Origin of the sequence: Actinopolyspora xinjiangensis, assembly GCF_900104475.1 — a bacterium.
Taxonomy (GTDB): domain Bacteria; phylum Actinomycetota; class Actinomycetes; order Mycobacteriales; family Pseudonocardiaceae; genus Actinopolyspora; species Actinopolyspora xinjiangensis.
Genome location: NZ_FNJR01000017.1, coordinates 1 through 104,205, shown reverse-complemented (window position 1 = coordinate 104,205; position 104,205 = coordinate 1). Strand labels below are relative to the sequence as shown.

82 protein-coding genes, 2 tRNA genes, 1 rRNA gene and 2 pseudogenes are annotated in these 104,205 nt (G+C 68.0%); 32 read left to right on the top strand and 55 right to left on the bottom strand.

Annotated elements, in window-relative coordinates; genetic code table 11:
- The 8 genes from BLQ75_RS21185 to BLQ75_RS21150 all read right to left on the bottom strand — a co-directional run.
- Positions 1–143, bottom strand: a 16S ribosomal RNA gene (locus BLQ75_RS21185); the annotation flags it as partial.
- A gap of 617 nt (positions 144–760) precedes the next feature.
- A complete protein-coding gene (locus BLQ75_RS21180; protein ID WP_139183053.1) occupies positions 761–1,654 on the bottom strand; it encodes a DUF4328 domain-containing protein in 894 nt (297 codons plus the stop codon).
- Between the two features lie 232 nt (positions 1,655–1,886).
- Positions 1,887–5,108, bottom strand: coding sequence for an AfsR/SARP family transcriptional regulator (locus BLQ75_RS21175; protein WP_092604423.1), 3,222 nt, complete (start codon positions 5,106–5,108; stop codon positions 1,887–1,889).
- 73 nt (positions 5,109–5,181) lie between these two features.
- A complete protein-coding gene (locus BLQ75_RS21170) occupies positions 5,182–5,799 on the bottom strand; it encodes a hypothetical protein (protein ID WP_092604422.1) in 618 nt (205 codons plus the stop codon).
- A gap of 224 nt (positions 5,800–6,023) precedes the next feature.
- On the bottom strand, positions 6,024–8,609 hold the full coding sequence (locus tag BLQ75_RS21165; protein ID WP_092604421.1) for an ATP-dependent Clp protease ATP-binding subunit: 2,586 nt from the start codon (positions 8,607–8,609) through the stop codon (positions 6,024–6,026).
- Between the two features lie 259 nt (positions 8,610–8,868).
- Positions 8,869–9,792, bottom strand: a complete 924-nt coding sequence (locus tag BLQ75_RS21160; RefSeq protein WP_092604420.1) for an ABC transporter ATP-binding protein — start codon at positions 9,790–9,792, stop codon at positions 8,869–8,871.
- A complete protein-coding gene (locus BLQ75_RS21155) occupies positions 9,789–10,892 on the bottom strand; it encodes a FecCD family ABC transporter permease (protein ID WP_092604419.1) in 1,104 nt (367 codons plus the stop codon). Before BLQ75_RS21155 ends, BLQ75_RS21160 begins: the two co-directional genes overlap by 4 nt.
- Positions 10,889–11,902 (bottom strand): FecCD family ABC transporter permease, encoded by a 1,014-nt coding sequence (locus BLQ75_RS21150; protein WP_425286477.1) that lies wholly within the window; start codon positions 11,900–11,902, stop codon positions 10,889–10,891. The genes BLQ75_RS21155 and BLQ75_RS21150 overlap by 4 nt, the downstream gene beginning before the upstream one ends.
- Positions 11,903–12,140: 238 nt before the next feature.
- On the opposite strand from BLQ75_RS21150, the gene BLQ75_RS21145 reads away from it, so the two are divergent.
- A complete protein-coding gene (locus BLQ75_RS21145) occupies positions 12,141–13,136 on the top strand; it encodes an ABC transporter substrate-binding protein (RefSeq protein ID WP_092604417.1) in 996 nt (331 codons plus the stop codon).
- Between the two features lie 594 nt (positions 13,137–13,730).
- Here the strand turns inward: BLQ75_RS21145 and BLQ75_RS21140 are convergent.
- From BLQ75_RS21140 to dacB, 18 genes are all read right to left on the bottom strand, one after another.
- Positions 13,731–14,093 carry a histone-like nucleoid-structuring protein Lsr2 gene (locus tag BLQ75_RS21140; protein WP_043569273.1) on the bottom strand — a complete coding sequence of 121 codons (363 nt, stop codon included), beginning with the start codon at positions 14,091–14,093 and terminating at the stop codon, positions 13,731–13,733.
- 246 nt (positions 14,094–14,339) lie between these two features.
- Complete coding sequence (lysS, locus tag BLQ75_RS21135; RefSeq protein WP_092604416.1) at positions 14,340–15,854, bottom strand: lysine--tRNA ligase; 1,515 nt, start codon at positions 15,852–15,854, stop codon at positions 14,340–14,342.
- A 96-nt stretch (positions 15,855–15,950) separates the two neighbouring features.
- Positions 15,951–16,778 carry a type III pantothenate kinase gene (locus BLQ75_RS21130; protein ID WP_092604415.1) on the bottom strand — a complete coding sequence of 276 codons (828 nt, stop codon included), beginning with the start codon at positions 16,776–16,778 and terminating at the stop codon, positions 15,951–15,953.
- A gap of 171 nt (positions 16,779–16,949) precedes the next feature.
- Positions 16,950–17,381, bottom strand: coding sequence for an aspartate 1-decarboxylase (gene panD, locus BLQ75_RS21125; RefSeq protein WP_092604414.1), 432 nt, complete (start codon positions 17,379–17,381; stop codon positions 16,950–16,952).
- Positions 17,382–17,413: 32 nt separating this feature from the next.
- On the bottom strand, positions 17,414–18,346 hold the full coding sequence (gene panC, locus BLQ75_RS21120) for a pantoate--beta-alanine ligase (protein WP_092604413.1): 933 nt from the start codon (positions 18,344–18,346) through the stop codon (positions 17,414–17,416).
- On the bottom strand, positions 18,346–19,299 hold the full coding sequence (locus BLQ75_RS21115) for a Rossmann-like and DUF2520 domain-containing protein (protein WP_244515826.1): 954 nt from the start codon (positions 19,297–19,299) through the stop codon (positions 18,346–18,348). Before BLQ75_RS21115 ends, panC begins: the two co-directional genes overlap by 1 nt.
- Positions 19,300–19,541: 242 nt before the next feature.
- Positions 19,542–20,765, bottom strand: a complete 1,224-nt coding sequence (locus BLQ75_RS21110) for a PrsW family intramembrane metalloprotease (protein WP_092604411.1) — start codon at positions 20,763–20,765, stop codon at positions 19,542–19,544.
- Between the two features lie 68 nt (positions 20,766–20,833).
- Entirely contained in the window at positions 20,834–22,453 is a 1,620-nt protein-coding gene (locus tag BLQ75_RS21105) for a DUF6779 domain-containing protein (protein ID WP_092604410.1), read from the bottom strand.
- Between the two features lie 295 nt (positions 22,454–22,748).
- Positions 22,749–23,210 (bottom strand): DUF3180 domain-containing protein, encoded by a 462-nt coding sequence (locus BLQ75_RS21100; RefSeq protein WP_092604409.1) that lies wholly within the window; start codon positions 23,208–23,210, stop codon positions 22,749–22,751.
- A gap of 173 nt (positions 23,211–23,383) precedes the next feature.
- Positions 23,384–23,881: a 2-amino-4-hydroxy-6-hydroxymethyldihydropteridine diphosphokinase gene (folK, locus tag BLQ75_RS21095; protein ID WP_092604408.1), complete on the bottom strand. Its 498-nt coding sequence runs from the start codon at positions 23,879–23,881 to the stop codon at positions 23,384–23,386.
- Complete coding sequence (gene folB, locus BLQ75_RS21090) at positions 23,878–24,270, bottom strand: dihydroneopterin aldolase (RefSeq protein WP_092604407.1); 393 nt, start codon at positions 24,268–24,270, stop codon at positions 23,878–23,880. Before folB ends, folK begins: the two co-directional genes overlap by 4 nt.
- The gene (gene folP, locus BLQ75_RS21085; protein WP_092604406.1) at positions 24,263–25,072 is read right to left on the bottom strand and encodes a dihydropteroate synthase; all 810 of its coding nucleotides are present in this window, start codon (positions 25,070–25,072) and stop codon (positions 24,263–24,265) included. The genes folB and folP overlap by 8 nt, the downstream gene beginning before the upstream one ends.
- A 38-nt stretch (positions 25,073–25,110) precedes the next feature.
- On the bottom strand, positions 25,111–25,734 hold the full coding sequence (folE, locus tag BLQ75_RS21080; RefSeq protein ID WP_092604437.1) for a GTP cyclohydrolase I FolE: 624 nt from the start codon (positions 25,732–25,734) through the stop codon (positions 25,111–25,113).
- Between the two features lie 87 nt (positions 25,735–25,821).
- Complete coding sequence (gene ftsH / locus BLQ75_RS21075; protein WP_092604405.1) at positions 25,822–28,380, bottom strand: ATP-dependent zinc metalloprotease FtsH; 2,559 nt, start codon at positions 28,378–28,380, stop codon at positions 25,822–25,824.
- Between the two features lie 332 nt (positions 28,381–28,712).
- Complete coding sequence (hpt, locus tag BLQ75_RS21070) at positions 28,713–29,270, bottom strand: hypoxanthine phosphoribosyltransferase (RefSeq protein ID WP_092604436.1); 558 nt, start codon at positions 29,268–29,270, stop codon at positions 28,713–28,715.
- A 32-nt stretch (positions 29,271–29,302) separates the two neighbouring features.
- Complete coding sequence (gene tilS / locus BLQ75_RS21065; protein ID WP_092604404.1) at positions 29,303–30,304, bottom strand: tRNA lysidine(34) synthetase TilS; 1,002 nt, start codon at positions 30,302–30,304, stop codon at positions 29,303–29,305.
- Positions 30,305–30,428: 124 nt separating this feature from the next.
- A complete protein-coding gene (locus BLQ75_RS21060; protein WP_244515825.1) occupies positions 30,429–31,607 on the bottom strand; it encodes a zinc-dependent metalloprotease in 1,179 nt (392 codons plus the stop codon).
- 110 nt (positions 31,608–31,717) lie between these two features.
- On the bottom strand, positions 31,718–33,976 hold the full coding sequence (gene dacB, locus BLQ75_RS21055; RefSeq protein WP_092604403.1) for a D-alanyl-D-alanine carboxypeptidase/D-alanyl-D-alanine endopeptidase: 2,259 nt from the start codon (positions 33,974–33,976) through the stop codon (positions 31,718–31,720).
- Positions 33,977–34,438: 462 nt separating this feature from the next.
- Between dacB and BLQ75_RS21050 the strand changes: the two genes are divergently transcribed.
- A complete protein-coding gene (locus BLQ75_RS21050) occupies positions 34,439–34,927 on the top strand; it encodes an inorganic diphosphatase (protein ID WP_092604402.1) in 489 nt (162 codons plus the stop codon).
- A gap of 88 nt (positions 34,928–35,015) precedes the next feature.
- Here the strand turns inward: BLQ75_RS21050 and BLQ75_RS24325 are convergent, their stop codons facing one another.
- The 6 genes from BLQ75_RS24325 to BLQ75_RS21020 form a co-directional block, all read right to left on the bottom strand.
- On the bottom strand, positions 35,016–35,450 hold the full coding sequence (locus tag BLQ75_RS24325; RefSeq protein ID WP_244515823.1) for a DOMON domain-containing protein: 435 nt from the start codon (positions 35,448–35,450) through the stop codon (positions 35,016–35,018).
- 1,156 nt (positions 35,451–36,606) lie between these two features.
- Positions 36,607–37,440, bottom strand: coding sequence for a DUF4231 domain-containing protein (locus tag BLQ75_RS21040; protein ID WP_244515822.1), 834 nt, complete (start codon positions 37,438–37,440; stop codon positions 36,607–36,609).
- A 900-nt stretch (positions 37,441–38,340) separates the two neighbouring features.
- A complete protein-coding gene (locus BLQ75_RS21035) occupies positions 38,341–39,021 on the bottom strand; it encodes a VOC family protein (RefSeq protein ID WP_092604401.1) in 681 nt (226 codons plus the stop codon).
- A gap of 64 nt (positions 39,022–39,085) precedes the next feature.
- Positions 39,086–39,502 (bottom strand): PPOX class F420-dependent oxidoreductase, encoded by a 417-nt coding sequence (locus BLQ75_RS21030; RefSeq protein ID WP_092604400.1) that lies wholly within the window; start codon positions 39,500–39,502, stop codon positions 39,086–39,088.
- Between the two features lie 456 nt (positions 39,503–39,958).
- On the bottom strand, positions 39,959–40,354 hold the full coding sequence (locus tag BLQ75_RS21025; RefSeq protein WP_092604399.1) for a DUF3224 domain-containing protein: 396 nt from the start codon (positions 40,352–40,354) through the stop codon (positions 39,959–39,961).
- 234 nt (positions 40,355–40,588) lie between these two features.
- A tRNA-Thr gene (locus BLQ75_RS21020) sits at positions 40,589–40,665 on the bottom strand.
- A gap of 103 nt (positions 40,666–40,768) precedes the next feature.
- Between BLQ75_RS21020 and BLQ75_RS21015 the strand changes: the two genes are divergently transcribed.
- On the top strand, positions 40,769–42,319 hold the full coding sequence (locus BLQ75_RS21015; protein ID WP_092604398.1) for a hypothetical protein: 1,551 nt from the start codon (positions 40,769–40,771) through the stop codon (positions 42,317–42,319).
- 26 nt (positions 42,320–42,345) lie between these two features.
- On the opposite strand, the gene BLQ75_RS21010 is transcribed toward BLQ75_RS21015, so the two are convergent.
- The 4 genes from BLQ75_RS21010 to BLQ75_RS20995 form a co-directional block, all read right to left on the bottom strand.
- Positions 42,346–43,599: a DNA polymerase III subunit delta' gene (locus tag BLQ75_RS21010; protein WP_092604397.1), complete on the bottom strand. Its 1,254-nt coding sequence runs from the start codon at positions 43,597–43,599 to the stop codon at positions 42,346–42,348.
- A 21-nt stretch (positions 43,600–43,620) separates the two neighbouring features.
- Positions 43,621–46,728 carry a type I DNA topoisomerase gene (gene topA, locus BLQ75_RS21005; RefSeq protein WP_170837609.1) on the bottom strand — a complete coding sequence of 1,036 codons (3,108 nt, stop codon included), beginning with the start codon at positions 46,726–46,728 and terminating at the stop codon, positions 43,621–43,623.
- Positions 46,729–46,912: 184 nt separating this feature from the next.
- Complete coding sequence (locus tag BLQ75_RS21000; protein WP_092604395.1) at positions 46,913–47,497, bottom strand: hypothetical protein; 585 nt, start codon at positions 47,495–47,497, stop codon at positions 46,913–46,915.
- A 392-nt stretch (positions 47,498–47,889) separates the two neighbouring features.
- Positions 47,890–50,313, bottom strand: a complete 2,424-nt coding sequence (locus BLQ75_RS20995; RefSeq protein ID WP_092604394.1) for a sodium-translocating pyrophosphatase — start codon at positions 50,311–50,313, stop codon at positions 47,890–47,892.
- A 390-nt stretch (positions 50,314–50,703) separates the two neighbouring features.
- Here BLQ75_RS20995 and BLQ75_RS20990 point away from each other — a divergent pair, with 390 nt between their 5' ends.
- On the top strand, positions 50,704–53,058 hold the full coding sequence (locus BLQ75_RS20990; RefSeq protein WP_244515821.1) for a DEAD/DEAH box helicase: 2,355 nt from the start codon (positions 50,704–50,706) through the stop codon (positions 53,056–53,058).
- A gap of 133 nt (positions 53,059–53,191) precedes the next feature.
- On the opposite strand, the gene BLQ75_RS20985 is transcribed toward BLQ75_RS20990, so the two are convergent.
- Positions 53,192–53,821: a bifunctional DNA primase/polymerase gene (locus tag BLQ75_RS20985; protein ID WP_092604392.1), complete on the bottom strand. Its 630-nt coding sequence runs from the start codon at positions 53,819–53,821 to the stop codon at positions 53,192–53,194.
- 950 nt (positions 53,822–54,771) lie between these two features.
- Between BLQ75_RS20985 and BLQ75_RS20980 the strand changes: the two genes are divergently transcribed.
- The 12 genes and pseudogenes from BLQ75_RS20980 (at position 54,772) to BLQ75_RS20925 (ending at position 67,625) form a co-directional block, all read left to right on the top strand.
- Positions 54,772–55,737 carry a cupin domain-containing protein gene (locus BLQ75_RS20980; RefSeq protein ID WP_170837608.1) on the top strand — a complete coding sequence of 322 codons (966 nt, stop codon included), beginning with the start codon at positions 54,772–54,774 and terminating at the stop codon, positions 55,735–55,737.
- Between the two features lie 12 nt (positions 55,738–55,749).
- Positions 55,750–57,555, top strand: a complete 1,806-nt coding sequence (gene asnB / locus BLQ75_RS20975; protein WP_092604390.1) for an asparagine synthase (glutamine-hydrolyzing) — start codon at positions 55,750–55,752, stop codon at positions 57,553–57,555.
- 119 nt (positions 57,556–57,674) lie between these two features.
- The gene (locus tag BLQ75_RS20970) at positions 57,675–58,598 is read left to right on the top strand and encodes a PrpF domain-containing protein (protein WP_170837607.1); all 924 of its coding nucleotides are present in this window, start codon (positions 57,675–57,677) and stop codon (positions 58,596–58,598) included.
- The gene (locus BLQ75_RS20965; protein ID WP_211481521.1) at positions 58,580–59,728 is read left to right on the top strand and encodes an acyl-CoA dehydrogenase family protein; all 1,149 of its coding nucleotides are present in this window, start codon (positions 58,580–58,582) and stop codon (positions 59,726–59,728) included. Before BLQ75_RS20970 ends, BLQ75_RS20965 begins: the two co-directional genes overlap by 19 nt.
- On the top strand, positions 59,716–61,296 hold the full coding sequence (locus BLQ75_RS20960) for a dihydroorotase (RefSeq protein ID WP_092604388.1): 1,581 nt from the start codon (positions 59,716–59,718) through the stop codon (positions 61,294–61,296). The genes BLQ75_RS20965 and BLQ75_RS20960 overlap by 13 nt, the downstream gene beginning before the upstream one ends.
- A complete protein-coding gene (locus tag BLQ75_RS20955) occupies positions 61,296–61,856 on the top strand; it encodes a flavin reductase family protein (RefSeq protein WP_092604387.1) in 561 nt (186 codons plus the stop codon). Before BLQ75_RS20960 ends, BLQ75_RS20955 begins: the two co-directional genes overlap by 1 nt.
- Before the next feature lie 478 nt (positions 61,857–62,334).
- Positions 62,335–63,261: a pseudouridine-5'-phosphate glycosidase gene (locus BLQ75_RS20950; RefSeq protein ID WP_092604386.1), complete on the top strand. Its 927-nt coding sequence runs from the start codon at positions 62,335–62,337 to the stop codon at positions 63,259–63,261.
- Complete coding sequence (locus BLQ75_RS20945; RefSeq protein ID WP_092604385.1) at positions 63,258–63,929, top strand: HAD family hydrolase; 672 nt, start codon at positions 63,258–63,260, stop codon at positions 63,927–63,929. Before BLQ75_RS20950 ends, BLQ75_RS20945 begins: the two co-directional genes overlap by 4 nt.
- A gap of 27 nt (positions 63,930–63,956) precedes the next feature.
- On the top strand, positions 63,957–65,378 hold the full coding sequence (locus BLQ75_RS20940) for an MFS transporter (RefSeq protein ID WP_092604384.1): 1,422 nt from the start codon (positions 63,957–63,959) through the stop codon (positions 65,376–65,378).
- Positions 65,379–65,469: 91 nt separating this feature from the next.
- A pseudogene (locus BLQ75_RS20935) lies at positions 65,470–65,844 on the top strand (VOC family protein); the annotation flags it as partial.
- Between the two features lie 82 nt (positions 65,845–65,926).
- Positions 65,927–66,403 (top strand): cupin domain-containing protein, encoded by a 477-nt coding sequence (locus tag BLQ75_RS20930; protein WP_092604382.1) that lies wholly within the window; start codon positions 65,927–65,929, stop codon positions 66,401–66,403.
- Positions 66,404–66,437: 34 nt separating this feature from the next.
- Positions 66,438–67,625: an acyltransferase family protein gene (locus tag BLQ75_RS20925; protein WP_092604381.1), complete on the top strand. Its 1,188-nt coding sequence runs from the start codon at positions 66,438–66,440 to the stop codon at positions 67,623–67,625.
- A gap of 372 nt (positions 67,626–67,997) precedes the next feature.
- Here BLQ75_RS20925 and BLQ75_RS20920 read toward each other — a convergent pair whose 3' ends face one another.
- The 6 genes from BLQ75_RS20920 to BLQ75_RS20895 form a co-directional block, all read right to left on the bottom strand.
- On the bottom strand, positions 67,998–68,417 hold the full coding sequence (locus BLQ75_RS20920) for an Rv3654c family TadE-like protein (protein WP_211481519.1): 420 nt from the start codon (positions 68,415–68,417) through the stop codon (positions 67,998–68,000).
- Positions 68,414–68,791, bottom strand: coding sequence for a TadE family type IV pilus minor pilin (locus BLQ75_RS24785; RefSeq protein ID WP_425286476.1), 378 nt, complete (start codon positions 68,789–68,791; stop codon positions 68,414–68,416). Before BLQ75_RS24785 ends, BLQ75_RS20920 begins: the two co-directional genes overlap by 4 nt.
- A gap of 284 nt (positions 68,792–69,075) precedes the next feature.
- Positions 69,076–69,312 (bottom strand): DUF4244 domain-containing protein, encoded by a 237-nt coding sequence (locus tag BLQ75_RS20910; RefSeq protein ID WP_092604431.1) that lies wholly within the window; start codon positions 69,310–69,312, stop codon positions 69,076–69,078.
- A gap of 175 nt (positions 69,313–69,487) precedes the next feature.
- Positions 69,488–70,033, bottom strand: a complete 546-nt coding sequence (locus BLQ75_RS20905; protein WP_244515831.1) for a type II secretion system F family protein — start codon at positions 70,031–70,033, stop codon at positions 69,488–69,490.
- Positions 70,034–70,293: 260 nt separating this feature from the next.
- The gene (locus BLQ75_RS20900) at positions 70,294–71,106 is read right to left on the bottom strand and encodes a type II secretion system F family protein (RefSeq protein WP_170837606.1); all 813 of its coding nucleotides are present in this window, start codon (positions 71,104–71,106) and stop codon (positions 70,294–70,296) included.
- Positions 71,107–71,132: 26 nt separating this feature from the next.
- The gene (locus tag BLQ75_RS20895) at positions 71,133–72,362 is read right to left on the bottom strand and encodes a TadA family conjugal transfer-associated ATPase (RefSeq protein ID WP_092604379.1); all 1,230 of its coding nucleotides are present in this window, start codon (positions 72,360–72,362) and stop codon (positions 71,133–71,135) included.
- Between the two features lie 479 nt (positions 72,363–72,841).
- Between BLQ75_RS20895 and BLQ75_RS20890 the strand changes: the two genes are divergently transcribed.
- Positions 72,842–73,030, top strand: coding sequence for a hypothetical protein (locus BLQ75_RS20890; RefSeq protein WP_092604378.1), 189 nt, complete (start codon positions 72,842–72,844; stop codon positions 73,028–73,030).
- A gap of 1,589 nt (positions 73,031–74,619) precedes the next feature.
- On the opposite strand, the gene ssd is transcribed toward BLQ75_RS20890, so the two are convergent.
- The gene (gene ssd, locus BLQ75_RS20880) at positions 74,620–75,729 is read right to left on the bottom strand and encodes a septum site-determining protein Ssd (protein WP_092604376.1); all 1,110 of its coding nucleotides are present in this window, start codon (positions 75,727–75,729) and stop codon (positions 74,620–74,622) included.
- Positions 75,730–76,311: 582 nt separating this feature from the next.
- Here ssd and BLQ75_RS20875 point away from each other — a divergent pair.
- The 8 genes from BLQ75_RS20875 to BLQ75_RS20840 all read left to right on the top strand — a co-directional run bounded on the left by BLQ75_RS20875 (position 76,312) and on the right by BLQ75_RS20840 (position 85,911).
- Positions 76,312–77,136 (top strand): HAD family hydrolase, encoded by an 825-nt coding sequence (locus BLQ75_RS20875; RefSeq protein WP_244515817.1) that lies wholly within the window; start codon positions 76,312–76,314, stop codon positions 77,134–77,136.
- Between the two features lie 712 nt (positions 77,137–77,848).
- A complete protein-coding gene (locus BLQ75_RS20870) occupies positions 77,849–79,687 on the top strand; it encodes a glycoside hydrolase family 3 protein (protein WP_244515815.1) in 1,839 nt (612 codons plus the stop codon).
- 10 nt (positions 79,688–79,697) lie between these two features.
- Positions 79,698–80,993: an exo-beta-N-acetylmuramidase NamZ family protein gene (locus tag BLQ75_RS20865; protein WP_092604374.1), complete on the top strand. Its 1,296-nt coding sequence runs from the start codon at positions 79,698–79,700 to the stop codon at positions 80,991–80,993.
- Positions 80,994–81,072: 79 nt separating this feature from the next.
- Positions 81,073–82,827 carry a serine hydrolase gene (locus BLQ75_RS20860; RefSeq protein ID WP_092604373.1) on the top strand — a complete coding sequence of 585 codons (1,755 nt, stop codon included), beginning with the start codon at positions 81,073–81,075 and terminating at the stop codon, positions 82,825–82,827.
- Between the two features lie 168 nt (positions 82,828–82,995).
- Positions 82,996–83,388: a PPOX class F420-dependent oxidoreductase gene (locus tag BLQ75_RS20855; protein WP_043569320.1), complete on the top strand. Its 393-nt coding sequence runs from the start codon at positions 82,996–82,998 to the stop codon at positions 83,386–83,388.
- Between the two features lie 63 nt (positions 83,389–83,451).
- Positions 83,452–83,883, top strand: coding sequence for a nuclear transport factor 2 family protein (locus tag BLQ75_RS20850; RefSeq protein ID WP_211481518.1), 432 nt, complete (start codon positions 83,452–83,454; stop codon positions 83,881–83,883).
- A gap of 139 nt (positions 83,884–84,022) precedes the next feature.
- Positions 84,023–84,952: a MurR/RpiR family transcriptional regulator gene (locus tag BLQ75_RS20845; protein WP_092604372.1), complete on the top strand. Its 930-nt coding sequence runs from the start codon at positions 84,023–84,025 to the stop codon at positions 84,950–84,952.
- Between the two features lie 41 nt (positions 84,953–84,993).
- A complete protein-coding gene (locus BLQ75_RS20840) occupies positions 84,994–85,911 on the top strand; it encodes an N-acetylmuramic acid 6-phosphate etherase (RefSeq protein ID WP_092604428.1) in 918 nt (305 codons plus the stop codon).
- A gap of 65 nt (positions 85,912–85,976) precedes the next feature.
- Here the strand turns inward: BLQ75_RS20840 and BLQ75_RS20835 are convergent, their stop codons facing one another.
- The 4 genes from BLQ75_RS20835 to BLQ75_RS20820 form a co-directional block, all read right to left on the bottom strand.
- Positions 85,977–86,528 carry a cysteine dioxygenase family protein gene (locus tag BLQ75_RS20835; RefSeq protein WP_244515814.1) on the bottom strand — a complete coding sequence of 184 codons (552 nt, stop codon included), beginning with the start codon at positions 86,526–86,528 and terminating at the stop codon, positions 85,977–85,979.
- Between the two features lie 229 nt (positions 86,529–86,757).
- Entirely contained in the window at positions 86,758–87,666 is a 909-nt protein-coding gene (locus BLQ75_RS20830; protein ID WP_092604426.1) for a LysR family transcriptional regulator, read from the bottom strand.
- A gap of 170 nt (positions 87,667–87,836) precedes the next feature.
- Positions 87,837–88,523, bottom strand: coding sequence for an Abi family protein (locus BLQ75_RS20825; RefSeq protein ID WP_244515813.1), 687 nt, complete (start codon positions 88,521–88,523; stop codon positions 87,837–87,839).
- Positions 88,524–88,816: 293 nt separating this feature from the next.
- The gene (locus tag BLQ75_RS20820) at positions 88,817–90,661 is read right to left on the bottom strand and encodes a prolyl oligopeptidase family serine peptidase (protein WP_092604371.1); all 1,845 of its coding nucleotides are present in this window, start codon (positions 90,659–90,661) and stop codon (positions 88,817–88,819) included.
- Positions 90,662–90,920: 259 nt separating this feature from the next.
- Between BLQ75_RS20820 and BLQ75_RS20815 the strand changes: the two genes are divergently transcribed.
- Entirely contained in the window at positions 90,921–91,922 is a 1,002-nt protein-coding gene (locus BLQ75_RS20815; protein WP_092604370.1) for a glycoside hydrolase family 25 protein, read from the top strand.
- 64 nt (positions 91,923–91,986) lie between these two features.
- Here the strand turns inward: BLQ75_RS20815 and BLQ75_RS20810 are convergent.
- Together BLQ75_RS20810 and BLQ75_RS20805 are read right to left on the bottom strand one after the other, a co-directional pair.
- Positions 91,987–92,060 (bottom strand) — tRNA-Pro (locus BLQ75_RS20810).
- An 83-nt stretch (positions 92,061–92,143) separates the two neighbouring features.
- Positions 92,144–93,106 (bottom strand): metallophosphoesterase, encoded by a 963-nt coding sequence (locus BLQ75_RS20805; protein ID WP_092604369.1) that lies wholly within the window; start codon positions 93,104–93,106, stop codon positions 92,144–92,146.
- Between the two features lie 291 nt (positions 93,107–93,397).
- On the opposite strand from BLQ75_RS20805, the gene BLQ75_RS20800 reads away from it, so the two are divergent.
- The gene (locus BLQ75_RS20800; RefSeq protein ID WP_092604368.1) at positions 93,398–93,868 is read left to right on the top strand and encodes a GatB/YqeY domain-containing protein; all 471 of its coding nucleotides are present in this window, start codon (positions 93,398–93,400) and stop codon (positions 93,866–93,868) included.
- Here the strand turns inward: BLQ75_RS20800 and BLQ75_RS20795 are convergent.
- On the bottom strand, positions 93,858–94,658 hold the full coding sequence (locus BLQ75_RS20795) for a siderophore-interacting protein (RefSeq protein ID WP_244515812.1): 801 nt from the start codon (positions 94,656–94,658) through the stop codon (positions 93,858–93,860). The genes BLQ75_RS20800 and BLQ75_RS20795 overlap by 11 nt on opposite strands.
- A 117-nt stretch (positions 94,659–94,775) precedes the next feature.
- The gene (locus BLQ75_RS20790) at positions 94,776–97,232 is read right to left on the bottom strand and encodes a penicillin-binding protein (protein ID WP_092604366.1); all 2,457 of its coding nucleotides are present in this window, start codon (positions 97,230–97,232) and stop codon (positions 94,776–94,778) included.
- A 245-nt stretch (positions 97,233–97,477) separates the two neighbouring features.
- On the opposite strand from BLQ75_RS20790, the gene BLQ75_RS20785 reads away from it, so the two are divergent.
- Positions 97,478–97,777: a WhiB family transcriptional regulator gene (locus BLQ75_RS20785; protein ID WP_043570956.1), complete on the top strand. Its 300-nt coding sequence runs from the start codon at positions 97,478–97,480 to the stop codon at positions 97,775–97,777.
- Positions 97,778–98,121: 344 nt separating this feature from the next.
- On the opposite strand, the gene bagB is transcribed toward BLQ75_RS20785, so the two are convergent.
- Both bagB and bagA read right to left on the bottom strand, forming a co-directional pair.
- Positions 98,122–99,258 carry an ATPase BagB gene (bagB, locus tag BLQ75_RS20780; protein WP_092604365.1) on the bottom strand — a complete coding sequence of 379 codons (1,137 nt, stop codon included), beginning with the start codon at positions 99,256–99,258 and terminating at the stop codon, positions 98,122–98,124.
- A complete protein-coding gene (gene bagA / locus BLQ75_RS20775) occupies positions 99,255–100,259 on the bottom strand; it encodes an ATPase BagA (protein WP_043569338.1) in 1,005 nt (334 codons plus the stop codon). Before bagA ends, bagB begins: the two co-directional genes overlap by 4 nt.
- 152 nt (positions 100,260–100,411) lie before the next feature.
- Between bagA and sp36 the strand changes: the two genes are divergently transcribed.
- From sp36 to BLQ75_RS20755, 4 genes are all read left to right on the top strand, one after another.
- Positions 100,412–100,567, top strand: a complete 156-nt coding sequence (sp36, locus tag BLQ75_RS20770; protein ID WP_019855875.1) for a Sp36 family protein — start codon at positions 100,412–100,414, stop codon at positions 100,565–100,567.
- A gap of 244 nt (positions 100,568–100,811) precedes the next feature.
- Positions 100,812–101,279, top strand: a complete 468-nt coding sequence (locus tag BLQ75_RS20765; RefSeq protein WP_092604364.1) for a RidA family protein — start codon at positions 100,812–100,814, stop codon at positions 101,277–101,279.
- Between the two features lie 262 nt (positions 101,280–101,541).
- Positions 101,542–102,165 (top strand): hypothetical protein, encoded by a 624-nt coding sequence (locus BLQ75_RS20760; RefSeq protein WP_092604363.1) that lies wholly within the window; start codon positions 101,542–101,544, stop codon positions 102,163–102,165.
- Positions 102,166–102,319: 154 nt separating this feature from the next.
- The gene (locus tag BLQ75_RS20755; protein WP_092604362.1) at positions 102,320–103,744 is read left to right on the top strand and encodes a hypothetical protein; all 1,425 of its coding nucleotides are present in this window, start codon (positions 102,320–102,322) and stop codon (positions 103,742–103,744) included.
- Between the two features lie 102 nt (positions 103,745–103,846).
- On the opposite strand, the pseudogene BLQ75_RS20750 reads toward BLQ75_RS20755, so the two are convergent.
- Positions 103,847–104,205, bottom strand: a pseudogene (locus tag BLQ75_RS20750) (methyltransferase domain-containing protein); the annotation flags it as partial.

The window sequence follows — 104,205 nt, the reverse complement described above, 5'->3', positions numbered from 1 at the left end:
CACGCCCAGGGCAGGTTACTCACGTGTTACTCACCCGTCCGCCGCTCTGCACACCGATCCGAAAACCGGCGCCATCGCTCGACTTGCATGTGTGAAGCGCGCCGTCAGCGTTCGTCCTGAGCCAGGATCAAACTCTCCAACAAGAAACCTATTGGAAAAAAACCCCAGCACCACCCACACCACAACACCACAACCATGATGCCGCAGCGCGGGCACTACTCAAAGCAAAAAAAGACAAGAAAGCAAACACACACACGCGTGCACAAACACTGTTGAATTCTCAAAGAACACACCCACCACACACGCGGCAGGCCCACACCCGGAAACATCCACCAACTAACCAGCCAGCAGACATCCGAATGCTTTTCCGTTGTTCACCGCATTCACCGTAGCACCCCCACCAAACCCCCCACACACCGGGGGGCCCAGCCACCCGCCGATCACGACCCACCACCACAGCGAGCCCCAACCAACGAACCAGAAGGCACCACATGCAGTTCTACAAACAACCAGCCACCACCACGAACCGAAACCAGAAACCACCCGGAAAGCACCCGAAAAAACCGAGCACCAACCCCTAGCGATTCCCAACCCGGCCCCGCCGTGCTGACAACAACCACTCTAACCCCCCACCACACACCCCCACACACCCACCCCCCAACAATCAACGAATTCCCAGGACAACCCCGGTAAATACCGCGAAAAACGTTCGGATGGCCGCCGTGCGCTCACAGTTCACCCGGCGACCCACCCGAGGTCCCTAGTGTGGCGCCACGGCACCCACCGGATCGGACTGTCCATGACGGTCCTGGCGCGCCTGGTGCTGCCAGTTGGTGATCCGCCGGACGACCAACGCCGCCAGGACCCCCGCGGCGACTTGGACGGAAGAGACGAGCAGCCCCGTCAGCGCCAGATCGTGGTAGAGCGCCAGCGCTTCTTCACCTGGGAGTTCGAACTGGTTCCTTTCCACTCCGGTGTGCGTGTAAGTGACCACACGGTGGGCCCGGTCGACGCTCATCATCGCGAGGAAAACCAGCCACCAGGCCCAGAGCAGTCCACCTTTGTACTCGAAGCTCGATTCCACGTCTCCGCGTACGTGTCCGGGACGGCTCGCTCGCCAGATGTCGGTGAGGATCTGTTTCGGGAACCAGAAACTGACCACCGGGACGATCCAACCGAGGATCAGCCAGGGCTTCTTCCGCCGATGCACCTCGGGGTCCAGCATCTCGGCGTTGCCGCGCACCCGGAACAACCAGATCAGAAACATCACGACCGCGGCCACGAACACGGGGACGGCGAGAACTCCGAACACCAGCTCGAACAATTCCGACGGCAGGAACTCCATGTCCCAGTAGGAGCGGGACCTCTCGAGCGCATCGCCGTACACCACGAACAGCCGGAGCTGCACGAGAGTGTTCAACGCGCGGATCACGGCGAAGGACAACAGCAGCACGACGGTGGCGATCCCCAGTCCCCGCGTCGGCCGGAGAGCTCGCCGCACGTCGAGTTCCGGGGCGTTGCCGGGGTTCTCCGCTCCGGGGTTACCCACGACGCCGGTGTTGTCCAGCCAGTCGGCGGGCATCGCTCTGCCACCGCAAACGGCGCAGTACTCCCGGTCGGCGGGGACGTGTCCTCCGCACACGGCACAGTTCACTGGTCGACTCCCAATCCCGTCGAACGGCAAACGACAAACGGCGAGAACGTTACCGCCGCGACGGTTCGGGGAGCACCCGAATTTCGATACCACCGGGTACCGGTCGCAGGATCGTAACCGGCTCGTGACGGTCTCAGCGCCGACCACCGGTCCGAGGTGTCCGACACGACGCGTCCCTCATCCCGGAAGAGCCGCCGTCGAACGACGCTTCCCCACTGCGAGTCCGCGACATTCAGCCGCCGAGCACGCGCCTGAGCTCGGCATGGCACTCCACAACGGACAACTCCGCTCGGCTCGCGCGGAGTCGCTCGAACTCCTCGGCACCCAACCGTTCCCGCAACCGGGTGCACACCTCGCGCACGTCGGGGTCCCCCTGGTCCAGCACTCCCTGCAGAGCAGCCGCCACCCCGAGCATCCGCGCCGCCTCCTCCGGCTCGGCCTCGTGCAGCAGCAGCCGGGCCAGTTGTTCGGTCAGCACCGCGCTCATCGGCCTGCCCAGCACGATCTCCTCTCCACCGAGAGCGGTCCCGAAAAGCTCGCGCGCGCCCCGCACATCCCCCTCGTCGAGCAGCAGTCGGAGCCGGAACGACAGCAGCAGATCGCGCATCATCGGATGCGGTGGTGATCCGATCGCCACGAGGTCCGCCTCGGCGTGGTGCATCAACCGCCGGGCCGAGCCGATGTCGCCCTCGGCCCTGGCGAGCTCCATTCGCCCGTACGTGACGGTCACCCGGTGGGTGGAGGGAGCGCTCCCCGCCAATCGGGAAGCCTCGTCCAGTTCCGCGCGGGCACCGGCGAGATCCCCCATTCGCACCCGCTGCATACCGATGCGGGCCAGTTGGGGAACCAGCTCCGCCGGGGAACGGAACTCGCGCAGCACGGCCACCGATTCCGCCAGGCTCTCGACCGCCTTCTCGTGATCTCCCCGCAGCGAGTGGAAAACGGCTGTGATGCAGATCGCCTGGGCCATGCCCCAGCGGTCACCGATGGCCTCGAAAGCCACCGCCGCGCGATTCGCGTGCTGCTCACCAGCGTTCATCTCGCCACGACGCTCGGCCAGCATCGCGCGCCCGTAGTGCGCGGCGGCGTTGGGCCACGGATCCGGGTGTTCGGCCGCTCGCCGCAGCGAGCCCGCCATCTCGTCCAGTCGCTCCGTCAACAACCAGACCATCGGCTCCAGTAGCCCCAAATACACGTAACGCGACATCGCGTCCGTCTCACGCAGCCGTTCCAACGCCGCGCCGAGCCGCTCCGACCAATCGTGAGCATCCACGAACAACCGACGAACGAGCTCGACCACCGCGCGGCTCTCCTCCGGCGCGGGCCCACCCAGCGCGGCCACCTGACGCATCCGCTCGGTGAGCTCGGGGTGGCGCGTATTCATCGACCAGTACCAGTTGAGGGCGGCGGCCAACCTGATCCCGACCTCGGCGTCGGAGTTCGCGAGCGCCCAACGCAACGCCCGCATCGTGTTGTCGTGCTCGGCGTCCAGGCGTGCCAGCCACTTCAGTTGCTCCCGCGAGTGGATGAGTGGGGCCGCCTTCTCCGCGAGGGCCAGGAAGTGTTCGGCGTGGCGGCGTCCCAGAGTCGCGGTCTCCCCGGCGTCCGCCAGCCGTTCGGCGCAGAAGACCCGCACCGTCTCCAGCATCCGGTAGCGCATGACGGTGCCGTCGTCGACCGCCTCCACCAGTGACTTGTCCACCAGGTCGGCGAGGACTTCGTCCACGTCACCGGCCTCCAGCCCGGCACCGGAGCACACCTCGGCCACCGACTCGGCACGCGCGGAGCCCGCGAACACCGACATCCTGCGCGCCAGTACCCGTTCGGGCTCGGTCAACAGCTCCCAGCTCCACTCCACCACCGCGCGCAGCGTGCGGTGACGGGACATCGCTGATCGGTTTCCCCTGGTGAGCAACCGGAACCGGTCGTCGAGCCGTTCAGCGACCCCACGGGGGCTCATGGAGCGGACCCGCGCGGCGGCGAGCTCTATAGCCAGTGGCATACCGTCCAGTTCACGGCAGATCTCCACGACGTGGGCCGTGTTGTCCCGGGTGAGCTCGAAGTCACGCCGCGCGGCGACGGCGCGCTGCTCGAAGAGCCGTACGGCCGCGCTGGAACCCGCCGCTTCGGCGTCGTCGGGCAGCTCCAACGGCCCTACCGGGAGCAGCTTCTCACCGGGTAGTGCCAGCGGTTCCCTGCTCGTGGCCAGTATCCGCAGTTCAGGAGCACGACTCAGCAGCTGTTCGGCCAGCTGCGCGGCCGGCGTGACGAGGTGCTCGCAGTTGTCCAGGATCAGCAGGGTCGGTTCGGATGCCAGCGTCTCCACCAATCGGGGCAACGAGTCGTCTCCCGGCTGCCCATGATCGATCCGGGGTGCCTGTCGGACCCCCAGTCCGGTCAGCACAGCCGAGGAGAGGGCGTGCCCGTCACGCACCGGTGCGAGTTCCACGAACAGCACCCGCTGTGTGGTGATCCTGGAGGCTCCCTCGGTCGCCAGTCTGGTCTTGCCCGAACCGCCTGGCCCGAACAGGGTCACCAGGCGCGCTTCGCGCAGCGCGTGTTCGAGTTGGGCCAGTTCCCGCTCCCGCCCCACGAAACCGCTCATCGGCCGCGGCGGCGCAGCGCCCGTCGGAGTCGTTCCACCGGTCGGGCCCGAAGCCGACGACCCGTGCTGGGCGGAGTCCGGGATCTGCGGGGAGTTCGTCTCGTCCGCGTTCCCGTCTCGGAGCACGGCGAGATGCAACTCGCGCAGTCGGTCGCCCGGTTCGGTCCCGAGATGCTCGACCAACTGTCCGCGCAGCCGCCCGTAGCAGGCCACGGCTTCGGCGCGCTGCCCGGCCGCTCGCAGCGCGCGGATGTGCAGTTCCGCGAGGCGTTCGTCCAGCGGGTGCGCGCGGGTGAGCCGCGCGAGCTCGTCGAGGAGATCCACGTGGTCACCAAGCCGTAGCTGGGCCTCGATCCGGTCGATCAGCGCGGAACGTCCGAGCCGTTCCAGACGGGTGACGGTGACTTCGGCGAAGGCAGCACCTCGGAAGTCGACCAGTGGATCGCCGCGCCAGAGCTCCAACGCGGCCCGCAGGTCCTCGACCGCCTCCGTCGGGCGGTCCTCGCGCAGTGCGCTCCGCCCACGAGCGGCCAGCCGTTCGAAGCGGTGCAGGTCGATCTCGTCCGGATCAGCTCGCAGGGCGTAGCCGACCCCTTCGGAGCACAACCGCAGACCGGTCACCGGGCTCAGCGCCCGCCTGCTCCGGGAGACCAGGGTGTGCAGCGCGTTGGTGGCACCGGTGGGTGGGGATTCGCCCCAGAGATCGTCGATCAACGTTCGCACGGGCACGTCGCGGTTGACGTCCAGCGCCAGGCGCGCCAGCAGGGTGCGCACCCGGTTACCACCCGGATCGACCGGTTCGCCCCGGCTGTCGTGCACCCGGAACGGGCCGAGCATCGCTACCAGCACACGGCACCTCACCAGCTCTTGCCGCCGCCTCGCGAGCAGAGGCGGGCCGAGACAGCCCCAGCGTGACGGCCGATCACCGGCCGCGCTCCGACCGGTCGGCGCGGCGCCGGCGCAGCCACGTGACGAGCCCGCCGATCACCACCACGGACAGCACGAGAGCACCGAGCAGCACGGGCCACCCCCACCGGTCCGACACCGCGTCCAGCGTACGCCGGGTGGGGCTGTCCTCGTCGGCCAGCACGACCCCGAGCAGGCCCAACGCCGCCAGCAGGACTGCTCCCAGCAGGACGTGCCTCGGCCCGCCCATTCGTCGGGCGCGCCGGTGCAGCACCCGCGCGACCTTCACCAACCGGAACACACGAACGAGCTGGACGGCGGCGACCACCCGGACCAGCCGCAGCACCTGGGCGGGTGCGAACGCGAACACCACGGCGGGGATCGTCAACACGGTCACCAACGCCATCCACCAGTGGTCGCGCAGCCAGCGGGGACGGTTCTCGCTGAACCAGAACAGCAGGGCCGACTCGGCCGTGAGCACCAGCATCGACAGCCAGTTGAGCACCGTTCCCAGCAGCGACACCGGCCCGTCCAACCGGGTGAGGAAAACGGCGGGAACCGAGACGGCGGCAGCGGTGAGCACCGGCACGTGCAGCGCACTCCGGATGCGGTCCTCACTCTGCCGGGAATTCACGCCGACCGCGCCTCACCGATCGCGTGGAACGACCACGGGTTCGGTCCGGAGCGGCTCAGCCGAACCGGGCGTACCGACGCCCCGGACGCCGGGGCCGACACGACCGGCTCGGCGCGTCGGGGCGCCTCTCCACCGCACTCGACCGCCGGCGGTCCGCCCGGCGGTGGCGAACGAAACGATCCCGCCCCAACGGGGGCGGGATCGATCGTTTCGGGCGTAGCGGATCACTCCGAGGAGCCGGACCCTTCGGACTGGTCGTCCTGGCTGGACGAGGATCCCTCACCGGAGGAACCGCCGGAGGAACCGGCCAGGTCCACGGGCGGCGTGTCCGGAACGGTGGAGGGCTTGGCCTCACCTCGGAAGGTGAACTGGGCCTGGTCCTCGGTTCCTTCCTCGTCCCAGCCGTCGACGTCGACGATCACGATCTGACCAGGCTCGACCTCGCCGAACAGGATCTTCTCGGAGAGCTTGTCCTCGATCTCGTGCTGGATCGTGCGGCGCAGCGGCCGGGCACCCAGCACCGGGTCGAAGCCCCGCTTGGCCACCAGCTTCTTGGCCTTCGAGGTCAACTCGATGGACATGTCCTTGCTCTTGAGGGCGCTCTCCACCCGGCCGATGAGCAGGTCGACCATCCGGATGATCTCTTCCTCGGTGAGCTGGTGGAAGACGATCACGTCGTCGATCCTGTTGAGGAACTCCGGACGGAAGTGCTTCTTCATCTCCTCGTTGACCTTGGACTTCATCCGCTCGTAGTTGGACTCCTGCTCGTTGCCCGCGGTGAAGCCGAGGCCGACCGCCTTGGAGATGTCGGCCGTGCCCAGGTTGGAGGTGAAGATCAGCACCGTGTTCTTGAAGTCGACCACGCGACCCTGGCCGTCGGTGAGCCTGCCGTCCTCCAGGACCTGCAACAGCGTGTTGTAGATCTCGTGGTGGGCCTTCTCGATCTCGTCGAACAGCACCACGGAGAACGGCTTGCGCCGGACCTTCTCGGTGAGCTGACCGCCCTCCTCATAGCCGACGTAGCCCGGGGGCGCGCCGAACAGTCGGGAGGCCGTGTAGCGGTCGTGGTACTCACCCATGTCGATCTGGACCAGGGCGTCGTCGTCGCCGAACAGGAACTCGGCCAGCGACTTGGACAGCTCGGTCTTACCGACACCGGACGGCCCCGCGAAGATGAAGGAGCCGGAGGGACGCTGCGGGTCCTTCAGCCCGGCACGGGTACGACGGATCGCCTGGGAGACCGCCTTGACCGCGTCCTCCTGACCGATGATCCGCTTGTGCAGCTCTTCCTCCATGCGCAGCAGCCTGGAGGTCTCCTCCTCGGTGAGGCGGAAGACCGGAATACCGGTCCAGTTGGCCAGCACCTCGGCGATCTGCTCGTCGTCGACTTCGGCGACCACGTCGAGGTCACCGGCCTTCCACTGGGTCTCGCGCTCCTCCTTCTGCGTGATGAGCTGCTTCTCCTCGTCACGCAGCCGGGCGGCGCGCTCGAAGTCCTGCCCGTCGATGGAGGACTCCTTGTCCCTGCGGACCTCGGCGATCTTCTCGTCGAACTCGCGCAGGTCCGGCGGCGCGGTCATCCGGCGGATGCGCATCCTGGCGCCCGCCTCGTCCAGCAGGTCGATCGCCTTGTCCGGCAGGTACCGGTCGTTGATGTAGCGATCCGCCAGGCTGGCCGCCGCGGACAACGCGGAGTCGGTGATGGAGACGCGGTGGTGCGCCTCGTAGCGGTCCCGCAGTCCCTTGAGGATCTCGACGGCGTGGTCCAGGGAGGGCTCGCCCACCTGGATCGGCTGGAAGCGGCGTTCCAGCGCCGCGTCCTTCTCGACGTTCTTGCGGTACTCCTCGAGGGTGGTGGCCCCGATGGTCTGCAGCTCACCGCGCGCCAGCATCGGCTTGAGGATGCTCGCCGCGTCGATGGCCCCCTCGGCGGCACCCGCACCGACCAGCGTGTGGATCTCGTCGATGAACAGGATGATGTCGCCGCGAGTCTTGATCTCCTTGAGTACCTTCTTCAGGCGCTCCTCGAAGTCACCGCGGTACCGGGAACCGGCGACCAGCGAACCGAGGTCGAGCGTGTAGAGCTGCTTCTCCTTCAGTGTCTCCGGGACCTCGCCCTTGACGATCTTCTGGGCGAGCCCCTCGACCACGGCGGTCTTGCCGACACCGGCCTCGCCGATGAGCACCGGGTTGTTCTTGGTGCGGCGGGAGAGCACCTGCATGATGCGCTCGATCTCGGTGTCACGACCGATCACCGGGTCGAGCTTGGACTCGCGGGCGCTCTGCGTGAGGTTGCGGCCGAACTGATCCAGCACCAGGGAGGAGGACGGCGTGCCCTCGCTGCGGCCACCGGCCTCGGCCGGTTCCTTGCCCTGATAGCCGGACAGCAGCTGCAACACCTGCTGACGGACCCGGTTGAGATCGGCACCGAGCTTGACCAGCACCTGCGCGGCCACACCCTCACCCTCGCGGATCAGGCCGAGCAGGATGTGTTCGGTGCCGATGTAGTTGTGCCCGAGCTGGAGCGCCTCCCGCAGCGACAGCTCCAGAACCTTCTTGGCCCTCGGGGTGAAGGGGATGTGGCCACTGGGCGCCTGCTGGCCCTGGCCGATGATCTCCTCGACCTGCTGGCGCACGCCCTCGAGGGCGATCCCCAGCGATTCCAGCGCCTTGGCGGCGACACCCTCACCCTCGTGGATCAGACCCAGGAGAATGTGCTCGGTGCCGATGTAGTTGTGGTTGAGCATCCTGGCCTCCTCCTGGGCCAGGACAACCACCCGCCTCGCGCGGTCGGTGAACCTCTCGAACATTCGCACTCCCTGACTGCTGCGCCGGCGGTCTCGTACCGGGCACCGCTCCTGCTCACGCCGATGCCCGCGATGGGTTCAGCACTCTGAGCTCCACTCTAGTAGCCACGGCCCACTCAGGGCCGGTCCGGCTCGCAGCCCACTTTTCGACGACGTTGCGTTCACGCGGCCCAACAGAGCGCTGAGCTGCGAAATTCCCTTCGCGAACCGGGACGGCGGGAGTGTCCGCCGAGCGCGAACACCACCTTCCACGGCTCGAATATCACTCATCCGGCCCAGTGCGTCCCGGTTCGGACACCATCCGGTTCCGCACCCCGGACTGCCTGCCACCGACCGGGACCACCATCGGTGTACCCGTAACCGGGTCCGGAATCACCCGGGCGCTGAGATCGAACACCTCGCGCAGCAACCGCTCCGTGAGCACCTCCTCCGGGACGCCCTCGGCGGCGATGCGGCCCTCCGACATCGCCACCAGGCGATCCGCGTAGCGGGCGGCCAGGTTGAGGTCGTGCAGCACCATCACCACGGTTCGACCGCTCTCCGCGTGCAACCGGCCGATCAGCTCCAGCACGTCCACCTGGTGCGAGAGATCCAGGTAGGTCGTCGGCTCGTCCAACAGGAGCAGGTCCGTTCCCTGCGCCAACGCCATGGACAGCCAGGCACGCTGGCGCTGTCCGCCGGAGAGCTCGTCCACGGAGCGGTCCGCGAGGTCCTCGATGCCGGTGAGCGCCAACGCCTCCGCCACGGCCGACTCGTCGTCGCTCGACCACTGTCGGTACCAGGCCTGGTGCGGATGCCTGCCTCTTGCGACCAGGTCGGCGACGCAGAGCCCTTCCGGGGCGGCCGGGGACTGCGGCAGCAGTCCCAGCCTACGCGCCACTTCCTTGGTGGACATCCGGTGAATCGGCTCCCCGTCGAGCAGCACGCTGCCCCGCTTCGGCTGCAGCAGCCTGCCCAGCGCGCGCAGCAGTGTGGACTTGCCGCAGCCGTTGGGGCCGATCACGCCGGTGATGGTGCCGTCGACGACGTCCAGATCCAGCCCGTCGACCACCACGCGGTCGCCGTATCCCAGCGACAGGTCGCGGGCGCGCAACCGGTTCCGCGCGGTCTCGGAAGCCCCGTGCCCGCTCGGGGAGTCGGCGTCGGTGTGCGCGACCGCGTCGTTCGCGGTGTGCGAGGCGGTCATGTGTGAACCTCCCGGTACCGGTGGACGAGCAGGTAGATCAGGTAGGGAGCGCCGAGCACGGCCGTGACCACGCCGACCGGCAGTTGCAACGAGCCGAACAGGGTGCGCGAGACCAGGTCGGACGCCACCACGAGGAGAGCCCCCAGCACCATCGAGACGACCAGCGGAGGTCTCGGGACACCGGCCATGCGGAGCGCGATCTGCGGCGTGGCGAGCGCCACGAACGCGATCGGCCCGGCCGCCGCGGTGGCCAGCGAGGCGAGCACGGCGGCACTCAGCAGCAGCGCGCCCCGCGCCACGTTGACGCGCACTCCGAGTTCGCGAACCGTGTCGTCGTCGAACTGAAGCGCCCCCAGCGCGTGGCAGCCGAGCAGGGTCAGCGGCACCAGCACCAGCAGGGCCAGCCCGACCGGCACCACGTTGTCCCAGTCCCTGGCGTTGAGGCTGCCGGTCAGCCACACCATGGCGCGCCCGGCGTCCTGGGTCTCGCCGATGGTCAGCAGCCAAAGGGTCGCGTTGACCGTCAGCGCGTTCATCCCGATGCCGACCAGCACCAGCCGGAACGAGTCCACCCCGCCCCGGTAGGCCAGCAGCGCGACCAGCCCGGCCGTGACCACCCCACCCAGCAGGGCGATCACCGGCAGGCCGAAAGCGGCGACGGCACCGCTGATCCCACCCAGCGTTCCCGAGGTGACGATCACGGCGGTCGCGGCCGCCCCCGCCCCACTCGTGACACCGAGCAGGTCCGGACTGGCCAGCGGGTTGCGCACCACAGCCTGCGTGATCGCCCCGGAGAGTCCGAGCGCGGCGCCGACCAGCAACCCGGTGAGCGCGCGCGGCAGTCGCAGTTGCAGCACCACGAGCCGGTCCCCGGCGTCACCTCCGCCGAGCAGGGTCCGCAGCACTCCCAACGGGGAGATCGGGTAGTCGCCGAGCGCCAGGTCGCAGGCGAACACCACCACCAGCGCCACCAGCCCCCCCAGCAGCACCAGCAGCGGCCTGGGGCGCAGCACCGTGGAGAGCGGGCCGACGCGCAGCGGTTTGCGTTCCCGCACGCGTGCTGCCGGGGCCGCCGGGGGGACTCGCACCGATTCCGTCACAGCCGCATCAGCCTCCTGCGCCGTACCAGAGCTATGAAGAAGGGGGCCCCGATCATCGCCAGCATCACCCCGACCTGGATCTCCGAGGGGCGAGACACGACCCGTCCGACCAGGTCCGCGAGCAGCACCAGGCAGGCTCCGCCGAGAGCGGCGAACGGAAGCAGCCAGCGGTGGTCGGGGCCGGCGAAGTACCGGGCTATGTGGGGTACGACGAGGCCGACGAAGCTGATCGGTCCGCACATGGCCACCGCGCCGCCGACGAGCACCGCGATGGCGGCCACCCCGATCGCTCTGGACCTGGCCACGTTGTGGCCGAGCGCGGCCGCCATGTCGTCACCGAGCGAGAGCGCGTTGAGTCCCGGGGCGCTGGCCAGTCCCAGCAGCAGGCCGAGCAGCAGGAACGGCAGCACGCGCTGGATGAGCCCCATGTCGGAGACCGCGATGGAACCGACCTTCCAGAACCGGTAGGTGTCCAGGCTCTGCCGGTCCAGCAGCACCAGCGCCGAGGTCAGCGCCTGTAGCAGCGCGCTGATCGCCGCACCCGCCAGCGCCAGGGCCACGGGGGTGGCACCTCCGCGTCCGATCGAACCGATCACGAACACCGCGAGCGCGCTGACCAGGGCTCCGCCGAAGCTGAACCAGATGAACCCGAGCATGCCGGTGATCCCCAGCGTGAACACGGCCAGCACCACGGCTAGCCCGGCCCCTTGCGTGATACCGAGCACACTGGGACCGGCGATGGGGTTGCGGGTGTAGCCCTGCATGAGCGCCCCGGCCAGCCCCAGCGAGGAACCGGCGAGAATCCCGGCGATGGTGCGGGGGACGCGCAGCTCGTAGATGATCACGTTGTTCTCGGTCGACGATGTCGCCACCAGTGCCTCGAACACCGCGTTCGGCGGTATGAGCTTGGCCCCGATGAGGATGCTCAGCGCACAGCTGAGCAGCAGCAGACCGCACAGCACGACGATTCCCAGCAGTCTCCTGCGCCGTCGTGAGTTCAACCGGTCCACCGATGGCGCGGAGTCGCGCGCCGTTCCGTCAGGGCGGGCCTCCTGCCGCCGCTCCGCGTCCGAGGGGGTCTCCTCGCCGCGGGCGGTGCGCGTCGAAGCGGAATCCGAACCGGACGGGTCGCCCGAGGTCAAACTGCGACTCAAATCCCACTCCCTTGGCTGTCCGCCCTGATTCGCTTAGGTTGCCCACACTTAGGTTAGGCCCACCTAAGCGTATCCGAAACGGGGAGGGAAGCCGATGCCGGAAGTCACACGGACCAGACGTGAGTTGCTGCGAACGGCGTTGGTCGCGGCGGGGGCGTTGCCCGCGCTCGGCCTGACCGCCTGCGGTGGTGAGTCGGAAACCGAGGATTCGAGCGGTGGAACCGGTGGCACGCGGACCGTCGAGCACGCGATGGGCGAAACCGAGATCACCGGTACCCCGAAGCGTGTGGTGGCGCTGGACGCCACCTTCACCAGTGCCGTGATGGCACTGGACACGAACGTCGTGGGATACACCACATTCGGCGGTCGCAGGAAGCTGCCCGACTACCTGGGGCGGGACCGCGAGGAGTACGGCTCCCAGGCACGACGCGTGGGAAGCCTGAGTCGGCCCTCCACGGAGAAGATCTTCGGGAGGAACCCCGACCTGATCCTGTCGGCGAAGGTCCGGCACGAGGAGCTCTACGGACAGCTGTCCGAGATAGCCCCCACCGTGTTCAGCCGCACCACGGGGGCGACGTGGAAGGAGAACCTGCTGCTGACCGGCCGGGCGCTGGGCAAGGAGGAAACGGCCCGGAACAGGTTGAACGAGTACGAGCGACGCGCGAGGACGGTCGGCGACAGCATTCGCTCTAAGGTGGGGCACAACCCGACGATGTCGATCGTGCGGTTCGCGGGTGAACCGACGGTGCGGCTCTACAGCGCCGACTCGTTCCCGGGAACAGTGCAGCGGGACACCGGCCTGGCCCGTCCCGAGGGGCAACCGACCGGGGACGGGATCGCGGTCAACCTCAGCCAGGAACGGATTCCGGAACTGGACGCGGAGCACATCTTCGTGACGGTCTACCCGGACGAGGCCGGCGACGCGGCCGATACCAGAAAGACTTTCGAGTCCAATCCGCTGTGGGACAAACTCACCGGCGAGGAGCACGTGGTCGACGACATCACCTGGATGACGTCGGTGGGAATCCACGGCGCACACGCGATCCTCGACGATCTCGCGGACGCGTTCGGCGTGGATCCGGCACGGTAACGAGCCAAGCGTGCGGGTGCGCTCCGACACTGTCCGATACGACGTCGTTCGCCCGGGGCGCACCCGGTCTCGTCCCGACCCCGAAACCCTGCCCGTCCAGCTCGACCCCCTGCGGACAACCGGCCGTGCGGAGTGAACCACCGCATGGGTGAACCACCGCCTGGCGGGCAGCCCGAACGACCGGACCGGCCCACGCGTACCCCGCCGGACCGGCCGGGCAGCCGATCCAGCGCCGGGCGGCCCGGTGGGGCCGACCGGAAATCGGACACACCGGGGTGAGAACGGAGGTTCCGGCCTCGCGCCCCGGAGGGTCCACCCGGAAACGACCGCGGCCGGGCGAACCGGACCACGACCGTGACCGGTGAATCGCGCGACGTTCCCGTCACGACTCGGGGCGACCCCGCCCCGTCACCGAGGACGACTCGACGGCACTTCCGAAACAGCGATTCGAGCACCGAGACATTCGCACGTTTCATTCCGAACCGGCTTCCGACGCGAGCCGGACGGATATCGACAGAGCCCGATGCGAACCGGACTCCGATTCGACGGGCGATCGGCCCGTCGAAGGCGAGCCGACACCGGTCGTGCCGAACTTCAGTGCGCCTTGTGGTACTCGGCAACGATATCGGCGGGGATACGGCCGCGATCCGAAACCTTCATGCCCCGCTTGCGAGCCCATTCCCGGATCGCCTGGTTCTGCTCACGATCCGCGCTCGTGGAACCACCGGACGAAGCCGAGGACGAACGCGAGGAACCCGCTTTCGGCCCCGGCTTCTTGCGCCCGCCGGCACGCCGCGCGCTGGCCAGAAAGCCACTCAGGGCCTCCCGGAGCTCGGCCGCATTCTCGTTGGAAAGGTCGATGGTGTACGAGACGCCGTCCAACGCGAACTCGACCGTTTCGTCCGCCTCCCCACCGTCCAGGTCATCCACCAGCTGAACAGTTACCTTCTGCGCCATCTTCCGCGGTCCTCCCCGGTATTCCTTACAGCGAGACGGTGACGATCCGAGCCCGAACGAGTATCGTCGGTGTTCTCCCGAACCACATCGGCCCCGAGGCCGCATCGCGATCGATCACGTATCGAGCCGCTAATACATCGTCACCGTTTCATTCTCGTCAGCAAGGTTAGCGCAGTAAAGCCTGATTCGCACTCACCCCACCGAAGAAATTTCCTCGGGGAGCTTCGATCGGGGAGAGCGATCACGTCATTCCGGACGCACGAGCGGGAAGAGGATGGTCTCCCGTATCCCCAGCCCGGTCAACGCCATCAACAACCGGTCGATCCCCATTCCCACACCACCGGTGGGCGGCATTCCGTACTCCAGCGCCCGGAGAAAGTCCTCGTCCACGGGCATGGCTTCTTCGTCTCCCTCGGAAGCCAACCGCGCCTGCTCTTCCAGACGCGCCCGCTCGACGACGGGATCGACGAGCTCGGAGTAGCCGGTGGCCAGTTCAAAACCCTTCACATAGAGATCCCATTTCTCCGCCATCCCCGAATGCTGCCGATGCTGTCGGGTCAACGGAGCGGTATCCAGCGGAAAGTCCCGCACGAATGTGGGAGCGTAGAGATGGTTGCCGACCATGTGCTCCCAGAGTTCCTCCACCAACTTGCCGTGCCCGAACGAGGGGTCGAGCTCGGACAAACCGGCGCTCTCGGCATGCTTACGGAGCGTTTCGGCGGAGGTTTCGGGGGTTACTTCCGAACCGAGCGCCTCGGAAAGCGACCCGTACATCGTAATGCTCGACCATTGACCGGAAAGATCGTACTCCGAACCGTCCGCCCAAGTGACGGTCTGCGTGCCGAACAGGGACTGGGCCGCTTCCTGGATCAGCGCACGGGTGAGTTCGGCCATCGCGTTGTAATCCGAGTAAGCTTCATAGAACTCGAGCATGGCGAACTCGGGAGAGTGGGAAGAGTCACTCCCCTCATTGCGAAAGTTCCGGTTGATCTCGAAGACCTTCTCGATGCCCCCCACGACGCATCGCTTGAGGAACAGCTCCGGGGCGATGCGCAAGTACAGATCCGTGTCCAAGGCGTTCGAGTGAGTCACGAACGGCCTGGCCGCCGCACCTCCCTGCAAAGTCTGCAACATGGGCGTCTCGACTTCGAGGTAACCGCGCCGTTCGAACGAATCCCGCAGCGAACGCAATGTCGCGGCACGAGTGCGAACCGTTTCGGCCGCCTGCTTGCGGACCAGCAAATCCACGTAACGCTGGCGAACGCGATTCTCTTCACTGAGTTCCTTGTGCGCCACGGGCAGCGGTCGCAGTGCCTTGGCCGCCATCCGCCACTCGTCGGCCAGCACCGAGAGCTCACCACGGCGTGAAGTGATGACCTCACCCGCGACGAAAACGTGGTCCCCCAGGTCGACGTCCGACTTCCAGTCGGACAGGGCCTGTTCACCGATCTCGTTGCGGCTGAGCATGGCCTGCAACTCGCTACCGTCTCCGCCCCGCAACGTGGCGAAGCAGAGCTTGCCGGTGTTGCGCAGGAACATCACCCGTCCGGCCACACCGACCCGCTGACCACTGGAGGTGTCCACGGGTAGCTCGGAGTGCGCGGCTCGCACCTCGGACAGCTCGTGGGTCACGGGCAGCGAGACGGGATAGGGGTCCTGCCCCTCGGCGAACAGACGCTCCCGCTTCTCCCGGCGCACCCGCAGCTGTTCCGGCAGGTCCTCGATTCCGTCGACGCGACTCGATTGATCCTGGTCATTCACAGTTTACCAGGGTACGGACCCGGCAGGCGCGACACTCCGGCAGGATGGCGGAGCCCGCTCACCGGACACGCGGGCCGCGTCGGACTCCCGAACCACTCATTCGAGGTTCCGGTCGAAGACCAGCCTGAGACCGAGCAGGGTCAGCTCCGGAACGTGGTGCGAGATCGTGCGGGACTCGCTGATCACCAGCGGAGCCAGCCCACCGGTCGCCAGCACGGTGGTGGGACCGCCGTGGGTCTCCTCCAGTTCGGACACGATGCTGTGCACCAGCCCGTCCACCTGCCCCGCGAAACCGTAGAGCAGCCCGGATTGCAGACACTCGACCGTGTTCTTGCCGATGACCGAGCGGGGCCGGACCAGCTCGACCTTGCGCAGCTGGGCGGCGCGCGAGGCCAACGCGTCCAGCGAGATCTCCACCCCGGGGGCGAACGCCCCTCCCAGGAACTCGCCCTTCGCGGAGATGGCGTCGATGTTCGTCGAGGTGCCGAAGTCCACCACGACGCAGTTCGTGGAGTACAGGTGGTGCGCGGCCAGTGTGTTGATCACCCGGTCCGCCCCGACCTCCTTCGGGTTGTCCACCAGCAGTGGAACTCCGGTGCGCACCCCCGGTTCGACGACCACCCGGGGGACGTCGCTCCAGTTGCGGCCGAGCATCACCCGTAGTTCACGCAACAGCGTGGGCACGGTGGAAAGGGCCGAGATGCCGGTGATCCGATCGGCGTAGTCCCCCAACAGCCCGCGCATGGTGAACGCGAGCTCGTCGGCGGTCATCCTGGGTTCGGTCCGCATCCGCCAGTCCCGCACCAGCCGCGCCTGCGCCTTCGGCTTCCGGCCGGAACCGGATCGCTGCTCGGAGTCATCGGGCTCGTCCTCGTAGAGTCCCAGCACGATGTTGGTGTTGCCGACATCGATCGCGAGCAGCACCGTGGTTTTCCTTCCTGTCGAGAGCTGGCACAGCGGCGAGCGCCCCACACGGCACCCGCCGGAACGAACCGAACCGAGCGGGTCACGTCCCGGACCCGCTCATCGGGCCTGCGAGTGGTCGGCCGTCGCCGGCTACCGACTCCACACCGATCCGGAGAGGCCCCGACTCCCTCACCGGTGGGAACCACTCGTTGGCCCCACCGCGGAGGTGGCCAGTCCGGATCCCTCGGGGGCATGTCCGGGGTCGCCACCGCTGTCGAGCACGCGGTTGTCCCCGTCGACGAAGAGCACCCTGGGGCGGAAGCCCCTGGCCTCGGCGTCGTCCATGACGCCGTAGGCGATCAGAATGACCACGTCACCGGGATGCACCAGGTGGGCGGCGGCCCCGTTGATGCCGAGGACTCCGGAATCACGCTCACCGGTGATCGCGTAGGTCTCCAACCGCGCGCCGTTGGTCACGTCCACGATCGTGACCTGCTCGCCGTCCAGCAGGTCGGCCGCCTCCATCAGGGCGGCGTCTATGGTCACCGAGCCCACGTAGTGCAGATCCGCCTGGGTGACCGTGGCACGGTGGATCTTGGATTTGAGCATGGTCCGGAACATGCCTGCTCCTTTTCCCGAGCTGTCGGGTCGAACTACCGGGCCGGTTCCGCACGGGAGGCCGGTCCGAGTTCCACCAGCGCGTTGTCCAGCAGTCTGGTGCCGCCGACCGTCGCGGCGACCAGCAGTCGTGCCTCCCCCTCCTCCGGTGCGGGTCCCAGCTCCGGGTCGCACAGCCGCAGGTAGTCGAGTTCGACCATCGGTTCCGAGTCCAGCACCTCGCGCGCCGCCGCCAGTACGGCCTCGGCCCCGCGGGAACCGGCGTGCGTCCCGGCGGCGAGCGCGGCCGACAGCGTCAGCGCGGCAGCGCGCTGACGCTCGTCCAGATAACGGTTGCGGGAGGACAGCGCGAGCCCGTCGTGCTCCCGCACGATGGGGATGCCCTGCACCTCGGTGGGGAAGTCCAGTTCGCGGACCATCCGACGCAGCAGCACCAGCTGCTGGTAGTCCTTCTCGCCGAACAGGGCCAGGTCGGGCCCCACGATGTTGAACAGCTTGGCCACGACGGTGAGCACGCCGCTGAAGTGGCCCGGCCTACTGGCTCCCTCCAGCTCACGTCCGGGCTCGCCCGCGTCGATCGTTATCCGCGGATCGTCACCGTAGAGATCGCGCTGGTTGGGGGCGAAGACGAGCTCGGCTCCCTCCCGTTCGCAGGCCCGCAAATCCTCCTCGAAGGTGCGGGGGTAGCTGTCGAAGTCCTCCCCGGGGCCGAACTGGAGCGGGTTGACGAAGATCGATACCACGGTCACGCTGTTCGGAACACGACGGGCGGCGCGGATCAACTCCAGGTGCCCCTCGTGCAGCGCCCCCATCGTCGGGACCAGCACGACCTTGCGCCCGGTGCGCCGCAGCGTGCGCGTCACCTTCGACAGCTCGGTCGGGAGACGGTGCACCGTCACCTCACCAGCGGTGAAGCCGGGTCCCGCCCCGACGCTCTCCGAGCCGCCCCGCTCGTCCGTCACGCTCATCACCAACCCCCGTCGAGTACTTCGTGGACACCAACCGCGTCATCGGAGCGCAGCACTCCCGAGCTCTCGGCCCGGGCCGCGGTACGTTTCGCCAGCTGCACGTAGCCGGCCAGCACCTCCGGTTCGGACTCCCCCAGCACCTCGAGGTGGCCCCGAACCGTGCCCGCGTCCCCGCGCGAGACGGGACCGGTTATGGCCCGATCGCCGTACCGCAGCGAGTTGTCCAACGCGGCGGACAACATCGGGGCGAGCACCCGGTCCGGTGCTTCGACACCGGCCGCGCGCAGCAGCTGCGCGCTCTCGTTGATCAGTGTGACCAGGTGGTTGGCACCGTGGGTCAGCGCCGCGTGGTAGAGCCTCCTGGACTCCTCCGCGATCCGCACCGGCTCCGCTCCGAGCTCGACGGCCAGGGCAGCACCGACGCTGAAACCGGCCTCGTCGTCCTGCCGTGCCGTCACGGCGACAGTGGCAGCGGTCAGCCGCTCCAGATCCTCCGGCCTACCGGTGAAGGTCATGGCGGGGTGCAGCGCGACGGGCATCACCCCCACGGAAGCCGCCGGTTCGAGCACCTCGACACCGTGCGCGCCGGAGGTGTGCACCACGATCTGACCGGAACGCAACGAGCCTGCTCGCACCAGCCCGCGCACCAACCCGTCGAGCGCGTCGTCCGGCACGGCGAGCAGCACCAGATCCGCCTGCTCGGCGACCTCGTCCGGCGGTCGCACCGGCGCGCCGGGCAGCAGTTCAGCGACCCGGTTCAATGCCGCGTCCGAGACGGCGGCCACCGCGCCGAGCTCGTGGCCGGACCTGCGCAACGCGGCCCCCAGCACGCTGCCGACCCGCCCCGCGGAGATCACCCCGACCCTGAGCCGAGGGCGCGACCGCTCGTCGGCCGCGGTTCGCGGGAAATCCGGCTCCGTTCCCGAACGGACACCGTGTCGATCAGTGGACACGTCGACCAATCCTCCTACCGTTCCAGTCCCGTACCGGGTACCGGACAGCGCCGCGAGACTAACCGGAAAACACCCCCGCTGGGTGCCGATGGTGGTGAGAGCCACGCGACCGCACGCGTGGAAGGGTGGGCTGTGGTGGCACGCGCCACGGTCGAGGGAACTTCCGCCCGGCGTTCCATCACCGTGCCGGTCGTCGTGGCCCCGCCCGCCGAAGCCTCCCGCCCAGGACGCTTCCGAACCGATCACTCCTTGTCGGGGCGTTTCACGTTCATGCTGGTGAGCTCGTCCAACTTGAGGCGCTCGGTGTAGATCGCGTCCTGGGACCCGCTGGCGGACCGGCGAGCAGACTTCAGCTCCTCGACCAGTTTCTCGCGGCGCTGCCTGCGAGCCGAGCTGGTGGTGTTGCCGGTGCTCGCCCGGTACTGCAGGAAGGCCAGCTCGGTGACCGCGATCTGGTAGTCGCGTACGGACCTGGCCGCCTCCTTCCCCGAGCCGCGACGCACCCTGCGTTTCCAGTCACGACGTGCGGACAGGCTGGCCAGCTTCTCCAACTCGCTGGGCACGATCAACCCGGCGCGCTGCAGCGCGGGCAGCTGCTGGGCGACGATGCGCTGCTCGCGCTTGCGCTGCCAGACCACCAGCCAACCGGTTCCCAGGAAGATGGGAACCATGATCACGAAGTAGATGTCGATGAAGCGGACCCCGCCCAGCGTGGTGGAGGCGTTCCAGAACGCGTGCAGCAGCACCGCCCCCAAAAAGCCCAGCACCGGCCACAGGCCACGCGTCCGCGGTCCGCGAGCACGGGTCGCGAGACCGATCCCGATACCGACCATCGCCGTGAACAGCGGGTGGGAGAACGGCGCCAACACGCCGCGCAGCACGAACACGGCGACCACACCTCCGGTCATGTCCCCCACACCCGCCTGCGCGAACGCCTTTCCGAAGTAGAAGATGTTCTCGATGAACGCGAACCCGGCAGCGGTCAACGCCGCGTAGACGATGCCGTCGACCATGCCGTTGAACTCCGACCGGCGCCGGAACCACAGGGCGACCACGAAGAGGGACTTCGCCGCTTCCTCGATCAGCGGGGCCGTGATCACCAGTTCGAAGTGCTGTCGCAGGGTGCCTTCGAACAGGGCCTGTCCGAATCCGGTCATGGCGTCGTTGAGCAGGAAGGCACAGGCGGTGGCACCACCGACTCCCCACAGGAACGCACCGAGCAGGAGCATCGGTGGTTCGGGCTCCCATCGATCGATCCACACGATCGCGGCGAACACCAGGCCGACGGGCAGCAGGGCGACCAGCGCCCCGACGACGGCCGCCAGGTACCCCACGCGGGCGGTCGCGATGCCGAGCATCGTCAAACCACACATACCGAGCAGGATCAGACCGGCGATCGGCCAGCCCACGACGTTGTGCTTGTAGGTCTGGTTCCTTCGGGCGCCCGACAGATCAGGATTGGACACGCCAGAAACGATAAAGCCCGTCCCCGGATGCCGACACCACCAACCGAGAGGGGAGGGGCGGCGGGGTCTCACTCGTCGCGGCGGCGGCGTCTGCGCGTCTCACCGGAGTTGCCGTAGGCGGCCAGGAGGTCGTTAACCGACGTTCCCTGCGTGTGCGCACCGGAAGCGTTCGCCGAAGGCGACTGTTCGGGGGGTTGCGTTCCTTCCGGTTCGGCGGGGGGCGGCTGCTGGGGAGGGGGCGGCACTTCCTGGGCGGACTGTGATGCCTCACTCGATCGTGTCGATTCATCAGCGGAACGAGCGACCGTGCCCCCAACCCCGGTCGTCCGACCAGGTGGCCGCCCTCCCCGGCCGGGGACCACGGCCGCCGAGGGGGACCGCTGCGGAGATCCCACAGTCCCGTCGTCGTTCGGCGGTGTGGCGTTCGGCGGCGTGGCCGGAGGGCCTCCTCCCCCCGGCGCGCCGCCCGCGGCGGCCTCCCGCGCCGGGGGGCCGGATGACTCGGCTCCGCCGGAGGCGATCCCCGGCACACGGCCCCGTGGCCACCCCGGCGGAGGAGCGGGGCCGGTTCTTCGTGCCGGTGAGGCGGTTTCCGGGGAAGCGGGCACGGCGGGTGATGGCCGCGCGCCGGGGGTCGACGGAAAGGATTCCGCGGGCGACGGCTGCGCGCCTGCCGCTTCCGGTGCGGGAACCGGATTCGGCGCACCTGTGGGCGCGGGCCGCGCCACCGCGCCACTGGCAGCGCCCGGCGGCGTGGCTCCGCTCGCGGCACCGCTCTGGGATGCGTTGCCCGGTGAACCGGCTCCCCGAGCCAACGCTCCCGGCGCCGCCGGTGCGTGGGGCACGGCGGCGCCGTGCTTTTCGGATCCCGCCGCTCCGGAGAATCCGGGAGGAGGCGCACCGGGTTCACCACCGGACTCCTCCGGGAGAGCCCCATCCATCTCGGACGGGGAACGAACCGATTCCGCCCCCGGAGCGGCCCCCTCCCTGTTCCTGGGACGGGCACCGGGCCGACCGGGAGGGCGCCGCGGTGAGGCACTGCCGCCGGGAGACGCCGGAGGCGTAACGGACTCTCCCCGGGAAGGCGCGGCCGGGGCGGGCACACCGGCAGCCTGGGGCGCGGCGGGCACGGGCGGAGCGGGCCCAGGCGTTTCGGAGCTCTCGGTCGCCGAACCGACAGGCCGCCCGCCACCGGACTGCCGCTCGGCGAGACCACCGGCGGGCTCGGCTCCGGGTTCGCGGCGCGGGTCCTCGGACGGCACCGCCGGTGAGGGAGTTCCGGCGGGGTTCGGGTGGTTCAGCGACCGGCGCAGCTCGTGCAGCTCCGCACGCAGCTCGGCCACCTCGGTCTCCGTCTCCTCCCGAACCCTCCGAAGCGCCTCGTTGTCGGCGATGGTCTCGTACTCTTCCCGGGCCGCTATCTCGCGTTCGAGTTCCAGCTCGTAACAGCGCTGCCGCTCCGCCAACAACTCGTGCTGCTCCAGCTCCCGACCGCGCAGCCGGGTCGCCCACAGACTCGACAACAGCGCGGACCACAACGCGGCGAGGATTCCCAGCCGCAGCATCCGGACGTCGTCACCGACGATCAGCACGACCGTGGCGGCCAGGGCGAGACCCGACGTGCCGAGCCACAGCAGCGTCGCTCGATCTCTTCGCGATCGAGACTCGGAATCGATCGGGTCAGCCATGCGGCCAACCGTACCCGGAGTTTATAACTTCGAGATCCGGTGGGACGCTCCGAAACCGGAGCGATCACACAACGAAACCGCACGCATTGCTCATAAAACCCGAAGCCACCGTTTCGCGCTACGAACTACGCACCGAACGTGCCCAACCACCGAGAAACACCACTCGCCCCCTGGCGGCGTCGATTTCTCGCGAAATCGCCGGGCGGAGGACGGCACAGCCGAACTCCCAACACTCACGCAGTCGGCGCCGCCGCGGGTTCTCCGCCACAGGACCACCCCGGCAAAACTACCGAGGTTACCGTTCAGCCTCATCGTCGTCGTTCTCCTGTGGCTCGTCCGGATTGCGCATGGCCCATTCCAGCCAAAGTCCGGCGCCGGTCAACGCGGCGGCGCTGAGCACTCCGACCACCGAAGCGATGGTGTCCGACCCGAACACCCGCAGTTCGGCGAGCAGGTACAACAGCAGCGAGGCCCACGCACCGCCCATGAGCGCTCCCGCCAGCGACGAGGCCTTCGCCAGCGCCACGATCCGGGTCGCCATCAGCGGATCGAGTGGTTCGCTGCCACTGCGATGCTTGGCCCTGGGACGCAGCACGACAGCCAGCACGGCGTCCACGATGGCCACTACCAGCAGGATTCCCCCCGCCGCGACCGGAAGTGGCGGCAGGGATCCGTAGGACAATCGCACGAGGCCGTAAACCAGCACGGCGGCGAGCAACGCCGCCCCGAACAGATCGCGGGCACTGGTGTAGCTCATCCGTTCTCCGTCCGTACCGCGAGCCCCACACACATCCGAGCAACCCCGGCTCCCGCCGACAGGAAGCCCCGGCGTGGCGTGACCGTCCACTCGATATGTCGCCCCCTCCGGGAAGAGGCCCGGCGTAAGGTTTCCGTCAACCAGGTCCTCGCTGAAACCGGATCGACGAGGTCCTAACCGCGCAACGCCAGATCGGGCCGCCGCCGAACTCCGGCGGTTTCCGTCTCCGGCAACGCGGCCAGCAGTTCCGAGACCGGGCCGTGGCCCGGCAGCGTGGCATCCGGGTCGAGGGCCAACCACGGGATCAGCACCGTCGCCCGGGACGGGGTGCCGGGATGCGGCAACAGCAGTTCGGGATGCCGACTGCGCACCTCGTCCACGGTGACCACATCCACGTCCAGGGTACGAGGTCCCCAGCGTTGCTCCCTGCGGCGTTCGGCCTCCCGCTCCAGGTGGCGCGCCCGGTGCAGCCAGCCCCACTCGTCGAGCTCGGCCGACTCGACCAGCACCACGGCGTTGAGGAAGTCGGGCTGGTCGGTGACTCCCCACGGCGCCGTCTCGTACACCGGGGAGACGGCGAGCAGCACGTCGCTCAGCCCCCGCACCGCCAACCGGAGGTAACCCAGCCGGTCACCGAGGTTCGAGCCGAGGGACAACACCGCCCCGCTCATGCCGGAGTGGCCTTCCCGCCCCTACCACCCCGACTGGAACGGCGGATGGTCACGGACACGTCGTCGAAGGTCAGCGGTATGGGGGCGGCGGGTTTGTGGATCGTGACCTCGGCCGCGTGCGGTCTGCCGTCACTCATGATGTCGTCGGCGATCTCCGCGGCGACGGTCTCGATCAGGTCGCGCGCCGGACCGGCGACCACCGCCGCCGCGCGTTCGGCGAGCACCCCGTAGTGCAGGGTGTGCTCCACCTCGTCGGAAGCGGCTGCCTCACCGAGGTCCACCCACACCGTGATGTCGACGACGAACTCCTGGCCTTCCCGCTTCTCCCGCTCGAAGACGCCGTGATAGCCGAAGACCCGCAGCCCGGTCAGTCCCACACGGTCAGCCACGGACCTCACCTCCGTTCCGCCACGAAGCGGCGACCCTCACCGCATCCACCGAACCAGTGACATCGTGGACTCGGACCCCCCAGGCGCCCCGGTCGGCTGCCAGCGTGGAAACGGCGGCCGTCGCCACGTCGCGTCCGGGAGCGGGACGAGGCGTTCCGTCCGAATCGGACAGCAAACTGCCGAGGAACCGCTTCCTGGAGGCCCCGACGAGCACCGGAAGTCCCATCCCCAGGAAGGTGTCGAGTTCCCGCAGCAGCAGCCAGTCGTGCTCGGCCCGCTTGGCGAAGCCCAGCCCCGGATCGAGCACGAGCGAGTCCTCCGAAACCCCGCCGGCCAGCGCGGCTTCCACCCGTTCGGACAGCTCCGCCCGGACCTCACCGACCACGTCCTCGTAAACGGCGAGCGAGTTCATGTCCCTGCTGTGTCCGCGCCAGTGCATGAGTATCCAGGGCACCCCGACGTCCGCGACGGCCCCGACCATCTCGGGGTCGGCCAGCCCACCGGAAACGTCGTTGATCATCACCGCGCCGGCCCGCGCGGCGGAGGCGGCCACCTCAGCCCGAGTGGTGTCCACACTCACCGGAACCCCGGCTCCGGCGAGCTCCCGGACGACGGGCAGCACGCGCTCCGCCTCGGTGGCGGCGTCCACCCGCTCCGCGCCGGGCCTGGTGGACTCGCCGCCCACATCGACGATGTCGGCCCCCTGCCCTCGCAGCCGCAGGCCGTGCTCGACGGCGACCGCGTGGTCCAGGTACTGGCCGCCGTCGGAGAAGGAGTCCGGGGTCACGTTCAGGATTCCCATCACCTGACAGCGCGAGGTTCTCGGTAGGTGAACGGGCATCACTTCCCCCGAATCAGTGACAACGCCTCGGCCCGGGAGGACGAGGAGGAACGGAATATGCCGCGCACCGCCGAGGTGGTGGTGGTCGACCCCGCCTTGCGGATACCGCGCATCCCCATGCAGAGATGTTCGGCGTCGACCACGACGATCACCCCGCGGGGTTCCAACTTGCGGGTGAGCGCGTCGGCGATCTGCGAGGTAAGTCGTTCCTGGACCTGCGGACGCTTGGCGTAGAGATCGACCAGCCGCGCGAGCTTGGACAATCCCGTGACCCTGCCCTGCTCGTTCGGGATGTAGCCGATGTGGGCCATCCCGTGGAACGGGAGCAGGTGGTGCTCGCACTGCGAGTACACCGGAATGTCACGGACCAGCACGAGCTCCTCGTGCGCCTCGTCGAACGTCCGGTCCAGCACCTGGTCCGGATCTGTGTAGAGGCCGGTGAACAACTCCTCGTAGGCGCGGGCGACTCGTGCGGGAGTCTCGCGCAGCCCGTCGCGTTCGGGATCCTCCCCCGCCGCCAGCAGCAGCTCCCGGATGGCTGCTTCGGCCCTGGCCCTGTCGAAGTGCTCGTCGACCAGTTCGGCGGGATCGGAACCGAATTCCGCGTCCGGCCCAATCGGCACGCCTTCACGTGTCACGTGTCTTCCCCTCCACAGCGGTGAGGCACCCGGCTCCGCGAGCCGGGTGCCTCGTTCCACCGGAGTCGACGGTCACCGGCCGCTGTACGGACCGGTCCCGTTCTCGTTGCCGGAATTCGAGTCATCCTCGGAATTCCGTTCCGAATTCTGCTCGCTGCCGGCCTCGGGGTGTCCCGCCCCGGAACTCCACGTCTCCGGGGAGTCGGAACCCGCCTGGTACCGGTTGCCGTTCTGGTCCCGCTCCTGCTCACCCCGCTCACCGGTGGCACCGGGGTTCTCACCCGATGGAGGTGGTTGCGCAGGGCCGCCCTGCTCCCGCGGTGGAGCACCGTTGTACTGCTGCGGAGGCTGCGGCTGGTAGCCACCCTGCCCGGTGGGCGAGGTCGCGGGTGTCCAGCCGGGAGGAGCACCGTAGTTGGGCGGCACTCCCTGCGGGACGTGCCCCTGCGGTGGGTACCCCTGGGGGGAGTAGCCCTGCGGCGGCTGGCCACCCTGCGGCGGGTAGGGCATCTGCACGGCACCGGGTTGCTGACCGACCGGAGGCTGCTGCCCCGGAGCGGGCTGCGGCGGGTACCCGTAGGGCTGGCCCGACTGGTTGTCGGGACCGTACTGCCCAGCCGGCTGTTGCGGACCGTACCCGTTGGAGCCGGAGACCGCACCGATCGGCGTGGGGCTCGGCTGTTCGCTGACCGGCGGCGGCCAGGGTTCGCCACGTTCCATGGCCAGCTCACCGGGGGTCTTGATCGGAGGTTTGTCCGAAGGAGTACGCCCACCGAAGTCGTTGAACGCGGTGATGCGCGGCCGCTTCTCGACATCGGCGAAGATGCGTTCCAGGTCGCTGCGGTTGAGCGTCTCCTTCTCGATCACCTCGAGCACGAGGTTGTCGAGCACGTCCCGGTAGGTGTTGAGGATCTCCCACGCCTCGGTGTGCGCCGCCTCGATGAGCTTGCGCACCTCCTCGTCGATCTCGTGGGCGACCTCCAGCGAGTAGTTCGGCTGCTGCCCGGCCGAACGGCCAAGGAAGGGGTCTCCCTCCTCCTTGCCGTACTTCACCGCGCCGAGTCTGGCCGTCATGCCGTACTCGGTGACCATGGCACGGGCGATCTTGGTGGCCTGTTCGATGTCGCTGGAAGCACCGGTGGTGGGCTCGTGGAAGACGAGCTCCTCGGAGGAGCGCCCGCCGAGTGCGAAAACCAGACGGCCGATCATCTCCGACCTGGTCATCATGTCCTTGTCGTCCTCGGGGACGACGAGCGCGTGGCCACCGGTCTTGCCTCTCGGCAGGATCGTGAGCTTGTAGACCGGTTCCAGGTCCGGCATGGCCCAGGCCGCCAGCGCGTGACCGCCCTCGTGATAAGCGGTGATCTTCTTGTCCCGCTCTGAGATGATCTTGCTCTTCCGGCGTGGCCCACCGATCACGCGGTCCACGGACTCCTCCAGGGCCGCACCGGTGATCAGCTGCGCGTTCTCCCGCGCGGTCAGCAGGGCCGCCTCGTTGACCACGTTCTCCAGGTCGGCACCGGAGAAACCGACGGTGCGCTTGGCCAGCCCGTCCAGATCGGCGTCCTGGGCCAGCGGCTTGCCCTGGGTGTGCACGTTCAGGATCGCGCGCCTGCCGCGCAGGTCCGGAGGGGCGACCGGGATCTGCCGGTCGAACCGGCCGGGACGCAACAGCGCCGGATCCAGGATGTCCGAACGGTTGGTGGCCGCGATCAGGATGATCCCGCCCCTGGAGTCGAAGCCGTCCATCTCCACGAGCAGCTGGTTGAGCGTCTGCTCCCGCTCGTCGTGACCACCACCGAGACCCGCGCCCCGCTGCCTGCCGACGGCGTCGATCTCGTCGACGAAGACGATGCAGGGAGCGTTCTGCTTGGCCTGTTCGAACAGGTCACGGACACGGGAGGCACCGACACCGACGAACATCTCCACGAAGTCGGACCCGGAGATCGAGTAGAAGGGCACGCCCGCCTCACCGGCGACGGCGCGTGCGAGCAGGGTCTTACCGGTACCGGGAGGTCCGTAGAGCAGCACGCCCTTCGGTATCTTCGCACCGAGCGCCTGGTAACGGGTCGGGTGCTGCAGGAAGTCCTTGATCTCGTGCAGCTCCTCGACCGCCTCGTCGGCACCGGCGACGTCACCGAACAGGGTCTTGGGCATGTCCTTGGTGAACTGCTTCGCCTTGGACTTGCCGAAGTTCAGCACCTTGCTGCCGCCACCCTGGGCGTTGTTCATCATCCACATGACCAGCAGGACCAGCAGGCCCAGCGGGATGAGATAGATGAGCAACTGGCTCCAGATGGAGCTCTGGGACACCTCGGTGTTCCAGGTCGAGACACCGGACTGCTCGATCCGGTTGACGATGTCCTCACGGGCACCGCTCGGATACTTGGCGATGATCCGGTCGCTGCCCTGAACCTGGACGCCTTCGTTCAGGGTCAGCCTCAGCCGCTGTTCTTTGTCCTCGATGGTGGCTTCGGCTACGTTGCCCTGCGAGATCTGCTGCAGTGCCTTCGAGGTCGACACGTCCGTGTAGCCACGCGTGTCGTCGAAGAGCACGCTGAAGGCATAAATCAGCAGCAACCCCGCCAACAGCCACAGCAGCGGGTTGCGGAGCAGGCGCTTTCGGTCCATTCACTTGCGGCCGCCGAGCGGCCTCGACCCTCCCTGACTGTCACGTCGGGTGGTGGCGGGCGTCCATTCAACGTCCACCCCCGGTTCAGCCCAGCGTACCGTTCGCGGCAGCGTCGGACTGCGCGAGCGGTTTCGCCGGTGACCCAGGGTACCCGCCCCTGGCGTTCCAACGGCCCATGCACCGGATTAGTTCCATTGGTCCCCTTGGTCGGTGACACAACGCACGGACGGGAGCCGACCGTACGCCGTGATCGCCATCACTTCCAGCGAGTGACGAACGGATCACCGTCCCACCTCCGGTTGTACCCCACGACTACCGTCCGGAAAGCGAGTCACGTCCCCGAGGTGTAAACCTTCGGATCGAGGCTGCCGATGTAGGGGAGGTCGCGGTAGCGTTCGGCGAAGTCCAGCCCGTAGCCGACGACGAACTCGTTGGGGATGTCGAAACCGACGTAGCGCACCGGCACCTCCACCTGCACCGCGTCGGGCTTGCGCAGCAATGTGCAGACCTCCAGCGAGACGGGCTGCCTGCTCGCGAGGTTCCGCAGCAACCAGGACAGGGTGAGCCCGGAGTCGATGATGTCCTCCACCACGAGCACGTGCTTGCCCGCGATGTCGCGGTCGAGGTCCTTGAGAATGCGGACCACGCCCGAGGACGAGGTCGAGGAGCCGTAGGAGCTGACCGCCATGAACTCCAGCTGCGCCGGTCGGGGCAGTGCCCGGGCGAGATCGGTCATCACCATGACGGCGCCCTTGAGGACACCGACCAGCACCAAATCGCCCCCCGAAAGGTCCCCGTAGTCCTCGTCGATCTGCTTGGCCAGCTCACCGACCTTGTCATTGATCTGCTGCTCGGTGATGAGCACGGAGGCAATGTCGCCGTCGTACACGGCCCGGCTTCCCCTCTCGATTGGGTCGTCGTTCACCCGTCGCTCGACCGTTGGTCGGTTCCGCGACCCCCGCATTCCACCAGAAGGGTCCCACGGATACGAACCAGCTCAAAGTTCCCCGGCAGAGCGTGACCACCTTGCCCGCGCCAGTCACCCACCAGGGCGTCCGACGCACGCAGATGGGCATCGCTGAGTTCCGGAACCCCCTGATCCGTGAGCCAGTCCCGCAGCACGCGTCTGCGAAGCGCGGGAGGGTGCGCCGCAAGGCTACGCGCGTCGAGCCCTCCGGAATCCGCCACCCGCTCGCGGAGATCCGCTGCCACGGCGTCCAGCGCATCGGCGTCCTCCCGTAGCTGAACAGCGGTACGGGACAGGGCGTTCGCCACCCCGCCCTGCAGGACCTCCTCCAACAAGGGCAGCACCTCGGTTCGGAGGCGTATCCTCGTGAACCCCGGATCGGCGTTGTGCGGATCACGCCACGGACGCAGTCCCAGCTCGGCACAGGCCTGTTCCGTCGTGCCGCGGGTGATCTCCAGGAAAGGACGTGCCCACGGCCCGTCCAGCGGACGCATCCCCGCCAGGGAGCGCGCGCCGGAACCCCGCCCGAGCCCCAGCAGCACCGTTTCGGCCTGGTCGTCGAGGGTGTGGCCGAGCAACACCGGAGATCCGGGGGGACGCCGCGCCCGTAGGGCCTCGTAACGGGCGCGGCGGGCCGCCGCCTCGGTACCGCCCGCACCGTCCGGGTGGACCCGCGCGACCTCCACCTCGGAACAACCGAGTTCGGTCAGCTGCGCGGCGGCCTCGGAAGCGACCCGATCCGAGCCGGCCTGCAAGCCGTGGTCGACGACCACGCCGCGCACCGGCACCTCCCGGTGCCGTGCCACGTGGGTGGTCGCCGCGGCGAGAGCCAGCGAGTCCGGCCCTCCGGAACAGGCCACCACCAGGGGAAGCCCTCGGTAGGGAGCGGCCTGCTCGGAATCGAGCAGACGTCGAACGGCGAGGCGGACGGCGCTGACGCTGGGAGCTGGCGGCACGCCCCCGATTGTCCCGTCGCACGGCGGGCGGTCCGCAGCAGGACCGGGTTCACGACTCGTCCGGCACGGAAACGGCGCGGGTGGGGTGGCGGAACGGCGCGAAAGCCCGCGAGGCGATTCCCGGTCAGCCGTGCACGCGCCGCAACCAGGCGAGCGGGTCGGACAGCTCGGCTCGGGTGGGCAGGTTCTCCGGTCCCTCCCAGACCGCGTTGAACCCGGTCATACCGACGGCTTCCACCACGCCACGGGTGAACTCGGCTCCCTTGGCGTACTGCTTGATCTTGGCGTCCACCCCCAGCAGACTGCGCAGCACCCGGTCGAGCGGCCCACCACCGGCGCGGCGCTGGGTGAAGCGCTCACGGATGGTGTGCACGCTGGGCACCACGCGGGGCCCCACCGCGTCCATGACGTGATCCGCGTGCCCCTCCAACAGGGTGGAGATGGCCAGGATGCGGTCCAGCGCCGCGCGCTGCGCGGGGCTCTGCAGCAGCTCGACCACCCCGAGCATCCCCGGGCTGGTATCCGTCTCCCCCGACCTCGCGGCGCGGATCTCCCGAACCGCCGAGGGAAGCCTGCCCAGCAGCTCACCGCCGGAACCGTCCATCTCGGTCAGCAGTTCGCCGATGCTGCGGGAGAAGTGCTCTCGCAGCCAGGGGACAGCGTTGAACTGCAGCCGATGGGTGGATTCGTGCAGGCAGACCCACATCCGGAAGTCGTCCTGGGGGACTCCGAGGGCGCGTTGCGCGGCGACTATGTTGGGAGCCACCAGCAACAGCCTGCCCGGCTGCCCGGAGTCGGTGGGCGTGAACGGGTCGTACTGCCCCAGCACCTTGGTGCCCAGGTAGGCGAGCACGAGCCCGGCCTGCATCCCCGCGCCACGGCTGTTGACCGCGGCCAGCACCGGGCTGACTTCCTCCCGGTCGTCACCACCGGCGTTGGCCAGCGCGGTGTCGGTCAGCTCGGACAGCCCGCGTGTCGCGCCCCGCAACCAACCCGGTCGGTCCACCACATCTCCCGACACGACCGGCAGGTCCGCCCCCAGGCCGGTCAGCTCCCGGACGTGCGTCTCCGCGCTGACGCTGAACTCCCGGAGCGAGGCCACGGCGCTGTCGGCCTCGGCGCGCGAGATCTCGGGGCCCGGACCGAGCAACCGGGTCGCGGTGGCGACGGCGGTGTTCCAGTCAACGGCCCCGCCGCTCCCGGAGCCGGAGACGTACCCGTCCCGCCGGTCCCGAACCGGACGGGTGTGTCTCGCCGAATCCCGGCGAAACGGGGTGGACAGCGCGGACGCACGAACAGTCACATCCCGACCGTACCCGGGCGGGCGCCGCTGGGCGAATCTCCGCCTCGCTCCACCGGGCCCCGCCCCGAGGCGGGATCGGCGCACCGGCCGGAAGCGCCCGGCCCGGGAACTCAGCGGCAGCCGCAGGAGCGCAACCGGGCCGCGAGCTCGTCGAGCATCGGCCGCACCTTCGCGGGCCGCATCCCGTTGGACAGGAACGCGAACACCAGCAGCCGGCCGTCCCGGGTGACGACGATGCCCGCCAACGCGTTGGTCCCCGTCAGCGTTCCGGTCTTGGCCCGGACCCATCCTCTCCCCGGGGCGGCGTCGCCCTCGTAGCGCCCGGCCAGACCGCCGCTGCCGCCCGCGACGGGCAATGACGTCAGCAGCGGTCGGAGTCTGGCGGAACGCCCGTCGGGCCGCTCGACGGGAGCGGCGGCCACTCGCATCACCTCACCCAGAACCCTGGCGGGCAGGTGGTCCGAGAACGAGAGCCCGCTGCCGTCGACGATCTCGACCCCGGTCAGGTCGAAACCGTTGCGGCTCAGCACCTCGCGGACCGCGCGTACCGCCCCGGTGAACGAAGCCTCGTGGCCGGTGGTGCGGGCGACCTGCCGGGCGATCGCCTCCGCCAGCACGTTGTCCGAATCCCGCAGCGTCTTGCGCACCAGGTCCCGCAGCGGGGGCGACTCGACCTCGGCGAGCGTGGCCGCGTTCGAGCCGACGGTTGTCTCACTCACCGAGTCGGTGGGGGCGCCCAGCCGCGAGGCGAGTTCACGGGCCGCGTCCAGCGCCGGCTCTTCGCTGCGCCTGCTGACCTTGCTGGTGGGATCCTGACGCCCCCCGTCGAGCATCACCGGTTGGATCGGGGCGACGTAGCCCTTGGAAACGTCTCCTCGCGACCAGCTGGGCTCCAGGCCGGGACCGCTGTAACGCCCGACGTCGACCTTGACCGACTCGATCTCGCCGGAAGTGACTTCCCTGACCTCGTCGACCAGCTCGTCCAGCCTGGCCGCACCGGGATAGACCGACTCCTGTCCCTGCGGCAGGGAGGACAGCGTGGGGTCCCCACCTCCGACGAGGACCACGCTCCCCGGCTCACTGCCGCGCACGACCTTCGTGGTGAACCGGAAGCCGTGGTCCATGGCCAGTAACGCCGCGCAGGAGGTGAGCAGCTTGTTCGTCGACGCGGGGACCAGCGGGTGCGTGGGATCCCGCTGCCACAGGGTCCGGCCGGACCGGGCGTCGCGGACCACGGCGCCGAAGCCCCCGAGAGCGGGGGCCGAGGAGATCTCCGAGAGCGCGGCCTCGACCCCCTGCTCGGTGGGCACGGGTGCCGAGCTCCGCAGTCCCCGCACGTCGGGGCTCAACCGGACCGGAGCCGGTGGATCGGCTCGTGTACGCAGCAGCTCGCCGAACCAGCCGGGGCCGCGGAACACCGCGAGCCCGGCGAGCGCGATCACCGCGACCAGCGCGACCGCCGTGACCAGCGCGGTTCTGCCTCCGAGCGCGTGGAAGGGCTTCTTCCGGCCGCTCGCGGGCTCGCCTTCCCCACCGGACTCCTCGCTCGCCGGGGCAACGGCGCGTTCGTCGACTTCCGCGGTCCCCGCGTCGAACGGTGCGGTTTCGGGGTGCTCCGGAACGTCCGCGTGTTCCACGGTCCCCGCCCCGACGGACGGTGGGGAGTCCCCGTCGCCGGATTCGACACCGGACTCATGGCCGGGGGCCTCCGCCTCGTCAGGGCCGGATTCCGCTGGACCCTCCCCCCTGACGATGGACGGCGGAGCCGTGCCCGACGAGGTGTCCGGCATGCCGAAGTCGGCGGGCGAGGCGGGACGCGCCTGCCCGCTCGACTGCTCACCGGCGGACTGTGCCCGCTGCTCGGCCGAGTCGTGCTCCCCTGTCGGGTGGTGGTCGTGCGTGGTGAACCGGTCGGTTCGCCGCTCCGGCGGTCTCCCGGCGGGTTCGGCGGGATCGGGGTCGACGCGCGGCCACTCGTCCTCCCCCTGTGAGGGGGCGGCCTGGGAAACCGGCGCCATGCGGATGGTGGGTGGATCGGCCGCCGCGTCCGACTTCGGCGTGGCGTCCGAGGACGGCCGCGGCCCGTCGGTGGGTGCCACGGGCTCGATCGCGTCGAAACGCTGGGTGCGTTCGACCGCGGCGGGGTCGTGCTCGGGCCATTCGGGTTCCGCCACGTCGGGGTCTCCCCCGGCCTCCGGGGACGACTCGGCGCGCGACGTCTCGGGGTCCTCCGTCGGCCAGTCGAACGAGTCCTCCGGGGCCGGTTCGGGTTCCGCCGCGTCGGAGCTCCGGGAGTCACCGGTGGATTCCGTCTCCTCCACCGCGTCGTCACGACCGCCCGTCTCCCGTGGCTCCTGGGGCTCGGGCAAGTGCTCCTCCTCGCGGCTTCCACCGGCTCGCGGGTGCGATCTCGCACACTGTGTGCGGCTGGAACGGCTGACTTGTCCCACACTAGATGCGTCCGTGGGAGTGGCGGAGAAGGCCACACCGGTAACGGCGTGGAACACTGCCCGGAAAACCGCCGGGGATCGTCGCCGAACGCTTCGGACCGGCCGGGCGCCGGTCGGGGAGTCGGTTCCCCGAGTGCTCCCGACGGGGCCCACACCGGCTCCGACCTGGGATCATCCAACCCCGCGAGCGGTTTTCGGAACAGGTTCCTAGGCTGTATTCACCACTCCACCGGCGGTGGTAACGGTTCGGACACGATCCACTCCGATCCGGCTCCACGCCGGGCGGTCCGCCGCAGTGCGGGCGATCGGGGAACTCCCCGAGCAACGGCCGGGAACGGCAGCACCGCCGTCCGAAACATCACTAGGACGAATGAGGAACGCGTGGACTTCGACGTCACGATCGAGATCCCCAAAGGGGAGCGCAACAAGTACGAAGTGGACCACAAGACGGGCCGTATCCGTCTCGACCGGACGCTGTTCACCGCTACCCAGTATCCGGCCGACTACGGGTTCATCGAGGAGACCCTCGGCGAGGACGGGGATCCGCTGGACGCGCTCGTGCTCATCCAGGAGCCGACCTTCCCCGGTTGCCTGATCAGCGCTCGCGCGATCGGGATGTTCCGGATGCGCGACGAGAAGGGCGGCGACGACAAGATCATCTGCGTACCCGCCGACGACCCGCGTCAGGAACACATGCGCGACATCCACCACGTGCCGGAGTTCCACCGTCTGGAGATCCAGCACTTCTTCGAGGTCTACAAGGATCTCGAACCCGCCAAGAGCGTCGAGGGCGCCACTTGGGTAGGCCGGGACGAGGCCGAGGCGGAGATCAAGAAGTCGTACGAACGGGCCAAGGAGCAGGGCCACTGAGCTCGGAACGACACGACAGGAAGGTCCTCGCCGTCGCTCGGCGGGGACCTTCCTGTTCGCGTGGTCGTCGGTTCGGCACGGGAACCGTTCAGCGGACCAGACCGCTCACGACATCACCGACCGGAAGCCCGCTCACCGAGCTCTCCGAGGAGGGGTCGGAGGACTGCTGCGTCTTGTCCGGGACGCTTTCCAGCATCTCCGATGCGGAACCGTCCAGTTGCTCGCCGTTGAGCAGCTCACCCGAGACGTGCCCCTCCTGGATGGCCTCCGACAGCGGATCCCCGTCGGGGGTGTCAGCGGCACGCCCGGTGAGCTTGCCCTTGGAAGGCACGACGTCACCGACCACTTGCTGAGCCGAGTGCAGTGTCGCGGCGGTGTGGTACGTGGCCTTCGCCACGTTGTTGTCCATCGGCAACTCGGCGGGTAGTTCCGGACCGTCCGCGGCGGCCGCGGTACCCGCGAAGCCGAGGACGCCCACACTGCCCGCCACCAGAGCGCTCACCGTGGTGAGAGTACGTTTCATCGCCTTGGCCGCTTCCTATTCGTTGATCAGGGTCGATCGTTGGTTGGATGATTCGTTCTCCACGCACCGGCGGAATGCCGACGTGTTGGAGTTCCGGTGGAACGGTTTCCACCGGTGAGGGTCGCGGTTCTGAATGACCTGTCTCACCCGCCCGCGCGGTGTCCGCGAGCCGATGTCGGGGCCGGTTGCCCGGTTTCAGAACGTTGACCGCAGCGGCATGGTCGGCGTGCCACACACCCCCGCACTCGGTGCGGGGGAGCCGGTCCCCGCTCCGACGGCCGGGAGCGCCGCCGGTGGGGATGACTCGCGATGTGCGGGCCGCGTTGACCAGCCGTACCGCAGAACCTCCGCGACCCGACACAGTATTGAGTGACTCGGCGGTGATGCCTTCCGCCTGGGCCGCGAGACGCCGGTTCGTGATTCTCCCCGGCGCCGCTGTGCCGACGAATCGCCAGGGGAGATCTTCCGCGTAGATCATGCCCGCGTCGTCCACCACCGCGTTGACCACGCGGAAAGTCTCGATATCCACCTGTTGTTTCCACCGGCGTTGCTGCCGGTGGCTCTTCACGGCGCCGGGGCTGTTACGCCTGATCCGATCGGCTCTCGGCCGAACCCGAACCGGGCGGGACGGTCCTTGTGCGCGATCACCGAGCCGCGCTCGAGCGCGTCCATCTCTTGCAGAAACCTCTCGCACCGCAAGTTCACCCCTCCTCGCCACACAGGCAGCGATCCTGCGCGCCAAGAAAGACTACGGAAACCGTCGTCAACACGATTCAGCGATTCCGACTACCGCTTTCTCTTACTTTGAGTAGTCAAAAATCGCCGAACTCCCCCGAGCCTCAACTCCATAAACACGATCGAGCCAGTAACTCACAGCGGTAGTTCCTCCGCTCCGGATTCCCGTTCCACGAGGCCCGGGCGACTCCACGCGGGAAGGACCATCCAGCGGGACGACGGGACGCCGCGGCCGGGCGGCCACCAGCCGCGCGGAGCGGGCCCAAGACGCCGAACGCCTCGACGGAACCGATGCCGACGCGTCGGATTCAGCCACGGGTGCCGAGCGGCGTCGCTACGCGAGGAAGTCCCCCGGGCTTCCCCGCGTGACTCACCCGGCCGGGACCGGCCCCCGAGCCACGGGGCGACTCGGAACCCGTGGCTACACGAGCGCGTCCGGCAACATCGCCGGACCGACCTGCTGCTGACGCTTGGCGTGCTCGTCCAACAGCACCTCCGCCTCGTGGGCGAACTCCGCGTAGGCGGCCTGCTCGCTGTCGAACCGCCGGTACTTGCCCACCCGCAGCTCAACTGAATGATATTCGCGTTCAAGTGCGTCCGCCGTCCGCTGCAAGTTGAGGCCACGTTCGCGGTACTTGGCGTAGCCGGACAACGCGGCGGTCAACGCGACCAGAAGACTCATCCCGACCGCGATCCAACGAACGTCGGCCGTGGTGACCGAGATCGCCGCGATAACCGACGTCACGATCGCACCGGATATGACCACGACCTGCAGGCCGTTGTGCGCGCGCCGGTACCGCCTGGCCTGCCTGCGGTAAGCACGGATCGCGTCGGGCAGCTGAGCCCGGTAGCGCTTGTGCGCCGCCAACAGGTCCCCCCCGGAACCGACGTCGTCGAGCGACTGCTCGCGTCGGGCCTGGTTCAGTTCGCGCAGTTCGATCGCCATATCGCGTACTTTGAAGTACTGCCGGTAGAGCAGGAAGCCCGACCCCACTACGGAGATCGTCGGAATCACCGAAACGAGTGTCACCAACTGCCACCCCGAGCCTCCCCTCATCGCGAAGTAGCCCACGACCAACGCGATCAGCGCCACGTTGACGGGAAGCGCCCAAACCGTCAGCAGGCGTCGTAACAGCAGCGCCCGGTGCACCTGTTCGGAGAGGTCCGCGATGCGTCGGGCGACGTCATCGGGGTCTGATTCGGCGGAGAGCACACCTCCCCCGACAATCCCCGTGCTGACCTCGGTACTGCTCATCACACGATCCCTTCACGGCGTCACTGTGATCGAAATAGCTCAACAGCGTTACTGCAATCGGCTGACGGAGTGACGCCCAGACTGGTCGAATAACGCAACGCATTCGTTCCCCCCGCAGGGCGGCGTCAACACCGTTCACCGGCAGTCACCGACCCGTCACATCATCCACGAGGCGCCGGAGGCGCGATCAGGCGCGTCACGGACAGAGGGAGCCAGCGGTACGTGGCGAACTTCGCACAGACACGGGGAAAACATACTATAAGTCCACTGTGGACATAAAATCCGCACCCACCGGCCGAGCCCCGAACCGGCACGGGCTCCTCGCCCCCGCGGCGCCCCGCAGACCCGCTCCACCCGGACGGTCGGACTCGCCACGATCACCTCGGAACGAAGACGACACCCTTTCCCGAAAAACGACTTCGAACGATCGCCGTGCCACACGAATAGGCGACATATTCACCGTTCGCATGAATCCAGAAATCAAGAAAACCACAAAAACACCCGAAAAGGGCAGCGACAATTCCACCACCGTTCTTGCTCCTCGGAGAGCGAAACCTCCCGATGCCACACCGAAAGGCGCCATACTACCTGTACAGCGGAAACACCACCAAGCGCCCTCGAAGCACCGCCCCTAGACCATCCGGACGAACATTTCGACAGCGATGAAGGTGGAGATATCTCGGAACTCTTCGTTCATTCCGGGTGGCGGCCCCGGCGTCGAACACCGAGGACGCACCGATAAAGAAAAAATTTCACTTTTCGCGACGGATCGTGAACCGGAATGCTCTCATATCTCTCACCTCGGCCGTACCACGGAGCCGCACGAGAGTATGAGGCGATACTGCGCGCCCCGGCCCCGGCCGGGAAACGACCGGAAGGGGACTCGAACCGAGCATCGCCTCACCGACTCGTCACCGTGCGGTTCTCCCCCAGTCGAAGCGAGCCGGAGACACCGGTGCCGTCCAACCACACAGCCAACGGCAGCGGCCCGCTGTGCCGCGTCCAGTCCGGCGCCAACGCCCGTCCGGACCGAACCAGGATCAGCAGCCCCGTTTCGTCACCCACCGGGTCGAACCGTTCAGAACTCGGCCCGAAGGAGGTGATTCCGAAACGACGCCCCAGCTCGGCAGCGGTCGCGGGTACGTCGTCCACCGCGATGCCGACCTCGCTGATGGAGGCGATGTGTTCGGGCCCGAAGCTCCCGAGCGCCGGGCGGTGCCGCACCCGCCTCCGGGCGATCAACTCCAACACCTCGCGGTCGGGCCCGGTGAAGTAGACCGAACGTGCGTTCCAGCCGGGCGGCCCCTCGATCTCGTGTTCCCCCGTACTGGCGGAACGCAACAGCGGAACACGTTCCGCCAACCACGCGACCGCGGCGTCGAAGTTCTCGATGGGCACGTCGAAGGCCAGGTGGTGCGCCACCGCCGTCTCCGGCCCCTCGGTCAGCCACAACTCGCTCGACCCGAGTGTGACGCGGGCGGAACCGCCGTCGTACGAGACCGACAGCCCCAAGAGGTCGCGGTAGAAGGCCACCGCCGCCGCCAGATCACTCACGTGGTGCTCGACCGCCGAGATCCGCATGTCGTCTCCCCCGGTAACTCGTGGACCGCGGTGCCGACCGTGCGGATACCGCGCTGATCGCCGCTCACACGTTCCTGGCGTAACCACCGGGATTCTCCGGATCGATGTGCCAGCTGATGATCCGTTCGGGGTAGAGGCGAATGATGTCCGGACCCGCCAACGGTGGCTCGCCCGGCGGATCGGCCACCCGCAGCGTCCGCGCTACCCCTCGGATCTCCACACCACGCCCCATCCCCGGCCTGACACCGCCCGGCTCGTCGGGGGTGATGTCGTCCACCACGAAACCGACGCGGGGTCTGCTCAACACGTTCCGGTACCGCTTGGTGGAAGCGACCCTGGGGCCACCCAGATCGATGGTCCCGTCCTCGTTGAGCCGGAAACCGAGCGGTCTGACCTGCGGCGTGCCGTCATCTCCCACCGTGGCGAGCCTGCCCAGCAGCTGCCCCCGCAGGTACTCGCGTTCGACCTCGACGAAGCTCATCCACTCACTCCCGTTCGGTGACGTGGTGAACCTAGATCTTCGAGCGCGCTCGAAGTCAATACCACGATTCCGGGGGCACGGCTGGACCGAACGCCGAGGACACCTACCGCGGAGGGCTTGTGGCGATACAGGACGACCATTCGAACAGCGGCTCGACGTGTCCGACGTCCCGCCGGTTGTCACGGGGCTCGCGGACGAGCGGCGCCTGTTCGCCGGCAGCGGCGAACAGCGCACCGGCCACCGCACCCGAGACGGGTGCGGCCCACACGTCCCCCGTACGTAAGACGCCGGTTTCACACCGTCTGGACAGCCGTGACGACGCCCGGGAGAACCGAGCTCGCGGCGGTGTGCTCATCCACCTCCGGATCACGGGGGCGAGCGGCGTGGGGGCGCTGTGTCGCCGCGTCGCTGCCTGCCGGCATCACGACGAGTCCCGAACCGCGCGGAAGAGCCCGCTCAGAGCACGTACTCCAGTCTGAGCAGTCCGTGTTCGAACTCGACGGAACGGCTCGCCATACCGGTGAGCTCCCCGGTTCCGGAGGTGGGGACTATGGTGCCGTAGGTGCGCTGCTCACTCCCGTCCGCGAGCCCGCCGTGCTGCAACACGAAGGTGCCGTGGTGACCGTCGAGCGCGCCCTCGAATCGCTCGGAGACCACGTAGCCACCACCGGTGGTTCCTCCCGCGGTAAGCACTGCGCCGGTGCCCGTCCCGTCGAGCGCGCCCCGGTAGCGCTTGCGGATCGATACCCGGGACAGCCTGGGCCCCTCCGCCGGCTCCTCGTAGACGGACTCGTCCCACTCCAGGACCTCGAACGGGACCTCGACGGCGCGGCTCTGATGTTGATCGGTCATGGGCGGAAGTTATCGGGCAGCCCCGACATCCCACGCGGACGCGGAGCCCGCGAGCCGGTGCCGGCTTCTCGGTCCGCCGCGCCGCTGGGCTGTACCGCCACACCCGAGCGGATCGGCGGGCCGCCCGAACGAGTCGGGAGCGGTGAGGGCACCTCGGAAGGGGCAACTGAGACCAGAACTGAGACCAACGAGAACCGGCCGCTTCCCGCATCGCGGAAAACGGCCGGTCACCGGTGGAGCCGCCTAGGGGAGTCGAACCCCTGACCTACGCATTACGAGTGCGTCGCTCTGACCGACTGAGCTAAGGCGGCGAAACCGCGTACGAGTGTAGCGGGTACGTGAACGTCACTTGCAGCCCCCCGGTTCGTTGGCATGAGAAGTGAGACTGATCACGGGAATACCGGAAGGTGTTGGATGCGCATACCCCCTGTCCACCGGATCGCGATCTGTTCCGTCGTCTCGCTGGCCGTCGCGTGTCTGAGCCTTCCCGCCGCGACCGCGCAGAGCACCCCGCCGAGCACCCCGACCCCCACTCCCGAACTCCCGGGACAACCCCCCGGCAGGAGCGAACCGGAGAAGCCGGTGCCCGGACCGGTGGTGGCCGAGGCGGGCACCGGAATCGGGCTGCTGCGGGTACTGCCGAACGCGGTACCGGGGGAGTCGATCCTGGACGCTCCCGAGTTCGACGAGAAGCTGCCCAGGCAGGCACTGCTGGAAACCGGGATGGGCCTGGCGACCGCCAAGGCGAACTCGAAGGCATACCTGGCCCAGGAACACGCGATCGCCGAGTCGGCTCCGTTCGGGTTCGCGGTGGGAGGCGACGCGCCAGCGCTGCCCGGTTCGCTGGCGCAGACCGCGGTGCCCGATCACGCCGATCCGAGATCCCGCGGGCTCGAGCCGCCCTCCTCACCGCTGGACGCGCTGCTCGACCTCGGCCTGCTGAAAGGCAGTGTGCACGCCAGGTGGGACGAGAAGCTCGGCCCCTGTGTGGAGCCGATCGCCGACGCCGAGACCTCGCTGGCCAGTATCTCGGCGCTGAACGTACTTCCCTCCCTGAAGAGCAGGGAGGACGAACTCGCCGAGAAGGTCTCCAGCGGAGCGAGTGAGCTCGCCGCCGACCGGACCGATTCGGTGCGCGAAGGGCTGAACCAGCTGGCGGGGCCGCTCGAACGGCTCGGCGGATTGCTCGGCGGGGGTGACGGCTCCGGCGCGTCCGGCTCGGTACTACGGGTCCCCGAGCTCATGCACGCCCGCTCCAACGTGCGACTGGTGGACGTGGCGGGGCAGTCGAACAAGGCGGTTCGCGCCACCTCGCGGTTCGACGTGGCCAGCATCCGGCTGTTCGCCGGAACCTCGCAGGAACTGCGCATCGACGTCATCAGCCAACCCACGCTGACCGCCACGGCTACCGGCGATCCGAAAACATCCACGGTGGACTACAGCGCGCCGGTGCTGCGCGTCAGCCGCGGCGGCGAGGAGCTGTTCACCCTGGACGCCGCCAACCCCGAGTTCGAACTCCCGATCGGCGTCCCGCTGCCCGCCTCGGGACTCGACTCCGACGTCCCGCTGGTGGGGCACTCGGACGAACCCAACGTGCTCGACATCGGCGTGCTGCGGCTCAGCCTCGGCGAACTCACCGAGCACAAGGAGGGCACGGCCGTACGGGCCGGGGCCCGACTGCTGGACCTGAAGATCCTGCCGAACGACCTACTCGGATTCTCCAGCGCCCTGGCACAGGTCTCGTTCGGCGAGCAGTTCGCCAGGGCGAACGCGCCCGAGGGCGGCGTCGACTGCTCGACCTCGGCGCAGCCGACGACGAGCAACCCGCCCGCGCCAGGAGGTGAGTCCCCGCCGCTGGCCAAGACCTCCGGGGCCTACCACGCGGTGCCGCTGTTCTGGACCGGAACGGCCCTGCTGCTGCTGGGTGCGGTCCTGGTGGCGGCACTACCGCGCCGCCGGAGGTGAGACCCCCGCGAACGGGGACGAGTCGGTCACCGGTACAGCTCGGCGGCCAGCGCCTCCACCGCGATGATCGGTTTGACGTTGCGGTCCAGGGCGGTCCGGCAGCCGAGCACCGCTTCCAACCGGCGCAGGGCGGTCTCGGGAGTCCACTCCTCGGCCGCCCTGCGTGCCTGGTTCGCGAAGTCGGGGTGGTTCAGCGGCACCTCGGCCCCGAAGCCGAGCGCCAGCACGTCCCGGTAGAACCCGGCCAGATCCACCAGCGCCAGGTCCAGCGCGTCCCGCTGTGACCTGGTGGTTCGGGCCTTCTGCTTCTTCTCCAGCTCCTTCAGCGCCGCGTTGGCCCCTTTGGTCGCCGAAGAGGTCCCCTTGCCGGTTCCCCCGGCCCCCATGGCGGTGCGCAGCTCTTCCTTCTCCGCTTCGTCCCGCGACTCGTTGACCTCGCCCGCCTCGGCCTCCGCGGCACGCACCAGCCGCCCCGCCTCCTCGAACACCTCGGCGAGACCGCGCAGCCCGAGCGGGATGCGCAGCACCGCCTCGCGGCGTTCCCTGGCCTGCGGATCGGTGGCCAACCGCCGCGCCCGTCCGACGTGCCCGCCGCACACCGAGGCGGCCCACTCGGCCATGGCGTGCTCGACACCGTCCCGGTCGCGCAGCACCTCTGCTATAGATCCCGCGAGGGGAGTGCGCAACCGCACACCGCGACAACGGGACCGAATGGTCACCGACACGTCGGCCGGGTGGTCAGAAGGCGCGCACAGCAGGAAGACGGTGCGCTCCGGTGGCTCCTCGACCGCTTTGAGCAGCGCGTTGGCGGCGCCCTCGGTGAGCCGGTCGGCATCCTCGATCAGCACCACCCGCCACTTGCCGGTGTTGGGTCGTCTGGCGGCGGCCTGCACCAGGGAACGCATCTCGGCTACCGAGATCGACAGCCCCTCGGGCGCCACCGTGGTGACGTCGGCGTGGGTGCCCGCCAACGCCGTCTCGCAGGCACCGCACCGGCCGCAGCCGACCGTCTCCGGGTCGGTGCACTGCAACGCCCCGGCGAACGAGCGGGCCACCGCCGAGCGCCCCGACCCCGGCGGGCCGGTGAACAACCAGGCGTGGGTCATGGCCCCGGTGGCGGCGCGCCGTCCCGCCAGGCGATCCCGGGCCGCCCGGGCCGCCGTGCGCAACGTGCGCACCGCTTCGGGTTGACCGACGATCTCGGCCCAGATCCCCCCGGACTCCCGGTCACCGTCGGCCGCGACGGCTCCGGCGTCCGGAACCACGGTCTCGCTCGCCATCACTGGTACCTCGAAACCCGATCACGTGTTGGAGCGGTTCGCGGTGCGCCGCCCGTTCGAGCTCGCGGACGCGGACCCGTTCGTGGCGGAGTTCTCGGTGCCCCCCTTGGTCTTGGAGCCGTTGCTCCCTCCGGTGGCCCCCGTCGAGCTCTTCGCAGCGGAGCTCTTCGCCGTCGAACTCTTGGTGGTCGAGCCCTTCCCGCTCGTGGAACTCCCGCTCCCGGAACCACTCGCCTTGCTCGTGGTGGACCTCTTGCTCGTGCTGCCGGAGCTCGTACCGCTCTTCTTGGTGCTCTTGGTGCTCCCGCCACCCGTCGAGGCGGAGTCCGACGCCCCCGAACCCGACGAGCCCTTGCTCCCGCCGGACTTGGAACCGCTCTTCGTAGCACTGGAACCGGAGCTCTTGGTCTTCTTGCCGCCCTTCTTGGCGGGCGCCTTGGCACGCCGCTCGGCGACCAGCTCGATGGCGCGTTCCTTGGTCAGCTCCTCGACGCTGTCACCCTTGCGCAGCGAGGCGTTCGTCTCGCCGTCGGTGACGTAGGGGCCGAACCGCCCGTCCTTGACCACCAGGTTGCGGCCCGTGTCGGGTTCCTCGCCCAGCTCGCGCAGCGGAGGAGCCGCCGCCCTGCGACCGCGCTGCTTGGGCTGCTCGTAGATCCGACGGGCCTCCTCCAGCGTGATCGAGAAGATCTGCTCCTCGCTCTCCAGCGAGCGGGAGTCGCTTCCCCGCTTCAGGTAGGGGCCGTAGCGGCCGTTCTGCGCGGTGATCTCCTCCCCCGTGTCGGGATCGGTGCCCACCGTGCGGGGCAGCGAGAGCAGTCGCAGCGCGTCCTGCAACGTCACCGTGTCCAGCGACATGGACTTGAACAGACTGGCGGTACGCGGCTTGGTCTTGGTCCCTTCGGGAAGGATCTCGGTGACGTAGGGGCCGAACCGCCCGTCCTTGGCGACGATCTCGTTGCCGGTCTCCGGATCGGTGCCGAGGGTGTTTCCCTCCATCGGCGTGGCGAACAGCTTCTCGGCGACCTCGGGGGTGAGCTCGTCCGGCGGCAGCGCGTCCGGCAGGTTCGCACGCTGCGACTCGCCGTTGCCCTCTCCCTCGGCGGAGGCACTGCGTTCGAGATAGGGGCCGTACCTTCCTACCCGGACGTAGACCGTGCGCCCCGCGTCGTCGGTGAACATCGGGATGGAGTTGACCTGCCGGGGGTCGATCTCCTCGACACCGGAGCCGACGAGCTTCTTGAGCCCCCCGGCGCGGCCGATGGAGTCCTGCGGCCCGATGTCCCCGCCGAAGTAGAACCCGTTGAGCCACTTGGTGCGCTGCTGCGCGCCCTCGGCTATCCGGTCGAGTTCGTCCTCCAGCGCGGCGGTGAAGTCGTAGTCGACCAGCCTGGAGAAGTGCTGCTCCAGCAGTCCCACCACGGCGAACGCGATCCAGGACGGAACCAGCGCCGAACCCTTGCGCCAGACGTAGCCGCGTTCCTGGATGGTGCTGATGATGGAGGCGTAGGTGGAGGGACGTCCGATCCCCAGTTCCTCCAGCGCCTTGACCAGGCTGGCTTCGGTGTAGCGCGCGGGCGGGCTGGTGGTGTGCCCGTCCGGGTCGAGCTCTCCGGCCGAGACCCGCTGCCCCTCGGTCAGCCGGGGGAGCCTCGATTCCGCGTCGTCGGCCACGCCACCGGCCTCGGAGTCCACGGACTCCACGTATGCCTTGAGGAAGCCGGCGAAGGTGATCGTCCGGCCGGAGGCGGCGAAGGTGCACTCCTCACCGGTTTCGGCCGTTCCGGTGACGCGCACCGACATGGTCGTGCCCTTGGCGTCGGCCATCTGGGAGGCGATGGTGCGCTGCCAGATCAGCTCGTAGAGCTTGTGGCCGTCCGTGTCCAGCTCCGCCGAGACCTGGCCCGGGGTGCGGAAGTTCTCCCCGGCGGGACGGATCGCCTCGTGGGCCTCCTGCGCGTTCTTGACCTTGCGGGTGTACTGCCTCGCCTGGGCGGACAGGTGGCTCTGGCCGTACAACTCCCCGGCCTGCTGCCGTGCCGCCGCGATCGCGGTCTCCGACAGCGTGGTGGAGTCCGTACGCATGTAGGTGATGTAGCCGTTCTCGTAGAGCCGCTGCGCGGTCCGCATGGTGCGGTCGGCGGAGAACCGGAGCTTGCGGCCGGCCTCCTGCTGCAGCGTGGAGGTCATGAACGGCGCGTAGGGCTTGCGGGTGTAGGGCTTCTCCTCGACCGACGAGACGGTCAGCTCGGCGGTGGCCAGCCCCTCGGCGAGCGCGCGGGCGCGCTGCTCGTCCAGCACCAGGGCGTCGCCGGTGAGCTCGCCGTCCGAGCCGAAGTCGCGCCCGGTCGCCAGCCTGGCCCCGTCGACGTTGACCAGCCTGGCGCCGAAGCCGCCCTGCCGCTCGTCCACCTCACCGTCGGTGTGCAGCGTGGCGGCGATGTCCCAGTAGGAGGCGGGCACGAACCGGATGCGCTCCCGCTCCCGCTGCACGACGATGCGGGTCGCCACCGACTGCACCCGGCCGGCCGACAGCTTCGGCATGACCTTCTTCCACAGCACGGGGCTGACCTCGTAGCCGTAGAGGCGGTCCAGGATCCGGCGGGTCTCCTGCGCGTCCACCAGGTTGTGGTCCAGCTCTCGCGGATTGGCCACGGCCGCCCGGATCGCGGACTCGGTGATCTCGTGGAAGACCATCCGGTGCACCGGCACGGAGGGTTGCAACGTCTCCAGCAGGTGCCAGGCGATCGCCTCACCCTCCCGGTCACCGTCGGTGGCCAGGTAGAGCTCCTCGGCTCCGGAGAGGGCTTGGCGCAGCTCCTCGACCGTGTCCTGCTTGTCGTCGGTGACCAGGTACAGCGGTTCGAAGTCGTTGTCCACGTTCACACCGAAGCGCGCCCAGGACTGCCCCTTGTAGTCGGCGGGCACGTCGGCGGCACCGCGCGGCAGGTCCCGGATGTGCCCGCGCGAAGACTCGACCTCGTAGTCCGAGCCGAGAAAGGAAGCGATCTTGCGCGCTTTCGCCGGGGACTCGACGATCACCAACCGCCGACCGCCGGAGCCCCCGTTGGATGCCCTAGAAGCGCGCCCCTTGGCGCCGTCCTTCTTCGTCCGTGTCGAGCCAGCCACGCCTACCTGCTCTCGTCTGGAGGTGTCCGATCCGTCAGTGTGCACCGTGCACGGTCCCGTTCGCTGTCCGGGGAACGCACAGCGTGACACACGTCGGCCCGGTTCCGCTCACTTCACCAGGCCGAACGCCCCCATCTCCGGCAGTGTTCCGCCGCGACGACCGAAGTGATGTGTGTCGAACGACTCACGGCGACGACGGCCAGGCTCCCCCAGGAGCGCCTTCCGGCGCGGGTCCGACGAGCTCGGCCAACCGAGTCAGGCGGCGCCGACCCACGATCCGCAACGCGGGCTCCGCCCCCGACGGGCCGACCACCCTGGCGGGCAGGCCCGCACGACCGAGCGACGAAGCGAGTGGGCCGTGTGTCTCAGGCACGTCCGGATCCAGCCCGAGTAGGTAGCCGCCCCCGGTGGGGACGCCCGCCGTGAGAGTCCAGACGCGAAGCGCCGAACCATCCGGGTTGAATCCGTTCGGCACCGACTTTACCGCGCCGTGTAACCACTCCGTCGCCAGCTGGGTCAGATCGGCCCGGAACGAGGTTCGCAGCAGCGACTCGCCGCGCTCGGTGTGGGAGAGCTCGACGGAAACTCCCCGGGCCCGGAACACCTCGACCAGCGCGTGGGCCCGCCAGGATTCGGCGAGGACGACCGACAGGCGCGCGGCGGTGCCGCGACCGAAGCCGGTCAGCTCGCCGTGACCGCACAGCAGTCCAGCCAGATCGGCGACACGAGCGGGCCGCGCCTCGGCCGAGAAGAACGAAAGCTGGCCCACTCCGGTGATCGTAGAGTCACCCGCACGCCGGGCGCCAGGGCACACGATCGCCGTAAGCCGGGAGGATAACCGGTGCGCTCTTCAGTGGCGGCTGATTCGAGCGAGCTCGCCGGGAGGGTACGGCGGCGCGGCCCGGTGAGGCTCGAATTCCCGCGAAATCGCCGAGCCCTCGGCGCGGTACCGAGCTCCCACGACTCCCACCGCCCTCGCGGACCGAACCCCAACCACCCCGGCAGCCGGCACCGGCGCGGGTTCTCCGGTGCGGCTCTCGCGAGGAAGGCCCGACGTTGTGTAGGTCGCTACCCGATGTCGGGCCTGCCCGGAGCGAGAGCCGTGCGAAAAGTTCCGCCACTGAAGTAACCACGGAAGACGAGGTGATCACGGTTCCGAGATCACTTGGCGCCGTTGACGACCTCGTCTCCGGAGCTCTCGGCGATGGCGGTACTCCTGCGCTTGGAGGAGATCACCGCGGCGGCGATCACGAGGAAACAGATCACGGCGATGGTGATCCGCAGCGGCAGCGATGCCCCCGCACCGACCGTCACGGTGACCACGGCCGGAGCCACCAGCACCGACACCAGATTCATCACCTTCAGCAGCGGGTTGATGGCGGGACCGGCGGTGTCCTTGAACGGGTCCCCGACGGTGTCGCCGATGACGGTGGCCTCGTGCGCCTGCGACCCCTTGCCGCCGTGGTAGCCGTCCTCGACGAGTTTCTTGGCGTTGTCCCAGGCACCGCCCGAGTTCGCCAGGAAGATCGCCATCAGGGTTCCCACCGCGATGGCGCCCGCCAGGTAACCGGCCAACGGCCCGACCCCGAGCCCGAAACCGACAGCTATGGGGGCGAGGACCGCCAGCAGCCCCGGAGTGGCCAGCTCCCGCAGCGAGTCCTTGGTGCAGATGTCGACCACCCGGCCGTACTCGGGGCGCTCCGAGCCGTCCATGATGCCGGGTTTCGCGGAGAACTGCCTGCGCACCTCGTGGACCACCGCTCCGGCCGCCCGGGAGACCGCGTTGATGGCCAGGCCCGCGAACAGGAACACCACGGCCGCGCCGATGGCGACCCCGACGAGCACGTTCGGTGCGTACACCAGGAATTCGCCGACGGTGAGCTGGGCACCGATGTCGGCCAGGGCGGTGCCGATCGCGTCACGGTACGAACCGAACAGGGCGGTGGCGGCCAGCACGGCGGTGGCGATCGCGATGCCCTTGGTGATCGCCTTGGTGGTGTTGCCGACCGCGTCCAGCTCGGTCAGCACGTCGGCTCCCTCACCCTCGAATTCCCCGGACATCTCCGCGATGCCCTGCGCGTTGTCCGCCACCGGCCCGAAGGTGTCCATCGCGACGATCACACCGACGGTGGTCAGCAGCCCGCACCCCGCGAGGGCGACGGCGAACAGCGCCACCGATATGGAGCCGGACAACAGGAAGGCCCCGAACACGGCGGCGGCGATGACCAGCGCGGTGTAAACGGCCGATTCGAATCCGACCGAGAAACCGGTGAGTATCACCGTCGCCGGACCGGTCGTGGAGGACCTGCCGACGTCACGCACCGGCCTGCGCTCGGTGGCGGTGAAGTACCCGGTGAGCTTGAGGATGACGACGGCGAGCACGATGCCGATGATCACGGAGGCCAGCGCGAGGACGGCGGGGTTGCCGTCGAGTTCGAGGATTCCCGGCGGAACTCCGGTGAGGCCGGAGTAGGAGCCCGGCAGGTAGAGCAACGCGGCGATCGCGCAGGCCACGGCGGCGATCGCCGCGGAGAGGTAGAAGGATCGGTTTATGGCGACCAGCGCTCCCTCACCGGCACGCGCCTTGGTGATGTAGACACCGATCACGGCGGTGATCACCCCGATGGCGGGCACGATCAGCGGGAACAGCAGCCCCTTGGTGCCGAACGCGGCGGTTCCCAGGATCAGCGAGGCCACCAGGGTTACCGCGTAGGACTCGAACAGGTCGGCCGCCATACCGGCGCAGTCGCCGACGTTGTCGCCCACGTTGTCGGCGATCGTGGCGGCGTTGCGGGGGTCGTCCTCGGGGATGTTCTGCTCCACCTTGCCGACCAGGTCGGCTCCGACGTCCGCGGCCTTGGTGAAGATCCCGCCACCGACACGCATGAACATCGCCAGCAGTGCCGCGCCGAAGCCGAACCCTTCGAGTACGCGTGGTGCCTGCCCCGCGTAGACGAGCACTACCAGTGCCGCCCCGAACAACCCCAGCCCGATGGTGGTCATACCGACCACCCCGCCGGTGCGAAAGGCGATCCGCATCGCCTTGGTCCTGCCCGCCGTCGGATCGTTGGCCGCCGCCGCGACGCGCAGGTTCGCCCGCGTGGACAACCACATGCCCAGATAGCCGATGGCGGCGGAGAACGCCGCGCCGAACAGGAAGAACACGGATCTGCCGATCCGCTGCGCCGGAGTCTCGGCCGGGAGCGCGAACAGCAGCAGGAACACGACCACCGCGAAGAAAGCCAGAGTGCGGAACTGGCGGTTGAGGTAGGCCGAGGCGCCCTCCTGGACGGCCCGCGCGATCTCGCGCATCCGCTCGGAACCCTCAGCGGCCGCCAGCACCTCCCTGATGAGCACGTAGCCGAAGACGAGAGCGGCCAGTGCGACGACCAGTACGACTCCGACGATGGTGTAGTCGGCGGCGTCGAGACGCAGCAGGGACGAGGGCTCCTGGGCCAGGACGTGCCCGCCGTGCGGTACGGCTCGCGGTTCCGCCGTCGTGCCCGCGAATTCACCACCCGGGGGCGCGGGTCGCGGTCCGGTGCTCGCGGCCCACCCGGACCGGGCAACGTTGAGCAGGGACATTCGTCCTCCTCGGTTGTGCTCGGGTCACGTGCCGGAGAGCTTCGGATCCGGCTGCTTCGGACACCGGCGTCCCACCGAGGCGGCCGGCGGTGCCCGGGCGCTACGCGGTGTCAGCGACCCTCGCCATGCAAAGTGCGATCTCTCACTTTGTGATCTTCCACTCGTTCCGGGGTGCGCATTCTTCCACCATGGATCGATCAAGGCATCCGGATGATCACCCGTTCAGGGGGACCGGCTGGCCGAGTGAAGCGATGGAGCCCGGCGGACCCGTCGCGACGAGCCCCAGACGGGCCCTTGCCCTCCGGGCGGGCAGCGGTGCGCGAGGACCAGGAGTCGGCCGGACTCCCACGGCGGGGACCACCGACAGGGAGCTGTGCGAGGCTCGGAGCCGTGAGCTCAACGGAACAGGGCCGTGCGCACGGGGGCAATCGGCTGCTCGACAGGGTGCTGGCGGCCACTCCGCCGGAGGACTCCCCGGTGCGCCACGTCGAACACCTTCCCAGGCGTCCCGCCCGGCACGGCGAGTGGCCGGAGTGGGCATCGGAGCGACTCGTGACGGCGCTGCGCTCCAAGGGCACGGAACGTCCGTGGACCCACCAGGTCCAAGCCGCCGAACTGGCCCACCGGGGGGACAACGTCGTGATCGCCACCGGCACCGCCTCGGGCAAGTCACTGGCGTACCAACTTCCGGTACTGTCCCATCTGGACGGTGACGGCCGCGCCACGGCGCTGTACCTGGCACCGACCAAGGCGTTGGGGGCCGACCAACTGCGCTCGATCACCGAACTCGACCTGTCGGGCGTTCGTCCCGCCACCTACGACGGGGACACTCCCGACACGGAACGGGACTGGGTGCGCGCCCACTCCAGGTGGGTGTTCAGCAACCCGGACATGCTGCACCACGGCATCCTGCCCCGGCACTCACGTTGGTCCCGGTTCTTCCGGAACCTGAGCTACGTCATCGTCGACGAGTGCCACACCTACCGCGGCGTGTTCGGCTCCCACATCGCCCTGCTGCTGCGCAGGTTGCGGCGCATCGCGGAACACTACGGTGCCCGGCCGGTCTTCGTGCTCGCCTCGGCCACCGTGGCGGAACCGGCCGAGTTGGGGAGCACGCTCACCGGCCGAACCTGTCGAGCGGTCACCGAGGACGGCTCACCACGGGGTGACCGCACCGTGGCACTGTGGGAACCACCGCTGCTGGAGGAGGTCACCGGGGAGAACGGTGCTCCGATCCGGCGCTCCGCGGGCGCGGAGACCGCGCGGATCATCAGCGACCTGGTGATCGAGTCCGCCCGCTGCCTGGCGTTCGTCCGTTCCCGCGCCGGTGCGGAACTGGCCGCGCTGGGGGCGCGGCGTTCCTTGGAGGAGGTCGCTCCGCGACTCGCGCGCGGGGTCGCCGCCTACCGAGGGGGTTACCTCCCGGAGCAGCGCAGGGAACTGGAACGCGAACTGCTCTCCGGCGACCTCCGCGCGCTGGCGACCACCAACGCGCTGGAGCTCGGGGTCGACATCTCCGGGCTGGACGCGGTGGTGGTCGCGGGCTACCCGGGAACCCTCGCCTCGTTGTGGCAGCAGGCCGGCCGAGCGGGCAGGGAGAGCGAGGGGGCGCTGGTCGTCTTCGTGGCCCGGGACGATCCGCTGGACACCTACCTGGTGAACAATCCCGGCGCCGTCTTCGACCGTCCCGTGGAGGCGACGGTGCTGGATCCCGGCAATCCGCACGTGCTGCGTCCGCACCTGGCCTGCGCGGCGGCGGAACTTCCGTTGGACGAACGGGCACTGCACGAGTTCGGCGGGGAGACGGCGCGCGAGAACGTGGCCGTGCTGACCGGGGACGGGCGGCTCCGGGCTCGCCGGAACGGGTGGTACTGGACGGACCGGCAGCGACCGCATCACTCGGTGGAACTGCGGGGATCCGGTGGGGAGCCGACGGCGGTGGTCGAGAGCGACTCGGGTCGACTGCTGGGAACCGTGGACCAGGAGTCCGCGCACGGCCTGGTTCACCCGGGCGCGGTCTACCTGCACCAGGGCGAATCGTTCGTCGTGGACGAGCTCGACCTGGACGAGGGAATAGCGCTGGTGCACGCCGAGGACCCGGAGTGGAACACCTCGCCACGCGAGGAGACCGACATCGCGGTGTTGCGCACCCTGCGGCGGCACCGCACCCCGAACGGGTTGTCGACCAATCTCGGCGAGGTGGAGGTCACCTCCCGGGTGACCGGCTACCTGCGACGGCTGCCCAGTGGCGAGGTGCTGGACCAACGACCGCTCGACCTGCCCGAACGCAGGTTGGCCACCAGGGCGGTGTGGTACAGCCTCGACGAGGAGCTGCTGACGAGCAGCGCGCCGGGGGGCGCCGGGCTGGATCCGGCGCGCGTCCCCGGCGCGCTGCATGCTGCCGAGCACGCGGCGATCGGCCTGCTACCGCTGTTCGCGACCTGTGACCGATGGGACATCGGCGGGGTGTCCACCGCACTGCACTCGGACACCGGGGAGGCGACGGTGTTCGTCCACGATGGACACCCAGGGGGTGCCGGGTTCGCCGATCGCGGCTTCGCCGCGCTGTTCCCGTGGTTGGCCGCGACGCGGGAGGCGATCATCGCCTGCGACTGCTCGGCCGGCTGCCCGTCCTGCGTTCAGTCACCGAAGTGCGGGAACGGCAACGAACCGCTGGACAAGGCGGGTGCGATCGCGATACTGGACGTGGTGCTGGCCGAACTGGCCGATGCTCCGACGTCCTGACCGCGCGAACCACCGGATTCTGTTGTGCGAGCGACCTCACCGGTTCCCGGGTGCACGTCGTGGCACGCGACACCGCGGGGGCTCCGACTCGGTCGAGTCGTTCGACCATCACCCGAACGAGAGCGAACAGCCCTCAGACCGCGGCGGTTAGCACCCTCCCCCGGGTACCGGAGAGCTGATGCAGTCCCGTGGTGAGCGCGTCCTGGACGTGCGCCGAATCGGGAAGGCGCCAGTCGCAGAGCTGCGGCTTGACACGCCAGTGCAACACCCCGTTCGGGAACGTCGAGGGCGGCAGCGGCAGCCAGCTGCCGGTGGAGTGCAGTCGCACCCCGGCCGTACCGGCCAGTTCCTCGTCGAGTCCTCGCCCCGCCGCGGTGAAGAAGTACCACCGGCCGTAGGGGGTCGCCGCGATCGGCGTGGGGGTCGCCAACGCACGCAACGCGATCGCGGCACGGCGTCCGAGATCGGCGTCGACCTCGATCGCCTCGACTCCGTCCCCTGTGGCCAGCAGGACGCTGTAGGGCCGGTTGGCCCACCATCCCGCGACGTCCGAGGCGTCCGCGGTGAGCCGGTCCCGCCAGTCGCGGTGCACCGGAACCGGTCCGTGCCCGAGATCCTCGGCCGAGGTCTCGTGGCCGATCCATCCCTCCGCCGACGGGTAGCTTCCCGGAAACACCGGCCAACCGCGCGAGGCCAGTTCGAAGACCTGCACACGCAGCTCGATCCGGAAGGCGTTGTGCCAACCTTCCGCCGCCAAATCCATTCCGCTTCGCCTCCTTGTTCCGCGCTGGTACCCCAAGAAACGGCAACCGAAGGCGTTTCGTACACCCCCGCGTCGATGACCGGTCGCCGAAAGGCGACGAGCGTGATCCGGGTAACAGGGCGACCGAACTCCGCGTGGTGCCGAATGGTCGCTCCGATACCGCTCATCGTGTGACGAGCGGCGCGAAGGCATCCGGTTCCAGACGTACGGGGCGCGTGGGGGCCGCGCCACGACCGACGCCACACCGTTGAGAACGCACCCGCCCGGCATCACTCCGTCATATCGACGGACACCGGCGAGCGAATCATCACCGAACTCGTGGACCTGGTGACACGCCACGCGATCGGGAGACACCCCCGAAGTAGTCGTTTCGTCATGCGGAACACACTGGAAAGAAATTTAAAAACCATCCGTTTGGTATTTTAATACGCGGAGTTGATGGAAGCACCCAGCCGAGACAGGTCAATCACCCGAAAGCCCCACCGCCGAACCACCACCTCGCCCCGGGGCACCAGGCGACCGGGGCAACGAGACAACAACACCTCGAACACGACTAAGCGTAATCGATCATGATCGACCACAGTAGGTGAAGCACAACACTCCCGAGGATCATTTATCCCATTTGAACTGCGAAAATAGTATATCGACACCAGCAGAACAAGGACACCTTGGGCGACTCAGAGTAATGATCGCCTTCCCGCTGCGCGTTCCCGCGAAACAGCCCCGGACGAACCACACCGAAGCGACACCACGCCGCTTGAACCACTCCGCAACGGTGTCGGAGCAGACAGCCACCAGGCCCGGGAACAGCACAAAGTAGTTGACAAACAGCATGTCCGGTTTGTAGTTTGAACCTCGCTCGGACCGAGAGGAGGTGACAGGACTCCGAAGCCGAACGCACGAGAACCGAATCCAGCGGTACACACCGGACATGCCCCGGCATGGCGCGAGTGGGAGTTCTCCACCGAATACCGCACAACTCCGAACGCGGCCACGCGATCGGCGATCCGAAGCTGCCCCGAGAGTTTTTGGAGCGGTTCGAAAAACGAGCGCTACCACTCCTCCGCGGAGAAATTAAAATCGACAACGATCCGAAGAGAGACACGACGTCCCAGGAGAAAATTGTGGTGAGCAGCCCCGCGAAACCGGCCATTCTCAGGCATTCCGATTTTGATTACCGCGCGATCCCGGAAGGGAGCATAGCCGAACCGGTGGGCACACACACCGGCGCGGAGAAAATAGCCCTCAACGTCGTTCGGATGTCCCCCGAAGAGAAGTGGAAACTAGATCGATCGGCATCGGAGGAAAACATCGTCGTAGTTTTCGACGGTTCCGGGGAAGCCGAGACGATCAACGGCCATCACGTCCTGGACCGGGGGGCGGCGCTTTACTCGCCGACCGGACAACCGCTGGAGCTGCTGTCGGGAAAAACCGGGCTGCACGTTTATGTCTGGCGCAGCACGCTGCGCGGCGACGAGCAACGGAGCGAAAACCCGAGGACATTCAACCGTTTGGACAACGATGAGACACAGTTGAAAAATTTCTACGGAACAGAAGGAATGGACCCGTCCGAAGAAACAGCGGTAATGAATTTCGTCTTCTGGCCGGGGACGGGGAGCAGCAGACTGTGTCTGCACTGCGGACACATGGAACCAGGACAGACCTTCAACGTGCACGTCCATCCGGAGAGCGAAGAAGCTTTCATGGCTTTCTCCGGATCCGGGCAGTTCTACTTGGCGGACGGTTGGTACCCCGCCGAGGCGGGGGACGTCCTGTTCGCTCCGCCCGGGGTTCCGCACGGAACACGGCTTCCCAGAAGCGACGAGATGCCCGATGAGTTCGTGACGTGCGGCGGACCGACCCCCTTCGACAAGGTGCTGTACGAACGAGCCTCCGTCCCCACCGAAGTGAAGTGAGGTAACGAACGAATGTGTAGGATATACGGACATTTTGGGAGCGCACTCCCTTCGGAACGCATCCGATTATTGTCGGAGCTGCAACGCCACGGCGGTCCCGACTCCCAAAATTTCGAGAATACGGACGAGTGGGTCCTGGGGAACAACCGGCTGGCGATCGTCGATCTGGACCACGGGGAACAACCGTACCACCTGGGGAACATCATCAAAGTCGTATTCAACGGCGAGATATACAATCATCGCGAGCTGCGACACCGACTCGCGGGAATGGGATATTCTTTTTCCGATGAGTGCGACGGCTCCATCATCCCGGCTCTCTACCACAAGTACGGCTTGGATTTCGTCGAGCATCTGAACGGCATGTTCGCCATCGCCCTGATGGATATGCGGGAAGACCCCCAGCTGGTACTCGCGACGGACGAAGCGGGCATGAAGCCGCTGTACTACCACTGGGACGAGAGCGAGGAAACGCTCTCCTTCTCCTCGGAACTACCGGCGCTGCTCGCCATGCCAGGAACAAGCCGTGACCTCCACCCGGAGGGCCTGGACTCCTACCTGTCCACCAAGACCCCCTTCGGCGAACAGACGATGTTCGCCGATGTACGGGTTCTGCCGCGGGGGGCCACCGCGACGTTCCGCCCGTCCGAAGGTCTGCGCGTCTCCAGGCGTTCGCTTCCTCGGTCGGAGTACAGTTTCAGCAGCCTCCAGCAAGCGGGAGAAACGGTCCGCGAGCTGCTGGAGCTGGAGACAAGGCGGTTGACGATCGGGGACGTGCCGGTATCGGCCATCACCAGCGGTGGACTGGACTCGAGCCTGGTAACGGCGATGCTGGCGGACGACGTGCCGAATCTGCACAGCTTCAACATCTCCTACACCGGCGACTGGCCGTTCGACGAACGCGTGTACGCCCGCGAAGTCGCGGAGCGGGTCGGCACAACTTATCATCAGGTCGAATCCGACCCCGCGAGTTTCCCCGATCTGATAAACGAAGTCATTTGGCACCTGGGCCAGCCCAACGCCGATCCTATTACTGTGAGCACTTTCCTCCTCTTTCGCTCCATACACCAGAACGGCTTCAAGGTGGCGGTTACCGGTGACGCGGCGGACGAGATTTTCGGCGGATACGGACGCATGCGTCAGGCCCTGTGGGACGGTGCGGACTGGGCGTCGAACTACGTCGACTCGTTGGCCGCGGTACCCGCACGGCTGCGCGGTCAGATCTACACCGAGGACTACCGCGAATATCTGAAGTCACGGGAAACAACGGCGCAGCGGCTGGAAAACCGACTGCTGGACTTTCCCGGGAACAGGCTGGAAGCGATAACCGACCTGGAAGTCGAGGAGAGACTTCCCGCCTATCATCTGCGCAGAGTGGACCACCTGAGCATGGCGCACTCGGTCGAGGCCCGTTTGCCGTTCTGCCAGCCCGCTGTGATCGGACTGGCGCGCGGTTTGCCGGACGACTACCGAATTCGGGGGCAGGAGGGGAAACGCGCGCTGTACGCCGGGGCACGCGGTCGCCTCCCTGAATCGGTGTTGAATCGACCCAAACAGCCGTTCACATTACCGATCACCTCGATGCTCACCGAGGGGAATCGTCTGCTCGACTTCGCCAGGGACACGTTGTCCTCGGGCGAGCTCGCGGCGACCGGTCAGCTCGACCCCACCGCGGTGAACGGTTTGATTAAACGACAAATCGCACATCCATCGGACGAAACCGCGCTGAGTATCTGGTCACTGATGGTTCACCAGCTCTGGGTCAAGCAGTTCGCGCACGAACGCACCCGGCACGAGACGGTCTCGAGAGAGGTGGTTTGATGCTGGCCCACGTGGCCTATGCGGCCGGTGCACCGAGTCCTACACTCGTTCTCAGCTCCGATTCGCTTCCCGAGAGCGAAACCGAGTTACGGTACGCCTTGCGGGATGCCAGGGAGTGGTTGACCGAGCAAGGATTCGACTCGATCACGAAGATCGCGTTGATAGCCATGTCCGAGCATCCTCTTTTCGACCTGGACTACCAGTTCGTCCAGGTCCTCCCCAATGATCCGATGGAATTCGATCTGCGGGGCAGTTGTGGGCACTCGGTATTGGCCTCCACCGTCGTAGCCAGCAGGCTCGGCTGGATCGATCGACTCGCACCCGGAATCCGGGCCAGGGTGCGAGTCCTCAACAACGGTGATCAAATGGTTTGCGAGGTGGATGAGTCCGTCCGGGACCGTGTTACTTTCACCGCGCATTTTCTGCATCATCCGGAGATACGACTGGGCAGCCTTCTCTCCGGAGGGGAACCGGTTACCGGGCTCAGTCTACCACTGGGCATCGCGAGGATCAGCGAGATTTCGGTAGGAAACCCGTACGTATTCGTTTCGGCCGAAGAGTTCGGTGTGAACGACGTCTCCGAACTGCTGGGAGAAAACCCGGATCTCTACGAGAAGATGAACGATGTCCGGCGGGAGGTCGCCCTGAAACGCGGCTTCCCGGAGAACGGTGCTTTTCCGAAAGTCGCCGCGCTGCTTCCGGACGGCGACGGAACCGTCGCGGTCCGTGCCATCTCGGTGCCCTCGTGGCATCCGACGATCGCGCTCACCGGGGCTGTCTGCCTGGGTGTGGCGAGCAAGATCGAGGGAACCATCCCGAACCAATTGGCGGGAAGAGCCGCACACCCAGAGGAACCGCTGCTGATCCGAACACCGGGCAACACCGTGACGACTACCGCGGCGGTGTCGGGGAACCGGATAACGAGCACGTTGTCGTGGGCGAGCGTGCCGCACAAAGAAGTGGTCTTCCGAGGCGCGTTGGACATCAAAGCGCTGCAACCACATGTTCGCGGGAAGGAGTCGCTATGGCTGTCACCGACATGACCTCGATCCGCACCACCGAGTCTCTCGTGCGGCAGCGAATCGGTTGGGAACAACTTTACGCCGTGCTCGACGAGCACCGCGCCCGCTCGGACCGGGACGGACGGCTGGCACCGGAAGTGCTGCACGCTTTACGTGAATCAGAGTTACCGGGATTGGTGGTGCCGAAGTACTACGGCGGTTCGGGAGCCGACTCGCTGGAGGCCAATCGGCGCGTGGCCGAACTGGCCTACCACCATCCTTCGGTGGCGATCATCGCGTTCCAGCACATGGCCGTGTGCAGCAGAATAGCCGAATTCGGAACATCGAGGCAGCGTGCCGAACTTCTTCCCCCACTGGCTTCGGGAGACTGGCTCGCCGCCTCGGCCTGGAGTGAGTCCGGAGCCGGTGCCAGCAAGAGGAATCTTGCTACGACGGCAACACAGCAGGCCGACGGAAGTTGGCTCGTCAGTGGCGGCAAGGCATTCACCACCGGGGCCGGGCTGGCCGATGTGTACTTGATACTCGCGCAAACCGGTGAGGACGTCGAGGACGACCTCTCCTACGGCTCGTCCGGGCAGAGCTTCTTTCTGGTTCCCGCGACCAGCGAGGGGATCGAGCCCGACACCGATATGGACCTCATCGGGATGCGTGCCTCGGCGACCGGCTTCGTGCGTCTTACCGGCTGCACCGTTTCCCCTGACTCACTGTTGGGACCGCGCGACGCGGCGCACCGGGTCATAGCCGAGGTCAAACGCTCCGGTGCCTCCCTGGGTGCGGTGTCCGTGGGCATCGCCGAAGCGGCCTGGGACCTGAGCTACGAAACAGCTCGGAAGAAGAACCTGCTCGAGCACCAGGCGCAGCGACACCGTCTCGCGGAGCTGCGCGGCAGGGTCGAGGCCGCCCGTGGCCTGGTCGAGCGCGCCGGTTCCCGCGTCTCGGACGAGCCCGGTAACACCACGTTGCACAGCAAGATCTTCGCCTCGGAGACCGCCGAAGAGGTCATCATCAACTTGTCGCGAATGCTGGGAAGCGCCGGATACGTGTCCGACAACCCGGTAAATCAACTGATCAACGACTCCCGCGCGGTGGCGCTGATGGGGCCGACCAACGACCTCAGCAAAGAACTGGTGGGAAACTCATGGCTGAGTTGAAAGAATTGGCAGGGCAGATAGACACCGAGAACTACGATTTGGTGATCCACGGTGGAACCGTGGTGACTCACCGGGATGTCCGACCCGCGGACCTGGGAATCCGCAACGGGAGAATAGTGGCTGTACTTCCCCCGGAAAGTGCCACTTCTGCCTATGAGTTCCTGAACGCTAAGGGGAAGTACGTCCTACCCGGGATGATCGACTCTCACGTGCACTTCCGCACTCCGGGAATGACGAACAAGGAAACTTGGCAGCACGGTTCGAGGGCCGCCGTCAGCGGCGGCATCACCACCGTGATGGACATGCCGAACACGGAACCGCCGATGTTCACGCCGGCGGATGCCCACTTCAAGCACGGGATCATCTCCGGCGGAAGTCTGGTGGACTTCCGTTTTCACGCTGGTGTCGATCCGCGGAACGTCGGAGGTGTGGGTGCTTTTGCTCCGGAAGAGGCCAACTCTGCGAAGGCGTTTCTGACGAGCCACCACACGGCCTCCCACGTATTGCGTGACCGCGAATCACTGGAGGAGCTGTTTCGAGTGAGCGCGGAGCGCGATCTGCGATTGCTGTTCCACGCCGAGCACGACGCGATCTTCTCCATGCTGGACCGTTGGCACGGTGAACCCAGGGAGTACCGGGACTACGAGGCCCATCGTCCGCGCAGCGGCGCCATCGTGGCGGTGGCCGGTCTGATCGAACTCGTGCGGCGTTACGGCGTTTCAGCGCACATCGTGCATGTCTCCAGCAAGGAAGAAGTCGACATGCTCAGTGCGGCCGCGGCGGAAGGTCTACCCATCACCTTCGAGGTGACAACTCATCATCTTTCCTTCACGGCGAACGACACCGAGCGCTGTGGCGCCCGCATCCGACTCAGCCCCGCCATTCGGGACAAGGCGGACCAGGACAGACTGTGGTCAGCTGTGATCAACGGGGAAGCGATGACGGTGGGAAGTGATCACGCTCCTCACCCGGAGGAGTGCAAGATGCTCCTTCCTCACGAAGCGCCCCCCGGGCTGCCCGGAACTCAAGAGCTGTTCCACGCGCTTTTCAACGGGCTTCGTTCACGCCTTCCGGAACACGACACCGAGGACCTGCTGCGAATCTGCTCCCGAGTGCTCAGCGACGGACCGGCTCGCAAGTTCGGCCTGCTCGGCAGGAAGGGAAGGATAGCCGCCGGCTACGATGCCGACCTGGTCATCTTCGATCCGAGCCACCGGTGGTCACTCAACCACTCATCCATTCAATCGCTGTGCGGGTGGTCCGCCTACCAGGGGTGGATCTTCACCGGGGTGGTCGAACGCACGATCCGACGCGGTGAAACCGTCTTCGAACGGACAGCTGAAGGAGAGATGCGCTTCGGAGAACCGAACGGCACCTGGCTCCCCCTCGGGCGCTACGAGAACTCCACTCCGTCGAAAACGAACGATGACCAGGAGGAAAGTATCCGAGAAGCTCCCACCGGGAGTTCCGAAAAGATTCTTCCACCGGCGAGTAGCACGGACAAGGAAATACTCGAACAGAGCCACCCGCCAATCAACGGGAAGCGACTCGCGAAGGAGTTTCGCTGATGCAGCGATTACAGTCGGAAACAGATCTGGTTCCGATCTTCAAGGAAGCCATGGCATCACTCGCGGCGAGCGTGACCCTGGCCACCTCCCTGGACGAGGACGGAGAACCGGTCGGTTTCGCCGCCAGCACGGTGATCTCGGTTTCGATGGATCCACCGTTGTTGCTGGTGTGCCAGGACAAGTCCGCACGCACGCACCCGATCTTCTCGACTTGCTCGGAATTCGCGATCAACCTCCTCAACGAGGAGCAACGCGACTTGGCAGTGCACTTCTCCACACCGGGAGCCAAGCGGTTCGCCGAAACGGGATTCATAGCCGGCCGCGGCGGGGTCCCGGTTCACCCGGACGCGTTGGCCCGTGTGCACTGCGGCAGGGAAAGGACCATCGACGCCGGTGATCACACCATCCTTCTGGGACGAGTACGGGAAGTGGACACCTGCGACGGTCGCCCACTGATCTACCAGGAACGCGGCTTTCACCGGATCGAGCGGGTTCCGAAGGTGACTTCGGATCGGACGAAGTCGTTGCGACGACAGCCGGGCGAATCCGTCGTGGGCTGATCCCCGCCGGGTGGCCATCGCCTCTCCTGGACTCCGTCCACCTGTCGGTAGGCCGCCCTGAGCGCCAGTCCGGGCCGACCTACCCCGTCCCCCGAAGGGGCAGTAGGGTCGAACACTACCATAAAAAGAAACCATTTGGTTTTTTTATAGTTGGGTGGAGCGGGTTGCTCCGCTCCACCCAGTAACCTACATACCCCTCCAGATAGCGCCCTCCAGTGGGTGCGCCACTCGACAACGACACGAACCGAGCGACGGTAAACCCCTATGAACAGGCATATTACTGCCAGAGGCCGCCGATTCAAGATCGGCGCACCACAAGACACCCCCAACACGGAGCGAACAGCCCAACCAGTACGATACAGTTGACATACCATACGGTTGGTTTTATTCTTGGGTAGTCATTGAGCGAACCTGGTTGAACACGAAACGTAGTAAACCGGCGAGGCAAGCGAACCGAACAAGCTCTGGAGTGGTAGTGATGAACGAGTTGCTGAGCATCAGTGACGAGGTGAGCCAAGCGCTCGCCGAGCAACGACCGGTTGTCGCGTTGGAATCCACCGTGATCGCGCACGGGATGCCTTACCCGAACAACGTGGAAACGGCATTCGCCATCGAAAAGGCGGTGCGTGACTCCGGGGCCGTTCCGGCGACGATCGCCATCATGGATGGTCGTTTCGTCGTCGGACTCGAGGAGAAAGACGTCGAACGGCTGGGCACCTCCACCGGCGTTCCCAAGGTGAGCAGCCGAGACATCGGGGCCGTGATGGCGGGGAACGGCCTGGGAGCGACCACGGTGGCTTCCACATTGGTAGCCGCGGACATGGCTGGAATCCCGGTTTTCTCAACAGCCGGGATCGGCGGGGTGCACCGAGGAGCTTCGACGACCTTCGACATCTCCGCTGATCTCGTGCAGTTCACTCGCAGCAAGGTAGCGGTGGTTTGCGCGGGCGCGAAGAGCGTTCTGGATCTCGGGCTCACCCTCGAGTATCTGGAGACCGTCGGAGTGCCGGTTCTGGGATACCGGTGTGACGACTTCCCGGCGTTCTACTGCCGTTCGAGCGGCTTCCGCAACCCGCAGCGGCTGGACGACATGGACCTCGTGGCGCGGGCAGTCGACATGCACTGGCAAACCGGACTTCCCGGCGGACCGCTGGTTACCAGCCCTATCCCCGAAGAGGACGCGCTGGACAGCGAAATGATGGAAAGCGTCATCACTCGCGCTCTCGAGGAAGCCGATTCCGAAGGGATCACTGGCGCCGCCATCACTCCCTACCTGATGAAGGCGGTCTCCAAGGCGACCGAGGGCAAGAGCTCGCAAGCCAATCGAGCGGTACTGATTTCCACAGCGGATGTGGCCGGACAGCTGGCGGTGTCCTACTCGAACCAGAGGAGTGAGCGTCGATGACACGTGCGATCGTATTCGACCTGGACGGCACGCTGGCCGACACACCAGCGGCGATCGCGGAATTACTCGTCGAGGTCGCGGCGGAGTTCGGGGTGACCGTAACCCCCGAACAAGCGGCGAAAACGGTGGGAAGGCCGCTCGAGGAGTCGTTCGGTGAACTGCTGGGAAAGCGAGAGGAAGACAGCGAAACCGAATCGGCCGTGACCCGCTACCGTGAACTTTTCGAGCAGCGAGTGATCGGCAAAAAGACCGAGTTGCTGTACCCATCGGTGGTGGAGGGGCTACGGATACTGCGTGACAGCGGTGCCAAACTGGCGGTTGGCACCTCAAAAATCACCCCTACCGCCGAAGCTTTATTGTCGGCGATGGAGATCCGTGATTTTTTCGACGTGGTGGTCGGGCACGACAAGGTGTCACGAGGAAAACCGAACCCGGAGATGGGACAACGCAGCGCTTACGAGCTGGGAGTTCCCGTCCAGGAGTGCGTCTACGTCGGCGACACCGTCAGCGATATGCAAATGGCACGGGAGGCCGGCATGGGCGCGGTTGCGGTCACTTACGGAGTCGCTCCGCGCTCCGAACTGAACAAATTGAACGGTGTCACGTGCTGTGACGATTTCATGGCAGTCGTAAATGCGTGCGACACCGAATCAGCATTCGTATCCTGACATATCTATTCCACAAATGGAGAGAAAATGACTGCGGAAACGACCGCGAGTCCAGCGAGCAATACTACAGACCCCGATTCGTCGAAGATGAGCCGGCTCCAAGTATTGGCTCTGGCCGTACTCGGCTGCGGTCTGTTCCTGGCCACCCTGGATTTCTCCATCGTTTACGTGGCGCTGCCAAGTATCGGTAACGATCTCGCCCTGAGCGACAACAGGCTGCAATGGGTCGTCAGTGCTTACGCTATCCTCTTCGCCGGTTTTCTCCTCGTGGGAGGTCGTATCGGCGACAGGTTCGGGGCCGGGCGCGTCTTCCTCCTTTCCACGGGGCTTTTCGGAATAGGCTCATTGGCCGCGGGCATGGCTGACAATTTCGCCACCCTCGTCATAGCACGGGCTTTCCAGGGAATCGGCGCAGGTTTGCTCGACCCGTCAACCCTAGGTCTGATACAAAAAATCTTCCCTGCCGGACCGAAGCGGAACAGGGCTATGGCGGTGTGGGGAGCCGTCGGTGCCATCGGCCTTGTCGGTGGCGTCGTGCTCGGTGGACTGCTGACCGCTTTCTCCTGGAAGTTGATCTTCTTTGTCAACGTTCCGATCGTCATCCTGGTAATCGCTTTCGGTATGGTCCTGCTCCCCAAGGGCAAGGACTCGGAGGCATCCAGGCCCGTGAACGGAATCAATGCCGCACTCGGTACAGGCGCCATCCTGTCCCTGGTATTCGCGCTCACCCAACTCGGCGAGGTCGGACTCACCGACACGTCGACGCTGTCCGGCGCCGTCGGATTCGTCGTACTGGCTGGGATCTGGGTCGCGAGGGAACGAGCCTCCGAGAACCCGCTCATCGCTCGCGAGCTGTGGCGGACCCGTTCATTGATGGTGGCTTGCGGGATCGTCGGCTGCTACGTACTCAGCATCGGACTGGAGTTCTTCCTCGTTACACATTTCCTGCAGAACGAGCACGGCTACGGACCGCTGGCCGCGGGTATCGGATTCCTGCCACTGACGATCACGGTCCTGGTAGGAAACGCCATCACCGACCGGATCATCCCCAAGGCGGGCGCTCGCGCCATGGTGATGACCGGATTGCTCGTCTCGGCCTTCGGGTTGGCATTGATCGCGGCCTGCGTCAACTTCGACAACTACGCGATCGGTATGCTTCCGGGCCTGCTCCTGTCCGGACTTGGTAACGGTATCGCTTTCCCCGCGCTGTTCATCTCGGCGACTTCGGACATCCCCAGCGACCACCAAGGCGTTGGAGCGGCGATGCTCACCACGAGTCAATACGTCTTCAGCGCACTGGGTCTGGCCGTTCTGGTACTCATCCTCGGGCACGCCCCCGATCCAGGAAACTACCTGATCACGTTCGGATTCTCCGCGAGCATGGCGGTCCTGGGCACTTTGATCGCAGCATTCGGAATGTACGGCAAAAAAGTAGAGGCAAGTTCCTGACATCGGATTCAGACGCCGTCTGTCGAGTAATTCACCAACGGCGGACGGCGTCTTTTTCGTACCAATGGAACCATTTTCTCGGAGAGTCAGAATGGAAATTCTTTCCAGTAGGATCGTGCTACGCCCGACCGATCCCGAAGCCAGTCGTGAATTCTATCGTGAGAAACTCGGACTCCCCGTGGCACAGGAGTTCGGCAGTGGTCCGGAGAGAGGCACCGTGTTCCACCTGGGGGGCGGTCACCTGGAACTGGTCGGACGCTCCGAAACCCCTCCGGACGAACAACCGGGAATCTGGCTTCAGGTTCGCAACTTGGCGACCGCGCGAGCCGAGCTGATGGCCAACGGCGTCTCCCCTGCCAGAGAAGCCCGGGTAGAGAAGTGGGGTCTGTGGGAGATGCACATCAAAGATCCGGACGGCGTGCTGATCTACATCGTCGAGGTGCCACAGGACCACCCGTTCCGGCACGGTGTCCCGGCTCCCGACGTGCCACCGCCCACCCCACTGGAAGAACAGATCAGGGCCATCGAGCGCGACTGAACGGAAAACCATGACTTTTTACACCAGCGAGAAGAAGTCATATATCGGCACCCCCGAGCAGGCCGAGGGCGTCCACATAGGGGAAAACTTCTGCAAAATCATAGTTCCCACCGGCGAAACCGGAAACGAACTGGGGCTGTTCGGACTCTCACTCGCTCCCAACGGTCCGTACGCCAAACCACATTTCCACAAAGAAATGACGGAACTGTTCGTGGTCCACTCCGGCGAAGTGCTACTCACTCGGGGAGCAGAGCAAATAAACGCCAAGCCCGGAACAGCACTGTACGTCCCGCCGGGTATTCCCCACGGATTCGCCAACGTCTCGGACTCACCAGCGGAGCTGTTGATCAGTTTCACACCCGGAAGAAACAGAGAAAAGTTTTTTTACGGCCTCGCGGACCTGCTGAACAGTAAGACCCTTCCGACGGAGGAAGAACTGGAAAAATTCTCGGAGTTGCACGACCAGTACAGATCGTCCTACTTCTAGATTCTCACCCGCATCGAACGGACAGGTGCCAGCAATGAAAACAAAATTAGGTTCCGAGTTACCCACCCACATTCCGTCGATCACAGGATTACGATTCATCGCGGCCGCGATGGTGTTCGTATCACACATAGCACAGAACAGGATATTCAACAGCCCTGACACGAACGAGGCGTTCTATCAAATATTCAATCCAGCAGGCTGGGTCGGAGTCGAGTTCTTCTTCATCCTCAGCGGATTTGTTCTCACCTGGTCATTAAAGGACAACGACACGGTTCGTTCATTCTGGCGACGCAGAGTGGTAAAAATATTTCCGAACCACCTTGTGACCTGGTTCGCCGGTTTACTTCTGATGATCATAGCCGGCGAGGCCCTGAACTTGTTCCATGTGATTCCAAGCGCCTTCCTGGTGCATACCTGGATTCCTCGAATGGACGCGCTGACCGGAACGAACGGCCCCAACTGGTCTCTGGGTTGCGAACTCGTTTTCTATCTGTGTTTTCCTTACATTTACAGGTTCATAAGAAAAATTCGACCCGAACATCTATGGGGTTGGTTCGCCGCCGTCACGGCAACCATATTCGCCTGGACATCCCTGGTTTTCTTCGTCTTCCCCGAACGTCCGGGTATAGTTTGGGCCGACATGCCTTTCTGGCACTTCTGGGGTGTATACAACTTACCGCCCGTGCGAATGCTGGAGTTCACACTGGGGATACTCCTGGCTCGGATCGTTCTGAGCGGTCGTTGGATCTCGCTGAGCTGGTCGTCCAGCATCGGAATTTTCGCGGTCGGTTACCTGGCGGTACTGCTGGTTCCACCGGAATACGGCATGACCACGGTCGCGGCCATCCCCCTGAGTATGGTGATCGCCACTGCCGCCACGGCCGATCTGAGAGGAACCCCTTCTCCGCTGCGGGGGCCGAGGATGATATGGCTCGGAGAGATTTCCTTTGCATTTTATCTGGTGCACTACCTGATTCTCCACTTCACGCTCAAGGCGCTCGGCGAGAACGTGAGCTGGTCATTGTTCGTGGGACTTTGCGTAAGCACCGTGCTGCTTCTGGTCACCCTGTACTTCGCCAACCTTCTCTACCGGTGGGTCGAGCTCCCGGCCATGCGCCGTTGGGGCAGGTCTCCCGACGGAATGAAGCACGGATCTTTGGTCTGTCCCCCTGTTGAGAAAATCGACGACGACACCAGGAGCCCTTCTGGAGCGGCCAGCTGAGCAGCACCTCTGACAGGTATCGAAAACATCAGTTGACCAACGATTCACCCATCGGAGTGCTCGGCGTATACTTACCGTGACGGCTAAACACGGTCCTGACACTCCGAAAAACCAGGGGTGCGACGATTGGCACACCATTCTTTCCGGACTTCGAGCCAATTCCCCGGAAAGCTTGTCCACCAATCGAGCCGCGAACGGCGACTCTCCGAGCTCCCCACCCTGGAGTCGGAGATCGTATTTCCGTATACACACGACCCCTCACAACACCGGATCGGCGCTTCCGATCAAGTAGCCGTCCGTCCTCGGGATTCCCCACTTCGGCAACAGCCGAGTGGGGAACCTCTTTGTCTCACAACAGTCCTTCCGAGCCGCTTATTCCTGTGCCGCCCCGCGCCCCTCGATCGGACCAGCCAGTGCACGGCCCGTCACGAGCCACGCTCCCTGTGGCGCGCCCGGTACTGCCAACTCGGTGTGTACCCATGCCCGCCGACCTCGTACCCGGCAGTCGGACAATTCGAGATTCATGCGCCGGGTCACCTCCGCCGCCCGAGAGCAGGCCACCCACTGCCCTTCGGGGGCGTACGCCGCCGCTGCCAGCGCCGCGAGATCGGCCGCTCCCCGCGCCCGATGCCCGGCCACGACGACAGCGCCGAACTGGACTCCGAGCCAGCACACCGCGAGCACCGCCAGCGTCAGCATCGCGGCCGGGACCGTCGCGCTGCCCCCTTCACCTGGCGAGGAATCGTCCTCGCGCACTGTCCCGGTAGGCCCGTAGCTGTCCTTCGCCCTCACCGCTCCTCCTCGGAAAGTTCCTCTCCACCATGGATTTCGGCGGGCGACCCGCTCGTGGTAAGTGAACCGGCGACCCCCGGTTCGAGCACCGCATGGGCTCGGGCCCGCAACCGGAGGGGAAGAACTCCACCGAGTGGCCGGAGGGAGACCGTGACAGTGACGTGTCCGTCCGAGACGGTGACCCGGTGTCGAGCGCCTGGGGGGACCGAACGTTCGAGGACCTGTTCCGCGCGGGCACCGTCACCACGAGCGTGGAGCCTGGCGGCTTCGATCGCGGAATCGGTGCAGCGCAGCTGGAGAAACACGGTCGTGACGCCGCCCAGCGCGAGCAGGAACACCGCCACCACGGAACAGATCCCCAACGCCGCTTCCACGGTCGCGCTCCCCGCGTCGGGGGCGCAAACCGCCTCCCGCTCAGCTGACTGGTGGTTCCCGGAGGGCTCGTCCGACGAAACCTTTACGGTACTCCCGGGGCCGCAACGTTCCGCCGCGCGGTGGACATCGCCTCGGGAGTCACCGTGGACACCACCGCGAGGACCGTCCGGGGGTTCTGGGGACGTCGCGCTCCGCGAGCGGAGCCCGGAGAGAACCGCAGCCGGCTTACCCCTACCGAGCACACCGCTCCTCCGAGTTACCGAGCTCGGTACGTCGCCCCGGATCAACGTGCCTGTCCCGAAAGCGCCTCCCGCAGCAGTGAGGTCAGCGCCTCGGTGACGAAATCACTGGTCACCACCATGTAGAGCATGGAGGCGAATGCCGCGGCGGCCAAGGTCCCGAGTGCGTACTCCGCCGTGCTCATCCCCGAGTCCCCCTCCAGCACACGGCGTGCTCGCGGCAGGAGGACATCTCGGAGCACCGCCCGGGCCCGGCGCTGCGGTAGCCGGAACAGCGTCATACTCAACTCCTTTCGTCCGAACATTCGGTGAGTGGTTCTCCTGAGCACGGTTCGACCGGACCACCGGGCGGGTGTTCTGGTCCCCGCGCTCCGGAACGCCGGGGCGGGAACCTTCCGCCGACTTCCGCTCCAGCGAACCGTGTCCGAGCTGCGGTTCACCCGGTCGAACAAGCGGTCACCAGTGGATATCGAGCCGGTGCACCATCCCCAACACCGTCGGCAGCACACCGAGGCAGAAGAAGGAGGGCAGGAAGCACAGGCCCAGTGGTGCCGTCACCCGCACGGCGGTCCGCTCCGTGTGCGCCACCGCGTCATCGGAAGCGACCGCTCGTTTCCGCACGGCGATCTCCGCTGCCACCCTCGCCAGGCCGCTGCCGCTGCCCAGACTGCGACGCGCCGCTCGGGCGAGTTCGGTGGTCTCCGCGTGCCGTGCCGCGGGTTCCCACCCCGTGGCCGGATCGGCTCCCAGGGACAGCGAGCGGGACACCTCGCGAAGACCCTCGGCGGCCGGTTCCTCGAACTCCGCGGCCATCTCGTCCAGCAGTGCGGTAGGTGGCAATCCGGCCCGCAGTCCCGCGGCCAGCAGATCACAACCCGCCGCCACCCGCAGCGGCGAAGTGGTGGGCGGCCTTCTCCTCCTACCGAGCAGGACGGAACCGGTTCCGAGCGCTGCCCCCACTGCCAGGGAGAGCACCACGACATCGGGGGTCCCCGGCAGCACCGTGATCAAGCAGCCTCCGGCCACCGAACCGAGTGACAACGATACGAGCGCCCCTCGACGTACCTCGGTCCGCACCGACCGCGACCGGGCACGTTTCTCCCGTCCACCACCCGCCCCTCGGGATGGCCTCGCCGACTTCGCGGCTCGTCGGAGTGGCAGCAGGCCACGGAGCCGCCGGACAGCGGAGCCTTCTCCCGACAGCAGAAGCGCGGCGGCGACCATCGGCAGGACCGGGGGTTCGAACAGCGCGGCCGGCGGATTCACGGCTCCGCCCCGCTCTCGGTCAATCGCTGGATCCACAACACCCCGGCACACAGCAGCCCTACCCCCACCAGCAGCATGATCCTCCCGAGCTGATCGGTGGTGAGCACCGCCAGGGCGCCGGCCCCGCTCAGCTGCCCGAGTACCAGTCCGAGGACCGGTAGCACGAGCAGCACAGCGGCGGTGGCGCGTGGCCCCGCCAGCTTGGCTTCGACCTCGCGGGCGGTACGGAGCCGGTGGTCCAGGTCGACCCGCACGGTTTCGAGCAGGCGTGCCAGTGGAATCCCGTGCCGTTCCGCCAGCCGCCACCGCCGAGCGATCCGAGAGGCATCCCGACGGGTCTCGGCCGGAAGGTGTACGGCACCGAAATCGTCAGTTGGGGACCCTCCCAACCGGACAGTGGAGGCGAGTTCGGCGAACAACACCCGCGTCTCCTCCGAGCAACTGTCGGCTGCGGCGCTCTCGGCCGCTGTGGCGGGGTGTGCCCCCGCCTCCAGTTCGCCCACCAGCACCCGCAATCCGACGACCAGCGCGTGCAGCATCCGCAACCTGCGCGCCGCACGCGCTCGCCAGCGGCGATGTCGCAGAGCGAGCCAACCCAACAGGACGGCGGCGAGAGCCACCGCCACACCTGCCAGCGACGTGAGCAGCACCGTCGTCGCTGAACCGAGCACCGGTACGACCAGACGAGGCCACTGTCGAAGCGCGGGCTCGCCCCGACCACGCAGTCCCGCCAACCTGTTCGCGGCGAGCCGGTCGGGCATCCCGAGCAGAACCGCCGCCGAAACGAGCGCGATCGCGACCGGGACCATCCGCGTATCCGGGTGGTGAGCCGTGATCAGCATTCCTCGGCGTCCGAGCGTTCGGCGAGCATGTCCAGCAGTCGGTGGGATTCCCGCCCCCAACCTGCCCCCGGTTCCCAGACCGGAGTGACCGTGGTTTCCGAACCGAACCGTCGCAGCACGCCTATTCCGGCGAGATGCCGCCCGTGCCGAGCGGTGCGGCGCATGTGCAACACCACGCGGATCGCCGCCGACAGCTGACTGTGCAGCGCATCGCGCTCCACTCCACCGTGCGCCGCCAGCGCCTCCATGCGCGCGGGCACCTCGGCGGGTGAGTTGGCGTGCACCGTACCCGCTCCGCCCTCGTGACCGGTGTTCAGGCAGTCGAGCAGTTCCCGGACCTCGGCGCCACGCGCCTCCCCCACCACGATGCGGTCCGGACGCATCCGCAGGGCCTGCCGCACGAGCTCGCTCATCCGAACCTGTCCGGTGCCCTCGACGTTGGGCGGACGTGCCACGAGCCGGACGAAGTGCGGGTGGGCAGGCCGGAGCTCCCGGGCCTCCTCGACGCACACGATGCGTTCGGTGCTCGGCACCTCACCCAGCAGCGCGCCGAGCAGGGTCGTCTTGCCCGAGCCGGTGCTGCCCGTGACCAGGAACGCCAGCCGGGAGGTGACGATCGAACGCAGCAGTGCGCAGATCTCGGAGTCGAACGCCGAAAGGCGACGGAGACTCGCCAAGTCGTGCGAGGTCTGGCGCAGCACCCGCAACGAGACGCAGGTTCCGTCGGCGGCCACCGGAGCGAGTACCGCGTGCAGTCGCACGGTGTTCCCCGTCGCGTTCTCGGGTAACCACCCGTCCACCCAGGGTTGCGCGTCGTCGAGTCTCCTCCCGGCTGCCAGGGCGAGTCGCTGGGCGAGTCTGCGCACCTCCTCTTCGTCCGCGAAACTCACCTCGGCGCGCTCCAGACCGTGACCGCGGTCCAACCACACCTCGTTCGGGCCACTGACCAGAACATCGGTGACGTCGGAACGATTCAGCAACGACTCCAGCGGTCCCGCCCCGAGGAACTCGCGGTGCAGCAGGCGGATCGTGCGAAGGACCTCGCCGTCGCCGAGTGGGGTTCCGGCCTCCTCCCGCACGGCGAGGGCTATGTCCCGCGAGGTCAGCCGTGCTCCTTCCGAGACCAGACGTGCCCGCACCCGGTTCGCCAACTCCTCGTCCACCCGTGCCCCGTCGGGCGTGCTCGGGTCTGCCGTGGAGTACCTCTCGGTGGACAGCGGCATCGATCCCACCTCCGTTCGGTGCGACGGCAGGGAGCTTCCCGTGCCGTGTCGTCGTCCGCACCGATCAGCCTGCTCCGGTTCGAGGAGTGGCGGCACCCCGGAGCTTCGGAGCTGGGGATAACCGAAGCAGCTGTGGACAACCACCCCTCGTCCATGACGGGAGCTCCTACGAGCACACGAGGCCGCCGCTGGTTCGAAGCGTCCCGGCCCGAGAAAGGCGATCGCGTGGCACCGATGCTCCATTCGTGTTAGGACTCTTCGCGGTACGAAGCGGTTACCGAGAACGGACTCCGCGACGGGGAGATCACGTGCGCCCGGGAGTGGGGAGGCGATGATCGGCGCGCGCCCACGACGAGCTCGGCGGACACACTCGCGTACCGGGCTCGGGAAGGACCGGTTCCGGGCGGTGGCGAACGGAGCCCACCGCGCACCGGTCCGAGCGGTTCGGCGAACCTCACACGACGAAGGTGGGAGTCAAGATGGACGAGCAGGGGTGGAAAACATCCGGCAACGACATCGTCGGACTGCTGACCCGCTACGGGGAACTGGCGGCGGAATTGGAGGAAACCGAGGAACCGGCACGTGCGGTGCTCCTCCGACACCGGTTGGCGGAGCTGGACGACGTCATCGACGCCCTGGCCGCGCGCGCCCACCAACCCGAGCACTGAGGCGTACGCCTCCGCGGTCCCTCACCGGAGGCACTCGTCCTCCCCGAAGGTTCCGCTTCAACGCGAGCACTCCTCGCTCCACGGGGAGTCGCGTTCCGAGGAAGCGCCGAACAGCGCTCCGCCGAACGAATCCGTCCGGTTGAGCGGAACCGGTCACGGGCCCCGAGTCGTTCTCCGCCGACGTACTCGCCGGCGACTCCGGACGTGGTACGGGCGGCCGCGGCTCGGTGCAGCGGGCGTGCGTGGACGAGCGCACCCGCCGTGCGGTTTCCTCCCACCAGGACTTCCGACGAACGGAGCGGTGACCCCCTCAGGGGTGTACGCCCAACATCGCCGCGGCCGTCCTGGACACCGGCGCGGGGTCCGATTCGTACGTCTCCACGGCGGGTCGCCCGCGTGGTTGGGGCGGTACCGGAACTTCCGAGTCGTGCACCGGTGCGCGTGCGAGCACGCGCTGAATCTCTCGCTCAGTCACCTCATGTGCACGCGCACTCACTTCCGTCACCTCTTCAGGGGTAAGCATCCCCCGAGCTGCCGTATCCGCGAGTTCCGAGCTGAACGCGGAGTGACGAGCCAGGACTCGGGCGATCTGGTCCACCATTTCGGAATCGACGGTTCCGGTGGCGGTTCGAACAACACTCTCGGCGATCGTGACATCCATGGGTCGCGGGTTGGAGCAGGAAGACTCGGACACCGCGAACCTCCTCCCGACAACTGTCCGAAATAGTCGTGGCCCCGGAAGGGATCCACAAGTGTGCGAACACGGAACACGACACCCCTGGTCGCATTCACGGGCTTCGCGCAAGAACTCTGCGGCGAGTTTACCGGCATTGCCCCGAAGTTTGCCGGATCAAATTCGACATCAACGAAAAAGAATCTTCACCGAAGATCGACAGCTCGCTTCACACCTGCTCGGAGGACCCATCGGCCTATCCGGCGTGCGAACCCGCCACGACGGGGTTAGGATGTCCGGCGAGTATCCGTGACCACGAAAGACTCCTGGGGGCCACCGGTGGGGTCACCGGAACGACGTCGCCCGCGAACACCTTCGGGAACACCACTGCGCCCCTGGTCGGGAGACATGTGTCCAGGGTGAGCACGCACCGGCAGCGAAAACGGGATCCGTCCTCGACTCGGCGCGACGAAGTCGAGAGCACCCGTACCGATTTTCCAGACGTGAGGAAGCGACTCACACGAGGGACGAACTGCCACCCGGACATGTATTCCGAATCGCAATCGAAAAGAGGCACGATTTTGACCGAATGAAATCGTGATCTTTATCCAGCTCTGACGAGGAGGAGCCGACGAAAGCCGAACACGTAACGTGGAACGGCCGTCGTGACGGCCGTTTCGGAACTCGTTGGGTCGGATGATCCGCTTCACCGGTCGTCGAACACGGACAGCACTACCACCGGGATCAACGCCGCCTGGGCTCGATCACGCCCCCGGGGCTCCCAGGCGGGACCGGACACCTCGTAGCGGAATCGTACAGCGGAACACGTTGGGCGGTCCTTCCTCCTAGGGGTCAGGGGCTTCCGGGAGGCGACCCACACCGCCGACGGCATCCGAGCGGGGCGAGTTCCTCGCCGCTACCGGGAATCCCCTGTTCGGACGGACTCATCGGCACTCCCGTCGAGAGCCCGGAGCAACTTCCGAGCGGCGCGCACCGGTGGTCGGTGCCCACCGAGCCGAACCCCGCAGAGTCCGAACCGGTCGATGAGGGCGGGTAGTCCCCGGTCGGTTCGCATCGTGGTGAGCACCTCCAGCCCCACGGCCCGGTGCACGTCGGTCACGCGCAGCCCACCCGGAGCAGGACCCCGCACGACGGCCCGCACCGGTCCGGGCACGGCGTCTCCCAGGGCATTCAGCACACCGGCCGCCGCCGCACAGGCTCGTATCTCGGCAGGTACCACCATCACCGTGAGGTCGGCCCCGCGCAGCACCGCCAGCGTGGTCTCGTCCCGGTTCCGGGGCAGATCGCACACCACGGTCTGCCCCGCCCTGCGGGCCGCGTCGAGGACGGCCCGAACCGACTCGGCCGTCATACCGTGCTGGGCCTTTTCCCTTGCGCAGCTCAACGTGGATATCTCGCCGGAGCCGAGCCGCCGTGAGGGGAGTGCCTCGCGCAACGCGGTCACCGTGAACCTGCCGCTTCCGACCGAAAGCTCAGACCACCGCAACCCCGAGGCGTGCTCCTCCCCCAGTACCAGGTCCAGCCCACCACCCAACGCGTCGCAGTCGAGCAGGGTGCAGCTTCTGCCCGTACGAGCGGCGAGCACCGCCGTGACGGCGGCCAGCACGGAGGCCCCGGCGCCACCGCTGCCGCCGAGCACCGCGAGTACTTTCCCCTCGCCGAACGCACTCTCCTCCGTCAGTTCGGTCAGCAGCCCCACCAGCCGTTGTTCCTCGGAGGCCAGCTCCATCGCGTACTGCGCTCCACCGTGAAAGGCCGTGCGCCAGAACTCCGGTTCCGCCTCCGCCGTCACCAGCACCAGTCCGGGACGAGATGGAAGCCCGGCCGCGAGGCAGCGCCGCAGCGCTCGCACGTCCAGCAGCACCAACGGCGCCTCGTGCCAAGCTCGCCCCACCGTGTCCGCTTCGGCGGCCCGACGCGTCTCGCACCCCGCGGCCGCGGCTATCCCGGCCAGCTCCTCCGCGAGGTCGGGGTCCTCGGTAACGATCAGCGGTTCTCCCGCCATCCCGGTACACCTCCGGTCGGGTCGTGCCGCCCCGGGGGACGAGCTCTGCCGGCGAGGTGTGACGTGGAACCGCCACGCTCGCCCCTTCACCGCTTCACCATGTAGCCGGGCGTGAGCGGGATGCCAGAGCGCGAACGACGAGCTGTGGACCGCTGGAGGACTCGTGGACGAAACGAGGAGGCCGAATGAGGGGCGGCCCTCGCCAGGGGGGAGGGACGAGGGCCGCCAGTGGTTCAGCCCCGGGGGGTCGGGCTGAACTGTCCGGTGCACCGGACAGTCTCCACTGTATCGCTCATCCTCCAGCTGACGCGTTGCGTCCATTAGGGGGAACATGGTCCCCCGGAAACCTGCATTCGCACTAACCGAACCGTTCACGTGCAACTGTATTTGCACGTAACGTGGCTAAAGAACAGCCAATTCGTTCACTCGAACGAGTGCCTTGGCATGAGGGAAGCCGCCGGCACACGACGCGGGCCCGGAACGCGGCGGCGGACCACACCACGAACCCCATCCGGCCGCACGGGACACGGACAGGCATCCGACTGGCACGCCCACGAGCGGTACGGCGCTTATGCTGGCGGGGTGACCCAGTCCGAGCATCCTGCCGAGAACCACGAGCGGCGCGGAGCGGCGTTCTTCGACCTGGACAGAACCATCATCGCGAGGTCGAGCACGCTCGCGTTCAGCAAGCCGTTCTTCCGGGAAGGGCTCATCAACCGCAGGGCCGTGCTGAAAAGCACCTACGCGCAGTTCATGTTCATGCTCGCCGGCGCCGACAGTGACCAGATGGAACGGATGCGGCAGCACCTGACCTCGCTGTGCGAGGGCTGGGACGTCGAGCAGGTCGACGCGATCGTCGAGGAGACGCTGCACGACATCGTCGACCCGCTGGTCTACCGGGAGGCCACTCAGCTCATCTCCGAGCACCGGGCCGAGAACGACGAAGTGGCGGTGCTCTCCGCCTCCGGCGAGGAGATCGTGGCCCCCATAGCCAAGCTGCTCGGTGTCACGAGCTGGGCGAGCAGCCGGATGCGGATCGAGGACGGGCGCTACACCGGGGAGCTGGAGTTCTACTGCACCGGCGCGGAGAAGGCGCGCGCGGCGGCCGAGATCGCGGAACGCGGAGGATACCGCCTGTCGGACTGCCACGCCTACTCGGACTCGATCACCGATCTGCCGCTGCTGGAGCTGGTGGGGCATCCGACCGTGGTCAACCCGGATCGGGGCCTGCGCAAGGAGGCGGTGCAACGCGGTTGGCCCGCCCTGGTGTTCGAACACCCGGTATCACTGCGGGCCCGCTTCCCCACTCCCTCGGCGACCGCCGTCACCACGGCCGCCCTGGGACTGGGGGCCACCGCCGCCGGGGTGGCCTACGGACTGTGGTGGCGCCGGCGCGGCCGCGGGTGACACCTCCGAAGGGGCCATCGGCGGACACTCCGGAGTACGCGGGCCCCACCGGCCCCGGTTCACCGAACAGCACCGAGCGAATGATCTCGCACCGGGGCTTGCGGCAACTCGCGGTGCGGTCTACAAAGGAAGTACGGACCCCTGGTTGGCCAGGGACGTCACGGAGGAGAAGCGGCGTCCCCCCGACAGGGCTCCGGGGCGCGATGGCGGGAACCCACGCGCAGCCGCTGAATAAAGGCACAGTCGTTCTCAGGGTTGCGTACCGGGACGCCGGACGCCGAGCCCGCAGGATACGACAGCGAACACACGCTTGGTAACCCGCAGGTTCGCGCCGGGAGTGGCGCTCGTCAGGCGAACTGGCGGGCGCCACCATCATGTACGGGGGCGAGCACGTGTGAATCCCGGACTCGGCCTCCGGGTTCGAAGAAACCTCCGGAACGCCTCTGCCGAGGACCGAGCGGCGCCCCCTCACGAACAACGACGGGCTCCCGCCGATCGACGACGCCCCGCGTGCCGGGCCGAGGCTCACGCCGCTGGGAACGCCGGCGCGAAGGGCGGCGACGCGGCGCGTGACTTTGACTACACTACGCAGCGTGGGTAACTTGCGAAGCCGACCCGCATCCGGTGGGACACCCACGGTTCTCCCCGCCGCCGCAGAACCACCGACGGCCGCCACCGGCGAATCGAGTTTCCGAAGAACGGGAGCCTCCTCGTGGCAGCGATATTCGGCAGACGCCGCCTCGGTACGATCGCGCTGGGAACGGCCACGCTGGGGACGTTGGCGGCCGCGGACGGGACCGGCGAACGCGGCGAGCGGAGAAGGGGCCACTCCGCACGTGCCGACCCCGTGCCACCGCCCCGAACGACCGAGTGGGCGCTGCGCACGCTCCGGAACATGTCGCTGCGGCAGAAGGTCGGGCAGCTCTTCGTCACGGTGGTCTACGGGGCCGACGCGGACGCGGCGCACCCCACCAACCGCGCTGAGTACGGAGTGGCCAGCCCCGCCGAGGTGGTGCGGCGGTACCTGCTCGGCGGTGTCATCCACTTCTCCTGGACCGACAGCCTGCACGATCCCGGCCAGATCGCCGAGCTCTCGAACGGGCTGCAACGCGCCGCGAGTGGCTCCGGAGCGGGCATCCCGCTCACCATCGCCACCGACCAGGAACAGGGCGCCGTCACCCGAATAAGCGAGCCCGCCACGGTGCTGCCGGGCAACATGGCGCTGGGAGCGGCGCGGGACCCCCGCCTGGCGAGCCGGGCGGCGCGCATCACAGGCCGGGAACTGCGCGCCATGGGCTTCACCCAGAACTTCGCACCGGTCGGCGACGTCAACGTCAATCCGGAGAACCCGGTCATCGGGGTGCGCTCCTTCGCCTCCGATCCCGAGCTGGCCGCGGCGCTGACCCGTGCCCAGGTGCGCGGCTACCAGTGGAACGCCACCGCGCGGAACGCGATCTCGGCCACCGCCAAGCACTTCCCCGGCCACGGCGACACCAGTGTGGACAGCCACACCGACCTCCCCGTGATCGACCACGACGAACGACAGTGGCGGCGCCTGGACGCGCCACCGTTCCGCGCCGCCGTCGAAGAGGGCGTCGACGCCGTGATGACGGGGCACCTGAAGTTCCCCGGGTTGGACCCCTCGGGGGAACCAGCCACGCTGTCCCCCCGGATCATCACCGGGCTGCTCCGCCAGGAGCTCGGTTTCGAGGGCGTGGTGGTCACCGACTCGCTGCGGATGGAAGGGGTGCACAAGCTACACCCCGCCGAGGAGATCCCCGTGCTGGCCCTGGAGGCCGGCGCCGACCAGCTGTTGATGCCGGAGAACCTGCCCTCGGCGATCGAGTCGGTGATCGGGGCCGTACGCTCCGGGAGACTGTCCGAACGGGACGTGGACCGCAGCGTGCTGCGGATACTGAGCATGAAGGACCGACGTGGAAGCGTGTCGAACCCGCTGGTGGACACCGGGGCGGTGGGACGGCGGGTCGGCACGCCCCGTCATCGGCGGCAGGCGCTGCGGATCACCGACGACACCGTCACGGTGTTGCGCGACGACGCCGGGACGCTGCCGCTTGGACCCGAGGTCGGCAGCGTGTTCGTCACCGGCTGGGGCGAAACGACCACCGCCGCGCTGGCCGCTGAGCTCGAACGACTTCGGCCGCGAACGGAAACGCTGCACACCGGTGATTCCCCGGACAGCGGGATGATCATCGAGGCGGTCGAGAGCGCGGGGCGGCACGACGTGACGATCGTGCTGACCAACGGAGCCTGGCGGGATTCCGGGGGCGCGCAGCGCGAACTGCTACGAGCGCTGGGCAGCTCGGGAAAACCCGTGATCGCCGTGGCGGTGCGCGACCCCTACGATGCCGCCTGCGTCGACGACGTCCACGTCTGGCTGGCCACCTACTCCTACCGGAAGATCTCGATGGAGTCGCTGGTGCGCGTGCTGTTCGGGCGGGTCTCACCCACCGGCAGGCTGCCGGTCCCGGTACCCGAACCGGACCGGCCCGACCGCGAGCGCTACCGCTTCGGACACGGAATCACCTGGTGAGGTAGTCACGATGAACGAGCTGGACCGCAGGAGATTCCTGTTCTCCACTGCCGTGACCGCTCCGATGCTCGGACTCACCGGCGCCTCGGCCGCCGGTACCGAGCGGGGCCCGGAAGGCCGCGGCGGGAGTCGTGCCGTGCGGACTGGGGCGGACGAGCTCGCAGCCGAGGGATGGCACCGCCTGCGGGGACTCCGGGTGGGCGTGATCGCCAACCCGACCTCCGTGCTCACCCGCCCCGCGGCGGGGCTGCCACACGTCGTCGACGACATGCACGCCGCCGACGGGGTACGGGTGGCGGCGGCCTTCGGACCGGAACACGGCTTCCGGGGCACCGCCCAGGCCGGAGGATCGGAAGGCGATCACACCGACCCGCGCACCGGCATCGCCGTGTACGACACCTACGGGTCCGACGTGGCGGAACTGGCCGGGATGCTGCGGCAGGCCTCGATCGAGCGGCTGGTGTTCGACATCGCCGACGTCGGAACCCGCTTCTACACCTACATCTGGACGATGTACACCGCGATGCGCGCGGCGGTGCGTGTCGGAGTGCCGTTCACGGTGCTGGACCGGCCGAACCCGCTGGGTGGATTCGCCGCCGGACCGGTGCTGCACCCGGCGTTCGCCTCCGGCGTGGGTGAGCTGCCGATCGCGCAGCGGCACGGCATGACCGTCGGCGAGCTGGCACGCATGTTCGACGGTGAGTTCCTACCCGACCAGGAGGGCGGGCGGCTGCCCGGACTGGACGTGGTGGAGACCTCCGGCTGGTCGCGCGAGCACACGTTCGACGAGACCGGACTGCCCTGGACACCGCCGAGCCCGAACATGCCCACCCCGGACACGGCGCGTGTCTATCCCGGAACCGGAATGTTCGAGGGAACCTTGTTCTCCGAGGGGCGGGGCACCACCAGACCGTTCGAGATCGTCGGCGCGCCCGGGGTCGACTGGCGCTGGGCGGAGCGGCTCAACTCGGTCGGACCGGCCGGTGCGTACTTCCAGGAGACCTACTTCGTACCGACGTTCTCCAAGCACCGCGACACCACCTGCGGTGGGGTTCTGGTACGCCGCACCGAAACGGCGGAGTTCGACGCGATCAGCACGGCGGTGACGATGCTCGTGCAGGCGAGGCGGCTTTACCCGGACGTGTTCGGGTGGCGGCCGGACAACTGGATCGACAAGCTCACCGGTTCCGCCCGACTGCGCGAGATGACCGACGCCGGAGCCGACACCGCCGAGATCGTCGGGGCCTGGGAAGAGGAGCTGGCCGAGTTCCGCCGCAGGCGCCGCCCCTACCTGCTGTACCGCTGACCGGGCACGCCGAAGGTGGAGAAGCCCGGGAGAACACCCGTGGACCCCGAGCCGAGAACCCCGAAGCCGTGAGGTGAGGATGCGCAATCCGATGCTGGTGACGGCCCTGCTGTCGATGCTGACCGTGACGACCTGCGCGTCCGCCCCCGCACCAGAGGTCAGGGGCGGTGGCCGCTTCGACCTGCCGCATCAGGGGTTCTCCCCCTCCGACACGCGACTGCGGGAGGCCTCGCCCCGCGAGGCCGGGCTCGCGCCGACTCCCATCCGGGAAGCCACCGCGCGGATCGCGGAGTGGACCGAAACCACCCCGGAACGCGAGCACCCGATGTACGCGGGCGCGGTGAGCCTGCTGGCACACGACGGTCTGGTGGTCAGTCACGAGGCCGCGGGCTACGAACTGCGCTACGCGGACGGGAAGGGCACACAGCTCCCACCGGAACGCAGGGAGAAAGTCGCTCCGGACACGATCTTCGACCTCGCTTCGATGACCAAGCTGTTCACCTCCGTCGCGGTGCTCCAGCAGGTCGAGCGGGGTCGCGTCGGACTGGACGTGCCGGTGGCCGAGTACCTGCCCGAGTTCGGCGACCACGGCAAGTCCGGGATCACGGTTCGCCAGCTGCTGACGCACACCTCCGGGCTGCAGTCGGTGGTGAGGTTGTGGGAACTGCCCGCCGAGCGGCGCATACCGCACGTGATGGACCTCGAACCGGTCACCGAGCCGGGCAGCGCGTACAACTACTCGGACCCGAACATGATCGTGCTCGGTGAACTCCTGGAACGGGTCACCGGACGACGGTTGGACCGGGTGGTGGCACGTGGGATCACCGAACCGCTGGGGATGGCGGACACGGGTTACCGGCCACCGCGCTCGAAGCTGCACCGGACAGCGGCCACGGAGTTCCAGAGTGATCCGCCACGCGGGATGGTCCACGGCCGGGTGCACGACGAGAACGCCTGGTCACTGGGGGGAATAGCCGGTCACGCGGGGATCTTCTCCACGGCTCGGGACCTGGCCGTGCTGGGGCAGGCGATCCTCAACGGCGGGACGTACGGCGGCGAACGCATCCTCAGCGAGCACAGCGTGGAGCTGATGCTGACCGACCACAACACCGAGTTCCCCGAGCACTCGCACGGGCTCGGCTTCGAGCTGGAGCAGCGCTGGTACATGGCGGGGCTCACGAGCCCGCGCGGCGCGGGGCACACCGGCTACACGGGGACCTCGATGGTGCTCGATCCACGATCGCGCTCGATGGCGATCCTGTTGACGAACCGCGTGCACCCCTCGCGGGAGTGGGGGTCCAACAACCCGGCGCGGGTGGCACTGGCGCAGGGGCTGGCCCGCTCCATGGCCGTCGAGCCGCGCCACGGCCCGACCGCCTGGTTCACCGGTGGCGGAACGGCCCACGGGGAAACCACGCTGACCACCGAGCCCGTCCGGGCGGACTCTCCCCTCCGGGTCTCGTTCGAGACCTTCGTCGACACCCAGCGGAATCCGGACGGCGTGGACCGGTTGCGCCTGGAGTACAGCCACGACGGCGGGAGCTCCTGGCACGTGGTGCGGATGCACACCAGGGGCCCCGGCTCACCTCGGCGTCCCGTGACCGAGCTGGCCGGTTCCGGTCACCGCGCCTGGTGGCGGGTGCGCGGCACCGTTCCGGAGGGCCGCGCCGGGGAGGCGCTGGTGCGGTGGCGCTTCACCCCCGACGAGCGCTACGTGGGCAGGGGGGTCTACCTGGACGGCATCAGGATCTCCGCGCACGGGCGGACGGTGCTCGACGGCGAGGCCGACGCGCACCGGCTGCGCGGGGCGGGCTTCCTGGTTGCGCAGCGCTGATCAGCGGCCGTTTCGGACGACCCCGGGGCCGCGCCGTCGCCGCCCCACGCGTGGTTCGGACGGCCGCCCGCGCCGGGCGAACACGATTCCGTTCGGCACGGGCACTCGGAGTGTTTTCGCGGTAGCGTCGCCGATGTCGACTGTGCACCCGGCAGGAAGGAGAGCGCGTTGTCAGTCATTCCGCAGGACCTCGAGGACATCCTGAGCAAGAGGTCGTTCGCCCACATCGCCACGATCGGCCCGAGCGGGGAACCGCAGTCCAGTCCGGTGTGGATCGACTGGGACGGGCAGTACCTCAAGTTCAGCCAGACCACCACCCGCCAGAAGTACCGGAACCTGCAACGGGAGCCGCGCCTGGCGGTGTCCGCGCTCGACCCGGAACAGCCCTACCGCTACCTCGAGGTCCGCGGCAGGGTCGCGCGGGTGGAGGACGACCCGGACCGGGCGTTCATCAACCGGATGGCCAAGAAATACATGGACGCCGACGAGTACCCCTACGACCAGCCTGGGGACCACCGGGTGATCGTCTACGTCCAGCCGGAGCACACCACCCGGATGTGAAGCAGCCGCGCGGCCGGTGGAAACGGCTCGACCGACGGCCGGGGGACCGCCTACGATCCGCGCATGGCGGATCCCGGAACGGACTTCGAGGCGGTCGTCGCGCACGAACTGGAACTGCTCGATCCCGGGGTGCGCGGCGATCCCGAAGCCGTGCGGGCGCTGCTGAGCGAGGAGTTCACGGAGTTCGGCGCTTCCGGACGGGCCTGGGACCGCGACACGATCACCACGGCCATCGGCTCCGAACCCTCGGAGCCGATCACGGCCGCGGCGTTGCGACCGGTGCGGCTCGGCGCCGACGCCGTCCTGCTGACCTACACGGCGCACCTGGGGGGGCGTGACGACGCTTCGCAGTTCGGTGTGGGCCAGAGAGGACGACGGCTGGCGACTGCTGCACCACCGGGGAACCCCGTGCCCCGGGCGGACCGGGGAGCCGGGGGCGCTCCGGGGGTGAACGGCGCGGGTGTCCGGCCGTCGGAGCTCCTCGGCGACCGCTGAACCCGCCACGCGGAGTAACTTCCTCGGAAGAGCAGCGGAAACCGGCCCGGTTGGCATAGTCTGACCGTGGCGGAGGTGGCAGCGCTCGCGCCCGCCACCGCGTTTGACCGAGCAACAGTGATGTTAGTAACTTTCCAACATGGCCACTCCTCACGAATCCGGCATCGAATCCGGTGAGCACAGCCCTCTCGTCCGGATTCGTTCGCTGCTGCCCGGACTGGCCCGGGCCGAGCAGCGGGTGGCCCGAATAGTGCTCGCCGACCCCTCCTCGATCGCGCATCGCAGCATCACCGACGTGGCCGAGGCCGCCGAGACGAGCGAGACCACCGTTACGCGGTTCTGCAAGGCCGTCGGGGTCAGCGGCTATCCCGAACTCCGCATCGCGCTGGCCGCCGACACCGCGCGCACGACCAGCCGGGATCGGGATCTGGGCAGCGAGATCTCCGAGACGGACGACATCACCCAAATAGTCGACAAAATCGGCTACGCGGACGCGAGGGCCGTGGAGGAGACCGCGGAACAGCTCGACGTCGCCACGCTGCGCTCCCTGGTCGACGCTGTCGCACAGGCGCGCCGGATCGACGTCTACGGGGTCGGCGCCAGCGGTTTCGTCGCGTTCGACCTACAACAGAAACTGCACCGCATAGGTCTGACCTGCTTCGCCTGGCCCGACACGCACAACGCGCTGACCTCGGCGGCGATCCTGCGCCCCGGGGACGTGGCCATCGGCGTCTCGCACACCGGGGCCACCACCGAGACCGTGGAGGTGCTGCGCGAAGCCAGGGGACGCGGCGCCACGACGGCCGCGATCACGAACTTCGAACGTTCCCCGGTCACCGAGATCGTCGATCTGGTCCTGACCACCGCCGCCCGCGAGACCACCTACCGCTCCGGAGCCATGGCCAGCAGGATCGCCCAGCTGACCGTGATCGACTGCCTGTTCGTGGGGGTCGCCCAGCGCCACATCGACGAGGCGAAGACCGCACTGCAGGCCACCTTCCAAGCTGTCGGCAACCACCGGCTACGAGTGCGCCCCGACCGGCGCAGACACCGGGAGGAGGGGCGGTGAACCGAAACGGTGCTCCTCACCACTCCCCGGCGGGGTGGCCCCTGCCACGCGGGGACCACACCGCCCACGAGGAGCCGCCCACCGAGCGGAGGAATCCGCACACCACCGACATCGACCTGCTGAACACCCTGGACCTGCTGCAACGCCTCAACGCCGAGGACCGCTCGGTGCCGGAGGCGGTCGGCAGGGCCCTGCCCGAGCTCGCGCACGCCGTGGACCTCGCGGTGGCGGCGCTGCGGTCCGGCGGCAGGGTCCACTACGTCGGCGCCGGAACCTCGGGGCGCCTGGCGGTGCTCGACGCCGCCGAACTCGTCCCCACCTTCAACACACCCGGGGACTGGTTCGTGCCGCACCTCGCCGGTGGCGAACCAGCACTGTACGAAGCGGTGGAGAACGCCGAGGACGACGCGGGCGCCGGAGCGGCGGCGATCGAGGAGAGCGCGGCCGCCGGTGACTTCGTGATGGGGCTGGCCGCCTCCGGGGGCACCCCCTACGTGCTGGGCGCGCTGGAAGCCGCCGGACGGATCGGCGCCGGAACCGGCCTGGTCTCCGCCAATCCGCGGTGCCGGGCGATCGCCCTGGTCGACGCGGCGATCACGGTGGACACCGGGCCGGAACCGGTCACCGGTTCCACCAGGATGAAGGCGGGGACGGCCCAGAAGCTGGTGCTGACCTCGTTCTCCACCGCGGTCATGGTGCGGCTGGGACACACCTACTCCAACCTGATGGTCAGCATGGTGGCCACCAACGCCAAGCTGCGGGCCCGAACCGTGCGCATCCTCCGGGAGGCCACCGGGGCCTCGGTGGAAACCTGCGAACTGGCGCTGCACGAGACCGGCGGCGAGCTCAAGACCGCCCTGGTGCACCTGCTGGCCGAGGTGGATGTGGCCAGCGCCTCGACAGCGCTGGCCGAAGCCGACGGCTACGTGCGCGAGGCGCTGCGTGCGCTGCGCTCCTGACCGGCCCGTCGCTGCCGGACTCGGCGGGGACAATCCGAGAGAAGCGGGAGGACGCCCCGACGGACTCACTCGTGCACGGGCAGCTCGTAGATCCGGCGCACGCTGGTCCCGAGCTCACCGATGTCGGCGCCGTAGACGTGCAGCGAGATGGCCGTTCCGGTACCGCAGTTGCGGACGAGGTGGATATCGCCGGGCGGGGCGAAGCCGCAGGTCTCACCCTCGTGATTGGTGACCAGCCTGCCGGGGACCAGGTAGGCGCCCTCCTCGGAGTCGCACAGCCGGTAGTGTTGCTCACTCTCGGCTCCCTGGTAGACACCGGTGACGCACCAGGCGACGTGGTCGTGGATCGGGGTCTGCTGCCCCGGCAGCCAGACCAGCGCGACCACGGAGAAACTCGCGTCCGGTTCCACGTGCAGCACGTGCTGCAGGTAGCGCTCCGGGTCGCCGCGCCGCTGCTGCTCGGTAAGCAGCCCGGGCACACCGAGGAACGGACGCAGCGCCTCCTGGACCAGCTCGGCGGTGTGCGCCTGGCTCGTCCCCTGGCGCACGCGGTCACGGATCGCGTCCGTGAGCTCGGTCAACCGCTGACTCGGCTGTTCGATCCGCATGGTGGTCATGTCGAAACCATGCACAGCGAGGTCGGACCGGGTCGACCACCGGATTCTTTGGTGGGGGCCAACGGGACTTATAGCCGCACGAAACGAGCCCGACGACCGGAGGCCGGTGTGATCGCCACCACTCCCCTGCCGCCGGCCACCGCTGGGTTCGTGCGGGCTGCCCACGGGGCGGGAGCGGGCACGGAGGCTCCGTCGGACGGGCCGGGGCGGTCTCGGCGCGGGAGCCGCGTCAGCTCCCGACGGCCATCTCCGCACCGATCCGCCCGAAGGTCTCCAGCATCAGCGCGGTGGCCGGTATCCGGTGCTGTTCCCACAACGCGTACGCCGTCACCCTGCGGTGGGGCAACCCGGCCACGGGCCTGCCGACCACGTCGGGGTGGCGCAGGAAGGACAGCACCAGCGCGGGCATCAGCGCGATCCCCACCCCGGCGGCGACCAGCCCCTGCACCGCGAGGTTGTCGTCCGTGGTGAACGCGATGTCCGGCTCGAACCCGGCGGCCTCGCAGGACCGCAGGAAGTGGTCGCGGCATCTGGGACAGCCCGCGATCCAACGCTGCCCGGCCAGCTCCTCCAGCGCCACGGAGTCGCGGTCGGCCAGCGGGTGCGCCACCGGAAGCACCGCCACCATCGGGTCGTCCAGCACGTCGGTGCCGGTGATGTCGGCCGCGGCGGGCTCCTCGGTACCGGGATAGCTGAAGGCCAGCGCGACATCGCACTCCCCCCTGCGCAGCGCCTCCAGCGAATCGGGCGGTTCCGCTTCGCTGAGCCGGATGCGCAGCTCGGGGTGGTGCTCGGTGACGCGCGCGACAGCGCTGGGCACCAGCGTGGCGCTGGCGCTGGGGAAGGCGCACAACCGGATGCTGCCCCGCCGCAGCTCGCGGACCGCGGCGATCTTGTTCTCGGCGGCGGTGAGGTCCTCGACCACCGAATCGGCGTGCCCGGCCAGTATCCGGCCCGCCTCGGTGAGCTCCAGCCCGCCGCTCGCTCGCAGGAAAAGCGGGGTCTCCAGCACCCGCTCCAGGGCGCGCATCTGCTGGCTCACGGCGGGCTGGCTGTAACCGAGGTTGCGTGCCGCCGCCGTGTAGGAACCGGTACGCACCACCTCGTGGAACACGCCGATATAACGAGGATCGACCATTCCCGCAGCATACGAACCGATCACCGCCGGGCACACCACCACGTGAGCCGCAGCGTGACCTCGCGACCTTTCGACCACTCGGTCTCGGGCTGTGCACGGCACCTCGTATTCCGCGGGCGAGAACGCTCAGGACAGCGCAGGCAGGTGCGGACGACGCCTCGTACTCACGCCTACGGGAAGGGGCGTTCGATCGGGCAGGTAGCCAATACGGAAGCCACCCGGCAACCCGCTGCGACCCAGTCGTGGAGATCGTCGCCGACGAAACCGAGCAGATCCGTTATGTCGTCATACCGTTCCTTCAACGGCTGGTTCCAGATCCGTTCGTGATGGGCCAGCCTGTTGCGGAACTCATGCAGCCGGGTGACCGGCTGTTCGATGATCGCTCGGTCCCGGCCGGGGGCTCGGGGAAAACCACGCGCGAGGTCGGGCCACAAGGTAGTCGCGTAGCGCCTCGCGAGCAGGAATCGCCAGAATCCGAAAGACAACTCACTCAGGACCTGTCCCTCGCTGGCGGTCTTTCCCTTGACACGGACACGTTGGCGGGCACTGGCGATATCACGTCGAGCCCGCCGATCGAGCTCACGACTCGGGTCATCCAACCACGAACCCGCTCGACCAGCCGCCGCATGGCGGGCCGCGAGACGTTCGGCCAGGACGTTGCGAAGCGCAATCTCCAGATGGCTCAGAGTTTCCCAGAACGCACCGCTTATCCGGGTGTTCCATCGGTACAGTTCGAGCGCGGCGACTGGGTCACCGCCGCAGGCATGCGAATAGCCCCACATCCTCGGCGATCCGAACAACGAGAACAGCGCATCCTTCGCGGATTCGGCGGGGTCAGGATTGTCCTGGGAGCGCACGGTCGGTATCCTAGGTCACGAAGATCCCGGGACGGTCCCTGGTAGCCACTTTTCGTGGCAGGCCACACCGCTGGGGTTGCGGCTTGACGAGGTGCCGTCCTTCGGGGCGGCACCTTTTAGTTTCTCTCGAGGGCCTTCCGGGGGCACGAGCCGATCACCGCCGGGCACACCACCACGTGAGCCGGGGCTCGGCCACGTGGGGCCACGGTATCGACTCGCGGTGTCGCTCCAGGGGCGCTGGCGGCCGGTACGAGCCACCCCGGACCCGCACCGACCTCTCACCGCGCGGGTGCTCAGACCTGCCCTACCGCCCGCCTGGCGAAGTGGATCTCGGTGGCGACCTGCTTGAGGGTCTCGGCGATCACCAGCGAACCGTGCCCGGCGTCGTAACGGTAGAACTCGAACGGGACTCCGCGTTCCCCCAGTTGGTCGAGGTAGTTCAGCACCTGCTGGATCGGGCAGCGCGGATCGTTGTCACCCGCGAGCACCAGCACGGGGGCCCGCACCCGTTCGACGTAGGTGATGGGCGAACACTCCCGGTAGACCTCCGGGATCTCCTCGGGGGCCCCGCCGAACAGCGCGCGGTCGTAGGCGCGCAACGGCTCCATCTCGTCGGCGAACGCCGAGACGTAGTCGGCCACCGGCACTCCGGCCACGCCGCAGGCCCAGCGGTCCGGCTGGGTGCCCAGCGCGAGCAGCGTGAGGTAGCCACCCCAGGAAGCCCCGGCGACCACGCTGAGCTCCGGGGTGGTCAGCCCTGCCTCGACGGCCCAGTCCTGCACCCGGGCCACGTCCTCCAGCTCGGTGAGCCCGGGGCGCCCCTCGATCGCGTCGCGCCAGGCCGAGCCGTATCCCGTGGACCCCCGGTAGTTCACCTCCACGACCGCGAACCCCGCCTCCAACCAGGCGGCGCGGTAGGAGGAGAACCGGTCCTCGTCGGCCGCGTGCGGACCGCCGTGCAGGCTGAAGACGGTGGGCAGCGGCTCGCTCCCCGCTTCCTCCGGACGGGCGACCAGCGCGTGCACCGTGTCGTTGGGTCCGTACGGGACGGGAACGAACACGTCCTCGACCGGCTGCGACTCGGGAGCCCGGATTCCGCCGGGCGTGAGCAGCACGCCGTCCTCGCCCTCCGGTGGGAGCACCCGCACCCGTCCCGGCACGGCCGCCGAGGACCAGGTGTACTCCACGGCACCGTCCGGGCGTACGGACGCGGCGCCCACGGTCCCCTTCGAGGTGGGCAGCTGGGTGAGCGAACCCGTGGCGATCTCGTAGCGGTACAGCGTGGTGCGCGCCTGGTGCGTGTGCGCGATCAGCAGGGCCGAGCCGTCCGAGTACCAGTCCGCGGAGACCTCCCCCGGCAGGCCGAGGTCGAGTTCGGTCTCGGTGTCGGTCGCCACGTCCCAGATGAGCAGTTCCTCGCGACCGCGCCGCTCGTGCGAGACCAACAGCCTGGTGTCGCCGGAGACCGGGGCGAAGTCCAGTGCGGCCAGTCCCAGCCCGGAACCGTCCCACTTCTCGGCGAGCCTGGAGCCGTCGGAGCAGCGCAGCACGCGCAACGCGGGATGCCTGCTGTCCCCGTGCTCGGAGTGCGACAGCACCAGCAGGCTCTCGTCCCAGGACATGCCGGACAGGCCGCCGTCCTGTTCGTGCTGGTAGATCACTTCGGGCTCCGCGCCGTCGCGGGAGATCCAGACGGTCACCCCGTCATCGGTGGACATCCCGAGCGCGATCACGCTCGACCCCAGCTCCAGTCCGGCCGGATAGCCCGCGTGGGTGCCCGGCAGCCCCTCGCGGGGGGCGGTGTCGTGCTTGTCGAACGGTTCGCTGCGCCAGACCCCGAACTCGTCACCGTCGGTGTCGTCGAACCACCAGACGTGCTCCCCGTCGGCCGAGAGGGTGCCGTGGAACGTGCCGTTCGGGCGGTCGGTGACCTGGCGGTGGGAGTCGTCGGCACGGTTCCACGCGTACAGTTCCCAGGTACCGCTGACGTTCGAGACGTACAGGCTCCGCTCGGGGGCGTCGCGTGCCCAGTCCGGCAGCGAGACACGCGGAGCGCTGAAACGCGCGCGCCAGCGCTCCTCCTTGTCCGGGTCGGCGAACAGGGACTCTGGGATCTCGGCGCTGGGATACGTGCTCACGACACCGATACTGCCCGATCGGGCAATCTCCTACGCATCGGGGATGCGGTATCCCACGGAAAGGTGAGCAACGCAAGCCGGTCGGTGGATTGTCGCGCTGCTCGACGAACCAGGATGATCGAGGCGTTTCGCTCGGCGAGGCTCGTCGCGAGGACCTCACCCGGCGACCACCGGGGGTGTCGGCCACGGCACGAGGAGCATCGGACACGACGCGGGAGCCCGAGTACGCACCACCTCCCCGACCTCACGTGGAGCAGCGATGATCTACGGAATCGACGTTTCGCACTACCAGGGCTCGTTCGACATGCGCCGGGCTCGGTCGGAGGCGTTCGAGTTCGTGTTCATCAAGGCCACGGAGGGGTCCGGCTTCGTCGACGACAGGTTCGCGGACAACCTGGCCACCGCCCGGGGCGCGGGACTGCTGGTGGCCGCCTACCACTATCAGCGGGAGGGCGTCGCCGCGGCCGCACAGGCCGATCACATCGCCCGGGTTGTCCCCGCCGACGTACCGGTGATTCTCGACGTGGAGCGGGGAGGCGGTGGAACCGGCCTGACGCACGCACTGCGAGGCGAACTGCACGCACGCGGCTTCCGGACACCGCTGCTCTACCTGCCCGAGTGGTACTGGAGGGAACTGGGCAAGCCGGACCTGTCCGGTTTCCCGCCGTTGTGGAAATCGCGCTATCCGGACAACGACGGCGGGCACGCCAGCGAGATCTACCAGCGCGTGCCGGAGCACTTCTGGAACGACTACGGGGGCAACCGGGTGGCCGTGCTGCAGTTCACCAGCTCCGCGACCGTCGCGGGGCAGCGGCCCGTCGACGCCAACGCCTACCGGGGGAGCCGCGCACAGCTGCAAGCACTGCTCGATCCACAGGGAGAGGACATGCGCGAGGACGAACGGGACGCTCTTTTCCGGATTCTGGAACAACTCACCGGCAGCCGCACCCCCGGGGAATACCCGGGATGGTCATCCTATGTGGACCGTAGCGAGAGCATGACCGCCGTCGACTTCATCAGAGCCGTCGACAAACACACCTTCGAACTGCACAAGCAGTACGGACGTGGCGGCGGGATGCGCCAGTACGCAGCAGGCGAGACGCACGAGTCCCCGGATCGAGTGCTGCGTTCGATGATCTCCGAGGCGGTCGCCTCGGCACTGGGACCGGACGATCCACGGCACGAGGACGTGGTCGACGCCGTGACGGCACGGCTGAGCGCACCGGTCTCCCCCGAGACCAGCGGCGAGTCCGCGAACTGAGGGAATCCGGACGAAAAAGGTCCGGCTGCCGACTCCCGTGGAGTCGACAGCCGGACCAGTACCGTCGGGGTGGCGGGATTTGAACCCACGACCTCCTCGACCCGAACGAGGCGCGCTCCCAAACTGCGCTACACCCCGGTCTCGCCGGGAACTTCCGAATCGGCAGTCCCGACCGGCGCACCGACGAAGCGGAAGATCGCCGCCCGCCGACACCGAGAAGTCTATCCCACACCCGTACCGGACTCCACAGGGGCCCCCGGGGTCGCGTCAACGGACCGCTGCTCTCCCCCCTGCGAACGCGGCACCAGCGTCAACAACGTCGCTTCCGGCGGGCACGCGAACCGCACCGGGGCGTAGGGCGAGGTGCCGAGTCCCGCCGAGACGTGCAGCCGCATGTGCTCTCCCCATTCGGAAGGCCCCTTGGCCCGCTCCCGGTCCAGTTCACAGTTGGTCACGATCGCGCCGAATCCCGGTAGGCAGAGCTGACCACCGTGGGTGTGCCCGGCGAGCACCAGGTCGTAACCGTCCCCGTCGAAGGCGTCCAGCACCCGGGGTTCCGGCGAGTGCGTGACACCGAGGCTCAGGTCGACATCCGCGGGCGGCCTTCCCTCGATCTCCGAGTAGCGGTCCCGTTTGAGGTGCGGATCGTCCAGTCCCGCCGCGTGGATCGCGACCCCACCCACCGTCGACCGCAGCCTCCGGTGCGTCAGGTCCAGCCAGCCGCGTTCGGTCATCGCGGCGCGCAGGTCCCGCCAGGGCAACGGCCTGCCTCTGATCCGCTTCTTCTTGCCGGAGGGCAGCAGGTAGCGTGCCGGGTTCTTGGGTTTCGGGGCGTAGTAGTCGTTGCTGCCGAACACGAACATCCCCGGGCGGTCCAGCAGCGGGCCGAGGGCACGCAGCACGGCGGGGACGGCCTGCGGATGGGCGAGGTTGTCACCGGTGTTGACGACCAGGTCCGGTTCGAGCTCGTCGAGTGCCTCGACCCACCGCTGTTTGGAGGTCTGGTTCGGGGTCATGTGCAGATCCGAGATGTGCAGCACCCGAAGCCGCGGGCTCGATTCCCCGAGCACCGGTAGCGTCGCCTTGCGCAGCGTCCAGTGGGTGCGCTCGATTCCCGCCGCGTAACCGAGCGCCGAGGCCCCGAGAGCACCGGCGGCGAGCAGAGTACGACCGAAGGTGTTCACACCTTCCAGCCTACGAGAACGTGCGAATCCGAGCCGTCCGGCCGCCGCGTGTTTCGGAATCTCCCCTCGCGCTCGGTGCTCTCCCGCGAAACGGTCACGCTGTCCCCGACGCCGACTCCGCCCACTCCCGCGATCGGCACCGTCGCGTGCGCTCCCGCGAGGAAGGCCCGGCGCTGTGCGGTACCTACCCGGTATCGAGCCTGGCGGCGGTGAGAGCCGCGCGCGAGGTTCCGCCGAACGAGCTCCCACGCGCCGGGGTGAACCTTTCTCGCTCAGGGGACAATCGGGGGCATGTCCGAGCTGAAGGAACGCCTGCGGAGCGATCTGACCGCGGCTATCAAACAACGGGAAACCACTCGCACCGGAGTGCTTCGCATGGCACTGTCCGCGATCGGCTCCGAGGAGGTCTCGGGGAAACAGGCGCGGGAGCTCTCCGACGAGGAGGTCCGAGCGGTGCTTTCCAAGGAAGTCAAGAAGCGGGACGAGTCGGCCTCGGCCTTCGACTCGGCGGGCCGCGCCGAACAGGCTGCCGCCGAGCGGGCGGAGGGCGACATCCTGCGGGAGTACCTGCCCGCCCAGCTCGACGACGAGGAGCTCACCCGGCTGGCGAAGGAGGCGGTCGGTGAGGTGGCCGCCGAGCTGGGGGAGACTCCCGGACCGAAGCACATGGGACAGGTCATGAAGATCGCCAACGCCAAGGTCGCCGATCAGGCGGAGGGCGGCAGGGTCGCGGCCGCGGTCAAGGCGGAGCTCAACCGCTGACCCGCCACCCACTGTCACGGCGCCAGTAGGCCAGGGCGTGCAGCCGGGAACGGCCCAGTTCCAGCTCGGTCTCGCAGAGTTCCCTGGCGCGCCGGACCACATCGGCTTCGGCGCCGATCCACACGTGCGGGTCGGCGCCGAGCTCGACCGTGCGCAGCGCCTCCGGCAGCAGGTCGCTCTCTCCCGGGGCGAGGCCGTCCCGGCACAGCCAGTTCCACCGGACACCGTCGAAGTGGGGCGCGTAGGCGCGCTCGGCCTCGTCGGCGACTTCCGCGAGCACCAGCACCGGGGTGGTGCTCGGGACTTCCTCCAGGATGGCGGTGATCGCGGGCAGCGCGGTCTCGTCACCCACCAGCACGAGCGGGTCGGCGGCGGGGTCCGGCCGGTAGGCGGGACTCGGCCCCACGGTGACGACGTGGTCGCCGACCGCCACCTCGGTGATCCACCGAGATCCCGGGGCATCGTGCTCGTGCCGCACGAGGTCCACGGCGAGTTCGCGGCGTTCCGGCGCGAACCAGCGGACGGTGTAGGTGCGTTGCCTGGGTTGCCGCTCCGGTGGCCCCGCGAACACCTCGCCACGACTGCCGCCCAGCGGCACCGGCATGCCCGGGCGAGGCAGGCACAGCTTGACGCGCTGGTCGGTACCGCTGCTGACGAAGTCGGCCAGCTCGTCACCGCCCAGGACCACGCGCACCATGCGCGGGGTGAGGCGTTCGACCGCACGTACTTCCAACTGTCGGTACCGAGCGCGTACCGGTGCCCGGTCGGGTGTGCTGTGGGTGGCTGTCACGGTCATGTCCCGGGGACGACGGAACTGCTTCGCACGTTGATCCTTCCTGCTTCGCCCGGCCGGACCATCCGTCCGCCGAGTGCCCGAGGTCCCGACGGCTCCGAATGGCACACGGTGCTAGTTGCCCCCCGGAGTCTCCCCGGAGGTTCGGCGCGGCTGCTGTCCGCCCCCGCCGGGGCTTCCCTCCGGGCCGTTTCCGGGGCCACCACCTTCCCCGTCACCGCCGCCGTCGCCCGCCGGGGCCTCGGCTTCGGAAGATGAGTCCTCGGCGACGGTACGCGGCGGTGGGATGTAGCCGCTGCTGACCGACAGGAGCACCGAGGCGCCCTCCTCCGCGATACCGCGCGGCGACTGGCTGATCACCGTTCCCTCGGAGTCACTGCTGCTGACGGTACGCCGTTCGACCTCGTACCCCGCCTTACGCAGCTTCTTCGCCGCCTCGTCGACCTGCATGTCCACCACTTCGGGGACGTGCTTGCCGGAACCACCGTGCCGGTAGCGCTCGGTGGTGGAGGGCAGTTCGACGACGGGCAGCCCCTCGTGAGCGGTCTTCATGGCACGCATCCAGGTCTTGGCCGGAACGGTGCCACCGTAGATGTTGCCGCTGCCGCAGACGGTCGGCGGACTGCCCAGGCAGATCCCCATTCCGGGGGACTCGGGCCGGTCGATGTAGGTGAGCACCGCCCCGGCCAGCTGCGGGGTCGCCCCGATGAACGCGGCGGAGCCGAACGTCTCGGTCGTTCCGGTCTTGGCGGCGGTGGGGCGGCTCCAGCCGCTGGCACTCGCCGCGCGGGCCGCGGTCCCGGACGTGGTGTCGTCGGACATCCCGACGGCCATGGCGTCGGCGAGTTCCCGGTCCACCGCCTGCTCACAGGGCTTCTCGGTGATCGCGACCCTGTTGCCGTGCCGGTCGCGGATCTCCTTGATCGGGGTGGGCGGGCACCAGACACCACCGCTGGTGATGGTGGCGGACACGTTGGCCAGCTCCAGCGGGCTGGTGGGGCTGAACCCCAGGGTGAACGCACCGATCCTGCGCTGTTTGATCTCCTCGGCCTGGGTCCGTTCCCGCGCGCGATCCGCGACCATCGGCACACCGGCCAGGTCGTGGTGCTTGAGCGTGCGGCGCATTCCCAGGCGGGCGGCCATGTCGACCGTGTTGTCGAGCCCGGCGCGCTCCTCCAGGATCACGAACGCCGTGTTGGGCGAGGTGGCCAGCGCCTCCTGAATGGTCCGGGAACCGGCTCCGACTCCCTCTGCGTTGCCCACCACGTAGGGGTTGGTGCCGTTGCTGAACTTCTTCGAGGTGTAGGACCCCGGCGCCGGGACCACGTCCTTGATTCCCATGCCCTGTTCCAGGGCCGCCGCGGCGGTGAAGGTCTTGTAGACCGAGCCGGCCCCGGGCGGGGCCATGGAGCTGGGCAACGCGTAGGCGCTTTCCCCCGCCTCCTTGTCGAACCCGAAGTCCCGGTTGGCCACCAGCGCGCGGACCCGGTGCTTGTCCTGGCCGGGTTCGACCACGGACATGACATTGGCGATCTGCTCGCTGTCCTTGGGAACGCCCTCCTCCGCCGACTTCTTGGCGGCGGCGGTGATCCGCTGGTCCAGCGTGGTGCGGATGGTGTATCCCCCTCGGCGCAGCTGCTCGGCGGAGAAACCCGCTCGCTGCAGGTAGTTCTCCGCGTACTTGCAGAAGAAGCCGTTCTGGGCCCCCGCGCCCACGCATCCGTTGGGCAGTTTGTCCAGCGGCTGTTCGATGCCGAGCGGAGCGGCCTTGGCTTCGCGGGCGGCCCGCTGGGTGATCCGGTGCTGGTCGGCCATCGCGTCGATCACCAGCCCGCGCCGGAACAGCGCCTCCTTGGGCTGGGTCACCGGGTTCAACGAGCCCGGGCGGTTGACCACACCGGCGAGCAGCGCGGCCTGCGCGATCGTGAGCTGGTCGGGAGTGGTTCCGAAGTAGGCGTGCGAGGCGGCGGCGATGCCGTAGACGCGGTTTCCGTAGGGGACCACGTTCAGGTAGCGGGTGAGTATCTCCTCCTTGCTCAGCCGCTTCTCCAGCTGGAGGGCTACTCGGATCTCGCGCAGTTTGCGCGCCACGGTCTGCTCGGTCGCCTCGGCCTGCTTGACGGGGTCACCGGCGGAGGTGACGTGGACCAGATAGTTCTTGACGTACTGCTGCGTGATCGTCGAAGCCCCCTGGGTGATCCTGCCCGCCACCTGGTTGCTGACGAAAGCACGCGCCGTACCCGGCCAGTCCACCCCTTCGTGCTCGTAGAACCGCTGGTCCTCGATGGCGACCATCGCCGCTTTCATCGTGTCGGCGATCTGGTCGCTGGTGGCCGGTGTCCGGTACTGCTCGTACAGGTAGGCGATCGGGTTGCCCGCCCTGTCTGTCATCGTCGTGACCAGGGGTGGTTGTTCGGTGAGCAGTTTGGTGGAAATCCTGTTCACCGCGTCACCGGCACGGTTCGAGATCACTCCGAGCGCTCCCGCCGCGGGAAACGCCATGCCGGCGACCAGTACGCCGGCCAGCACACACAGACCGAACAGCTTGAGCACGCCGTTACGTAGCCGCACGAGACACACGGTAAGACCAGCGGCTTCACACCACTCGCTGTCACGGTCAATAACCCCCGATGTGATGAGCGTGAAAGAAAATTCCCACGAAAGTCGGTTGGCTACGGAACCGAGATCTCCTAGTGTGCGTCCACGTCCAGCGACAAGGTTTCGTGAGCGTGCCGGGGGCACGTTCACGAGGGCCGGTGCCGGGGGCCCGGTGGTTGTACGGTCGCCGACGATCCAGTGAGGAGCTGGGGGATTTGATGCTCGAACAGGGGGACTGGCGGGTGAACGCGGCGTGCCGCGACAAGAACCCGGACCAGCTTTTCGTACGAGGCGCGGAGCAGCGCAAGGCGCGCACCATCTGCTTCGGCTGTCCCGTCCGGACCGAGTGCCTGGCGGAGGCGCTGGACAAGCGGATCGAGTTCGGTGTCTGGGGCGGCATGACCGAACGCGAACGGCGCGCGCTACTGCGCAGGCGTCCGGACGTGCGCAACTGGCGTGAGCTGCTGGAGGCGGCCCGTGAGGACTACTCCCAGGCCGACGCCTACCAGCTGGGTTGAGGGAAAGCTGCCCGCAGCGTGGGGTTTCGCGGCTGGTCGAGCGGCGGAACCTCGCGCGGTCCCGTGAACGGCCGGGCCCGACGTCGGGCAGGTACCGCGCCACGTCGGCCCTCCGCGCGAGAACCGCACCGGGGAACCCTGTGAGCGCGGTGGTGGTTCCGACGGAGCTGTCAGGACCGGGGCTGATGAGTCAGGGACGGCTCAACAGGATCGCGACGGTGCCGGTGTCGCGAGTGGTGGTTCGGCGCTGCCGCGCCGGATCGACGAGCCACTCTTGTCCGACCTCGGGGTACGGGCCCTGCCCGTCCCCGGGTTGCCGGAGGTAGCCCGCCCGGAGAGCGGCCTCACTCCCGGGCCAGCCTGCGACCGATCTCGCGCAGGCCGTACTGGTCGTGGACCTCGTCCGGCAGCGCGGGAACGCTGCCGAGCTCGACCTCGGGATGTGCTCTGGTGAACCGCGCCAGCAGGCGTTTCTCCCGTTCCGCCACGGCCACCCGGTCCGCGTGCAGCCGCAGGACCGAGGCGGCCAGCGGCGCCGAACCGGCGGCCTCCAGCTCCTCGGCGGCCGACAGCGCCCTCGTGGCGGGCAGGTCCGCCAGCACCGGATGCGTGCGGTTGGCGACCATCCCCGCGAGCGGCATGTGCTCCGAGGAGAGGCGTTCCACGAAGTAGGAGGCCTCCCGCAACGCGTCCGGTTCCGGCGCGGCCACCACCAGGAAGCGGGTTCCCTCCGAGCGCAACAGCCGGTAGGTGTGGTCGGCCCGTTCCCGGAAACCGCCGAACGTGGAATCGAAGGCCTGCACGAAGGCGGCGGCGTCCGCCAGCAGTTGGCGGCCGACGATCGTGGAGACGGCCTTGGCGAACATGCCGAACCCCGCCCCGACGATCCGACGGAGCCCCTTGCCGCCCGCCCGGGCCGGGCTGGCCAGCATCCGGATCAACCTGCCGTCCAGGATGGTAGACAGCCGCTGCGGCGCGTCGAGGAAGTCCAGCGCGGAACGGCTCGGCGGCGTGTCCACCACGATCAGGTCCCAGGTGTCCTCGGCCGCCAGCTGCCCGAGCTTCTCCATCGCCATGTACTCCTGCGTTCCGGAGAACGAGGTCGACACGGTCTGGTAGAAGGGGTTGTCCAGGATCTGGCGCGCCCGCTCGCGTCCCGCGTGCGCCAGGACCATGTCGTCGAAGGTCCTGCGCATGTCGAGCATCATGGCATGGAGCTCGCCGGACTCGCCCTGTTCGAGCTCCACCTCGCGGGGGTTGTTGTCCAGTTCGGCCAGCCCGAGGGCCTGGGCCAGCCTGCGTGCCGGATCGATGGTCAGCACCACGGTCTTGCGGCCGCGGGCGGCGGCTCGGATTCCCAGCGCCGCCGCCGTGGTCGTCTTGCCGACCCCACCGGAGCCGCAGCACACGAGAATCCGGTTGCCGGGGTCGTCGAGCAACCGATCGATGTCGAGTCGTCCGGGGCCCGACCGTTCGTTCATCTGCTTCCTCCGACACCGCGACCGACGAGACCTTCGGCGAGTTCGTAGAGCGCCGCGACGTCGATCCCGTCGATGTAGTCGGGCAGCTCGACGAACGGCAGCGCGGCGTTGTCCAGTTGTTCGCGGGCCGCGAGTTCGGCACCGGCCCGCCCGGCGTGCTCGATGGTCTCGGCTACCAGGCCGTCGAGCACCTCGTCGTTCCAGTCCAGCCCGGCCGACTCCAGACCACCCCGGATCCTGGTGGCGTCGACCCTGCCTCCCGCGGCGGCCAGCACCGAGCGGGTCGCCAGCCGGTGGGGGCGGACCCGGTTCAGCAGCACGGCTCCCGGGCGCAGCTCGGCCGCGTCGAGTTCCTCCACCGTTTCCAGGGTCTCCCGCACGGGCAGCTGTTCCGGCAACGTCACCAGGTGCACCACGGTGTCCGAGGAGTGCAGCAGGCCCGCGACCTCCTCGCTCTGGCCGTGGATGGGGCCCATCCTGGCCAGGTCGGCCATGGCCCGCGTGACGTCGAGGAAGCGGACGATCCGGCCGGTGGGGGGCGCGTCCACCACCACGGCGTCGTAGGTGTGCCGCCCGTTGGGGTCGGTGCGGCGCACGCACTCCTTGAGCTTGCCGGTGAACAGCACGTCGCGCAGTCCCGGGGCCAATGTGGTGGCGAACTCGATGGCCCCCATCCTGCGCAGCGTGCGCCCGGCGACGCCGAGGCTGTAGTACATGGCCAGGTACTCCAGCAGGGCGGCCTCCGCCTCGATGGCCAGGGCTCGCACCTCTCCCCCGCCGGGTGCCGCCGCCAACCGCCGCTCGGAGTACTCCAGCGGCGGGGTGTCGAACAGCTGTGCCAGCCCCTGCCTGCCCTCGACCTCGGCGAGCAGTACCCGGCGACCGCCGGTGGCCAGGGCGAGCGCCAGGGAAGCGGCGGCGGTGGTCTTGCCCGCTCCGCCCTTGCCGCTGACGAAGTGCAGCCTCGCACGATCGAGGTCGCGATCCCATTCAGAGCTCACACGATCAGCCTAGGCTCATCCGGGGGGCGTTGTCCGCTCGGCGAGCTGGTGGGGTGGCGGTGCGAGCCGGACCCGGCTCGGTTGATGCCCTGACCGGGTCGAACACGCCAGCCCGAGGTACCGGGCTCGAGACAGCCTCTTAGGGTGGCGGCATGACCAAGTGGGAGTACTCGACAGTGCCGCTGCTCAGCCACGCGACCAAGCAGATCCTCGACCAGTGGGGTGAGGACGGCTGGGAGCTCGTCGCCGTCCTGCCGGGACCGACCGGTGAGCAGATGGTCGCCTACATGAAGCGTCCGAAGGAATAACGAGCCCGCCGGGTTCTCCGGCCGGGGCCGCGGGGTGCTCGTCCGGCGGTGTTCCCCGCCCACTCCTCTCCGGGAAACCGGAGGTCGAACGAGGGACGTCGGGACGGTGGCGTGCGACCGCGCTCCCGTCCTCGAATCGAGTGATTCTCCGGTCGTCCCCGCTCAGCGGTGCGGGGACGACCGGTTCCGTGGGGCCGGCGGAGTTCACCGCCGGTCCCGTTGCCGAGAGATTGGTGCGTTCGCCATGGGTATCTGGACCGACCGTTTGGCCGAGCTCGGGGTGGAGCTGCCGGAAGTGGCACGTCCCGTGGCCTCTTACGTTCCCGCCGTGCGAACCGGGAACCACGTCCACACCGCGGGACAGCTGCCCATCGTCTCCGGCACGTTGTCGGCCACCGGCAAGGTGGGTGGGGAGGTCGATCCCGACACGGCGCGGGGGTTGGCACGGATCTGCACCCTGAACGCGCTGGCGGCGGTGGACGGCGTCGTCGGGCTGGACTCGTTGGCCGGGGTGGTCAAAGTGGTCGGTTTCGTCGCCTCGGCAGAGGGGTTCACCGGTCAGCCCGGGGTGCTCAACGGCGCTTCGGAGCTGCTCGGAGAGGTGTTCGGCGAGTCCGGGGCACACGCGCGCTCGGCGGTCGGTGTGGCCGAACTTCCGATGGGAGCGCCGGTCGAGGTGGAACTGATCGCCGAGGTCGCCGAGGGCCACTGATGCCGGGCCGGGGCTCGTCATCACGGGAACGGGTGTCCGCATCGCTGCCCGGAGCCACGTCCTCCTCGGCGAATCGGAAGAGCATGCACTCACCCATTCAGAGGACAGTGCTGTCTATAGTGAGCTGTGAGTAACAAGAGCCGGATGCGTGTTGCGGGTTGATCGCAGAGATTTCCGAGGGAAAATCACCCATACGGATGCAAATGCCGATAGCAGTTCGACGCAGCGTGCTGGGGCCTCGCCCCGGAGGGGATGACGAGACGTGACCGACCGCGACACCAGCCTGTTGTGTCACGAGCTGTTGCTCCGGCTCGCGGGCCGCATCCCGGACGAGTCACTGTGGCGCTACCGCGACTGGCTGGCGGGCGCGGCCGGGGAAGTGGTGGCCGTCTCGCTGCCGAAGCAACTGGTACGGGAGCGCATCGGGCTGACCGATGCCGATCACCGGCTGCTCTCCGAGGCACTGCTGCCCATGGGAGCCGATCCGGCCGCTGTGGGGGCGATCCTGCCGGAGGACGGATCACCGCAGCGCCGCCACGCGTTCACGGCGGCCGCCCCGGGGGACGACAAGGGTGACTCGGAGGCGCTCGTGCTGGGCGCGACGCTGCGCGGCCGCCCCGGAGTCGGCGAGGTCCGCGACAGCTGGCGGCGCGACACCACCGCGGCGGCCTCGGAGCCCCAGAGTCGGGTGGTACTGGTCAGCACCAGCGGCGATCCGGTCGAACTGACCGGCGAGATCCAACGAATCCTGCGCGCCCTCGGCAACCACACCCCCCTCGTGGAGGTGCTTCCCACCGAGATCGAGCCGCCGGAGTACCACGGCCGCGCACAGCTCGCCTCGAACCTGATCTGCACCGGCAGCGGCGAACTCACGGGCTCGCACTGATCACCGGTGACCGACCAGCACCACGACGCCCCGAAACGCTCTTCCCTCGGATCTCTCGGCATCCGGCGTGTTCCGTGGCCGGTCGGTGGTCGACGTGAAGCCGGCGCCTCGCGGCCGCGCGGGGCACCTCGAGTAGGCAACTAAGGAGAAACCCGTGGTGGACGTGGCGAACAGCGCCGGTCCGGTCGACCGGCTGCACGAGCTGCTGCTGGCGTTGACCGGCCGACTGGACGACGACGCGATCAACGCGGCACGCGAGTTCGCGGGCGCGGGACAGCCGGACAGCGCCGCCGAATTCGTCACCGGAACGCTGCTGGCGGGCGGGATACCCGTGACGCGGGACGAACAGCGCGAGCTGTCCTCGATTCTGGGCCGCACCAACTCCCGCAGCGGGCTCACCGAGCGGCTCACGGTGGACTCGCCGGAGAGCTCGGACAAGCACCGCTTCACCGAACCGGAGCGGATCGACGACGTGTCCGCGGCGTTGCGTGAGATCACCGCACGACTGCCGAACCTGCGCTCACTGTGGTGCGCCGCGCGCACGACGGCGGCCGGAGTCGCGGCGGGCGCGGTGCCACGCCGGGTGCTGCTGGTCGAAGTGGACGGTGCCACGGCGGTCGGCCCCACCGACTACCAGCTGCTGCGCGCCCTGCGCCGGCACGGGATCCAGTGCTCCGTGGAGGCCTTCCGGACCGGCGACGAACTGCCGGACTACCACCGGGAAGCACTGGCCGTCGCGCACGAGGTGCGGGTGGACCACGACCTCCCCGCCCCGGAGCCGACCAGACGGGGCACCAGGCACCGGGAGCGGGTCACCGACTTCGCCGAACCGTCCTCCCACGAGGACCCGTTGGGCGTCCCGCCACGCCCGGAGCCTCACGAGCCCGACGCGCTCGCCGACTTCCCCGCTCCGGAGCCGGACCTGCCCTCGGTGGAGATGACCACGGAGTGGCCCGCCACGGAATTCGGCAGCTCGCTGAACACGGACCCGCCGGACGACAGGGACCCGCTCGGGGTCGGATTCCCCGAGTCCGGTTACCAGGAGTCCGGCCGTCGGGAACCCGGTCGGGAGTCCGGCTACCGGGAATCCGACTACCGAGAGTCCGGCCACCGGCGGGAAAACTCCCTGCCCCCGGAACCCGATCCGGAGGAGACGGGTTTCATCCTGCCCGATCCCGCCCCGAGCACGAACCACGCGGATTCGTTCGGCTTCCCGGAACCCGGTGAGTACCCCCAGCCCGGCGACTTTCCGTCTCCTCCGGAGATCGCGAGTTTCGAGCCCGCCCCGGTCGAGAACGACCACCCCGCCGGGCAGCACTCCGAGTCCCACGAGGACGGCAACTCCAACCCCGCCGTTCCGGCCGCTGTGGACGCCAAGCTCACCGACCGGGAACGGAACCTGCTGCAGAAGCTGCACGAGGAGCTGGCGCATCGGGAGCAGGACAAGTCACCCGGCGATACCGGCAACTCCCACGAGGCGGTCGGAGCGGAACCACAGCAGGACCCCCGGACCACCACCGTTCCCGGCACCGGCAACTTCCCGCCCATCGGTTCCACCGGGCCGAACCAGGCGCGGTGAGCACCACCGGAAATTTACCGGCACCGCTGACGGGGTTGGATTCGGTGCGCTGTCCGGCACGAGCGCGTTCTCCTGATCTCGGAAACCAGTGGGTTCCGCTGACTACAGCGTCCAGTGGGTGGGGTTGTGGGGGTGGTCGATCCAGAGCCGTTGGTGGTGTTGGGTGGCGGTGATGCCGAGGCGGGGCCAGTCGGGTTTGCCGTGGGTCAGCCAGGTCTGGTGGGCGTGTTCGACGGGTTCCCACAGTGGGGTGGGTCCGGTTTCGGTGACCTCGTATCGGTTGTTCGTGGTGGTGAGGGTGATGTCGGTGGTGGAGCCGTCGGGGGCGGTCATGGTGGCCGCCGCCGGTCGGCCGGTGTCCGGGTCGAGGCGCATGCCGATCGTGACTCCGTCGGGCAGGCCGTGGAATTGGGCCAGCAGCCAGACCACGCGGTTGTCCCACCAGGGGGTGGGTGGGGTGG

Excerpts from the sequence above, each read along its gene's own strand:
- BLQ75_RS21145 (WP_092604417.1), top strand. The coding sequence starts at position 12,141 with ATGCCGGAAGTCACACGGACCAGACGTGAGTTGCTGCGAACGGCGTTG.
- BLQ75_RS24325 (WP_244515823.1), bottom strand. The coding sequence starts at position 35,450 with ATGAAACGTACTCTCACCACGGTGAGCGCTCTGGTGGCGGGCAGTGTG.
- BLQ75_RS20800 (WP_092604368.1), top strand. The coding sequence starts at position 93,398 with ATGTCCGAGCTGAAGGAACGCCTGCGGAGCGATCTGACCGCGGCTATC.
- folP (WP_092604406.1), bottom strand. The coding sequence starts at position 25,072 with ATGGGAATCCTGAACGTGACCCCGGACTCCTTCTCCGACGGCGGCCAG.
- panD (WP_092604414.1), bottom strand. The coding sequence starts at position 17,381 with ATGTTCCGGACCATGCTCAAATCCAAGATCCACCGTGCCACGGTCACC.
- BLQ75_RS21015 (WP_092604398.1), top strand. The coding sequence starts at position 40,769 with ATGCGCATACCCCCTGTCCACCGGATCGCGATCTGTTCCGTCGTCTCG.
- panC (WP_092604413.1), bottom strand. The coding sequence starts at position 18,346 with ATGAGCGTGACGGACGAGCGGGGCGGCTCGGAGAGCGTCGGGGCGGGA.
- asnB (WP_092604390.1), top strand. The coding sequence starts at position 55,750 with ATGTGTAGGATATACGGACATTTTGGGAGCGCACTCCCTTCGGAACGC.
- BLQ75_RS21040 (WP_244515822.1), bottom strand. The coding sequence starts at position 37,440 with ATGAGCAGTACCGAGGTCAGCACGGGGATTGTCGGGGGAGGTGTGCTC.
- BLQ75_RS20955 (WP_092604387.1), top strand. The coding sequence starts at position 61,296 with ATGCAGCGATTACAGTCGGAAACAGATCTGGTTCCGATCTTCAAGGAA.
- BLQ75_RS20785 (WP_043570956.1), top strand. The coding sequence starts at position 97,478 with ATGCTCGAACAGGGGGACTGGCGGGTGAACGCGGCGTGCCGCGACAAG.
- BLQ75_RS20865 (WP_092604374.1), top strand. The coding sequence starts at position 79,698 with ATGAACGAGCTGGACCGCAGGAGATTCCTGTTCTCCACTGCCGTGACC.
- BLQ75_RS20835 (WP_244515814.1), bottom strand. The coding sequence starts at position 86,528 with ATGACCACCATGCGGATCGAACAGCCGAGTCAGCGGTTGACCGAGCTC.
- BLQ75_RS20960 (WP_092604388.1), top strand. The coding sequence starts at position 59,716 with ATGGCTGAGTTGAAAGAATTGGCAGGGCAGATAGACACCGAGAACTAC.
- BLQ75_RS21010 (WP_092604397.1), bottom strand. The coding sequence starts at position 43,599 with ATGGCGAGCGAGACCGTGGTTCCGGACGCCGGAGCCGTCGCGGCCGAC.
- BLQ75_RS20925 (WP_092604381.1), top strand. The coding sequence starts at position 66,438 with ATGAAAACAAAATTAGGTTCCGAGTTACCCACCCACATTCCGTCGATC.
- BLQ75_RS20945 (WP_092604385.1), top strand. The coding sequence starts at position 63,258 with ATGACACGTGCGATCGTATTCGACCTGGACGGCACGCTGGCCGACACA.
- BLQ75_RS20830 (WP_092604426.1), bottom strand. The coding sequence starts at position 87,666 with ATGGTCGATCCTCGTTATATCGGCGTGTTCCACGAGGTGGTGCGTACC.
- BLQ75_RS20950 (WP_092604386.1), top strand. The coding sequence starts at position 62,335 with ATGAACGAGTTGCTGAGCATCAGTGACGAGGTGAGCCAAGCGCTCGCC.
- BLQ75_RS20765 (WP_092604364.1), top strand. The coding sequence starts at position 100,812 with ATGGGTATCTGGACCGACCGTTTGGCCGAGCTCGGGGTGGAGCTGCCG.
- BLQ75_RS20940 (WP_092604384.1), top strand. The coding sequence starts at position 63,957 with ATGACTGCGGAAACGACCGCGAGTCCAGCGAGCAATACTACAGACCCC.
- BLQ75_RS20890 (WP_092604378.1), top strand. The coding sequence starts at position 72,842 with ATGGACGAGCAGGGGTGGAAAACATCCGGCAACGACATCGTCGGACTG.
- BLQ75_RS20845 (WP_092604372.1), top strand. The coding sequence starts at position 84,023 with ATGGCCACTCCTCACGAATCCGGCATCGAATCCGGTGAGCACAGCCCT.
- ftsH (WP_092604405.1), bottom strand. The coding sequence starts at position 28,380 with ATGGACCGAAAGCGCCTGCTCCGCAACCCGCTGCTGTGGCTGTTGGCG.
- bagB (WP_092604365.1), bottom strand. The coding sequence starts at position 99,258 with ATGAACGAACGGTCGGGCCCCGGACGACTCGACATCGATCGGTTGCTC.
- BLQ75_RS20850 (WP_211481518.1), top strand. The coding sequence starts at position 83,452 with ATGGCGGATCCCGGAACGGACTTCGAGGCGGTCGTCGCGCACGAACTG.
- BLQ75_RS21025 (WP_092604399.1), bottom strand. The coding sequence starts at position 40,354 with ATGACCGATCAACATCAGAGCCGCGCCGTCGAGGTCCCGTTCGAGGTC.
- BLQ75_RS20910 (WP_092604431.1), bottom strand. The coding sequence starts at position 69,312 with ATGACGCTGTTCCGGCTACCGCAGCGCCGGGCCCGGGCGGTGCTCCGA.
- BLQ75_RS21140 (WP_043569273.1), bottom strand. The coding sequence starts at position 14,093 with ATGGCGCAGAAGGTAACTGTTCAGCTGGTGGATGACCTGGACGGTGGG.
- folK (WP_092604408.1), bottom strand. The coding sequence starts at position 23,881 with ATGAGCGGGGCGGTGTTGTCCCTCGGCTCGAACCTCGGTGACCGGCTG.
- BLQ75_RS20815 (WP_092604370.1), top strand. The coding sequence starts at position 90,921 with ATGATCTACGGAATCGACGTTTCGCACTACCAGGGCTCGTTCGACATG.
- BLQ75_RS21035 (WP_092604401.1), bottom strand. The coding sequence starts at position 39,021 with ATGCGGATCTCGGCGGTCGAGCACCACGTGAGTGATCTGGCGGCGGCG.
- BLQ75_RS20985 (WP_092604392.1), bottom strand. The coding sequence starts at position 53,821 with ATGGATTTGGCGGCGGAAGGTTGGCACAACGCCTTCCGGATCGAGCTG.
- BLQ75_RS21100 (WP_092604409.1), bottom strand. The coding sequence starts at position 23,210 with ATGAGCTACACCAGTGCCCGCGATCTGTTCGGGGCGGCGTTGCTCGCC.
- BLQ75_RS21160 (WP_092604420.1), bottom strand. The coding sequence starts at position 9,792 with ATGACCGCCTCGCACACCGCGAACGACGCGGTCGCGCACACCGACGCC.
- BLQ75_RS21030 (WP_092604400.1), bottom strand. The coding sequence starts at position 39,502 with ATGAGCTTCGTCGAGGTCGAACGCGAGTACCTGCGGGGGCAGCTGCTG.
- BLQ75_RS20995 (WP_092604394.1), bottom strand. The coding sequence starts at position 50,313 with ATGTCCCTGCTCAACGTTGCCCGGTCCGGGTGGGCCGCGAGCACCGGA.
- BLQ75_RS21105 (WP_092604410.1), bottom strand. The coding sequence starts at position 22,453 with ATGGCTGACCCGATCGATTCCGAGTCTCGATCGCGAAGAGATCGAGCG.
- ssd (WP_092604376.1), bottom strand. The coding sequence starts at position 75,729 with ATGGCGGGAGAACCGCTGATCGTTACCGAGGACCCCGACCTCGCGGAG.
- sp36 (WP_019855875.1), top strand. The coding sequence starts at position 100,412 with ATGACCAAGTGGGAGTACTCGACAGTGCCGCTGCTCAGCCACGCGACC.
- BLQ75_RS20930 (WP_092604382.1), top strand. The coding sequence starts at position 65,927 with ATGACTTTTTACACCAGCGAGAAGAAGTCATATATCGGCACCCCCGAG.
- BLQ75_RS21165 (WP_092604421.1), bottom strand. The coding sequence starts at position 8,609 with ATGTTCGAGAGGTTCACCGACCGCGCGAGGCGGGTGGTTGTCCTGGCC.
- BLQ75_RS20860 (WP_092604373.1), top strand. The coding sequence starts at position 81,073 with ATGCGCAATCCGATGCTGGTGACGGCCCTGCTGTCGATGCTGACCGTG.
- BLQ75_RS20965 (WP_211481521.1), top strand. The coding sequence starts at position 58,580 with ATGGCTGTCACCGACATGACCTCGATCCGCACCACCGAGTCTCTCGTG.
- BLQ75_RS20895 (WP_092604379.1), bottom strand. The coding sequence starts at position 72,362 with ATGCCGCTGTCCACCGAGAGGTACTCCACGGCAGACCCGAGCACGCCC.
- BLQ75_RS20900 (WP_170837606.1), bottom strand. The coding sequence starts at position 71,106 with ATGGTCCCGGTCGCGATCGCGCTCGTTTCGGCGGCGGTTCTGCTCGGG.